Here is a 115,343-nt window from a genome sequence, read left to right on the forward strand (position 1 = left end):
CAATCAAAAGGAATGATTCTTATGGATTTACAGCTAAAAGACAAACTCGTCTTAATCACCGGCTCGACGTCCGGCATCGGGAAAGCCGCCGCAAAAAGCTTTCTGCAAGAGGGTGCGGCAGTCATTGTCAACGGACGCAAACAGGAGACTGTCGATCGCACGATTGAAGAGCTTTCTGGCTATGGAACAGTGCACGGTGCTGCTGCCGATTTGTCAAAAACAGATGAAGCAGCGGCTTTTATCGAAAAAGTAAATGAAATCGGTGATATCGATATCCTTGTCAACAACCTTGGTTTCTTCGAGGTAAAAGACTTCGCCGATGTGACAGATGAAGAGTGGAATCAATATTTCGAAGTGAACGTGATGAGCGCCGTTCGGACAAGCCGTCACTTCCTTCCAAAAATGCTTGCCCAAAACAGCGGCCGTATTTTAAATATCGCAAGTGAAGCAGGCGTCAAACCGCTGCCAACGATGATTCCATACTCAATGACAAAAACGGCGCTGATCAGCCTTTCAAGAGGAATGGCTGAAATGACAAAAGGCACAAATGTGACGGTCAACTCAGTGCTCCCGGGACCTACTTGGACAGAGGGCGTGGCATCCTATATGGAAGGCGCCGCACAAGCAGCCGGCCAGGATACAGATACATTTATCAAAGACTATTTCAAGGTCAATGAGCCAACCTCTCTTATTCAGCGATACGCGACAGCAGAAGAAGTCGCCAACACAATCGTATTCCTCGCGTCTGACGCCGCATCCGCCATTAACGGCACGGCACAGCGTGTGGAAGGCGGCATTATCCGTTCTCTGTAGTATAAAAAACGCATCCGTTGTTTCGGATGCGTTTTTTTATACGTCTCCAGCAAATGGTACCGGCTGATATCCGCCTGTTTCCAGTTGTGCTGAAAACAACCCTCCAGCGTGAGGCTGCTCGTATCTCTCTTTTTCTGTCATTTGTTCTGTTGCCGTTGTAATGTAAAGGGTTTTTAAGTCTCTGCCGCCGAACGCGCAGCACGTGACATATTTAGCCGGCACGCTGATTGAATTGATTTCTTTTTTCTGAAACGGGTCAATGTGAACAACGCGGCTGCCGCCAAACAGCGCCACCCACAGCATGCCATTTTGGTCAATTGTCATGCCGTCCGGCAATCCGTCTGACTGCTCAAAACGATAGACAGGTTCTGGATTCGAAACATCTCCGCTTTGAGGATCATAGCTGTAACGCACAATCTCCTGCGTCGGCGTGTCGATGTAATACATCAAATTCCGCTCGCGGTCCCAATCCAAACCGTTTGAGGTGGAGACTTGATCCTTGATTTTGACAAGACTGCCGTCTAGATTCAAACGGTACAGCGACGCCTGTTTTTGCTCGCCTTCCATGCTCGTCGTCCCCGCCCAAAGCCTTCCGTACGGGTCACATTTAGCATCATTAAATCTCAGGCTCTCATGCATGTCCTTCGGCTGTTTAATTTTTTCCAAGCTGTCATCCCGAAGATGATACAGGTAAAACCCGTCCTTCATCGTCATAATCAGTTCATCCTTTGAATATTTCGCAAGCGCCGTCACAAAGGATTTGAATTTGATTGATCGGTTGATTTTTTCTTCAGGGTCAAAGATATGGAGCTCGCTCCCCAGGATATCAACCCAATATAAGCGGCCGTTTTCTTCATCCCATAACGGGCCTTCTCCAATCACTGCCCGAGTGTCTGCTTCCAATACTGCATCCATGTGTTACACCTCTTTAGCTTCAGTCTATATATTGTTATTCCCGGCAAAGAGGTGTCCAAACCACTTGATGTTTATTGTTTTTTAAAAAGGATGGTAATGACCGTTCCAATGTTCATTCTGCTGTTCACATGTATCGTTCCGTTATGCAGATGGACAAGCTCCTTGGCAATCGCGAGCCCGAGACCCGTTCCGGCAGTTGAATCTTTTGTGTTCGTCCCTCTGTAGTAACGGTTAAACAAATGGGTAATTGTTTCTTCATCCATTCCTTTCCCATTGTCCTTCACCTTTAAAGAAATATGATTTTTTGTTTGCTCCAGAATGACTTGAATCTCTGTTCCTTTGCCGTTGTGCTTCACGGCATTCCCAAGAAGGTTTTCTAATATGCGCCTGAACCACGCTTCATCAAGGGCAAATTCAATATGCTCTTCTTTGGATACAAACGAGATATCATAGCCTTCAGAAAACGGATTTTTCTTAAAATCCTCAATGACATTTTTAAAAAACGGGATAAGGCTAGTGAGATTTCTCTCAATAGGAAGAGCATCATTTTTCAGCCGATACGTTAAATTTAAGTCTTCAATCAGCTTGGACATGTATTCAGATTTTTCTCTGACAACCTGCCCCATTTCTTTCACTTCTTCCGGCGACCAGTCATACTGCTTCGACTCGAGCATCATGCTGTAGCCGTAAATGCTGCTGAGCGGTGTTTTTAAGTCATGTGACAAACCGGCAATCCATTCTTCCCTTGTCGCCTGGATTTTTTCTCTGTTTCTTTTATCCCTTCTCAGCGTTTCAGTCAGCTGATCCATTGATTCAAATATCTCACCGAAGAAGCGGTACGGCTGTTTGATTTTTCCCTTTTTATTTTTGCTGACAGGACGGCCTTCCCGATTTCTGGGTTCCTCAAGCTTCCCTTTTGACAGATTGACCAGCCATCTAATCGTGTGAAAAATCGGCAGCCCGAATCGGAACATATACCAAACGGTCATCCAAATGATATACATGAACAAAACGGCCATCACGAGAAACATCGCTTTTAATACAACCTTCAGGAATGATTTGTTAAACTCCTGATCGGTTACATAGACTGGGTTCGGCACCGTAGCGACCATCCATCTGTCTTTATTGAGGATCTTAACGGAAATTTCCCGCTTATAGTTCCAAGGCTTAGAGCTGTATTTAAGCAGCTCCAGCTGGTTCATCGTTTTTCTTTCGCTTTTTGTGCTGTTGATGCTGTCGAGAATCTTTCCATTGCTGTCTAACAGGTAAATGGCGCCTTTTTTCCGTTTAATATAGTCGATGGTACTGGACTTATAGTGCGCTAGTGAGTCTATCTTTTGTTCGCGCTTTTCAACGGAAGTCAGGAGCTGTTCACTTTTTGATTTCCAGCCGGACAATAGAAGATACGACTTATCTTCAATATTGATGGCCCAATAATTCAGTTTATAGTTATGAAGCTTTTTGGTTTTATAAATAGACAAAAGCTCTTTCTTGGTATAGGTGCCCGGCACGTCTTTTGGCACGCCGTAGGAATAATCAGTGTTTCCTTCCGAATCAATGATTTGCATCCAGCCGTGCTGTTTATCAACAGATTTCTTAAGGAAATTATCCACTTCCCATGTCCCGTCTTCGTTTACATCGAGATATGCCTCAAGTGTGTCGGTCGTTGCCTTCGTCAGCCCTGAATTGGATTCCGCATCGCTAAAACGGGCGTCTAAATAGAAAAACGACGCAACAAGCATAACCGTAAGCAGCAGGATCACAATCAGCATCTGGCCGAAAAAGTGAAACAAAAACTTCCATCTTAACCTCATGACCGCTTGCCTTCAGGATTTGGGATAAAACGATAGCCGAGACCTCGAACGGTTACAATATACTCCGGATTGCTCGGATCGCGCTCAATCTTCTCCCTAAGCTTGCGAATATGAACCATGACGGTGTTGTTGTCACCGTAGGAAGGATAGCCCCATACTTTTTCATATATTTGATCTTTGGAAAGCACCACGTTAGGGTGTTCACAAAAATACTGCAAAAGCTGCAGAAGCTGGGCTGAACAGGCAACGGCTTCCCCGCCTACGATCAGCTCGGCATTTTGCGGAGAAAAAGTAAAGTAATCATATGTGTAGGTTTGATTTGAACTCGTTTCTTTCGATTGATATGTACGCTTGAGATGCGCTCTGATCCGCGCCGCTAATTCCAGCGGATTAAATGGTTTTGTGATATAGTCATCAGCTCCAACCGCAAAGCCCGATAATTTGTCCGCGTCGGATGATCTTGCCGTCAGGAAAAAAATCGGAGCGTCTGAATACTCTCTGATCAATGTGCAGGCTTCAAAACCGGACATTCCGCCCATCATGACATCCAGCACAATCAAGTCAACCTTATTGGCCTTCACAACGGGAATCGCTTCTTCTGCGCTTGCCGCATCCAGTATATTTCGATAACCTTCTTTTTCGAGAACGCGTTTGATCATGTCCACAATCGCTTTCTCATCGTCTACGATTAAAATTGACGCATTTTCCACTTTTATGTTCCTTTCTGTCACTGTTTTTTTCATCTTATCATTATATCGTTTATTTATGGTACATTTTTGAATACATTGGAGCTTGGCAAATCAAAACAGCAAAAAAGGAGCAAACAAGCGCTCCCTTTTGATGTTTTTTCATATGAAAGTATTATGAGTTCTCATCTACCATGTACAAAATAAACTCCCAAAATCCCGGGACATCCTGACACAAAAGCATATCAGCCTTTTCAAACATTTTGATCTTCAGCTCTTGCTCTAAATCTTCTCTTTCTTGATAGGACGTATTGCTGAGTTTTTTTCTGATCATCGGTGAAAAGCATGCAATCAGGTGCTCAATGTCATAAGTCTCGTCTTTTTGTCTCTTTTTTTGTTCAAACTGGCCGTTCACAGCTTACTTTTCCCCCTTTTTTTGCGCCGCTAGCTGCTTTCTGATATTCTCCAGCCCCTTTTTATGAATGTTGGAAATGTTTTGTCGGGACTCCCCTAATGAATCTGCAATCTCCTGCATCGTGGCACCGTGAAGATACACTTTCGTCAGCACACTTTTTTGTTTGTCAGTCAGCTTCTGAATCGCTTGGTAGAGCTGATAATCCTGGACATGCTGGCTCAAATCATCCTGCCTGTCTAAAAATTCTTCAAATGCATCGCTTCCTGTTTCGGAAGGAAGCCGATCTCCTGCCTCCGGATGATCAACCGTCAGCGGATACCGTTTTTGATTTTTGCGAACCCGCTTATCAAAATCAATAGAAAAGATGCGAATCATTGAATTCATATACTTGACGATGCGGATTTCTTTATAAAACTGCTTAAATAGCTCGTCCAATGATTTTGCATCTTTTTCGTTAGGGCTTTCCATTACGTTTTTGAACAAACGGTAATGCTGAGGATTGCTCAAAAAATGCTTCACGATGGGATGCTTCATTATCTCCTTACATTTTGACCGTAAAAGACTTTGATAGTCCATCAAACCGCCTCCCTACTAAATTAAATGAAGGAAAGCAAAAAAAAGTAAACTACTACTTTCCGACTAGTGTCTTCCAAAATACTTTGCAACAGTTTACGTTTTATCGGATTTCCTTCACTTACATACATGACTGCAGAAAAAGAAGGGAGGTATTTTCCTATGGATCAGGTTTTTATAGAGGAAGTCGTAAAACAGATCGGCAATTTGGGGTTTCCCGCGCTGATTGCAATGTATCTGCTGACCCGATTCGAAAAGAAGTTTGATCAACTAATAGAACTAATGACAGAACTGAAAGATCATGCAAAAAAATAACTTTTCAATCGAAGTTGACTTTTCACTGGTTTTTTTCACTTAACAAAACAGAAGGGAAAACGAAAGGCCTTTCACCTTCTCTTTCTGCTATCACATTTACATTTAAGGAGGAAACATTTCATGAAAAAACAAAATGACATTCCGCAGCCAATTAGAGGAGACAAAGGAGCAACGGTAAAAATCCCGCGCAATATTGAAAGAGACCGGCAAAACCCTGATATGCTCGTTCCGCCTGAAACCGATCATGGCACCGTCAGCAATATGAAGTTTTCGTTCTCTGATACTCATAACCGATTAGAAAAAGGCGGATATGCCCGTGAAGTGACAGTACGTGAATTGCCGATTTCAGAAAACCTTGCATCCGTAAATATGCGGCTGAAGCCAGGCGCGATTCGCGAGCTTCACTGGCATAAAGAAGCTGAATGGGCTTATATGATTTACGGAAGTGCAAGAGTCACAATTGTAGATGAAAAAGGGCGCAGCTTTATTGACGATGTAGGTGAAGGAGACCTTTGGTACTTCCCGTCAGGCCTGCCGCACTCCATCCAAGCGCTGGATGAGGGAGCTGAGTTCCTGCTCGTGTTTGACGATGGATCATTCTCTGAAAACAGCACGTTCCAGCTGACAGATTGGCTTGCCCACACTCCAAAAGAAGTCATTGCTGCGAACTTCGGCGTGACAAAAGAAGAGATTGCCAATTTGCCTGGCAAAGAAAAATATATATTTGAAAACCAACTTCCTGGCAGTTTAAAAGATGATATTGTGGAAGGGCCGAATGGCGAAGTGCCTTATCCATTTACTTACCGCCTTCTTGAACAAGAGCCGATCGAATCTGAGGGAGGAAAAGTATACATTGCAGATTCGACAAACTTCAAAGTGTCTAAAACCATCGCATCAGCACTTGTAACAGTAGAACCCGGCGCCATGAGAGAACTGCACTGGCATCCGAATACCCACGAATGGCAATACTACATCTCCGGTAAAGCTAGAATGACCGTTTTTGCATCTGACGGCCATGCCAGAACGTTTAATTACCAAGCCGGTGATGTCGGATATGTGCCATTTGCAATGGGTCATTACGTTGAAAACATCGGGGATGAACCGCTTGTCTTTTTAGAAATCTTCAAAGACGACCATTATGCTGATGTATCTTTAAACCAATGGCTTGCCATGCTTCCTGAAAAATTTGTTCAAGCGCACCTTGACTTGGGCAAAGACTTTACTGATGTGCTTTCAAAAGAAAAGCACCCAGTAGTGAAAAAGAAATGCAGTAAATAAAAGACTTGCGGCTTGCAGAGAGCACTCGTTCTCTGCAAGCCTTCATAAGGAGCTGAACCAGTGAAACATCAAAACCCTTCAAAACGCTTATTGCGGCTCTCCATAAAGTACTTGCTGGCCGCAGCAGCAGTGGTGTTGACCTATTTTGCTGTCATCTATATATTGTTTTCTTTAGCGGGAACGAGCTACCGCTCAGCGGCTCATGTCCTGCTTTTTGCCGTGGTATTCCTTGTTCTCGGATTATGCTTTGAACCATTTGAACGGCTGATGATACATAGCTTTACATTTTTCAAGACAGGAAAACGTCTATTCATTCTCCTTGCCGGCATTGTACAGCTGCTGTTTTTGTGGATGACTGCTCATACAACAGACCAATTGATCAGCGACATTTGGCTGTCCACCACAGAAGAAATGATTGTCGCAGCCGTTTTTTTGATTTTAGACAAATGCAACTCGGCTCTTCCCAGCTAAAAAAAGAACGCATTCCAATTGGATGCGTTCTTTTTATTCATAGCGAAGCGCGTCTACAGGCTGAAGCTTCGAAGCCTTGATAGACGGAAGCAAGCCGAAGATAATGCCGACTGCCATTGAAAAGATGAGTGCTCCGACAACAGCTGGAATGGAGACGATAAAAGGCATCGGAAAAATGACCGTCAGCAGCTTGGCGATGCCGAAGCCCGCCAGCACACCGAGTAATCCGCCAATGCTTGTCAGCACAACAGCCTCGGTTAAAAATTGAAATAAAATCACACGCCGCTTAGCACCGAGCGCTTTCTTAATTCCGATTTCCCTCGTGCGCTCCGTTACGGAAACGAGCATAATGTTCATGACCCCGATACCGCCCACCAAAAGTGAAATACTGGCGATTCCGCCAAGCAGCAATGCAAATGACTGATTAAAGGACTCCACTTCCTGCGCGATCTCCTGAAGATCCATTACACTGTACTCTGCTTTTTCCAGCTCAGCTTCTGACAGTCCCTGATTTAAAAGATCTGCAGCCATTACACCCGCTTCTTGGATATGCTCAGAAGAATCAGCCTGCACGGCAATCTGCGTTGGTGCGTCAAATCCTTCAATAAGCGGCCACACTTTTTTCGGCACGTACAAAACCGGGTTCGCATAGTCGCCTTCAAACATGCTTTCCTGTTGATTTTTTTCTTTAAAAACACCGACGACCTTAAACGGCACACCATTCATCTCAATGTTTTTATGCAGAGCTTCTCCGTCTGGAAACAGTTCATCTCTGACAGCTTCATTGATCATCACTACTTGGTGTGTGCTGTTTAAATCGTTTTCCGTCAGCTTTCTCCCTTCGGTTATTCGGATTGGAAACATGTCGAAGTAATCATCGTCCACTCCATACACTTGGGGATACGAAACGTTTGTTAAATGAAAAACGCTCGCGCCTTCTGACAAGTAATATAAGGATAATCCTTTGACCATCGGATCTGATTTGATCGCCTTTACTGTTTCTTCCGCTACAGGCGGCGCGGACGCATACGACACCTGAGGGCCGCCGCTCTCCTCTTCTCCGCCAGACGGCTGGTAGACAACGTTGATGGCGTTGTTTCCCATACCGATCATACTTTGCTTTAATTGCTCACTTTGGCCCTTCAGCATTGAAACAATCGCGATGATTGCCGCTATGCCGATAATCACGCCGAGCATTGTCAGAATCGATCTTAATTTATGAGAAAAAATGGATTGAAAGGAGATTCGAATATGTTCAAGCATGGCTGATATCCCCTCTCTCATCTAATACCAGCTCTCCGTCTCTGATAAACACGGTTCTGTCAGCTTTTTTGGCGACGTCCGGGTCGTGGGTTATCATAATAATGGTCTTGCCTTCCCGATGCAGTTCAGAAAACAGTGACAAAATTTGTTCACTTGATTTGGTATCAAGCGCCCCGGTCGGTTCATCAGCTAAAATAAACCTCGGCTGATTGACAAGGGCCCTCGCTATCGCCACCCGCTGCTTTTGGCCGCCGGACAGCTTAGGCGGTTTGTAGGAGACCCTGTCTTTTAATCCGACCTTTTCCAGCGCTTCATATGCCCGTTGCCTTCTCTCTTTTTTCTTCACTTTATTGTAGATCATCGGCAGCTCGACATTTTGCAGCGCGGTGAGACGCGGCAGCAAATGGAAAGTTTGAAACACAAACCCGATTGATTCGTTGCGAATTTCGGCTAAAGCCCCGTCTTTCCCTTTCAATATATCGATCTGGTCAAGCGTATAGGTTCCTGAGGTTGGCCTGTCCAAACAGCCGATAATATTCATTAACGTTGACTTTCCAGAACCCGAAGGCCCCATAATAGCTAAAAACTCCCCCGCCTGAACAGTCAGATTGATATGTTTCAAGATTGGAACTTCTTCTTTTCCCAGCTTGTACGACTTCGAAATATTATTCAGTGTCAGCATTGACTGTAACCTGCTTTCCTTCCTTGACCGCGGGATCAGGATAGATCACATAATCTTCCGGCGTCAGGCCGCTCTTAATTTCCATCATGTCATTTTCATCAGTCTCACCGATTTCAACAGGCTGCTTAACCGCTTTCTGATTCTCATCAGCTTTCCACACGTACGGTTCGCCGTCATCCTGAATGACCATGTCGGACGGCAGCTTGATCGTATCCGCATCAGCATTATCACTCATCACTTCGATGTTGACATGATAGCCGACTTCAAGACCTTTATGGCTGTCTAATAAAATGGTGAAAGGATAGTTAGAGGACTGGGGATTCATTTCTTCATCAGCAAAGCTTTCTGATTCTTCACCCTCGCCTGCTCCCGCTGGAAGCTTGCCGATCGAGGTGACCTTTCCTTTCCACTCGCCCTCACCGCCTGTTTTCAGCGTGACCCTGACTTTGCTGCCTTTTTTGATCGTGTCCATTAACAGCTCATTGATTTGGCTTTTGACCAGATATTTGCCCGTCGAAACAATCTGGATATACGGGCCTGTTGCCTGGTCACCTGTTGCACCGTCAGCGATATCCTGATTGACGCTTTGAACGATTCCGTCATGCTTGCTTGTAATGACATTGGAACCTTTGTTTTTCGTCAGGCCAGCCAGTTCTTTTTGATGCTGCTTCAGTTCAAGCTGGCTTGTTTTCAAATCGAAATTGGCCTGATCAAGTTCATCTTGAAGCTGGGTTTTCTCTTCTTTTCCTGCAACTTTCAGCTTCTTTTCCGTTTCCGTTATTGATTTTTGCAAACGGTTGATTTGCAGATTTGTCATTTCAATTTGCAAATTGGCTTGCTCCACTTCATCAGAATGATCCTCGCCCTCATACTCAAAAAGCTTATCGCCCTTTTTAACCTGATCGCCTTCTTTGACGTATGTTTTTTTAATGCTGCCTTTTTCTGAATCTATGTATACTTTCTGCTGTTTCTCAGGTTCAACCTTTCCAGAAAACGTTTGGCCTGATTCTGAATCTCCTCCCATGTATACCGCGACCGATTCAGCATAGGGCTCCGATGATACGGCAACTTGGTTCATGTGGGTAAAAAAGTAAAAACCGCCAGCGCCGATCCCAGCCAATACAAGCACACCGGCACATATCGCACCGCCAATAAGCCATTTTTTCTTCTTGGACACAACGATCTCCTCTTTCTGTAAACTATGTAATATTTTCGAAACATTCTAACCAATATTATCTATTAATTCAAAAAGACTTGCAATCCTTTTATTGAAATGACGGAATCAAATAGAAAAATTGTATTTTCAAAGCCGAATAAAAAAAATCCCGGCTTCGAACCGGGATTTTTTCATACAGTAACTAGCTCTTTTTCATTTTTAATCAAGTCATAGGTCAAGCATACAGGTTTATTTGTACGGGGATCAGTCACGATTTCGGCATCAATCTGAAATACCTGCTTCAAAATGTCCGGTGTCATGACCTCCAGTGCAGTTCCTTCCTTGATGACCGTGCCTTTTTTGAGCGCGATCATATAATGAGAAAAACGAGCTGCATGGTTAAGATCATGAATGACCATTAAAATCGTCCGCCCTTGCTCTTTGTTGAGTCTGTCAAGCAGCTGCAGAATTTCAAGCTGATGTGCAAGATCAAGATACGTTGTAGGTTCATCCAGCAGAAGCAGTTCCGTACCTTGCGCAAGCGCCATGGCAATCCACACGCGTTGACGCTGTCCGCCTGACAATGCCTCAATCGGCCGTTCAGCATATTCAGCCATGCCTGTTTCTTCAAGCGCCCATTTGATAATCCGGCGGTCTTCGTCATTTAATCTGCCGAATCCTGATTGATGCGGAAACCTGCCGTACGACACCAATTCGTGCACTGTTAGGCCGCTCGGCGCTTCAGGTGTCTGTGGAAGAATCGCCATATCTTTTGCAATGTCCTTTGTAGACATTTTATGAATCGCTTTGCCGTTTAAATAGACGGCACCTGCATGTGAACGCATAATTCTGGACATTGTTTTTAAAATCGTTGATTTCCCGCAGCCGTTCGGGCCAATTAAGGTGGTAATTTTCCCTTTAGGAATCGATATATTTAAATCCTCTACAATCACCCTGTCGCCATAACCGATTCCAAGCTGTTCCGTTGATAATGAATTCATATTCGGCCCCCTCCTCTAATTCGCTTTCATCAATAAATAAATAAAGTAAGGCGCACCTAGCACGGAAATGACAAGTCCGACCGGAATTTCTGATGGTGCCAATACATTTCTCGCCAGCGTATCAGCAAGCAAAAACAGGAATGAACCGATGAAGGCGGAGACCGGTATCAGCGTCTGGTGACGTGGACCTGTCAGCCTTCTAGCCACATGCGGCGCGATCAATCCGAGAAACGCGATGCCCCCCGCAGCTGCCACGCATGAAGCGGCAAGAGTGACCGCCGCCAGAAGAAGAATTCGTCTTTCCCTTTCAACAGCGGTGCCCAGCCCGGTCGCCAATTGGTCTCCGAGCTGCATAATGTTCAAATAGCGTGCCTTATATAAAGTAAACAGAAGCAAGATCACAATCCAAGGAAGGATCGTCCAGATCATATTCCAGTTCGCCCCCCATATTGAGCCGGATATCCAAACCGCGGCTTGCATAAAATCATGAGGGTCCATCTTAAGCTGAAAAATCAGCAACAGGGCATTGAATCCGGCATTCACCCCTATGCCGACTAAAATCAGCCGAATCGGTGTCACGCCTTTTTTCCATGCCAGAATATAAATGAGAAACGCAGCGAGGATTGCTCCTGCCAAAGCACTGAACGGCAGCATAAATGTTCCGAAAAAGCTGAGATCTGAAGCTGACCCTTGAAAAAAGTATATAAAAAGCACTACAGCAAGTGAACCGCCGGCGTTAATTCCGAGAATACCAGGCTCGGCAAGTTCATTTTGAGACACGCTTTGCAAAATGGCTCCAGCTACGGAGATCCCTGCTCCAACAAGCAAAGAAAGGATGATCCGAGGCAGCCTGAACTCAAATAAGACAAGTTCATCACGCGCCGTTCCTTGGCCGAAAAAGACCTGTAGCGTTTTAAGCGGTGCAATTTTGATAACGCCCAAATTGAGACTGATAAAAAAGACCACCACGATAAGCAAAAAGGTCACAGCCATTACAACGAGCGGTTTGTTTGTTTTTGTTTTCATTACAGCCCTCTCCTTTCACGACGTGCCAAATAAAAGAAAAAGGGAACGCCGATAAGAGAAGTCAGCGCGCCGACAGGCGTTTCAAAGGGCGCATTTACGAGTCTGGCCGCTATGTCAGCAAAAACAAGCAAAACAGCACCGAGCACCGCCGAGCAAGGAATGATCCACCTATAATCCACACCGACCAAAAATCGGGTAATATGCGGAATGATCAGCCCGATAAATGCGATGGTGCCGGCTATGGAAACCGCAGCTCCTGTCAAAATCACTACAATAAGCATGCCAACCAGTTTCACCGCTGATGTATATTGTCCAAGCCCTTTTGCCAGATCGTCACCGAGACTTAACACTGTCACAGACCGGGCGATGAAAAACGCGAGCGTTAAACCGACAGCCCCTGCAATAAGCAAAAGCTGGACCCCCGACCATTTCACACCCGCTACCCCGCCTGCGTACCAAAAGCTGATATCCTGAGCGACATCAAAGCGGATTGCAATGGCAGTTGAAATGCCGGTAAAGAAATAAGTAACTGCCGTACCCGCCAGAGCAAGCTTTACAGGCGTAAGTCCGCCCCTTGAAAACATGCCTATGCCCATTACCGTCGATGCCCCCAGCCCCGCTCCCGCAAAGGACCATATCACAAGCCCCATTGCAGAAAGCCCGGGAAAAAAGGCAAACGCAATCGAAACTGCAAACGCAGAGCCTGATGTCACACCCATAATCGAAGGCTCTGCCAAAGGGTTTCTCGTCATCCCCTGCATGATTGCTCCCGACACTGCCAACAATGCGCCTACAAGCGCGGCAGCCGCCGTTCTCGGCAGTCGAAGATCATGTATAATTTGGTGAGATGTCTTTGTCGGCTGATAATGAAAAATGGCGTCCCATACAGTGCGCAAATGAATATCCGCTGCACCGAGAGATATGGATAAAAATGCGCCAAGGCAAAGCAGGCATAGACCTGCAATAAGGACGATGACCGCGCCATATGTCCTTGACGTCCATTGGATTTCTTCTGATGCAGTCTGTATATTTTTATATTGACTCAACTGCCGTACTTCCTTTCTGTTACTGATAATGATTATCAATTGCTGTTTCAGTATATCACTTTTTTCAGCTGATTTAATAGAGTGTTTTGAACAAAAATGAAAATGCATTTGCAAAAATATCGTGTCAACCAGCACTTGCAGTGGTATAATCACAGATGATAATGATTCTCTTTTTCATCTATTTTTTAGAAAGAAGGTATGAGATATGATCCATATATACAAGAAATTCGGAGCCGCGTTTTTTGCCCTGTTATTGATTGCAGCGCTGGCAGCCTGCGGGAATAACTCAGAAAGCAAAGGTTCTGCCTCTGATTCAAAAGGCGCAGAAACCATTACATACAAGGCTGAAAACGGAAATGTAAAAATCCCGAAGCATCCTAAACGGGTGGTTGTCATGGCAGACGGCTATTACGGCTACTTCAAAACACTCGGCATCAACGTTGTAGGCGCGCCTGAGAATGTATTTAAAAACCCTTACTACAAAGGAAAAACCGACGGCGTCGAAAACATCGGAGACGGCACTTCGGTTGAAAAGGTCATTGATTTGAACCCTGACCTGATTATCGTCTGGACAACACAGGGCGCTGATATTAAAAAGCTTGAAAAAATTGCGCCGACTGTCGCAGTAAAATACGATAAGCTCGACAACATTGAACAGCTGAAAGAATTTGCAAAAATGACGGGAACTGAAGATAAAGCTGAAAAATGGCTGGCCGAGTGGGATAAAAAAGTTGCGGCCGCTAAAACAAAAATCAAAAAAGCGGTCGGTGACAAAACCATTTCCATTATGCAAACGAACGGAAAAGACATTTACGTATTTGGTAAAGACTTTGGAAGAGGCGGAAGCATCATTTACAAAGACCTCGGCCTGCAGGCTACAAAGCTGACAAAAGAAAAAGCCATTGACCAGGGGCCAGGTTATACAAGTATTTCATTAGAGAAGCTCCCTGACTTCGCCGGAGATTACATTTTCGCGGGCCCATGGCAATCAGGCGGTGATGATGGCGGCGTATTTGACAGCTCCATTTGGAAGAACCTGAATGCCGTTAAAAATGGCCATGTATACAAGATTGATCCGATCGGCTTCTATTTCACAGACCCAATTTCATTAGAAGGACAACTGGAGTATATTACGGAAAGCTTGACTAAATAAACAAAAGAGCCGCCTGCCCGCGGCTCTTTTGCTTATTTATAAGGGACAGCTCAATTTGAATCATATCAGATATTTTCTTTGAGCCATTCATATTAAGCTGCATCCTCATCGCGATCAGTTTTTTTATGCTGGAGAGACTGAAAAACGTTTTTTGCATATTCGATTGTGCCTTAAAGTTTTTCTTTCGATTTCAGCTTTCCTGTCAGCTAGGTTAACGAACGGATTCCTAACAGGAGAAATTGTGATTTTATAAAAAAGACACCTGAGCAAATCAGGTGTCTTTTCATTATGTTTGTTTTTCTTTCTGGAACTTTTTACTCACAAATGGATAAACGATTAAGCCGACAAAGAATAAACCGATGCCGAGGATAAATGTCGTTAAATCTGCTGTGCCTGTTACGATAACAAACACGGAGTATGCACACGCCAGTATTGCGATCAATCCGTCTCTTACACGGGAGCCTTTCAGCTGGTCATACGTTTCACCTTTGATGACTACCTTCAAGCTGTAGATTGCAGATACAAGATACGGAATTAAATATGCAAGTGTAGCCGCTGTCGTTAAAAATGTAAATGCGTCACTTATTGTCCGGGAAATAACCGAGAAAATGAAGACCTGTGACATGACGTTTGTAATAATGAGTGCAATGACCGGACTTCCCTTTTTATTTGTTTTTGCAAAAAATGCCGGAAAATCTCCTGCTTTAGCGGCTTGGTATGGCACCTCAGAGCCAAGCAAAATCCAGCCGAGCATCGTTCCGAATAAACAAAGGATAGCCAAAAGCGCCATAATCACGCTTCCCGCGTTTCCAACAATCGCATAGAGTACATCAACAAATGGTTTTTCAGAGCCGACAAGCTTATCATGCGGCAGAACACCCATCGTAATTAAAGTCACAATAATATATATGCTCAAGGCAATCAGCAAGCCGGTAATTGTCGCACGTTTCACATCACGCTGAGAGCGCGCACGGCCGGACAGGATCACCGCGGATTCAATTCCGACAAACGCCCACAGTGTAGAAATCGCGGCGTTATGAACCTGGCCGCCAATTCCAATGCTTGTGCCGTTTTCTCCTTGAACCGGGAAATAAAAATGACCGAATAATGCCGTTTGAAACACAAATAAACCGGCAACGATAAAGAAGACAAAACCTAATACTTTAGAAAGCGTTGTGACAAAGTTTAATTTACTTGCGCCGTTAATGCTGGCAACAAGAATCGCGTGCGTTCCCCATAACAAGATCGTACATACGGCAAACGTCAGTAATTGGCCGAGTGTCACCTCTTGCCCGCCGATCGAAAACATCTCACGTTTATCAACCAAGATCGGGAAGAACGAAGTCAAGTAACCGGCGAGACTTGTGATGATCGCCACGTTACTGATCCAGCTCGCCACCCAGTAGCCCCACACCATTGTGAAACCGGCAGCGTTGCCTTTTTTCGGGTCAGAAAACAGCGCTCTTGCATAACTTTGCGGTCCCGCTGTCAGTTCAGGCTTGCGAATGGACAAGTGTCCGAACACAAGAGCAATCATCAGCACGCCGGCACCTGTCAAAAGCCAGGCGGACGTAGCTCCAAACGGACTCGCAATTGAAGCAAGCGAGCTCGGCAAGGAGAAAATTCCTGATCCAACCATATTTCCAACGACAAACGCCGTTAATAACCAAAAACCCCATTTTTTTGTCTGTTCCATTCCAGTACCTCCATGATTCTTTGTACGGACCAGACCCCGAGATCATATAAACGCAAAAAAAGCCTGAACAAAAGTCCATGCTTAAAGAAACACACACCCTTGATCTCCGGATAGCCCTCCGCGAAAAAGCACGCGGCAGTCCTGCACTTATTCAGATACAGTCCCAGCATAGAGAAGGATCGGCTTTCTCCACACTTCGGCGCTGATGCCTTTTACACATGTTTAACAGCTCCTGTCAGCCTGGCATGTGTGACTCATCATCCGCGCAACCTCTACCTCACTGAGAAAGAGTGAGGATTTAATTATTCAGTTACTCCCAGAAGGTTATCAAAGAAAGGATGATCTGTCAAAGGGAACAGATGGAAAATACGGATAGAGCCAAGCTCTATCCGCATGTGGTTATCGATTATTTTTCTTTTTTTGCACAGCTTCTTGAAGCGGATCATCTTTTAGAGCTGAACCAGCATCTTCAAGAGCTCCTTGGATTACGTTTTTTTCTTTTTCGGAACGTTTTCCTTTATCTTTATTAAAGAAACCCATTCGTATCACCTCTTTTAAAAAATAGGTACATGTTTAAGATGCCTCTTTCCTGAAAAATTATGTGGGATATTTTTTATCGTCCAAAGTTCTGTTGATCAAACATACATTCTCTTGATATATTTGTAATTCAGAGATTTTTTGCAAAAGATAAAAGGAGAAGCGGCAAATGACAGGAAAAACACACATCATGGGAGGCATCGCTTCTTGTACGGCAGCGGCTTATTATTATGGATTTGATCCAGTGCTTATGGCTGCGTCAGGCGCGGTTGGGGCATTAATACCCGATATCTGCCACACACAAAGCAAAATCGGGAGAAAATTTCCTATTTTATCGAAAGTGGTCAGCTCCGTTTTTGGCCATCGTACATTTACACACAGCTTGCTGTTTATGCTCATCATGTTTTTTATCACTTCTACATACATTCCAGATAAAAACATATCAGCCGGCCTGATGATCGGAATGGCGAGCCACTTGATTCTTGACGCTTGGACGGTGAACGGAATCAAATTATTATTCCCTTCAACGATCCGCGTTCGGCTTCCATTATATATGAAGACAGGCAGTTTTTCTGAGCAGCTCGTGCTAGCCGGCCTGACCCTTGCTTCATGTTACTACTTTTATATGCTGTTTCATGGGCGCATGTTTTAAACATGAGTGCTGAGACTTGTCTGAACCGGCTGTTTTTAGTAGGTTTTACTTAAGAAGCATTTCATGCAGATGATCAAGAAAACGTGAGGAGTCATATTGATGAAAGGAACCTTTTTTCACAATCAGCGGTTTTTATGTTTTTCGATCTTATTTATGTGGATCAAAACGTATGTGATATATAAACTCGGCTTTGATTTGCAAATCGATACTCTGTTGGAGGAGCTAATGCTGCTGGTCAACCCGCTCAGCTTTATTCTTCCTTTATTCGGTATCGGCCTGCTTCTGAAAGAAAACAAGCAGCGGGCCTTTTTGCTGATTGCCAATTTGGTTCTGACTGTTATCTTGATCTCTAATACGATTTTTTACGGCTTTTATATCGATTTTATTACCATTCCGGTTTTATTTCAGGCCAGCAACATGAGCGATATGGGCAGCAGTGTAAAAGAACTGTTCCATCCTCTGTTTATCGCCCTGTTTGTGGATTTGGTTTTTCTGCTGCTGTTCGCCAGAAAAACCAAACACCCACAGACAAAAGCCGCTCCCCGCACGATCAAACGGTACTATGCAGCTTCCTGCGGCATGCTTTTATGCACGCTGGCACTTGCAGAAGTACAGCAGCCGAGGCTTTTGGCACATTCTTTTGACCGGGAAATGCTAGTCAAAAGCATCGGCCTGTTTCAGTTCCATATTTACGATACAATTTCTCAGACTGTTAATATCAGCGCGAAAGCTTTTGCCGATGAAGACAGTATGACTGCCATTAAAAACTACACAGAGGCTGATTACAGCAATCCTGATCAAAGCAAATTCGGTCTTGCAAAGGGGCGCAATGTCATCTTTGTAACACTTGAATCGACCCAAAGCTTTGTTCTGAATGAAAAAGTAAATGGAAAAGAAATTACCCCATTTATGAATGATCTCATTAAAAAAAGCTATTCCTTTGATCATTTCTATCAGCAAACAGAACAAGGAAAAACATCAGATTCAGAATTTATCGTCGCTAACTCACTGTATCCTTCCCTTAGCGGCGCCGTCTTTTTCACGAAAAGCGACCATCAATTTCATACGATGTATAAATCGCTGAAACAGCATGATTATTATTCAGCCGTCTTTCACGCTAACCATAAAACATTTTGGAACAGAGATGTCATGTACGATACATTTGGCATTGACCGCTTTTTTGATGTTGATGATTTTCATGTCACTCCCGGGACATCGACAAGCTGGGGCTTAAAAGACAAAGAATTTTTAGAGCAGTCCGCCGAAAAGCTGAAAAGCCTGCCGCAGCCGTTCTACAGCAGTTTTATCACGTTAACGAATCATTTTCCGTTTGAGATTGATGAAAAGGATCAGCTGATAGATGAATTCGATTCAAGCAGTGATCTGTTAAACCGCTATGTGACCACGGTTCGCTATGAGGATGAGGCATTGAAGCATTTTATCAAAAAACTGAAGGACGAAGGCTTATACGAAAATTCGATGATCGTATTTATGGGAGATCATTACGGCATTTCTGAAGCCCATAACGAAGCAATGGCTGAGTTTTTAGGGAAAGACGAAATCACACCGTATGACAACGTTCAGCTCCAGCGGGTGCCGTTTATCATACATATCCCGGGAATCACCGATCAAAAGCCGGAAACCATCCCTGATGCCGGGGGACAGGTCGACGTAAGGCCGACGCTGATGCATTTGCTCGGCGTTGAGACAAAAGGCGATATCCAATTCGGCAATGATTTGCTGTCCAGCGACCGCACCCCATTCGCCGTTCTGCGAAACGGCAGCTTTATTACGAACGATTATATATACACAAAGAACACGTGCTATAGCCAAAAAACAGGTGAAGTGCTGGAAGATCAGGATGCGTGCCTCCCTTACAAGGAGAAAGCAAACGAAGAACTTTCTCTCTCTGATAAAATTTTAAATGGTGACCTGCTCAGGTTTTCCGAATGAAAAAATCCCTCTATCAAGAGGGATTTTTTATGTTTCCAACATCACCTTGCCAGTCAGCTTCGTTTCATAGCCGTTTAAATGAGACAAATTCGCCTTGTATTCCTCAGAATTCAAAATCTCCTTCACGGCCCTAAGCAGCTGCTCATGTTTTTTCAAAACGACGATATCATATTGTTCGTCGATGAGCGGGATAAAATCAACACTGCCCATATGTGCCGCGTGCTGCGCCCCGATTCCCGCGTCAGCCTGTCCGCTTGAAACTTGTGAAGCGGCAGCGTAATGATCGGTCACGATATCGCCGTATCCCTTTACATCAGCCGGATTCACACCAAGCAAGCCAAGCTGTTCATCAAGGAGCACCCTTGCGCCAGAACCCTTTTCCCTGTTGATGATCCGGATATCGGCTCTTTTCAAGTCTTTCCAGCCTTGAATGTTTTTCGGATTCCCTTTTTGCACATACAGTCCTGCTTTGCGGAGAACGACATTGATGAGACAAAATGGTTCACCTGTCAAAATCCGCTTCACATAAGGCGCGTTATACTGGCCCGTTTCAGCATCGTACAAATGGAGGCTGACAATGTCACACTTGCCTTGATACATATCAATCAGGCTGTTTAAGCTTCCTTTGTATTTACGGAGCGGCGTCTCCTGAATGGCACTCTCCAAATGCTTGCTGAGGAGATCCATCGAAATGTCCTGTCCGCTGATCATGACATTCGGTCTGCCGTCCGGCTCAGCCTCCTGCACCTGTTTCGGCGCTTCTGTTGCAGCGAGGGGCTGAGACATTCTCATATTCGTTTTATATTGCTTTAAATCTTCTTCATCCACACGCATCTGCCTTCCGACACGATAAGCAGGCAGCACGCCTTTTTTAATCAAATCATAAACGGTCAGCTTTGATACCTTCAGCAGACCTGCAACTTCTTCTATCGTATAGGAAGAGGTTTCATTCATCATCATCACTCTCCTATTTTATTATACCTTTTCGCCGAATGTAAAAAAACCCACATAAACCAAACATAATCAGTTATAATTAGTTATATCTAATGATAAGGGGTGCAATCATGTTTAAGAAGTATTCTATTTTCATCGCAGCCTTAACTGCTTTTCTCCTTACAGCAGGCTGTTCTTCAAACCAGTCTTCAACGGACAGCGAGAAAAAAGTAACGTTAACCATCTCAGCTGCCGCCAGCGCTCAGGATGCACTTGAGGAAATCCAAAAAAATTATGAAAAAGATCATCAAAATATTACCATCCAAGATAACTATGGCTCATCCGGCGCCTTGCAAAAACAGATTTCTCAAGGAGCAGGAGCAGATCTGTTCTTCTCAGCTGCTGAGGATAAATTTAAAAAGCTGGTGGATGATGGAGATATCGCAAAAAAAGACAGCACTGATTTAGTCGGTAATGAAATTGTGCTGGCCGTACCGAAAAACGGAGATTCACCTGTGACAAGCTTCAGCAATCTGGCTGACTCAGAAAAAATCGCCCTTGGCACTCCGGAATCCGTACCGGCAGGGGCTTATGGGAAAGAATCACTGACAAAGCTGTCTTTATGGGACAAAGTGAAGGATAAAATTGTGTATGGAAAAGACGTTCGCCAAGTTCTTTCTTATGTTGAAACCGGCAATGTAGACGCAGGTATTGTTTATAAAACAGATGCCCTGGTCTCGAAAAAGGTCAACATTATTGACGAGGCAAAAGAAGATACACACAGCCCAATTGTCTATCCGTTAGGAATCGTAAAAAATACAAAACACCGTAAGGAAGCGAAGGAATTTTACGAATACCTGCAATCTGATGAAGCAATGAAAGTATTTGAGAAATATGGCTTTACTGCCGAGTAGCATAAGCGTTTCAGAATTTTTCACACCCGTTGTGCTTTCCTTTCAGGTGGCGGCAGTTGCCGGAATTGTTGTCATTATTCTCGGAACACTTGCTGGAGCATGGATGTCACGGGCATCATTTTTCGGAAAAACGGCACTCGAAACATGTTTTATGCTTCCGCTCGTTCTTCCGCCTACTGTTGTCGGTTTTATTTTGATCGTCATTTTCGGAAAGCACAGCTTCATCGGACAAGTCATCGAGTGGATCTTCCGGCAGCCTGTCATTTTCACCTGGTGGGCCGCTGTGATCGCCTCGGCTGTTGTAGCCTTTCCGCTTATGTATCAATCAGCAAAAACCGGATTTGCTGACATTGATCCCGATATACAAGGTGCGGCAATGATAGACGGCGCTAGCAGATGGAAAGTGTTTATCCATATCTCCGTCCCGCTTGCCTATCCTTCGTTACTGACCGGAAGTATCCTCAGCCTTGCGCGGGCGCTCGGAGAATTTGGCGCAACACTCATGTTTGCAGGAAACATCCCCGGTGTTACGCAAACACTGCCGACGGCGATATATGTCGCATTGGATTCCGGCAACAATACCCTTGCTTGGGCGTGGGTCGTCTGTATTGTTGTCATTTCCTTTTTGATGCTGTTTTTCATTCAACAGAAAAAAACGCACTAAAAAAACTCCCCATAACGGGGAGTTTTTGATTAAAACAGAAGCTCATCAGGATTTGGGCCGACACGCTCATCTTTATTTAATGCGTCAATTTTGTCCATGTCTTCTTGAGACAATTCGAAATCAAAAATATCAGCGTTTTCGATGATACGGTGTTCTTTAATGGATTTTGGAATGGTTACAACTTCATGCTGCAGATCCCAGCGCAAAATCACTTGAGCCACAGATTTATTGTGTTTTTCAGCAATCTGTGTCAGCACTTCGTTATCCAAAAGCTGTCCCTGCATGAGCGGAGACCACGCTTCCAGCTGAATGCCTTGCGCTTTGCAGTAATCTCTTAATTCTTTTTGCGTCAAGCGAGGGTGAAATTCAACTTGGTTCACCATCGGTTTGATTTCAGCATCTTTCAACAGCTCTTCTAAATGATGAACTTGGAAGTTGCTGACGCCGATCGCGCGAATTTTTCCGTCTTTGTACAGCTTTTCAAGCGCGCGCCATGTATCTTTATATTTATCTTTGCCAGGCCAATGGATTAAATATAAATCTAAGTAATCAAGCTGCAATCTTTCCAGGCTTTTTTCAAAGGCAGCAAGCGTTGTTTCGTAGCCTTGATCTTCATTCCACACTTTTGATGTGATGAAGAGCTCTTCTCTTGCCACACCGGATTCTTTAATGCCGATGCCAACGCCTTCTTCATTTTTGTAGATCGCTGCTGTATCAATACTGCGATAGCCATTTTTAATTGCCGCTTTCACTGATTCAGTCGCTTCATTACCATTTTCTACTTTAAAAACACCCAGACCGAACCAAGGCATTTCAACTCCGTTATGTAACTTTACAGTATCTTTTAAACTTGTTGGCACTTGAACATCCACCCTTTCACTGAAATGTAAGCGTCTATATTATCTCACATTCCTCTCAGCCGATACCAATAATACGCTTAAGACCCTCTTTTTGCTTCTTTTTTCACAGCACAGGCAAATTCAAACACTATTTTTTTCCTATTTTAACAATATTGAGATTACAAATACATTGAGCAGGGTATGCGTGTAGTGTAACCAAATGAAAACAAAGGAGGAAACAACTTGAAACGTATTCGTATCCCAATGACACTTGCTCTTGGTGCCGCTTTGACAATTGCCCCTTTGTCCTTTGCTTCCGCTGAAGAAAATCCTGCTCCGAAGATGTCGCAGACAACTACTGCTGGAACAACTGCCGCTGATGTAGGTTTAAACGTCAACCTGGATGTACTTGGAATTGCCAACCAGATCGCTGATGCCATCAAATCCGCACAGAATAGGGATGGCTTTGTGAAAAACCTCATGGAGTCTTCCTTCTACGCGTCCGGCCAAAAATATAACGTCATGGTCTTTAATTTAAGCCAGGAATATGAAGATCATTTGAACGGTGTGCAATTTTACGGCTCAGCCGTTTACGACGGCATTACGTATGGCATTTGGGTATTTGAAGACGGAACCTTTACAAACAAAGGCGATGGCGGCTGGATCAACTGGGCCTTCAGAGGCTGGTTCGACCGGGATGGCAGCACTGTCGCATTTCATCGCCCTTAATATAGAAAAAAGCTGGCGCTCTAACGCCAGCTTTTTTGCTGCATTTATTCGCCGCCTTCAAGCATGGCGGCTTCGACATCATTAATGTATTGGCGAAGCTCATGGGAGATGTCCCGGGAAATTTCTCTTTCCTCGAAAAGTGTTTGAATTTCATTTCTGATCGCCTGTACAGCCTTCAGCTTCACTTCCAGCTTCTGATTTTCAAAATGGGCGCTTGATTTTAACTCATGATGGCTGTGCTCCAGCCTGAAAATTAACTGCTTATAGAATGTAATGACAGATAAAAACACTTCTTTATGCTCTTCCGTCTTATGTTTTTCCAGATATTCTATCGCTGCTTTTGCCGTTTTCACTCTTGTTGCCCGTATCAATCCCGCTTCATTTAAAATCGACATCTCCGGCTTTTTATGTTCACCGAAGAAAATCCAATACATCAGCCTCTTGAGCCTTGTTTTTGATAATCCGACTTTAAACGGATTCGCATACAAAATTTCCAACTCGTTAAATCGTTCTTGCAGCACATTTGCTGTTTCTTCCGGGATGTCTCCCCGCTCCAGCATTTTCATCAGCGCCTCTTGCTCTGCCTTAACCCCTTGGGCACGGACTTTACGCTCGTGCTTTTTGATGCGATTAGATGATGTATATTGCTGAAAACGAAGATTTTTCATTTTCTCATTGTATTCAGCTATCACCGCAAGAGAGGCCGTTTTGTTTGTCTCATTCATGTCCTCTTTAATCGTTTGAAGGGCTGTTTTAATCAATTTGCGTCTCGCCGTCAGCAGCTTCTTGTTTCGTTCCTCGTCCTCTTCTTCTTTTTCAGTCAGAATCGGCAGCACAACGGTAGCAATGACAAGCGTGCATAAAATGACGCCGGCTGCTAAAAAGAGAATCAGATTTCTTTCCGGAAACGGCGTGCCGTCCTCCAGGAAATACGGAATGGAAAAAGAACCTGCAAGTGTTACTGCTCCACGCACACCGGAAATCGAAATTAACAGCGTCGAACGAAGACCCGGTTTATAGATGTTCTGATCTTTATTAAAGAACCATTTGCCGTTCCAGAAGAACAGCACCCACAGGAATCTCAGGAGCATTAACGTAAATGTGATGACTAGGATATAGCCAATCACCTTCATGTTGCTGATGGCAGTGTCGTTAAAGATAACAGAAATAACATCAGGGATTTGCGTGCCGAGAATAACGAAGACCAGGCCGTTCAAAATAAATAAAATAATGTTCCACGTACTTGAGGAGACAATTTGCAGCTTGATCATCGTTGATTCCAGACGATCCTGTTCAACCGCATGGGTAATACCGCCAGCCACAACAGCTAAAATGCCGGAAACGCCGATTTCTTCAGCTGCCAAATAAATCACAAACGGCGTCAGAATTTGAATCAGCATATGCATCGTGACATCCTGCATGCCAAGGCGGCGCAGAAATAGGCGAAAACGAATAATCAAAAATGAAATGACAACCCCGCACAGCAAGCCTCCGAGAGAAATAAAGACAAAGCTGACAGCCGCTTGTGCTAATGAAAATGCACCAGTCACTGCCGCTGCAATCGCAAACTTAAAGGCCACCAGACCTGATGCATCATTCATCAGCCCCTCACCTTCCAGCAGGCGAAGAATCCCTTTTGGCATTTTCACTCTTCCTGATAATGCGCTGACAGCGACGACATCAGTCGGTGAAAGAATGGCCGCAAGTCCAAAGGCCGCTGCCAGCGGAATAGCAGGAATCATCCAGTGAATCGTGTAGCCGCCTACAATCACAGTCGCAAATACAAGGCCGAGTGCAAGCAATAAAATCGGAGCCCTTAAATTCCAAAGCTCTGCCCGCGGTGTCCTCTTTCCATCATTAAATAGCAGAGGCGCGATAAACAGAACAAAAAACAATTCGGTATTTAATTCAAAATGAAGACCCTGTGGAAATGAGGCGGCAAGAATCCCAAGAGCCACTTGAATCAGCGGCACCGGAATAAACGGAATAAACCGGTTCACGATATTAGAAATCGCAATAATCGTTAATAATACGAGCACAACTAAAAATATGTCCAAATGCATGACCTCCTTCGTCTGTTGTGTGTCGGCATGATGAGCCAAAAAATCTGTTTGTCTAAAAGCCGCTAAGCTAGTCTGGCCTTGCATCCGCTATGTGGTTTCGCAGGAGTTCCCTCCACACTTGTCTTCTTTTATAGTACCCTTTTTAGGGTATTTTTTCTCATGATATGCTCACAGTGAACTTTTTTGCAGCAGAGCAAATTACAGAAAAAAGAGACAGGAAGCTATTCCCTGTCTCTCTTCTTAGTTTTCTCAATCATGAAAATTCGTACCGTCAGTTGTTGCTTTGATAATGCCCGCACGGATGACAAAGTCACCGAAATGCTCGCCTTCCTCGCGTTCTTTCGCATAGCGGGAAAGAAGGACGCGCAGCTCGCTTAAAATGTCTGCTTCACCGATGTTTTCACGATACATTTTGCTTAAACGGCTTCCGTCAAACGCAGCGCCAAGATACATATTATATTTGCCCGGCGCCTTTCCGATAAATCCGATCTCACCGAGCGCATGACGTGCGCAGCCGTTCGGGCATCCTGTCATGCGAATGGTGATTTCCTGATCACGAAGGCCATTTTCGTCAATAATCTCTTCAACCTTATCTAACAGGGTCGGCAAATAACGTTCTGCTTCAGCCATTGCCAATCCGCAGGTCGGAAGAGCGACGCATGCCATCGAGCTGCGGCGAAGCGCTGAATAGTGCTTGCCGTCAGTTAGTCCGTACTGTTCAATTAAAGCACTGATTTCTTCTTTTTTATCGCTTGAAACGTTCGCAATCATTAAGTTCTGATTGGCCGTCAGCCGGAACTCGCCTGTATGAACTTTGGCGATTTCCCGCAAGCCCGTCATCAGCTTATAATCATCGTAATCCGTTATACGGCCGCCTTCGACAAACAGCGTGAAATGCCATTTATCCTCGATGCCTTCCACCCAGCCATAGCGGTCGCCGTTATGATCGAAATGATACGGCTTCGCTTCTTCCAGGCTCCAGCCGAGACGGTTTTCCAATTCTTCTTTTACGTTTTCTAAACCGAGGCGGTCAACTGTGTATTTGAACCGCGCATTTTTACGGACAGAACGGTTGCCGTAATCACGCTGAATCGTAATCGTTTTTTCAGCAACGTCATACATTTGCTCAGGCCGGCAGAATCCGATCACCTTGGCTAATTGCGGATATGTCGCAGTATCGCCATGCGTCATTCCCATACCGCCGCCGATTGCCACGTTAAAACCGATCAGCTTGCCATCCTCGACAATCGCAATGAATCCCAGATCTTGTGAAAAGACGTCAATATCATTAGACGGCGGAACGGCAATACCGATTTTAAACTTCCGCGGCAGATAGAGCGGTCCGTACATTGGCTCGACTTCTTCCTCCGGCGTGCCGGCAACTCTTTCCTCATCAAGCCAAATTTCATGATAGGCTCTCGTCCGCGGCAGCAGATCATCACTTAATTTTTTAGACCACTCGTATACCTCTGAGTGGATTTCAGATTGATAAGGGTTTGATGCACACATGACGTTACGGTTTACGTCTCCGCAGGCTGCGATCGTATCCAAAAGTGCTGAGTGGATCGTCTGAATGGTTTTCTTCATGTTCCATTTCAGAATCCCGTGCATTTGGAACGTTTCACGTGTCGTCAATTTTAATGTGCCGTTCCCGTATTTCTGGGACAGGTCATCCATGACAAGCCATTGTTCAGGCGTCGAGACGCCCCCTGGCATACGCACGCGCAGCATAAACTGATATGCGGGCTCAAGTTTCTGCTTTTGGCGTTCATTTCGGAGGTCCCGATCATCCTGCAAATAACTGCCGTGGTGTTTCATCAGGCGGTTATCATCATCCGGAATTCCGGCACTGATTCGATCGAGCATCACGTCTTTCAGCGTGCCGCGCAAATAATCACTTTCTTTTTTAATGCGTTCAACATCACTTGGAGAGCCGTCCGGTGCTTTTAAAATTTTGGTCACCATGTTGAAAAACTCCTTTCAAGTCAAATCAATATACATCACGCTGATAGCGTTTTTGCTGCTGCATATCGGCAAGATAAGCCTCCGCTTCTTCGCGGCTCATATTGCCTTCTTTTTCGATAATTTCAAGCAATGTGTTATGGACGTCATGCGCCATGTGCTTTTCATCTCCGCAAATGTAAACAGCCGCTCCTTCTTGAAGCCATTCAAACAATTCTGCGCTGTGTTCGAGCATGCGGTGCTGCACATATACTTTTTCTTCCGTATCACGCGAGAACGCCACATCCATTTTTGTCAGCACACCGTCTTTGAGCCAATTCTGCCACTCTGTCTGGTAAAGGAAATCCGTGACAAATTGCTGATCGCCAAAGAACATCCATGCCTTTCCTTCCGCTCCCGTCTCCTCACGCTCCTGCATAAAGGAACGGAAAGGTGCGACGCCTGTCCCAGGGCCCACCATGATAATCGGTGTTTCAGGGTCTTTCGGAAGCTTAAAGTTTTGATTGTGCTGTACATAAACCGGCAGTGTGTCTCCCGGCTGCAGTCGTTCCGCGCACAAAATCGAGCAGACGCCTTTTCGTTCACGGCCGTGCGCATCGTAGCGGACTGCGCCGATTGTTACATGCACTTCATCCGGATTTGCGGATAAACTGCTTGCAATCGAATAAAGGCGGGCAGGCATTTTTCGCAAAATCGAGACAAACTCCTGCGCAGATACACTAAATGGGCCATAGTCACGGACGAGATCAAGCAAATCGCGCCCTTCAATATAGGCTTTTACATTCTCCTCATTTCCCGGGGCTAAAAGCTCTCTAAGCTCATCGTTCCCTGTCAGCTGGGCTGCCTGTTCAAGAAGCGGTTTTGTGAGAACGGTAATCTCATAGTGAGAAATCAGCGCTTCTTTTAGCGGACGGACATCACCTTGCTTATTAAGCGTCACAATTTCTTCCGGGTCCCAATTCATTTCCTTAAGGAGCAGCTCGACAAGTTCCGGATCGTTTTCCGGATAGACGCCGAGGCTGTCACCAGGCTCGTAAGTCAGGCCAGATCCTTCAAGAGACAGCTCCACATGGCGTGTTTCTTTATTTGATCCTCTGCCGTTTAAATTTAAATTTTCTAACACTTCAGCCCGAAACGGGTTTGTTCTGGAATACGAAGACTCACCGGTTTGAGACGCAGCCGCCGGCGCAGGTGCGGCGCTTCCGCCCCCAGCTTCATTTAATCCCTTCAATACACCCTCAAGCCATTCGGCTGCCGGTTCATCATAGTCAAGATCGCAATCAACGCGCGGAGAAATCCGTTTTCCGCCGAGTTCTTCTAAGCGCTGATCAAATTCTTTCCCTGTCTGGCAGAAAAATTCGTACGAACTGTCACCAAGCGCCAAAACGGAAAAGCGCAGGTCTTCAAGCTTAGGCGCCCGTCTTCCGTGCAGAAATTCATGAAACGACAGCGCGTTATCAGGCGGCTCGCCTTCTCCATGCGTACTGACGACGATTAAAAGATTGGTTACCTTCTTCAGCTGATTCGGCTTAAAATCGCTCATGGATGAGACGGTCACTTGAAAACCGCTCTGTTCAAGCTGCTTGCCGGCATTTTCTGCAAGCCCCTGTGCGTTTCCCGTCTGTGAACCATAAAGAACGGTCACTTCTTTTGAAACGGCCGGTGCCGGTGCTTCCGCAGACACAGCTGCCGCCGGCGCACCCGCAGTTTCTTGGGCGGAAACAGATTGAGCGGATAAATATCCGCTCAGCCAGATTTTCTGGGATTCGGTCAAGGTCGGCAGAAGGCGGTTAAGGAGCTCTGCCTGCTCCTGATTAAACGGACTGTTCATTACCTGAAGTTGCAACGTATCCACCTCACAAAGTTATAAACTGATCGAAAATTGCATCTAATTGAACTTTACCGGAATACTAGGCTTAAGTAAAATATATTTACATGATGATAACTATTAAGAATCCTAATGATAAAACGGCTATGCTTCATGTAAATAGAAAAAAGAGAAGGACTCCCTTCTCTTCATTCAGCAATCTGATATAAGTGAGGCGGCACAGCGGTTACAAACGGACTGGCTTCACCTGTATAAAATACCGCCAGCATGTGCATCGCACGGGTGCACGCAGTATATAAAAGCCTGCGGTCGTGCTCTGTATGATAGTGTTCTTCAGATGCATCATAGACAAGCACTGCGTCAAATTCAATTCCCTTTGCTAAATACACCGGAATCACGCAAACACCCTTTTGAAATGGTTGATTTTCTTTATGAATCAGGCGAACATCTGTATATTCACTCATGTGGGCGTGCGCCTGTATGCATTGCTGCGCAGTCTTGCAGATGACGGCTATTGTTTCGTGCCCTTTTTTCTTGAGCCGACCAATTTCTTGCGCGAGCTTTTGGCAAAGGCTCTCATGTCCTTCAGTTTTGACAACGAGCGGCATTTCCCCGCTTCTATTAAACGGCTCAATATCCGCTCCATCTTGAAGCATCGCTTTGGTAAACTCGACAATCTGCCTTGTTGATCTGTATGTTCTCTTTAAACGAACATACTCAGCAGGCTCATCCTGAAAGCACGCATCCATACGCTGATCCCCATGTATGGTATGCGCGTAGATGGACTGATTGATATCACCGAGCACTGTCATGCTGGCAGCCGGAAAAATGCTTCTCATGTAAGCCATCTGAAACGGTGAATAGTCCTGGGCTTCGTCAATAAATAGATGTTTGATCTTCGTATTTTTCTTTCTGCCCTCAATCAGATCCTGCATATAAAGAAACGGTGCCGCGTCCTCATAGAGCAATTTATTATCCGTAAATGCCGAACGGGTCAGCTCACCTATCACGGCCATCTTCTCATGCTGAAATTTCCCTCCCCAACCAGAAAACAATTGCAGGTACAGCTGTTTCACATCAAGAAATGCAAGGAGCCTGACTGCCTGCTTGAGCGGTTTGAAAGCTTTTTTCACAATGATGGCGGCAAGCAGCTGCTGCTCTCTTTGATAATCGTTAAACGTACTCTCGCTGAACCGTTTCCTTTCTTGCAGTTTTTTGTACACGTCCAAGTAGTCCTCTTTGTCAAGCAGCTCAGCTTCATGAACGACCCAATCCTTTCGCCGTTCCTTTTTCTCAAGCTTGTTAAGCTCACTCAGCAGCCACTTCGCGGTTTGCTCCATCCGGTTTGGAATGGACTGGCCTTGATCCAGTGAGTAAAAATAGGATTGAATCTGTTCCTTTGTGATCAGCTTTTGTCCGCGGAATATAATACTTTTAAAAATCATCCCTTCAGAGGAAAGCCGTGTGACGTATTCATCAATGAATTGCTGAAAGGATAAACCCGCCTTCCATGTGATTCCCGCAAGCCTTGTTGGAAAATCGCCGTCCTTTGTTTCCGTCAGGCAATATTCGAGCTGATCAAAGGGGCTTTCACATTTGAACTTGCGGCCAAGACGATGCTCGATATATTCCTGAAACGTCGCCTGCTCCATATTCTCTTCTCCTAACTCCGGCAAAACAGAGGAGACATAGCTGTTAAATAAGAAGTTAGGAGAAAACAAAACGATTTGTCCGGCATCAATGACACCGCGGTGCCTGTATAACAAATAAGCGACACGCTGAAGCGCAGCCGATGTTTTCCCGCTGCCAGCCGCTCCCTGCACGATCAGGATCTTGCTTTTTTCATTACGGATAATCTGATTTTGTTCTTTCTGAATCGTAGACACGATGTTTTTCATTTGGGTATCGGAGTGATGGCTTAATACCTCTTGCAGCATTTCATCACCAATCGTCATATCGGTATTAAACATCGCCTTGAGAGTGCCGTTTTTGATCATAAACTGGCGTTTCAGCACCATTTCCCCTTCTATCGTTTCACCGGGCACCTCGTACTCCGCTTTTCCTGGGGAATAATTGTAGTACAAACTTGATATCGGCGCCCTCCAGTCATAAATCAGAAAGTGTTCCTCCTTCTCATCCAAACAGGAAGCTAAACCGATATAAATTCGCTCTGCCTGCTCCTCGCCGTTTTCAATAAAATCAATCCGGCCGAAATAAGGCGATTTTTTTAATTGATGAATTCGTTTGAGCTGCTGATCCATGCGCCGATGATTCTGTTCCCGATCAGACAGCAGCTCTGCCTGCTGCTTAATGCTTGCCATCGTTTCAATCGCTTCATGGGCATCATCAAAATTAACCTTAACATCCTCCCAAAAGCTTTTTCTTAATCCGATGATATCATGCTTCAACCCGCCCGCAGACGTTTCCAGAAACCGCTCTTTTTTTTCGAGCTCCTTCAGCACCTCATCTATTCTCGACTGCTCTTCCTTCCATTCCTTATCCTGCTGATTCATGAACGGCACCTCCAGAAAATAGTTGACAAACATAGATGAAATACTGTAAAATATAATTGGATACATATATTAAATATGTGATGAAAACTGACAAATACAATTTATCTTAGCACATTCACCCAATATCAATCAAGGTTTGGGTTATTTATATGCAGAAAAAACCGATTTCAACTCGAAATCGGTTTTTTTGCTATTAATTATCTAAGCGAAAAGAACGGTTTGGCAGCTTCCAATTAAACATATAGGAACAAACCCGGCAAACAACGAGCACGAAAAACAGAACGTACAAGCCGAACGAGTTCCCCAGCCAGCCCAAGCCGACGATTAAACCGCCGAGAGCCGCCCAGACTGCATAAATTTCTGCCTTCAGCACAAGCGGTTTGCGCCCGGCAAGAAGGTCGCGGATGATCCCGCCCCCGCTTCCCGTCAGCACCGCAGCCACGATCACGGCACTAAGCGGATGGCCCATTTTGACGGCATACAGTGCGCCTTGGATAGCAAAGGCAGCGAGGCCGATCGCATCTGATAAATTGCCCCACTTATTCCAATGCTTCAGCAGCAGCTTCGGAAACAGAAACACAATTGTAATAGATAAAAGCGCGATTTGAAAGTACGCTCCCTGCTCCCATAGCGCTGACACCGGAACACCGATCAGTAAATTGCGGATCGCTCCTCCTCCAAAAGCAGTGACAATCCCTAATATATAAACTCCTAAAATATCATATTCCTCTTCCATCGCAACAATTGCGCCGCTGACTGCAAACGCAATGATGCCAATCACACTGAGCAGCTCCCAAGCCATTCTGATGACTCCCTTTTATGTTTGTTAAATTTTCTGACGACCTCTAGATTTTATAATCGCTCAAGCGTAAAATCAATAACATTTTTATGAGAAAAAAAGATAAATTTAGAGGGAATACGGCTATTGCTGATGGACATGAGTTTGCGAAATTAAAAAAGCGCCCGGCATACGCGGGCGCTTTTTTTGTTATTCAGATTTTTCGCCTTTCAGCAGGCACATAAAAATGATAATCAGGATAAAAGCAATCAGGGCCAGGAATGGAATCGTAATAAAACCAAACCAGTTAATATATTGGCCCGAGCACGGCACGCCGCTGACACATGGCTTAATGCCGCTAAAGCCGGGCACTTTTTGCTCTAAGTAATGCATGATCGAAATGAATGCCCCTATAATCGCCATCGGGAGCACATATTTTTTCACTCGTGTGTCCCCTTGAAAGGTGGCGATGCCTAAAATCAGGACGAGCGGATACATGAGGATACGCTGGTACCAGCACAGTTCACATGGAATAAACTTTCTGATTTCACTGAAATACAGGCTGCCCAGCATAGCGATAAGAGCCACAACCCAGGAAGCATATAAAAATACGATTCTATTTTTCATATCGTTACTTCCCTTTCAGCTCTTTTTCTATTGTCTCTTTGATTTCATCATAATCCGCAAAATTTTTGATCACTTTATCATTGACGTAAATCGTCGGTGTTGCCTGTATGTTCATTTTTTGATTAAGGTCAGAATCCTTTTCCACTTGAGAAGCGAATGTTTCCTTATCAAGATTTTCCTTGAGCGTCTCAGGTTTTATCTTTGTGGTGCTTTTTGCAAGATCACCAAGGAGGCCTGGGGTTACCCATTCCTGTTCCGTATCCGGCTGTTTTTCGAACAGCTTTTCATGGAAATCCCAGAAAGAGTCAGGGTCTTCCTTCCATACTTCTTCAGATGCAAGAGCCGCTAATCTTGAACCTTTTCCATGGAACATGACGTTCACGAAAGAAAATTTCACATCGCCCTTATCAATAAAGTCTTTTTGTATTTTTGGAAAGATGTCACTGTTAAACACCTTGCAAGACGGACATTTGTAATCTCCGAATTCTACTACAGTTACCGATGCATCGTCCTTGCCAAGCACAGGCTGCCCTTTGATAGACGGCTGTCCGGAAACCGCATCATTGCCTTGTTCCGTTTTGTTATTAATGATGACAATGGCTGCTAACAATACAACAACCACAACCGTAAGGATGACCGCGAATTTCGCAGAAGACTGCTGTTTCTTTTTCACTCCGACACCTCATCGTTTTAAAATTAAAAAAGAAGCGGATCGCAATTGACCCACTTCTTTATTTTAACAAGACAAGCGCTGATAAGAAAACCCCGAAAAAATGAATTCTCTCCGACAATTTATTTGTTTTTGAGGCGCATGACGCGCATGGCGTTCGCCACAGCAAGCAGTGTAACGCCGACATCTGAGAAAACCGCTTCCCACATGGTCGCAATTCCAAATGCACCAAGAGCAAGAAAGATCGCTTTCACACCTAAAGCAAATCCGATGTTTTGCCACACGATACGCCGTGTCCGTTTCGCAATCCGAATCGCTTCCGCAATTTTTGACGGCTGATCTGTCATTAGCACGATGTCTGCGGCTTCTACCGCGGCATCTGAGCCAAGGCCTCCCATCGCGATCCCTATATCTGCGCGGGCAAGCACCGGTGTATCATTGATACCGTCACCGACAAAAATGAGTTTTTCATTAGGCAAAAGCTTAGCTTCTAATGCTTCGACCTGCGCGACTTTATCTTGCGGCAGCAGCTCTGCATATACCTCACCAATCCCAAGCTGTTTTCCGACGGCTTCTCCCGTTTGTTTCGAATCACCCGTCAGCATAGCTGTCTGTTTGATCCCAAGCGACTTCAGATCAGCAACCGCCTGTGCTGCGTCTTCCTTTATCTCATCCGCTATGATGATTGCTCCGGCATAGCGTTGATCAACAGCAACGTGTACGATTGTTCCAGCATTTTCATCCGGGACATCCTCAATTTGTTCTCTTTCCATGAGCTTTTTATTCCCAGCAAGGATCTCAGTTCCATTTACCTTTGCAAAAATGCCGTGACCGGAGATTTCTTCGTATGACTCAATCTCATCGGAGGAAAGCATTTTCCCGTAAGCTTTACGCACAGATTCAGCAATCGGATGCTGTGAATGAAGCTCAGCGTATGCCGCCGCTTCAAGTAATCTATCCTTTGTAAAACCTTCCGCGGGTTTGATTTCTGTCACTTCAAAGCTGCCTTTTGTTAGTGTTCCCGTTTTATCAAACACCGCGTATTTGACTTGATTCAAGGCTTCTAAATAATTGCTTCCCTTTACAAGCACTCCGGCCTTTGAGGCCGCTCCGATTCCGCCGAAGAAACCGAGCGGAATGGAGACAACAAGCGCACAAGGACAAGAAATCACTAAAAAGATAAGCGCGCGGTACACCCAATCGGAAAGCGCGGCGCCAGAAAGAACAAGCGGCGGAACAAAGGCCAGCAATACCGCGATGATCACAACAGCAGGTGTATAATACTTGGCAAACTTCGTGATAAAGTTTTCTGTCCGGGCTTTACGGCTGCTCGCATTCTGAACCAAGTCTAATATTTTTGATACTGCTGATTCCTGATAGCCCTTTGTGACTTCAATATGCAGAACGCCGTTTTGATTGATAAAGCCTGACATTACATCTTGTCCTTCCGCAGCTTTTCTCGGAACGGACTCACCTGTTAAAGCAGATGTATCAACCATCGCTGACCCTTGCACGACCTTACCGTCCAGGGGTATGCTTTCTCCCGGATTAACCACAATGATGTCTCCTGTCTGAACGTCCTCCGGGGAAACCTGTTCGATGCCGTTCTTTGTTTTGAGATTGGCGTAATCAGGCCGTATGTCCATTAATGCACTAATTGATTTTCTGGAACGGCTGACCGCGGCACCTTGAAAAAGCTCACCGATTTGATAAAACAGCATAACGGCGACGCCCTCAGGGTATTGCTGAATCAGAAAGGCGCCGATTGTAGCAAGAGCCATTAAGAAATGCTCATCAAACACCTGACCGCGGATGATGTTTTTGACTGCGCGGATCATAATGTCACCGCCGATGATCAAATAAGCAGCGAGGAAAAGGAAAAATCCAATGGTTCCCGAATGAACCAAATATGCCGCTGCGCCGAGAATGACAGCCGCCGCCATTCTGATCAGCATATTGACCATTCGATTACGATAGCCATCATCAGCTGATTTCTTTATATGCTTTTGGCGAACCGTTACATGCGGATCAATTGATTTCACTTTTTTCTCTACTTTATTCGTGACCCATTGCTCTTCTTTCCCATCGGCTGAGACAGTTAAGGTGCTTGCCGCAAAATTTACCGCGCATCCGTCAATGCCTTTTATGCCTTTGACTCCATTTTCGATTTTTTGGGCACAATTGCTGCAATCCAAACCGTCCAGAACGTATTCCTGTTTCACTAGTCTCACCTTACCTTCCGATTTAGGGTTCCCTTTTCAAAGCGTATCAATGAGTATTGTATTTATTATATATATGAGCATATAATCATATATAAGTTACACCTATTATATGTTGTTTTCCAAGAAAGTGTCAATGAAAAACAAAAACCGGCATATAGCCGGTTTTTCATTTTACTTTTTGCAGACGAAGAGCATTCAGAACAACGGAAACGGAGCTGAATGCCATTGCTGCTCCTGCTATCCACGGCGCTAAAAATCCAAGTGCTGCGATTGGGATGCCGAGGCTGTTATAGCCAAGCGCCCAGAATAAATTTTGTTTAATGTTTTTCATTGTCAATCTGCTCATGCGGATTGCGTCGGCAATACTGTTCAGATCGCCGCGAATCAGTGTAATGTCTGCTGTTTCCATGGCAATGTCCGTGCCAGTTCCAATCGCCATGCCGATGTCAGCTGTGGCAAGCGCCGGCGCATCGTTAATTCCGTCGCCTACCATTGCTGTCTGGCGGCCTTCTTTTTGCAAGCGGGCGATTTCCGCCGCCTTTTGTTCAGGAAGAACTTCCGCAATGATATTCGCAATTCCCGCTTCCTTCGCGATGGCTTCTGCGGTTCTGCGATTGTCTCCTGTCATCATGATGACATCAAGGCCCAACTCTTTCAGACGGGCAACAGCCTTCCGTGACGTGTCCTTAATCGTATCTGCAACCGCTACTAGCCCAGCTGCTTCTCCATCAATGGATACAAGCATAACTGTTTTCCCTTCTGCCTCTAGCTCTTCCATTTTGGCGAGAAGAGCCCCATGCTCAACCTGTTCGCTCTCCATTAATTTTCTTGTGCCGACGAGAATGCTTTTTCCTCCGGCTTCAGCCAAAATGCCTGCGCCGACTTTTGCTTCAAAGCGGGTTAGCTTCGGTATTTCAAGCCCTTTATCTTTCACGCCATCAATAATGGCTTCGCCAAGCGGATGCTCTGATCCCGTTTCGGCTGCCGCTGCAAATTGAAGCAAATCTTTTTCTTCAAAATGGCCGAATGGAATGGCATCTGTCAGACGCGGCTTCCCGTTTGTCACGGTTCCGGTTTTATCAAGAACAATGGTATCGAGACGATGTGTTTTTTCTAAATGCTCGCCGCCTTTAAATAAAATCCCGAATTCAGCAGCGCGTCCAGATCCAGCCATTATGCTTGTCGGAGTGGCAAGACCGAGGGCGCAAGGACAGGCAATGACAAGAACCGCAATGAACTTGCTGATCGCTTCAGCAAAATCGCCAGGAGCCGCCCAAAGGTACCAAATGAGAAAAGTGAGAACGGCAATCCCCAATACAATGGGCACAAAAATGCCTGAAATTTGGTCAGCGAGACGCTGGATCGGCGCTTTTGACCCTTGTGCTTCCTCAACAATTTTGATGATATGAGAAAGCACAGTATCCTTTCCGACGTTGACAGCTTTCATTTTCAGAAAGCCGTTTGCGTTAACGGTTGAACCTGTCACGCTGTCACCAGGATTTTTGTCAACAGGAAGACTTTCTCCTGTAATCATCGATTCGTCAACCGCTGAACGGCCTTCAACCACTTCTCCGTCGACAGGAATTCGTTCGCCGGGTTTGACGTAAACAATGTCATTAACAAGCACTTCATCGATCGGGATGATTTGCTCCTGTCCGTCTCTTACAACAGTCGCTGTTTTCGCTTGAAGCTTCATCAGATTTTTAATCGCATCCGAGGAACGGCCTTTTGCTTTTGTTTCAAACAACTTGCCTAATAAAATCAGCGTCAGCAAAATCGCGCTTGTTTCATAGTAAAGGCCATCTGTATGCCCGTGAGAGCCAAGGCTTTGAGAAGTAAGATAAAGGCTATAAGCGTAAGCAGCCGTCGTACCGAGGGCGACCAATACATCCATATTGGCGCTTTTATTTCTGAGCGCCTTATACGCACCCACATAAAACGGCCAGCCGATCAGAAATTGGACTGGTGTCGCCAGCGCAAATTGCATCCACGGATTGAGAAATATATCGGGTACCCAAATGAATGATGTAAATGTAAAATGGCTCACCATCGCCCAAAGCAATGGAAATGACAGGACAGCTGAAAAAATCAGTCTCGCTGTTTGCTTCCGTTCTTCTTTCTTTTTAGCAGCAGCAGCCTCACTGTCCTGTTCCCCCTTCAACTTTAGCTTATATCCAAGCTTATCTACCGCTTCTTTCAAATCGCCGACAGACGCTTCTTTTGGATTGTATTCGACCGTAACTGTTTCTAAAGCGAAGTTTACTGGTGCATTTGCGACGCCTTCTATTTTGTTAAGCCGTTTTTCAATCCGATTGGCGCAAGCCGCACAGGTCATGCCTTCAATATCGAATTCAGCTTTTTCTGTAACAACGTGATAGCCCAGCTTTTCTATTTTTTCTTGAATCGCTGCAGTCCCTGTTTCAGCAGGATCGTAGATTACATTTGATGTTTCCGTTGCCAGATTAACATTTGCATCCGTGACACCGGGCATTCGCTTCAGGCCTTTTTCAATTCTGGCAGCACATGCCGCACAGGTCATACCAGAGACCTGCATCGCGATTTCCTTTTGTTCACTCAACATACTCACTCCTTTATATACACCTGGGGGGTATATAAAAATGAAAGAAATATCGCGCCTCCCTAAAGGCGCGATACCTTGAATCACTCAGCTACGTCATAGCCCTGATCTTCTATCGCATCCGCAATATCTTTGACTGATACTTTGTCAGCTTCAAACGAAACATCGACTTTACCCGCTTCCAGATTGACATGAACGGCACTGACGCCGTCCAGTTCTCCTACGCTTGTTTCTACTGCTTTGACACAGTGCTGACAAGACATTCCTTCAACTTGCAATGTTTTTTGTTCCATAATCAATTCCTCCTGTTTATTCTTTCTATTTTCATCCTACCATACCCCCGTAGGGTATTACAATAAAAACGCTTTATGATTTTGTGAACTTTTTAAATACGTCCAAAAGCTCAGAAATGGCCTGTTCCCCGTCTCCGCTTTTGATGGCATCTGCTACACAATGATGGGCATGATCCTCAAGCAAATGAAGCGCCACATTTTTCATTGCCGCCTGAACAGCTGAAATTTGCACAAGAATATCTACACAATATCTGTCGTTTTCCACCATGTTTTGAATGCCTCGGACTTGACCCTCAATCCGCTTAAGCCGGTTTGTAATCTGATCTTTTTCTTTCGAGCTTTTATGGTTTAATGTTTTATGTTCGTTATGCTTTTCCATGCGTACACCTCTGTTTAATGATATTAATTCCCATTATACTGATTGTCCAAACGGTTGTCTAAGCATGCCGACGCAAAAAATGAATCAGTTAGGTTTTACCATTTGATCAGGAGGGTATATACTTCTGTTGATAACGCTTTTAAAGGGGAGAAGGAAAGTGGATACGATCAAGGTTGGAATATTAGGATACGGATTGTCCGGTTCTGTTTTTCACGGGCCGCTGCTGGATGTTCTGGATGAATATCAAATCAGCAAAATCATGACATCTCGGACAGAAGAAGTGAAACGGGACTTTCCAGATGCTGAGGTTGTACATGAGCTTGAGGAAATCACAAATGACCCTGCCATTGAGCTTGTCATTGTCACCACCCCGAGCGGCCTTCATTACGAGCATGCTATGGCATGCATACAGGCCGGAAAACATGTTGTGATGGAAAAACCAATGACAGCAACAGCCGAAGAGGGGGAAACATTAAAAAGGGCTGCCGATGAAAAAGGCGTATTATTAAGCGTATATCATAACCGACGCTGGGATAACGACTTTTTAACGATTAAAAAGCTGATCTCTGAGGGATCTCTTGAAGACATCAATACATATCAAGTTTCCTATGACCGCTACAGACCTGAAGTTCAAGCGCGGTGGCGGGAAAAAGAAGGCATTGCCACTGGTACGCTGTATGATCTCGGCTCCCACATCATAGACCAAACCCTGCATTTGTTTGGGATGCCTAAAGCCGTGACTGCAAACGTGATGGCCCAGCGGGAAAATGCCGAAACGGTTGACTATTTTCATTTAACCCTTGACTATGGCAAGCTTCAAGCCATTCTATACGGAGGATCAATCGTTCCGGCAAACGGACCTCGTTATCAAATCCATGGAAAAGATTCCAGCTTTATCAAATACGGAATTGACGGACAGGAAGACGCACTCAGAGCGGGAAGAAAACCAGAGGATGACAGCTGGGGTGCAGATGATCCGGAGTTTTACGGACAGCTTACAACCATTCGTGACTCCGGCAAAAAAACAGAAACGATCCCATCAGTAAATGGCTCCTACCTTACTTATTACCGCAAAATAGCGGAAAGCATACGGGAAGGTGCTGCGCTGCCAGTCACTGCTGAGGAAGGTATTAATGTCATCCGCATCATTGAAGCCGCGATGAAAAGCAGTAAAGAGAAACGAACCATTATGCTGGAGCACTAAAACAAAAGCCTCCCCAAATAAGGGGAGGCTTTTTCATTAGAATGTTTTTCCTGCTTCTTTCGCACGCGCAATCGCGTCTTCTTTGATTTGCTGTGCTTTATCAGGCTCCGCATTATGTCCCTCTACGAAAATGCCTTCGAATGATGGTACGCCGAAGAAGTTCATCATGATGCCGATGTAGCGGTGTCCCATTTCCATCTCAGCCGCAGGGCCTTCTGAATAGTAGCCGCCGCGAGCTTGGATATGAATTGCTTTTTTATCAGTCAACAAGCCGACAGGACCTTGTTCTGTGTATTTGAATGACTTTCCTGCAACGGCAACAGAATCGAGATACGCTTTCATCACTGGCGGGAATGAGAAGTTCCATAAAGGTGTAACAAATACGTACTTATCAGCTGATGCAAATTGATCGCTAAGCTCTCCCAAACGGCCTACTTTCACTTTTTCGCTTTCAGAAAGCTCTTCAAAGCCTGTACCTGACTGAAGCTTTCCCCATCCGCTGAATACATCTGCGTCAATGTGCGGGATGTTTTCTTTGTACAAATCGATATGTACAACTTCATCATTTGGATTTGCTTCTTTGTAAGATTCGATAAATGCTTTACCTGTTGCCATACTGTACGAAGTTGCTTCGTCATGCGGATGAGCAGTGATATATAATACTTTTGCCATTTTTACCAGCCCTTTCGTTTTTAAAAATCACACACCAATTATTATCATACAGATGCATAATGATTATTCTGTCTCTCTTAGACTTTATTATAGAGACAAAGAAATTTACTTTCAAGTAAAACATCTCGAATTAAAGATTATTTAACTTTCCAAACAGCTTACTTTTCAAAAGCTGTTCTCAAGCCTGAATACAGCGCGGACAATTCTTTACTGATTCGAGGATAATGAGGAACATGCGGCACTTGAATATCCGCAGGCATCCTTTTCACTATAAAGGATTGCTCAGCCCGTTCAAAAAACGCCCGCAGCTGGTTGATCTCTTCATCAGAAAACGGAGCAGGCGGACGGCGGTGAGCTTGCGCCGAGAGCAAATAGTACCCTAAGTGCTGAGCACCGGAAATGGCAGGCCAGAGCGCCTCCGCATTCGCATGAGGAAACTCTCCAAGGGCCTTGTCATACGCATCCCGAAGCCTGACAAGACTCACCCTTAACTTGTGTTCGTCGGCATTCTGCCCGGTTAACAGTTTCTCCATAAACTGCCCTTCCAGCCGGATGACGTTCCTCATCAGTTCAGGCAGCCGCTTTGTTGAAAACCGCCGCCACAAAAGCATTGTTCCCAACAGCCCGATCACGCTGCCGACAGCTACATCAGTCAGCCTCGCTATCATAAAATAACCGGCACCCGCGCCGCCATGCATACTTTCTGTGATAACAAGCGCATTTGCGGTTAAAAAGGGAACAGCCAGCGCATAATTGCGGACGATCAGCATCTCAAGAAGACATTGCAGCGCTGCAATACAAAACGCAATATAAACACCGCCCGGCTTAAAAAACAGGATTGCGCCTGCCAGCATAACACCGATCACCGTTCCGGCCGAACGCTGAATAGCCCTGTGAAGCGTAAAAACAACAGTAGTGCCAAGCATGACCGCTGCTGCCGAAAGCGGAATCCAATAGGAACGTGCAAAGCCGAATGCGAGGGCAAACATATCGGCGGCAAACAGAACAATTCCGTACTTTAACGCTCTAATCAAAACTGGAGACTTCCAGTCAAAAGCATTTCTCAAAAAGTAAAAAGAGGATGGCAGGCGGCTCGGTTCCCCGTCAAGCTGCTTATCAAAACGTCCTGAAGCGATATGCAAAACCTCATTGATTTCTTCAAACAGCTTCCGCCTAGGCTCAGATTCGTTCTCATTAATCTGAAACGTACCGGAAACCCGTGCATGCGCAAGCATATCTCCGGTTTGGCGAAGTGCCTTTTCAATCTGCGCGGTCTCTCTGTCCGGCGTTTCAGCTGAAAAATGAATAATGGCAATGAATATGTCGTCAGCTTTTTCAAGGAGGCGGAAAAATCGTTCATCATGCCGCGATTTTTTCCGTCTGTTCCCTTTCCCAAGAACCGTTTGGCGGGCTGTTCTAAGCATGAGCACGGTCTGATGCTGTGCGTTATGAAAACCTGGCGTTCCGACGGCTGAAAGACATGCAGCCAGCTGATGATATGTTTTTTGCAGCACCGCTCCCTCCGGTCCATGTTTGTTCCATAACCAGCCGATTAAAGCGATACCCATGGCGAAGATGCCGCCGAGAAACGTCAGTCCCGCTCTGAACAGCGCTTGTGAAGGATCGGCCGGCAAACCGGAACTGACTAAAAAGGCAAGGACAAAAAACATCGGTGCAGGGCCTTGAATGCCGAGCGCGCTAAAAATAAACATCGCCGCTGCCCCGATCAGCCCCAAAACAGCCGCCATCATCCAAAGCGTCCCCGACAAAAGCGTTCCTAATCCAAATGAGAGGGCGATCCCAAAGGAAACCAAGAGCAGCTTCATGGCGCGCTTTTTGTACGATTCACCGCCCGCATATAAATAAACAAAGCCTCCGATACTTGCAATTAATCCGTAATCCGTGTGACCTGCCAATGCACCGACCAGCACAGGAAACCCTGAAGCGAAACCTGATCCGATAGCCTTTTTCCAAGGAAATGGATTTGCATGAATGCGAAAGGCATCCTTCACGATAGGCATGATTCTTTGATTGTTCGCAGCAGTTTTGTTCATTTGACAAAATCCTTTTCAATGAATGTGTAGAACTTTTCCCGTTTCTTCGCTTTAGTATGCCCAAAAACGCGGTTAGCTTCTCAATTGGTGCGCCCGATAAAAAAACAGAGACTTATACCGTCTCTGCTTCATTACATCAGTTTATTATCATAAAAGCGGCACCTGTCAGGACTGTTTTGTCCTTCTGCCTTCCTTCAAGAGCAGGTGAATAAAAAATAAAGGATAAATCAATAGATACCCATTAAACAGCCACCACACAAGATCAAAGTCACTGCTGAATGTCCAGAATGATAGCGCCTGCAGACCTGAACAACAGGTCAGCACAAGAGAAATCAGCGCCATCAGCTTCCAGTCAGCACGATTCACCCGCTGTAGGTACAAGCTGTATAACCCTGTGACAGAAATCAGGATATCCAGCGGAAAAAAAGACCAGTTCCAAGCGATCATAAACGGATGGTCATGATGTTTAAAAGCCCAGCTTTCCGGTATGAGCGAAAATCCGGCTGACAGCCAGTACAAGATAAAACCGATATCAGTCACGAGAAAAAACAGCTTCATATATCTCATTTGTACTGCCCGCTTTTATGTACCGGCTCAGACACCGCAGCATGCTCGATCAGGTTTAAAGACACAACACCGGCAATAATCAATCCAATTGAAATGACTTTCATGACACTAACATGTTCTTGAAAAAACAAAAAACCAACGACTGTAATCAGGACAATTCCCATCCCTGACCATACAGCATAAGCAACTGATACATCAATGGATTTAAGCGTAAGCGTCAGAAAGAAAAGACTCCCTCCATAAAAGAAAATCAACAGCACACTGGGAATAAGCTTTGTAAAACCAGACGATAGCTTCATGCTGACCGTTCCCGCAACCTCAAACAAAATCGCCAAGCATAGAAACACCCAATTCACGTCGCATCAGCCTCCTTATCAGCTGTTATACCGTTAAATAAAACATCTACAATTGATTCAAGAACCTCTCCTGTCGTAAACTGATGTTTCAGTGGATATTCAGGGTCATACACTTGGTTGATGCTCCCTATATACATGTGAACAAACAGGTCCGGATTGATGTTTCTGATTCTCTTTTGCTGTTTGCACTCATTTAATAATGCTAGGACAATCGCCCATTCTTCCTTAATAAACGCGTCTAATGTAAGCCACGCATCGTAATGGTATTTCTTTAGTTCATTTAATAATCCCATGTTCAGCAGTTCCATCCCCTGCGGAAGGCTGATCAGCATTTGTTTCACCTTTTCGAGCACATTTAAACTTTCATTTTCATAGATGTCTCTTTCCATTTGCTTCATTTCAGCTAAAAATTGTTCGACAACCGCCTCAACAAGCTGATCTTTAGATGAATAATATGCATAGAGCGTCCGTTTGCTCGTTCCCAGCGCTGCAGCCAAATCATTCATCGTAAATGAAAATCCTTTTTGCTTGATCAGCCGGAAAGTTTCCGCCAGAATTCTTTTATCCATATTAATCCCCCGCTTTCGGTACCGATAAAACTATTTAAGTACCAATATTATACGGCAGAAATTTATGGAAATCAACAATATATAAAAAACCTCTCCTATTGGGAGAGGTTTAAAAGACACTGCGGACCAAACCGCCGTCCGCCCGAAGTGCCGCGCCATTGATCGCAGAGGAAAGCGGGCTGCTTAAAAATGTAACGAAGTGGGCGATTTCTTCCGGACGGATCAGTCTTTGAATAATAGATGTCGGCCGGTTTTCTTTCATAAAACGTGCCTCAGCTTCTTGAACAGTCAGGTTTTCACCAGGATACAGCGAGTTCAGCATGGTTTCCACACCCTCTGTTAAGGTAGAGCCCGGCATGACGGTGTTGACTGTGACATTCGTGCCGGTTGCCAGCTCCGCCAAACTGCGGGAAATGGACAGCTGCATCGTTTTTGTCGCACTGTAATGGGCCATTTCCTGTGACGGCATAATCGCCGCTTCACTGGCAATGAAAATCACACGCCCTTCTTTTTTCTCTATCATGTTATGCAAATACCTGCGTGTCAGCCTTACACCGCTCATAATATTCACTTCAAAAAAACGAAACCATTCATCGTCGGGAATATCAAAGTACTCCGCCGGTTCAAAAATCCCTAAATTGTTGACCAAAATATCAACCTCTGGATATGCCTGAAACAGCTCATTGCAGCCTTCTTCAGTTCCCAAATCAAATGCGGCCGGATAAAGAACCGCTTCAGCATGTTGTGTTTTCAGTTCATCTATCGTCTGATTCACTTTCTCTTCCCGGCGTCCGTTAATGATCACTGCCGCACCTTCTTCAGCTAACGAAGAGGCAATAGCTTTTCCGATCCCTGATGTCGAACCGGTCACCAGTGCGGTTTTTCCTTGTAAATTCAGCTTCATTATTCATCCCTCCGTTTTTGATTCCTCTTATTTATTGACAGAAATCTGATTGGTGAAACATCTGCTCTGCAATCAGTATGAAACAGCTGGGATCGAAATGGAAGTACGCACTTTTTGGTGCCTGTGGTTTGGAGAAAAAATAAAGCAGAACCTCTTAAGAGGTTCTGCTTTATTGTCAGTATGTATGGAGACGGTGGGAGTCTATTACCATGGTATGGTTATGTTTTAAAATAGTTACAAACCGTTGATATATAAGCCTTTACGTATGATGATAAATCAGTTTTTTTAAAACTGAAATTTTATATTTTTATTATCAAAATGTTACCGCAAATGTCATGGACCTAACACACATACTCAATGCCTTGAATTCTGCTACGATGCGGTAGGTCCATTTACCGATCGTTCCCCTCCCTCCTCATTTTCCCTGTTCTGGTCCATAATCACCTTATCATTCAACCTAAGGTAAATTTTTACATAGCTAACACTTTGATTTGATTTATTTTAAAAATAATTCTTTGTTTATCAATATACTCATTATCTAAATCTACTTTAAAAAATGGAACCGCCCTTGTAGAACTTTCTGCATGCAAATAAAAAGGTCCTTCACTAGGAAAGAGCCTTTTCCATTCCTCTCTAAAAATGGAGGAACTTGATTCCAGATTGTAATTCTAACATTTTAAAAGCAAAGACAAACATTCCTTTAAAATGGTTTCCGCCAAAAAGTCTCACTAGATATAATTGAATTATGTGCATATGTGCTTTAAAGATAGAGGTGAATATATTATGAAATTAACATTTGATCCGCCTGTTGGTATGGGGTGTGGGTGATACAGAAAACACAAATGAGCATGACAGATTTTGAACGCAAGTTATATCAGATTTTTGTTAATATGCGGCTTTACAGAAAAAAAAGAAAGACAGAAAAAGTGAACAGGAAATACGTGATACCACGAAAACCTTATCCGAAAAATGGATTGTTTAGAAAGTCCTACTCGATGAGTAGGCCTTCTTTATGAATAGGCTATATTCTCTTCAAAATAAATTTTGCATTTGGTAAAATAATGGATATATGAAGGAGAGTGATTGATACATGTTGCTATTCATAGGTAAATTCATATTGCTCTATATCTTCTGTTCTTTTGCTTATTATTTATTTAAAGTCGCTTATTACAATATTGGTAAAAAATTAGCGCTAAGCACATCGGAAGGAACTAAAGCGAATTGGGTCGCAAACGTGTTTATTAAAAACGGTACTAAGCTAACTGATGGTGATTATTTTATGGTTGCAGTTGTTTCAGCATTGTGGCTTTTACTTAGGTAATATAACAAGCCTCCCTTTACAGGAGGCTTGTTTTTATTCAGTTGGATAACCATTTGCCTTACAGAAACTCTTAATATATTTGTTTTTGCTAGCAAATTTTCTGCAAGCTTTATTCATCCCAGCGTTATAAACTTCTTTCAAGAATTGTTGAGCTATCCCAGCCAGACCAATTGCAGTAAGAAGAGCAATAAGCTCTTGCAATCCAATATATACTACCCACGGGAGTGCTGGAACAATTGCCGTAGAGGCATCTCCAACTTTGACTTCTTGTCCTTTGTTTTGCTCTAACCATTTAACCTGTTCAGTTGGAATGCTAGCATAAAATAATGAAAGGTTAAAGATTTCATCACCAGTATAACCAATTTGTTTAGCTTTTTCTTTATCTACGCTGTATGTAAAATCATCGTTGAGTTTTAAAGCTTCTTTGACAAATTTCTCTGCTTTCTCAAAATCAGCTTCCGTTGCATGCTTTAATGCCTCGCTTACCTTCTCTTCCGATGTTAAATTGTTCATAATTGATTTTGCTTCTACGGTGTTGGCAGGAGTGCTTAAGAGGACAGTGACTAAAAGGGCAAAAGACGACAAAATGACAATCATGCTACTTTTTAGCTTACTCATTCCTTTAATCATTCCTTTCTACTAATTTGTTACATGCTAAATATTATCATATTTGGAATTTAATTTACATTACAAAACTGTGACATTTAAACTTTTTACACATTAAAAAAGCCCTGCTCATACGAGGGGGCTCAATTATTATGCGGACGATATTTTTTATTTGTTTCAAGCTATTCTTTCAACGCCTCCGCATCTTGCAGTAAAGACAAACTTGTATTCCCTATCTTTTTTTTACAGCTTCAATGCGTTTGTCACTTATCAATTTACTCATGCGCTGCTTATTTACCCCTAAAATCTCGGCAACTTCAGAAGTGCTGAGGACCTCAGTTTTCAGGAAGCCTTCAACCTCCTCACGACCGCCGAAACATTAAACACGTATAGTCACCTTTATCCGTCTGCACAACGTGAGGTTATTGGCTTTATGAAAAACGAAAAATTTTAAAAGTGTTACCAAAATGTTACCGCAGTGCCCTCAAAAGCTTTAAAAGCCTTGATAGCACTGCGGTTTCAAAGTATGTATGGAGACGGTGGGAGTCGAACCCACGTCCAGAAACATCGATTACTTAAGCGTCTACGAGCGTAGCCTGCATATTTATGGTTTCACTCATCTTCTTGCCTGCGGGCGGGCCTTCCGAGAGCTAGTCTGTTCATCTCTTCTTACGTTCTCAGACAGGAACGCAAGCGTAGCCTACTTGGATGTGCTCTTCACAGACACATAGGCAATGTCAGGAAGAGCTCGCTGCGCTTATTAGGCAGCTAATGCTACGTTTTGGTTAAAACTGTTAGTTTTGCCAGTTATATTTAAGTGCGTGTTTACGAGATCGCCTCTCGGCTCGCAGCTCAAGCTCGATCCATCCCTGTCGAATCCGTAACGTCCCCTTGGTATAAGGGAAATACGGGAGAAAATATCAAGCTCTCACTCAAACTGGCTATAGTCTTATTATAACATGATCACGGCTCTTTTCAATTGTCAAATTCTTCAAATGAATGGCGTCGTGATCTGATCGTGAACACAGTATAGCACAGGCCTGATTTTCGAATCAAGCACTATGCCTTTAGAAGCCTTTTTGACTGTCTCTGAACGCTCTTTCGATTTCCCGCTTCGCGTCCTTGCGCTTCAGATCTTCCCGTTTGTCATAGTTCTTCTTCCCTTTTCCAAGGCCGAGAAGCACTTTGGCAAAGCCGTTTTTTAAATACAGCTTCAGCGGAACGAGAGAATAGCCTTTTTCCTTTGTTAACCCGATCAGCTTATTAATCTCCTTGCGGTGCATTAACAGCTTTCTTGTCCGGAGCGGATCGTGGTTATAGCGGTTTCCCTGCTCATATGGGCTGACGTGCATATTGTGGAGAAACACTTCTCCCCGTTCGATTTTGGCGAAGGAATCCTTAAGGTTTACGCGGCCGGCGCGAATCGATTTGATTTCTGTTCCTTGCAGAACGATGCCTGTTTCATAGGTTTCTTCTATAAAATAATCGTGATTGGCTTTCTTATTTTGAGATAATACTTTTCCTGACCCTTTTGGCATGCCAAAACCTCCTCTCTCTAAGGAAAAACTGTCCACCTTTTGCGATACGCTCTATTTTACCAAATGTCACGTACCGCTACAATGAAAAGCTGTTTCCGAAAGAAAGCAAATAGAGCGCTGCGGCCCTATTTGCTGGTTGAGCTGCTATTTCTTCTTTTTCCGTTTCTGTTTCGGCGCGTTCTGGAAGCCGCGTTTTTTCTTTTTCTTCTTCGGCTTAGTGAACCATTCTCCTTTTTCCTCAGACGGAGCTGGAGAAACAGGTGTATTGGTGCTTTGAACACGTTTTCTGGCAGGCTTTCCGCGTTTTCTGCTCCGGCTGCTGTCCAATTCTCTCGGACGCCGCGGAGTGCCCTTCATGCCGACAATTTCAAAGTCGATATTGCGCTCATCTTTATTGACATCGACAACCTTGACTGTGATTTCATCCCCGATGCGGAAGACGTTGCCTGTCCGCTCGCCAATCATTGCGAAATGCTGTTCGTCAAAGCGGTAGTAGTCATCTGTCATAAAGCTGACATGGACGAGTCCTTCGATTGTATTCGGCAGCTCGACGAACATTCCGAAGTTTGTCACAGAGCTGATCATGCCGTCAAACTCTTCACCGATTTTATCAAGCATGTATTCCGCTTTTTTCAGGTCATCCGTCTCACGCTCGGCGTCAACTGCACGGCGCTCCATTGATGATGTATGTTCGGCGATATCCGGCAGGCGTTCAGCCCACTTTTCCTGTGTCGCTTCATCGACTTTGCCGTTGATCAAATACGTTCGGATCAGACGGTGAACGATTAAGTCCGGGTAACGGCGGATCGGCGATGTGAAATGCGTATAGAATTCCGTTGACAGACCGAAGTGCCCCAAGCTTTGCGGGTCGTATTTCGCCTGTTTCATCGAACGGAGCATAACAGTAGATATAACCGTTTCCTCTGGTCTGTCACGCACAGCGTCCAGAATGCTTTGCAGCGCGCGCGGATGAATATTCCCCGCCGTTCCTTTCACCACATAGCCAAAAGTCGTCACAAATTCTAAAAACTTTTGCAGCTTTTCAGCATTCGGCTCTTCGTGAATCCGGTATATAAACGGGACATTCATCCAATGGAAATGCTCCGCCACTGTTTCGTTTGCCACAAGCATAAATTCTTCAATCAGCTTCTCGGCGACAGAGCGTTCTCTGATCACAACGTCTTTAACCGCTCCTTCGTCATCAACAAGCACCTTTGCTTCTTTGAAATCAAAGTCAACGGCGCCGCGGTCCATCCGCTTATCGCGAAGAATTTGAGCCAGGCGCTCCATGTCTTTGAACATCGGAACAAGAGGCTCGTATTTTTGCTTCAGCTCTTCATCATCGTCAACAAGAATTTTATTCACATCTGAATATGTCATTCTTTCCGTTGTTTTGATGACACTTTGGAAGATCTCGTGCTCTGTCACCTGTCCCTGACTGTTAATTGTCATTTCACAAGAAAGCGTCAGGCGGTCAACCTTTGGATTTAAGGAGCAGATGCCGTTTGACAATCTGTGCGGAATCATCGGGATGACACGGTCAACCAGATACACACTTGTCCCTCTTTCAAGCGCTTCTTTGTCAATCGGCGAGTTTTCAGTTACGTAATGGCTGACATCAGCTATGTGAACGCCAAGCTTGTAGCTTCCATCATCAAGTTTCGTCACGGTAACTGCATCATCCAAATCCTTCGCATCCGCACCATCAATGGTGACAATCACCTGGTCACGGAGATCACGGCGGTCTTTCAGATCTTTTTCATCAATCGTGTCAGGCGTACTTGATGCCTGTTCCATCGCGTCAGCTGGAAATTCTCCCGGCAGGCCGTGCTTATGAATGACCGATAAAATATCAATGCCCGGGTCGTTTTTGTGGCCGAGAATGGTTTCAACCTCACCCTCTGCGTTCATGCGGCCTTCAGGATAGCTCGTCAGCTTGACAACAACCTTATGCCCTTCCGCAGCTCCATTTTTCCCATTTTTCGGAATGAAGATGTCACTCGTGATTTTTTTGTCGTCCGGAATGACAAAGCCGAAGTTTCTCGTTTCTGTATACGTGCCGACAACGCGCTGAATCGCTCTTTCTAAAATCCGTATGACGGTTCCTTCCTGCCTGGAGCCGCTTGACTGTGAGTTCAGACGCACCATGACGATATCGCCGTTCATTGCCGTATTTAGCTCATTAGGCGGAATAAACACATCACTTAACGACGTATCCTCAGGCAGCAAAAAGGCGAATCCTTTCGCATGGGCTGAAATCTTCCCTTTTATTAAATTCATCTTCTCCGGAATGCCGTAGCGGTCGCTTCTCGTCCGTACGATAAGCCCTTTTTCTTCCAGGGCAACTAACGCTTTGACGAGCTCTTTAAACTCCTCGGCTTCCGTAATATTTAACATCTCCTCAAGTTCCTGAACGGTCAGAGGTTTGTATGCCTCTTCCTTCATAAACGAGAGAAGCTTTTCCATAAATGCTTCTTTTTCCATTATCCGACCTCCTGTTGATTACCAATCGAGCTTCTCTAAAAATTCATACACATCCTGATGGACGAGGTCACGTTCTTTGTCGAGTGTAATGACATGCCCTGATTCCTCATACCATTTCAGCTGTTTATCATCAGTTTCCACTTCGTTGTAAATAATATTGGCGCTTTCGGTATTAATCATGTGGTCATGACGGGCCTGCACCACAAATGTCGGTGAATAAATCATATCGACATTATTCCGCACATCAGCAATTAAGTCTTGCAGCGCCTTGAGGGTATTCATCGGCGTTTTTTCGAATTCCTTCATTTCCTCTTCAATTTGCTCCGGGCTTTTCCCCTCAAACTTTTTGTAATTGCGAGCGTATGAAAGAACGCCTTGATACATGACCTCTTCACTCTTAATATGCATCGGTGCGCACATTGGGACAATTCCCTTTATGGGTACAGTGTAACCCAATTTCAGCGAAAAAACCCCGCCAAGCGACAGTCCGCAGGCAGCAATGCTCTCATAGCCTTCAGATTTTAAGTATTCATAGCCATCCATTACGTTTTTCCACCAGTCTTCGGGCCCCGTATGTACAAGTTCTTCAGGCGGGACGCCATGTCCTTCATATTGAGGCGCGTGGCACGTATAGCCGCGTTCATTCAAATATCGTCCCAGCATCCTTACATCCGCTGTATTGCCTGTAAAGCCGTGCAGCAAAAGCACCGCTTTGTCTCCGCCTTTAAATGTAAATGGTTTTGGTGTCACAACTTTCATGCTCATGTCTCCCTTTCTATCTGCACGATCATTATAGTTTTCCACAGTTTAATCAGAAAAAAACGTTTTGAATATCAGCCAGAAACGTGAAAAAGGCCTGACTTCACATCAGACCTTATACAAACATTGCCCTATAGGATATAAGCAAGCGCAATCGTTAACACGAAAAACAAGACTGCCAGCACTACCGTAATGCGGTGCAAAATTAAATCAAGACCTCTTGCTTTTTGTTTCCCGAAGAGCTGCTCCGCTCCGCCTGAAATCGCACCAGATAATCCGGCGCTTTTACTGGATTGAAGCAAAACGACAATAATAAGTGCAATGCTGACGATAACCAACAAGGTAATCAAAACTGCGTGCATCCCATACACCTCCAGACTCACTGGCTACATTACTTCTATTTTACATGAAAAGGGTTGGCATGTCACGCTGTATCAGACGCCAAAAGGCCGGATAAGACGTTTTATCTTGGTTACCCTATTCATATGAAAAGGTCAAAGGAGAAAAGCGATGCCGCTTATCAGCATAGACAGCAGGAAACATCTTTTTTATGAAGAATATGGACAGGGAATCCCTATCATTTTTATCCACCCGCCGGGCATGGGACGCAAGGTTTTTTATTATCAGCGCCTTCTATCCAAGCATTTCAGGGTGATTTTTCCCGATTTAAGCGGCCACGGTGATAGTGATCACATCGATCAGCCAGCGTCTATTTCCTATTACGCAAACGAGATCGCGCAATTCATGGACGCTTTGCACATTGATAAAGCTGTGTTATTCGGGTATTCTGCCGGAGGCTTAATCGCGCAGCATATCGGCTTCACCCGCCCGGACAAAGTGTCACACCTTATTCTGTCCGGCGCCTACCCCGCTGTTCATAACGTAATCGGCCAGAAGCTGCACAAACTGGGAATATATCTGCTTGAAAAAAACCCCGGTCTGCTCATGAAAATCCTCGCTGGCAGCCACACAAAAGACAGACAGCTTCGCAGCATATTAACAGACCATATGAAAAAAGCAGACCAGGCCCATTGGCATCAGTATTATCTGGATTCGCTTGGCTACAACTGCATTGAACAGCTGCCCCGCCTAGACATGCCAATGCTGTTTATGTATGGCGGCCTGCGGGACTGGACCTTTACAAACGCAGGCTATTACCGAAGAGCGTGCAGACATGCCGAATTTTTCAGATTGGAATATCAGGGACATCAATTGCCGACAAAACAATGGAAAACGTGCAATGAGCTGGTGACAGGGTTTGTGCTGACACATCATTCATAGGAATAGAAAACGCTTGGCTTCCTTGCGTTTTTTGTTACTTTATTGACTTTTGTCAATAAAATCGTAGTAAAAAAGATCCTCAAATTTCAAATTAAAATAGTGAAGCATTTTACCGATCACAAGCTGCCCCGGCCGTCTTTCTCCATTCAGCACGCGGCTCAGTGTGGCGGGTGAGACTCCGATTTCCAGCGCAAGCTGATTAAGGGAATAATCGTTATTAACCATATACTGCAAGACATAATCACGTCTAATCTGTATCTTTTCTACTGGCACTTTCCTCACCTTCCATTCCTGAAAAACTTTTTTCTATACTTTTACATTACGGCTTATGTTAACTTTTGTCAATACATTTCCAGTCTACCTATTCCCTTTAGTCAATAAACATACTAAAATATGAGTAACAGTGAGGACGGGGTGAGATATATGGAAAGCTTTGGCGAACAATTACGGGCATTGCGTGAAGAGAGAAAGTTAACAGTCAACCAGCTGGCGACTTATTCAGGCGTAAGCGCGGCCGGCATCTCCAGAATCGAAAACGGAAAACGGGGCGTTCCCAAACCTGCCACCATCAAAAAACTGGCAGAGGCCTTAAAAATTCCTTATGAGGGGCTTATGTACAAGGCTGGTTACATCGAAGAAGTGCATGAAGCCAGGGCCCCTTACGAAACGAAGTGCAAGCTGCTTGAAAAAGCGGAGGCCTATGACCTGAAAAACCTTGCGCTTCTTGAGAACGAAAAGTGGCAATATCTCAATAAAGAAGATTTGCTCATGCTGGATCATTATTTTTCGTTTATTTCAGATGAAGCCAAAAAACGGTCTGCTGAGACTGACTCTTGATAGAAATGTGAGGCGATAGACCATGTCACCGTTCGGACAGCAATTACGGGAGCTGCGCCGCGCCCGCAAACTGACAGTGAATCAGCTTGCGGTGTACTCAGGCATCAGCTCGGCCACCATTTCAAAAATTGAAAACGGCAAGCGCGGCACGCCAAAACCTGCCACTATCAAAAAACTGGCGACTGTACTGAAAGTGCCCTACGAAAACCTGATGGCTGCCGCTGGTCATATTCAAGCCTTTCCAGAAGAAATCCGCGAGGCTTCGGAAAGCTATCAGTCCATTTACAATATTTACCAGACAGCTGTCACTCGCGGAACGGAGCACCTCCCGATTTTCAACAGCCAAAAATGGGAACACCTTTCAAAGCAGGATATTGAAAATCTCAGCAAATACTTCGATTTTTTAGCCTCTGAAGCGAAAAAACGCGTCTCTTCTTCATAATCCCCTGCTTCTCTTTCTGCATTTTATCAATCACGCTTGCATACCTTCCCTCATTTTTTGCGTTATAATAGTGTCAGACGAGGTGAAAAGTATGAACCAATCAGAAATGTGTCCTAGATTTGAAAAAGCAGTCGACATCTTGAGTAAACGCTGGGTCGCTTTAATCGTATTTCAGCTCTTGAACGGGTCTCAGCGATTTAGCGAAATTGAAGCAGCACTTCCAAATCTAAGCGGCAGAGTTCTGTCAGAACGGCTGAAAGAACTTGAGCTTGAAGGAGTAGTGAAGCGGGATGTCATCCCTGAAACTCCGGTTCGCATCGAATATTCATTGACTGATAAAGGAAAGGCACTAGCACCCATTTTAGGTGAGATTTCTAAATGGGCGACTGAATGGATTGACCCTTCCTTTCTTGACTAATTGCTAAAACGGTTCTGATCTCAAAGACGAGAAAAGAGCCGTTTTTTATTTTTTCCCAGGTGAAAAAACGATTTCTCAGCCGATATATAGTACATCCACACATTACGTTTTTAAAGGAGACCACTATATGCGACTGACGATTTCCCGCAAATTCAGCCTGGTATTTTTGACACTGATCCTGATCAATTTACTTGTAGGCGGAATAGGCGTTCTTAATATGCAGCATATCATTCAAAAAACAGATGAAATCAACACAAAATGGATTGACGGCATCAAAGGAATCACTTCAATTAATTATGTAACCGAGCACCTGTCTTCTAAAGAAAAGGACTTTCTGATTTATACAGACAAAAGCAAAATGGATACACTTGATCAAGAAATGAATCAAATCATGGAAGACATTAACCAAAAGCTCGATAACTACGAAAAAACAATCTCCACTGATAAAGAGCAGAAACTGTTCGAGCAGCTTCAAACTGAAGTGAATACCTATATGGATATTCATGCGCAAATTATCGAAAGCGGCCGTACGAATGACATGGACAAAGCAAGAGGTTTATTGGTTCAGACTGAGGCCAGCTTTGAGGATATGAAAAAAACAATCACTCAGCTTGTTGACTTAAATCAAGAAGGCAGCAACACAGCGGTAAAAGAAACGAAGGCCGTCTATCATAAAGGGCTCATTTACACTGCTTTGCTTGTGGCAGCATCGATCCTCATCAGCATTTTCATCTGGCTTTATATCACGCGAAACATTGTAAAGCCTATCATTCGCATGAAGGAATCTGCCAATCATATTGCCGAAGGCGATCTGTCGAACGATATGGAGGCGCTCAACTCAAAAGACGAGCTGGGTGATCTGAATGAAGCGCTGCAAAAAATGGTAGGGAATCTGAGAGATATTGTCGGATATTCTAAAGACATATCAAGCCGGGTCCTTTCTTCTTCACAGGTGCTTGCTACCGCAACGAATGAAACAAGATCCGGCAGCAAACATATTACTGAAACGATGAACGAAATGGCTGAGGGCTCTGAACAGCAGGCACAAGACGCGGTGACGATTGCCGAATCGATGAATGAGTTCACTGAAAGCATTGATAAAGCCTATAATCACGGCATCACCATCAGCGATACGTCTCAAAACGTTCTCGAACTCGCGGTAAGCGGAAACGAAAATATGGCTACGTCATTACAGCAAATGAAAACCATCCATCATATTGTTGAAGAAGCCGTGCATAAAGTGAGATCACTGGAACAGCATTCTCAGGATATTAACAAGCTCGTTCAAGTCATCAACGGAATTGCCGAGCAAACGAATTTGCTGTCCCTTAACGCCGCAATTGAAGCTGCCCGCGCAGGAGAAAGCGGCAAAGGCTTCGCCGTTGTGGCAGAGGAGGTCAGAAAGCTGGCAGACGGCGTTTCTGATTCCGTGCAGGATATTACCCGGATTGTAGGCGGGACACAGCAGGAGATCCACACTGTCATTACGTACTTGGAAAGCAGCTTTACAGAAGTCGAAAAAGGAACGGAAAACCTGACAGACACTGGACAGGCTATGCGGCATATCAAGCAATCCGTCACTCATGTTGCAGACAGCATTAAGGAAGTAACGGATGGCCTGAAACAGTTAACAAACCAATCGATTACTATCAATCAATCGATTGAAAATATCGCTTCTGTATCCGAAGAGTCGGCCGCCGGCATTGAAGAAACATTTTCAATAACCGAGCAATCCGCCCATTCGATGGATCAAGTGCTTCAAAATGCTGAAGAGCTTGAGCAGCTGGCGAAGGAGCTTAATGAGAAGATGGGTCAGTTTACGATTTAAAAATAACCCACGTCCAGATAGGGCGTGGGTTTAATGATTTCTATATAAGGGTATTTTCACTCGAACTTCTCCGCCACCCTCTATAGTGTTTCCAAGAGTAAGTTCTCCATTATGAAGATTCACAGCATTTTTTGCGAAGGTCAACCCCATTCCATAATGACCTTTAGACTGACGGGCCTTGTCATCCATGTAAAAAAGTTCTGTTGCTTTTTTTAGCCCGATTTCCGAAAATCCATTTCCTGTGTCTTTTACAAAAAAATAAAAAGTATCAGAATCGCATTCCGCATGCACCGAGACAGTCCCATCCTCCGGTGTATAATCAACTGCATTTGTTAAAATATTCAATAACGCCCTATGTAACAGTTGCCAGTCTATTTCCGCCTCTTTCTTGAGATTTTCTTTTTTAAATGAAATATTTATTTTTTTATTTCCTTTATAGGCGGATATATCTTTCTGTAGAGTTTCTGTCAGCTTATCTACAAAGGCTTTCTCCAAATGAATAGTTAAGGAATCCTCCGTTCTCGAGAGATGAATCAGCTGAGAAATATATTGTTCAATTTGATTTCCTGCTCCAAGAATATATTTTGTATATTCAGCTTGTTCTTCGTTTTGAATAGACAAGCTGAGTAATTCAGCATTTCCCTTAATAATGGTAATCGGGATCTTGATATCATGTGCCAAAGCACCAATTTGCTCTTTCTTATTTTTTTCTAATCGCCACTGAGCTTCGAGTGATGACCGAAGAGCATCTCTCATTTCAATTAAGGAATCAATTACATCATCAAATTCCTTAATATTTGTAAATTCGGGAGTAAACTGCAAATTTTGCTCTTTTATAAATCGAGTAATTACGTTCAGTGTCTCAAAATGTTTTCTTAATCTATTAGCAAAGTAAGTTGTTATAATAGAAATGACTACAATGAGTAAGACTATTAAAATACAAATACTCGTTAATTCATAATTAGGAAGGTATTTTCTTAATAAAGGTGAGCTAAAATCTGCACGTAATGAATATTGCAAAACACAATACTCTTCATTTCTATCTATAACCAAATATCCTTTTTGTTTATAATTGACATACGGTTTTTTTTCAATCTTCTTTTTAACCAGTTGCAGATCTTTTTCTTTAATGGTTCCAGCTGTTTTTTGTTTTGTTTCTTTATCAAGGATGGCATATGACATTGTATCTGGAATCATATCAGCAGTGACTTTATCTGTATTTTCCAGCTTTGGCGCAAGTTTTTCTGCTTCCCGTTCATTATAATTCGCGGGATGTGAGAAACCCGTATTCATTGCGATTGTATTTATAAATAAATATAGCAGAGCCAGTACAACTAGACTTATACATAACGTGACCATATACTTTATCAGTTCTCTAAGAAGTGTTTTCTGGCCCTTAAAACCTATTCCCATTTGTACCCAACACCCCATACCGTTTTGATAGGGTCTGTATTATGCTCTTTACATTTTTTTCGAATCGTTCTGATAAATTCAGTAATTGTTGAATACAAAGCATTCCCCTCTAATCCATATATCTCCTCGTAAATTTGTTCTCTTGAAAAAGTTCTCCCTTTATGTTGAGCTAAAAATTCACAGATTTTATATTCATTTTTTGTTAGGTTAAGTTTGTGGTTATTGATAAATACTTCTTTACTATCAAAATGAAATAAAAAACCGGAGATGACTCTTTTCGATTGATGTTTATCTCTCCGTTCCCTTCTTAAGTGAGCATTAACTCTAGCACTAAGCTCTCTAACACCAAATGGCTTTGTAATATAATCATCTCCGCCGGTAATAAGACCTTTTACTATCGCTTCCTCTTCTGTTTTAGCCGTGAGGAATAAAATTGGACAATCAACCAAAGGACGTATCTGTTTACATAGCTCAAAACCATCAATATCTGGCATCATAACATCCAGCAAAATTAAATCATATCCTTGAAATACGTCAGGCGGCTGTCCTTTAACACGATCTAAAATGTCAACTTGATGCTGGTCACGGCGCAAAATATTTTGTATCAGTACAAGAATATCTTTTTCATCATCGACAGCAAGGATTTTGGCCATTTCCTGTCCCCCTCATACTATTCAAACGTTTTTCTGCCTTCCCATTTACTAAACCATATTACACTGGCAATGATTATACATATTATACCAAAAATCATAACCAATACCCCTGAATTTATTTCATGCATTAATAAAGGATTATCCCCTTTTTCTTTAAAGTGGAGTACCCCATTTAAACCTGACAATCTAATACCCCAAGCCCAAGGGTTATATTTCCATATAGCATCTCCTAATCCAGTATTCATTAGAGCGGTCATAAGCAGGCCAGCTCCGCCTATCAGGACAGAAGCACCCATTCCAAACATACAGCTGATAAAAAAGTAAATACAATATAGGGCTACACTACCCGCAACTAGCCAGGCACCACCTGTTATAAAAATATCGTAAGACAAATCCGGCACATGTAAAATAAATTTTAATCCTATTATATAAATGAAAAGCGCTATACCAATAGAGCAAAGTTCCATGAAAAGCAGCATTAACATTTTGCTGGCATAAGCAATGACTTTTGGAGACGTACTCCCTAGTAACACTTGAAATTTCCCTGCCTGTTCTTCTAAGGATGCAGTCATTCCGCATAACACCCCTATAAGCAGCGGCAATGCAACTGCAATAGCTTCCATAAAAGACTTATACAAGTGAAATTGACTCTGATCTCTCTCATAAAAATACAGAATCAATACAGTTGAAAAAGCTATAGGAATAATTAAATGGAGCCACATAAAGGAGGTGTGTTTGCTTTTCTGGAAATCAGCTTTTAAACACCTCAAAAGTAATCTCACCTTATATCGCCCCCTGCTTTTTTGTTCTGTAATCGATTGAATGGGCAAACGAACGGCTGGTCAAAAACGCTATTATTAAAAATAATAGAATAGAAATCAATATAGCAGGAGGGACGACCATCCAACTCAACAAAGGATCATTTTTTTCAAGCAAAAGACCGTTAGGATGAATACCTATTGTGGGACACATCATTCGAATTGGCCAGCTCCAAGGAATAAACCACCAAAAGGAACGAGATGCCGGCATTATACCTAAAACAAAAGTTCCTATAAGATTTAACATTACCGCTATTGTAAGCCCCCACTTTTTTGCCACAAATAAACAAAGTGGAATTTGCCAAAGGCTTGTTACCCAAAGCAATAAACTTGCGGCAATTGTAGAAAGCGTAACAATAGCAAAATCAGCTATAACAAACCCCATTAGTAACATAAACACTAAAAATACAATTTGAGATAATAGCGAATAAATCATAATAATTACAACCTTAGAGTACCATAATCTTCCTAAATCAATAGGCAATGAATACGTACCATTATAATTAGAGGCCTTTTTTTCTTTTTGATGAGATAAAGAACAAAATAAAGCTATCATCACCGGCATAAATATAATAGACCACCAGTTAAAAGTACCGGGAACAAAAAATTGAATGTTCATTAAAAAAGAAAAACCTATATTAAGCAGCGGCACTAAGATAATCATTTTTCTAGAAAAGGTCCTTTTAAACTTCAGGTTTTCGGCCTTCATATAATTCATCATCTTTTTACACCCTCTTTTTCACGGCTTGCCTTTACAACTTCCATAAACAAATGCTCTAAATCATCAGTCTTGTTTATTTCCCCCTGGTACCCAAGATGACCGCCGATGATAATCCCAATATGATCTGCTATTTGCTCGACTTCTGAAAGTATATGACTAGATAAAATCACGGTTATTCCTTCCTGAGGAAAAGAGCGAATAAGATCTCTGAGCTCCTGAATGCCGATTGGATCTAGCCCATTCGTAGGCTCATCAAGAATTAATAATTTAGGGTGATTTAATAAAGCAATAGCAATTCCCAGCCGCTGCCTCATCCCCATCGAAAACTGCCCTGCTCTTTTCTTTCCAGCATGCTGCATATCTACTGTCTTTAGCACACTGTTTATGCGATCCTCAGATAGGCCCAGCAACGTTGCATGTACTTTTACATTTTCAAATGCTGTTAAATTATCGTAAAGGGGTGGGGCTTCTATTAAAGATCCGATATTTTGCAAATCAGAACGTTTCCATTTATGTCCGTCGAAGAAAACCTCACCAGAAGTTTTCCGTAAAATTCCTGTTAAAATTTTAAGTGTCGTCGATTTTCCAGCTCCATTTGGTCCAAGCAGACCGTAAATGCTGTTTTTTTGAACAGTTAATGAAACATCTGAAACAGCTGTTTCTTTGCCAAACTTTTTTGTAAGACTTTTGGTTTCTAATAGGACTGTACTCATGTCACACTCTCCCTTATCCCTTTTCATTCTTAATCAAAACCGCTCGATAATACTCGCGATTAAACTCCACAATGATTTCATCTTTGGCATCAGTATCCTCGTTCGCACTGTAAACCTTCCCATAACGTAGAGGTTTTTTCTCTCTGGTTTCATCCGGATCATTAGAGATATACGGTTCTTTCAGTTCTTCTTCAGACCATCTCTTTCCCTCACTATCTACAAAGAAGGTTTGACCTATTGCCCCTATTACTTTTCCTTTTTTGTCTTCATCAACTTTATCTTTCATCTGATAAAGTTTTTCGTTATAGACCACTTGATCGAGCTTTCCCTTATCAATCAAGCTCTCCATTGTTTCAGATGTTTCGTTGTTATCCTCAGTAAAATGCACTGTTTTTTTTGTTTCTTCAACAGTTTTATCTTTAAACTTCGTTAATGCTTGACAAGCAGATAACATAAATAAAACAATAAAACAGCCTGAAATGTTTACACATCTTTTCAAAAACACGTACATCACCTCAATCTTATGAATTTTCCCCAATAGATGTTAAAGATAAAATGAATTCTTCCTCTGCGCGGTATCTATGTGGGATGTTGATCATTCTAGAATACTTTTATCAAAATTTAATCAAAATACTTTTTCTAACTGGAAACTTAAAGCATTTGGGCTTCTGGCAACACGATCAACTTGTCTAAATAAAAAAGCGTGATCAGGTCACACTGTTTACTCCAGATAGATCTATCTCATATTGATCTATCCATTAAAATATGAATTTCTGAGGAATTTCCTTAACTTGTCTGTACATGATAAAAAGACTGACTTGGGTATGTATTATCCATTATCCCCCCTTGTTACTTTTTTTCCACATGAAAAAACGGGTGTGAAATTTAAACTCATTCACACCCGTTACTTTTTACATCATTTTTAGGCCCTAACTCTATGAAAATAGTATGTATAACGCTCAGGAATGCAAGGAGTCAGAGCAAAGTGATTCAATGGTTTTACTTATTTAGAGATTTTGCAGTTACAAGTTATTGTTTGAAGGAAGCAAGTTTGCAATACACCAGTTACACACCCAGGTGTACAAAGTGATTCACTTTTCCATTGAGGAGTGATTTTAGAGTCTTGTTTAGAGACTTTTACTACATCCAAATCGAAATCATCGAACTTTGACATATTGGTCACCTCCTTTCAATACCTATATAGTAACAGACGAATATCAAGATTTTATCATTTTTTCCTTTTTTTATTAAATAAGTAATGCTTTTGGCCAATCTGTTTTTGAGCCTAATTCCATGTTTAATAGCCCTAATCCTACACCTACAGCTCCATCCAATAGACCGACGTACTGCAAAGGTACTGCTTCATTCCCTTCAATTGATTCATAATTGTGGAACCCAAAGATATAATCCTTGTCATAGCAGCTCATAATTTTTTGTTTGATCTTTTGAAGCTCTTCGTTAAAAAATTCTTGTCCAGTGAGTTGATTTACTGCAAGCAAAATCTGACTTATTCCACAATAGCCATGGCATATCGTAGGCGAAAAAATCCCCTGTATATCAGATGCTGTGCACCTTAAATTCTGTACACCTATATTCAAAAATCTAGTATTTTGAAGTGCTTTTCCCGCTTTAACAATCGCAAGACATACCCCAGGTCTCCCATAGCACCAAGCATCTCTACTAAAATTTAGAGCCTTAGGTGGAGATCCGTATTGATACTCCTCAAAGCTTATATTTCCTTTCCAAAACAAGTTGCCTTGATCTTTTTCAGAAAATTCCAGTAAGAAATCTACCATTTTTTCAATTGCACGTTCTTGACCCTTTACTTTAATTCCCTGCATGAGTGCTGAAGATAGAATGCAAATAGGACCAGGTATCCCATGTGCTAATCCCATATTAAAGTTTCCGTTTGGATAAGCTTTTTTTTCGATATCTGTAAACTGATGTTCAGATGGAATATGCCATCCAGGAACTTTTTCTCCATTCACGGTAATGTCTTCAGTTAATCTAACCAGATACTTTAAAATATCAATTAACAAATCCCTCATTGCCTTATCTTCTTGAAATAGCAGAAGATAACTTGCAATTCCACTGACACCTTCTATTACATCGTAGTCACTCATATACACTTCCCGCTGAGAAAATTCAGTTAACAATTGAGGTACTACTTCAGCCAAATATTCGTTAATACGGGAAATGAAACCTTTGTAATAGGTGAAATGTTGCGATAAACAGACAGCTGCAAGTCCAATGCCAGCTGCTCCGGAAAACATTGATGGAGTATGCAGCCCTTTTTCTTTTATTTCATTTACTAAAATCGATAAATATTTGTGTCCTAAGTCGTCCCATCCTTCCCCAGGAAAATGGGCGTGCAATTCGCCATACAGCATACATATGCCTGGTATACCATGGCTCAATGCGGTCGGCTTCCAAGGTATAAGAGGAACTTCCCCAATACTGAGGAAGTTATCTTTTTTATTCACTATTTCAAGTACTTTATCGTAATCAGAAACTTGTCGAGCGATTTCTTTCACCAGTTCAACTTCTATCCCTGATACAGCGCCTCTTTCCATTTAGTACCGTCCTCCTCTAGCGGATTCATATAGTTCTCGGATTCATCCATCTTTTTATACAGTGGACATGTTTTTAATAACTCTTCATGTGTTCCTATTCCTACTATTTCCCCTTTATCCATAACAATGATCCGATCTGCAAGTTTAGCAGCAACCAATCGATGGGAAATAAATATTCCTATTTTATCTTTTGACAAACTGAAAAAAGTATCGAAGGTTTCTTTTTCTGCAATTGGATCCAGCGCAGAACTTGGCTCATCCAAAATATACAAAGAAGCTTCCCTAAAATAAGCCCTAGCCAAAGCAATCTTTTGCCATTGTCCGCCGGATAATTGCCTTCCTTCATCAAACCATAATCCAAGCTGTGTATCGAATTGATAGGATGAATGACCTTTTAAAAAATCAGCTTTTACAATATCGAGGACCTCATGCATTTTATTTGTCTGATGTAGTTTATCAATTTGTCCAAATCCTATATTTTCCTTTAAGGTCATTTCATATTTCATGAAGTCTTGAAAGAGTGCCGCAATTTGTTCCATATAACTGTCCATATCCAATTCTTTAATATTTACTCCATTAACCAAAATGTCACCTTGCTGAACTTCATATAATCCGGTAAGGAGCTTAATGAATGTACTTTTCCCTGACCCGTTTGGCCCAACAATGGCTATTCGTTCTCCTTTATTCAATGAAACATTAATATGATTCAGTGTCTGTTCTCCTTGATTAGGATAGATAAAGCTGACATTCTGAAAGATAACAGAATGAATAGGCTCAACAATTTGCTTCTTATGACCTTGATTTTTCTCTTCCCTTAATTCCAGAAATTCATACAATTGATTCATATAGAGATTGCTGTTATAGATGGAATAAATGCTAGTCATGATAGACTGTGAGTGACTTTGCACCAACGAAACAGATCTGATATAACTCATCACATTACCGACCATTATTTTTCCCGCAAAAGCAGACATAATAGCAATAAATATAATGACAGCTCCAACTAATTGCACTGCAATCTCATATATTAGGTTCAAATAAGTTTTCTTTCTCAATATTTTTGTATCTTGATCAATAAAGGATTTTTTAATATCCCAGTATTTGTTTAATAAATAATCTTTAAGGTTATACAATTTTAATTCTTTAAAAGAAAAATCGTGTGTGAGTATATAACTGATATACCACGATTTCCTTTCCTTTCCTGCTCGTTTCCAATGTATAAAAAATTCTTGCTGTCCAATCTTCAAAAAATAGAATAGAGAAATCACTGGAATAACCAACAAGAGCAGCGAAACTTTAGGGTTCCATGACATCAAAAATGCAATTGATGAGAGCAGAGTCACAAATGATGTGGTCATTGTAATGATGGCTTGAATGATTTGGTAAGGTTTATAGCTGATTTCCTTAGTTACCCTTTCTAATTTGTCGTATATTTCAGGATTTTCGAAATCCTTCAATGCTAGATTACTGCTCTTTTTCATGACTTTATAGTTCAGTTTATAACCAATATTTAATTGGAATTTGCCATTATAATATTCAGAAACCTGAGAGATCAGTTCCGAACAAAATGATACGCCAAGATATGTTAGAAAAATGGAGATAACAACTGAAACATCTTTGCGTATAGTCACAAGGGAATTAATCAATTCTTGTGAAATATAGAGTGAAACAATTGGCAGAATACCGGTAATAATACTGAATAAAATTAACTTTAAAAACAGTGATCTTTCTAAGGTGAAAATTAATTTGATAGTCTTAGGCATTTGTTTCATGATAAATAGCAGCTCTTTTAACTTTAGTTGTTCCTTTACTTCCATGCTAAACTACCATTCTTCTTTTGATATCTCTGCGCATATAAAGAGTGCCTGCAAAGTGTAAGTATTTTATTTTCCAATTCTCTATCAGTTCCGAATAAACGATTGCAATGTAGGTGAATTACACTACCTATGCGTGAATATACTGCTTCTTTGTTATCAAATGCCTTGTTTATTAAGCATGCATAATTAGCTGCAGCTATTTTTCTAGTTTTCAATATTTCATATAATATTCTGCCATCACTTGTTTTTCTGAGATTATCCCAATCTCTATCAGAGTTGCATATTTCAATATACATTTCTCTATCCTTCTTAAATTCAGTACGATACTCATTCTGCAGGCAATTTTTTTCTAAAAACGTTAACTGCTCTTCGAACGTAAGCTCGAACTGTTCTAAAAACTGTATGACAGAAACCATACCTGCGATTTCCTTGCTTATCGCAATATCCTTCATGCGATGCATTCTGATCATCGTTTCAACAACTTTGCTATCTTCACAGAAAACCTGTTCTGCAGCATCCATTAGGTCTAGCCCGCCGTATCGTTCTATTTCCCGCTCATATTGGGTGATAACAAACTCAGTAACCAGTCCTTTTTCTCTTAAGCTTTTCAGCCAATTCAATAATTGTGGAAATAAACTGTACAGCACCTCTGCTTTCCCATTAAATCTAAGTCTTATATGAGGCTTCGGATCTCGATACCTCATAAAGAAATGTCTGGCTGGATATTGATCAGAAATCTGGTTATAAAAATCCGCTATTTCAAAAGCAATTAGCTCTTCTTCTCTAGTTTGTTTACAATAAAGTTTAATAAACAGCCAATCTTCAAATGGCATTTTAATTCTTTCGGATCCATTTTCTTCTACTGAGTTAAGGACCGGTAATTTCAGTGGTTTTTCTGGTTTTTTTCTGATCAGCGGAACAACGATTTCCCCCGAATAGACATTTTGGTTTCTATCCTTTAAAGCATCTGCATCAAGCTCAGCAGCCACAAGTTGTAACGGATGGTTATGATTCGTTTTTTTAAGTTCCCAGAAAAAAACATCCAAAGTACGATCATCCTCTATATCAATTAATAATCGATTGTCTGCGTTAACGATATAAAATATTTGCGGAAGATCATAAGTACGATGAAATTCAAAAAATGCAGATTTCACCTCGTCTATCGATGAATTCGAATGAATGCTTAAATCACTTTTGTGTATCAGCCATTGTTCACATGATAAGATTATTTCTTTATATTTGATTTCAGGAATATACTTAAAATCACTATAGATGCCCATCCACGGGAAATCATTCCACTTCCTTTTGCCATCTCTTGAAATTTCCAATAAAAATCGTAAGGCATTTGGCATTAATAAAGGATTAAACATATGATTTGATTCAAAAGACAGAATTTCGCCAGTACGTTTATGTCTGGCATAAAAGATATGGTTTTTATCGATTCCAATTAGAACATCTTCAGCTTTAACAGAATCATTGTGATGCAAGACACTGTTTGTAAAAAGGTTCATTTCTTTTTCCCTATAGCTTACATTTCTTGTTACATTTCCAGACCTGACCTGATTAGGCACAATACTCAGCTCACAAATTTTCTTATTTTTGTCTGATAACTCTTTTTCCTTATTATGTATATTTTTTATAACGGCATTGATTGAATCAGATAAGTGAGTAAACCTTCCAAATGTTTTCCCTGCGCGTGTAGATCCGACATTTGGCCCTAAATAAAGCATGACTCTGCCATTGCGCAATTTAACAAAGAAATTGAGTTCAAATGATACTGGAATTTCTTCATCTGCAATTTCATAATTGCAGATTCTATGGAATGTTTCGTCGTGTAATTGAATGGGAGCTTTCTTTCTAACTGATTCAAAGTATTTTTTCATAAAAAATTGTTTCATTTCAGGTGAAAATTGGTCCTCAAATGATATTTCTTCGAAGAATTCATTAGCAGGATTCGTGTAAGTAGCAGGGGCACCAATGCCAGAGCTGGAACAAAGCATTTCTAAAAGAGGAACTTCTCTTTCATACCCATAACGCTCCAAAAACACATTTTTGTACTTTTCTAAGTGTGGTCTAGTCTTTCTGCGGAAGGAGCAGCCATATAAGTAAACATACTAGCCAGTTCACTTATCGCAAGAGATGTTTCATTATCTAGTTGAATGGAAGAGTCACCTAAACCCGTGTCCACCTGCAGAGGAGATGAAGTCTTTATGAGTTCGTTCATTGTTTCAATCAGATTTAAATACTGGTCCTCTCCCTCTCCGATAGTGATACGGTTATATGCATCTATCTGATATTGTATTTTCCTGCAAGCCTGAAGAAGCTCATTTGGAATTCGGCTGCTTTCCGCTTGAGCAATTAAATACTGAAATTGATCTGAAACAGTCATTGGCGGCCGTAAATTCGATATCAGGAACTCTTTGTCAATAAGATCTGCTACGTACTGATTAATTTTGCTTATTGGAGTATTTTCATAGTTCTCTGTCAAACTACGAATAATATCATGATAAGCAACACATTCACCACAAAGTTCATTTATTAGATGGAAAACCGATGTTGCACGAACACTAACCTCTTCAGATTTTCCATCTGTGCTATACAACAAGTAAGCACGATCCCCTTTGATGTAACAAGCGGGATTTAATGTAAAAGAAAGCCGGTCGATGTATTCGTTTTCTAGTTTTCTCATCAATTGATAGAGCCACTCAAAATCAACACGTGCTTTTTTGTAAAATGAATGCTGATTAAAAGATAATTGATTTTTATCGGAAAATGCCCCTATACCCACTGAAGAAAAAAGGCCAAAAGGCGTTGTTCTAGTTGCTCTTCTTGTTGCATACTTCAAAATTGCTTGCTGAAAGTTTCGCTTTTTTTTTCCTTTTAATTTATCGGGCGTTTGAAGGAAAATATTCATTGTGTCATATAGCGTCCTGCTAGATACCAGTATTTGTTCCCGAAATAATGAATCATTACAAAGGTCATACAATAACTGATCTGTATCCTGAGAGTTCTCATTTTTCAAGGCCTGATGTACCAAAGGAACCCGAATCATATAATAATCTGTAGGTGTATATAAGGATTTCATCTTAATCTATAACCTCCCATATTTATCCACTTCGATAACAACAATTCAACATCCCTTCGTAAAGTCCTCCATTTTAATCAATCCACTCTAAAATTTTCATAATATTCTATTTAAACTATACATTTGAAAAATCAAAAAAATATCAAGATTCACCCAATAAATCCCATAAAAAAAGGACTCTTTTCCCTTTTAGAAAAGAATCCTTTTTGCTCTCGATACACGAATTAACTTTCTTCTGTTTTTTTGTTTAACTGGGTTCAACAATCTTTCCAGCCAGGCCATGAGCAAATCCGCCCCTACCGCCATCACCGCAGTTGGTATCGCTCCGGCTAGAATAATCGCAGCTCCGTTTGTCGCGTTTGAGCCGCGGACGATCATGTCCCCAAGGCCTCCGGCACCGACAAATGTGCCGATCGCTGTAATTCCAATGGCAATGACGAGAGCCGTGCGAAGGCCCGCCATAATGACAGAAAGTGCGAGCGGGAGCTCAACCATTCTGAGCACTTGGAATTTCGTCATGCCCATTGCTTTTCCCGATTCTAGGTAGGCATGCTCAATACTGATAATGCCTGTGTACGTGTTTCGAATAATCGGCAGCAGGGAATACAGAAATAATGATAGAATCACGGTATTTGCGCCGAGCCCCATAACAAGCATTAAGACGGCCAGCATAGCGAGCGCCGGGATTGTTTGAATAACGTTTGTTACTGCAAACACCCAGGCTGACAAACGGCGAAAATGCGCGATGAGGATTCCGGCCGGAACCCCGACGACAGCGGCAAATAAAACGCCGTAAGCCGACATGAGAAAGTGGCGGCCGAATTCATCCATGACGTAACTGCCATTCTGCGCGTAATACGTCATTAACTGTTCAAGCACGTTCATTGACCTCTTCCCCCTTTCACGATTCGAAGTAGTGATGTTTTTCTAAATATTCCTTGGCAACGACAGACGGTTCTTTGAGATTGCCGTCGACTTCATAGTTAAGCTCCTGCATCGTGGCTGTGTCGATTTTTCCGAGCATTTTCTTGATGATGCCTTCAAGCTCAGGATGTTCTTTGAGCACCTTTTCCGGAACAACCGGAGAACAGTCGTACGGCGGGAAAAATTGTTTATCATCCTTTAGCATTTTGAGACCATAGGACTTGATTCTTCCATCGGTTGAATACGCAAGCACAATGTCCATTTTTCCGCTTTTCACCGCGTCGTACACAAGGCCGATCTGCATCGGATACGTGCCGCCGAATGTCATGCCGTAGGTTTTCGTAAAATCCTGATAGCCGTTTCCTTTGAGCTTCATCCAATAGTTATCAACGCCCAGCTTTAATTGCGGCGCCCATTTTTTAACGTCTGATACGGTCTCTAAATGGTATTGGTCGGCCAGCTCCTTGCTGACTGTAAAGGCATATGTATTATCAAACCCGTAGGAGTCATACCACTTTAAATCATATTTTTTTTTAAACTCCCGCTGAGTAAGCGCCAGCGCTTTGTCCGGATCTTTTTCAGGTTCCATTCTCAACGTGCCTGTCAGCGCGTCTCCCGTATATCTTGTGGCCGCAATGTCGATTTCATCATTCATTAAAGCCTGCTGCTGCACCGCGTTGGAGCCAAGATTTTTAATCGTTGTTGTTTTGAGATCTGTATGGTGTTCGATCAACTGGCCAAGCATGCTGGCGATGATTTCTGATTCGCTCATGCTTTGCGCGCCGATTTTAATGGTCTGGTCTGCAGCAGCGCTGAGACCAGGAAGCGAACAGCCGCTCAGCGTCAGCGTTGCCGCAAGTGCTAAACCTATCATTAATTTGGGATATTTTCTTTTCATGAGCCGCCTCCTTATGACAATTCCTTCAATCTCTGCATGCCGGCAGGTGTCAGTTTTCGTTCAGCAACTGCCAGCACATAATCAATCACAATTGCCAATATCGTGACAGGTACCGCGCCCCCGATGATATATTCCGGCTGATATAAATTCAGTCCGATAAAAATGTAATCACCCAATCCGCCGCCTCCGATAAAGGAAGCAAGCGTGGCCCAGCCGATTAAGTAAATCGTCGATGTTCTGATTCCCGCCATGATCACTGGCGCGGCAAGTGGCAGCTCCACCAAGCGGACTTGTTCAGCCGGCGTCATTCCGATTCCTTTACCAGACTCGAGCAGATTTTTGTTGACGCCGCGAATGCCGGTATACGTGTTGCGAAGAATCGGCAATACGGAATAGAAAAACAAAGCCACAATGGCCGGAACCTTCCCTACACCAAGGAGCGGAATAAAAAAAGCGAGGATGGCCAGACTCGGCAGCGTCTGAATGATATTCACAATGCCGATAATGGTGCCGGCTCCTTTTTTCATTCTGGTAAGCACAACCCCGAGGGGGACGGCAACCAGCACGCCTAAGATCACAGCAATGAGCGATATCGTAATATGCTCGTATGTTTTATAAAGAAGCTCGCTCCCATTGGTTTGCAAAAATTGAACAATATGATGCATGACTTATCGCCCCTCCCTATGACAATGCTGCGAGCTGCTTTTCTTCTCCCCAGAGGGAGTCATACACGATGTCGACCAGACTTGCCCTCGTCACAATTCCGATCAGGCGTCGGTCTTCATCCACAACGGGAACATATTTGACACCCCGTTTTAAAATTTTGCGGACCGTGTCGCGCAGCAGTGTGCCGCCCAGTACTGTATATATATCTTCATGTAAAACTTCACTGACGAGATTGGCCTTTTTCCGGCATTGATCAATGATTTCAACATCGACATAGCCTTGCAGAACGCGCTCGTCATCGACGACCAGCAATGAATCGACCCGTTCCTGCCTCATCAGCTGAATGGCCTCAGAAAGCGTTTTATCCGCGGTGATCGTTACAGGCTGTGTGTTCATAATCTGGTCAACCCGTTCAACATCCGGGCTGGATGACTGAATCAGCCGCTCCTTGCCGATAAATTCCTCAACAAATTCGTCTGCCGGATTTCTTAAAATGTCATCGGGCGTTCCAACTTGAACGATTTCTCCCGCTTTTAAAATCACAATCCGGTCTGCCAGCTTAATCGCTTCATCCATATCGTGGGTAACAAATACGATGGTTTTATGTAAGGTTTTTTGCAGTTTTTTAAATTCTTCCTGGAGGGAATCCCTCGTAATCGGGTCGAGTGCCCCAAACGGTTCATCCATTAAGATAAGCGGCGGCTCCGCGGCAAGTGCCCGTAATACACCAATTCGCTGCTGCTGCCCCCCGCTTAATTCATGAGGGTAACGGTCTACATATTCTGGCCCCATATCGACCAATTTTAAAAGCTCACGCGCCCGCTCTTTCCGCTGCTGCTCCGGCCATTTCAGCAGTTTTGGGACGAGTGAGATATTCTGCTGAATGGTCATATGGGGAAACAGGCCGATCTGCTGAATCACATAGCCAATTTTGCGCCTGAGCTCTACAGGATCCTGGTCCATGATGTTTTCGCCGTCAATGAAAATCTTTCCGGCGGAAGGCTCGATTAATCGGTTAATCATTTTCATTGTTGTCGTTTTTCCGCAGCCGCTCGGCCCGATAAAGCAGATAAATTCGCCTTTTGCAATCTTAAGATTTACGTTGTTCACGGCTTTTTTGCCGCCCTTGTATGTTTTCGAGACATTTTCTAATGTCAGCAAACATCGCACCTCCAAAATTAAGTTTATTCAATTTGTTCAGTTTAAATTTAATTTTTCAGACAATTGAATGCTTCCCATTATAGAATAAAGTTTATAAAATAAAAAGTTTACAATTTGTTCATATTATTTATAAAGTATGTGTAAACGCTGATTTACCCGCATTGACGTGTGTTGATCTCCTTATTGCTCCAATTTCCTGCCAAATTCTCTTTTGACAGCATTTTCGCCGTATCAAAAATGTGGTATATTGACATCGGAATTGTTAGCTGAAAGGATGAAACCGTTGGAGAAAGATCCGTTAACGATCATTGAACAAGCCGAGGACCATTTTATAGAAAGAATCGCGGAAAACATGCATGCATTTGGAATGCCCTCTACCGTCGGACGAGTCCTGGGCATTATTTATATGAATCGAAAACCGATGACGCTTACGGAATTATCTGAGGCCACCGGCATGAGCAAAACACGCATGAGCCAGGTAGTGCGGGAAATGCTTGATGCCAACATTGCCGAGAAGGTATTCGAAAAAGGCGTGCGAAAAGATTTATATGAGGTTGAGCAGGACTACTATCAAACATTTATCACGCTGTTTTCAGCCACCTGGAGCAAAGTCGTCAGCAAAAACAAAATGATGCATAAAAAACTCAATCGGGAGCTGCTTAGCGTGTTGGATGAAGAGCTTACTCCTGAAGCGGAAGAAAAAGTGAATGAACTGCTGAAAGAATTAAAGGAATGGCTTGATTATTATAATTGGCTCAGCCGTTTGATTGAGTTTTTTGAGAGCGAAGAAATTTTTAAATATGTGCCGAAGCCGTAAAAAACGCCCTGTCATTACAAGGCGTTTTTTCTTATGCGGCACCTGCCAAGTTTTTCTTCTTTCTCTTTTTAATCGGGCTTAATGCTCGTTCAAGCCAGCCCATGACCAAATCGGCAATCACCGCCATCAGAGCTGTGGGGATCGCTCCCGCTAATATAATCGCGGTTCCGTTTGTGGCGTTTGATCCTCTGACGATGATGTCCCCGAGACCGCCAGCACCGACAAATGTCCCGATGGCCGTAATGCCGATGGCAATGACAAGCGCGGTGCGCAGGCCGGCCATTATGACAGAAAGCGCAAGCGGAAGCTCGACCATCCGCAGCACTTGAAATTTTGTCATCCCCATTGCTTTTCCGGATTCAAGATAGGCGTGCTCAATACTGATAATCCCAGTATACGTATTTCTGATAATCGGCAGAAGAGAATACAGAAATAATGACAATATCACCGTATTAGCGCCCAGCCCCATGACAAGCATTAGCACGGCGAGCATGGCGAGAGCCGGGATCGTCTGAATGACGTTCGTGACCGCAAAAACCAATCCGCTTAATCTTCTGTATCTGGCTATCAGGATGCCGAGCGGAATTCCAACAATGGCGGCAAATAAAACGCCGTACACCGACATCAGAAAATGGCGATAAAACTCCTGCAGCACATAACCGCCGTTTTGCGAATAGTATGTGCCAAGCTGCTGTAGTACTTCCATATGATCCACCTCTTTTCTTAGTCAAAATAATGATGTTTCTCTAAAAATTCCTTTGCTACGACAGACGGCTCCTTCAGCTTGCCATCCACCTCATAATTAAGTTCCTGCATCGTTTCCGTGTCGATTTGCCCAATCAGCTTATTGATCACACCCTCAAGTTCCGGATGCGCCTTAAGCACCTTTTCCGGAATCACCGGTGAACAGTCATACGGCGGGAAGAAACGCTTATCATCTTTTAAGATTTTCAGATCATATGCTTTAATCCGTCCATCCGTTGAATAAGCCAAAACGGCGTCCATTTTCCCATTTTTGACTGCGTCATAGACAAGCCCGATCTGCATCGGATAAGTTGTGCCGAACTCAAAGCCATATGTGCTGACAAAGCCTTTATACCCGTCGCCTTTTCGTTTCAGCCAAGCATTGTCGACGCCTAATTTATATTGGGAGGCATTTTTTTTCAGGTCGGACACGGTGTTAATATGCTCCTTTTCCGCAAACTTTTTTGTTACGGTGAAGGCATATGTGTTATCAAAGCCGTAGGAATCAAACCATTTATAAGAAAAGCGCTTTTGAAACTCATTCTGCACAATGTTCAGCGCTTTTTTCGGATCTTTCTCCGCTTCCTTGCCGAGGGTGCTTGTTAAATCTGTTCCGGAATAGCGCGTGGCTGAAATATCAATGTCACCGCCCAGCATCGCTTGGTGCTGAACATAGTTTGAGCCGAGGTTTTTCACTAAAGCGGTATTCAAATCTGTATCGTGTTCAATAAGCTGCGCGATCATATTCGCTACAATTTCTGATTCTGTCATGCTCTGCGCCCCGATTTTGATCGTATCGTCAGAAGCGCCGCCTAGACCCGGCAGAGAGCAGCCGCCTAGCAGCATGACAAAGACGAGAGCAAACGCGCCAAGCCATTTGATTTTTGTCGTTTTCAACAGAGCCAACTCCTTACGAAACTTCCTTCATCCCTTGCAAGCCTTTCGGCGTCACCTTTCGTTCTGTCACGGCCAGGACATAATCAATGATAATTGCCAGAATTGTGACAGGCACGGCACCGCCAATGATATATTCAGGCTGGTATAGGTTCAGGCCGATAAAAATATAGTCCCCGAGGCCGCCTCCCCCGATAAACGACGCAAGTGTCGCCCAGCCAATTAGGTAGATCGTTGATGTGCGGATCCCCGCCATGATGATGGGAATCGCCAGCGGAATTTCAACGAGCCGAATCTGCTCCCAGCCAGTCATGCCAATCCCTTTCCCCGATTCCAGGAGGTTTTTATTTACACCTTTAATGCCGGTATACGTATTGCGCAGGATCGGCAGCACCGAATAGAAAAATAAAGCGACAATCGCAGGCACTTTTCCTACGCCGAGAAGCGGAATAAAAAAGGCTAAAATCGCCAGACTCGGCAGGGTTTGCACAATGTTTACGAAACCGATAACCGCACCTGCGCCTTTTTTCATTCTGGTAAGAGCAACGCCGAGCGGCACTGCAACGATAATGCCCAATACAACGGCTATGAGTGAAATATATAAATGCTCTCCTGTTTTATACAACAGCTCTCCGCCGTTCGTTTGCAAAAAAGTCATCATTTGATTCATCTTAAAAGAGCTCCTCCCCTGGTCAGATCGTCATGAGCTGGTTTTCCTCGTCGCCCCAAATGGAATCGTATACGATATCAACGAGGCTCGCTCTTGTCACAATCCCTGCTAAATGGTTCTGTTCATCGACCACCGGAACATACTTGATCCCCTGCTTCAAAATTTTTCGGACTGTATCGCGAAGAAGCGCCCCTTTTTGAACGGTATATATATCTGAACGGTATACATCGCCAACGATGCTCGCTTTTTTGCGGTTTTGATCAATCATTTCCACATCAACATAGCCCTTCAGCACGTTTTGCCGGTCCACAACGAGCAGCGAGTCAACACGTTTTTCTCTCATCAGCTGAATCGCCTGAGAAAGCGTTTTGTCCGCAGATACCGTCACCGGCGTTCTGTTCATCATTTGCTCTACCCGCTCGATATCCGGTCTTGACTGAATCAGGCGCTCTTTCCCGATAAATTCTTCAACAAACTCATTTGCCGGGTTTCGAAGAATCTCATCAGGTGTGCCGACTTGAACGATTTCTCCCGCTTTTAATATCACAATCCTGTCAGCAAGCTTAATCGCTTCATCCATATCGTGGGTTACAAACACAATCGTTTTGTTTAAGGTTCTCTGCAGTTTTTTGAATTCTTCCTGAAGGGAATCACGCGTAATCGGATCAAGCGCTCCGAACGGTTCATCCATTAAAATGAGAGGGGGTTCCGCTGCCAGGGCGCGCAGCACGCCGATTCTCTGCTGCTGTCCGCCGCTGAGCTCATGCGGATAACGGTCTAAATACTCTGGGCCCATATCCACAAGCTTTAACAGCTCGCGCGCCCGTTCTTTCCGTTTTTCCTCAGGCCATTTCAGCAGCTTTGGTACGAGTGAGATGTTCTGCTGGATGGTCATATGGGGGAACAAACCAATCTGCTGAATCACATAGCCGATTTTTCTCCTCAGCTCAACCGGGTCCTGTTCCATAATATTTTCTCCGTCGATAAAAATCCTTCCAGACGATGGTTCTATCAGCCTGTTGATCATCTTCATCGTCGTCGTTTTTCCACAGCCGCTCGGGCCGATAAAACAGATAAATTCACCTTTGGCAATATCTAAATCAATGCTGTTCACAGCTTTTTTGCCGCCTTTATATACTTTTGACACTTGTTCCAATTTCAGCAATCCGTGCACCTCCGCAGGTTTCCTTTAAATTTTCTGAAAAGTATAATCCTTATTATAGTTTGAACTTTGTAAAATAAAAAGTTTACAATGTGTTGAAATTATATGTTATTTATAGATTATTTATTGTTATGACCGAGACGGAAAGGGTGTTCTTACAATTACGCCGGATACCTCCCACTTCCTCTGCATTCAGCTATTTTCAACACCAGGAAGAAATATGATATATTGACACCATCAATTGCCATTTGAAGGGATGATCAGCTGTGAAAAAAACCGCTCTCGACATCATTGAACATGCTGAAGAGCATCTCATTGAGAAGATTGCCGAAAATATGCATACGTTTGGAATGCCTTCAACTGTCGGACGTGTGCTCGGAATTATTTATATGAATCGAAAACCAATGACCTTAAGCGAGCTCTCTGAGGCAACGGGCATGAGCAAAACACGGATGAGCCAGGTTGTCCGGGAAATGATCGATGCCAATATCGCCGAAAAGGTGTTTGAAAAAGGCGTACGAAAAGACCTTTATGACGTCGAGCAGGATTATTATCAAACCTTCATTTCTTTATTTGCGGCGAATTGGACAAAGGTCGTGAGCAAAAACAAAGTGCTGTATAAAAAATTAAACCGGGAGCTGAGTGATCTTTTACAAAGGGACGGGCTTACCCCGGAAGCGGAAGAGAAAGTCAATCAGCTGCTGAATGAATTAAAAGAATGGCTTCATTACTATGATTGGCTGAGCAGGTTGATTGAATTTTTTGAGAGTGAGGAAGTCTTTCGGTATGTGCCGAAAACAAAAGAAAGCAGCTCTCTAAAATAAGAGAGCTGCTTTTTGCATCATGAGGTTAAGACCGGAAACATGCCTTTCAGCCCGGCACCAATCATCCCGACCGCAACCACGGCTAAGATTAATCCCATCAGTCTGGTAATCACATTCATCTCGGTTTTTCCGAGTTTGCTGCTGATAAAAGCAGAATAGTGGAAAAAGAGAAAGGTCAGGGCAATAACGGCGGCTATGCCGATCATAACAGCCACATAATGACCAATGCCGCTATGCCCGGCGGAAAGGCTCATCACTGTTGCAATCGTTCCAGGCCCAGCAATGATCGGAATGGATAAAGGTGTGACGGATATATCCGCTTTTTCCTTGCTTTCCTTATGTTCATCATGGTGAAGAGATTGCACGTGTGATTCTTTCGCATTCAATAGATTATAGGCAATGCCGAAAATGAATATGCCGCCCGCCACTCGGAGCGCGTGAATGTTGATATCAAACAGTTTAAAGATAAGATGGCCGAAAACCAAAAAAGCCGCGAGAATAAAAAAGGATAAAATAGCTGCCTTCCGGGCAATCGCTTTTCTTTCCGCTGCAGTATAGCCTTCTGTCAGCGTCAGAAATATCGGTACGTTTCCGATCGGATTCGATACTGCGAATAAAGAAATGAAGACGTGAACGATGAATGAGAACATCATATACCTCCTTGTTGATAGTCTCTGCACAGGAAATAGAATTATTCTCCACCCTTTTACCCGGAGGCGATTTCCCGGTAAACCTTTATAGCCTGTCAGAAACACGCCATGCTACAATGAAGTGACAAATTGAATAGGAAGGACGTATACAGATGTTCAAAAAAATTGCGGCAGATGCCTTGGGCTTATCTGATATCGGAAAAATTATCGAACCTCAGGACTATGACAAAACAGACGCAGATGATTATGTCATGCATGAAGATAATGAGAAAATTTATTTCTTGATTAAAACAAAAGCAGACGAGTATTGCTTTACGAACCTGGCCCTGATCCATGTAGACGGCGAACGCGCCACTTCCTCGAAACGAACGTTGAAACGCTATCCTTATTCGCAATATAAAATCTCTGACGTTTTTCTTGAAACTGCCGGAAAAGTGGATTTGGATGTTGAAATTAAGTTCAAGCTGGGCGGTGAACAATTCGACATTGATGTCCACAAAGACCAGATTGAAAAGTTAAAAGACCTTTATAAAGCACTGCTTCGCATCGCTGAAACAACCTATGAAAATGACATTTTAATCAATCAAGCGGAGCAAAGCTTAGATAAAGCAGTGACGATTCTTCACCATACCCGCCCTGAGCACGTTAATATTGAAACGCAATACAAAGAGCTGACCGAATTCGGATTCACTTGGCTGACATCCGTTCGCTCGCAGTATCATATTAAGGATTTTGGGGATGTATTTGAGAAATATATGAATAACTAGATAAAAAAAGACACAGCTGCTATCGGGCTCGTGTCTTTTTTGTATGAATATTGATTACTTTACAACTTTTTTCTTTTATAATAAAACTATTAGTCTATTTTCCCTATAATACAGGTAAAGGAGTTATTTTATGTATTGTCCTCAATGCGGCCATCAAACAGATGGCGGAAATTTTTGTGAGAAATGCGGATCACCGCTCCCCGGTCAATCAGGCCACCAGCATCCAGCTCAAACTGGAGCCGCTGCAAAGCAAGCAGCAAAACAGTTCGGTTCATTTGTCTTATCCGTCCTGAAACGCCCTTATCAGGAATGTAAAACAACAGGCGGAGAGCAGCTGATCAGCGCAATCATTACGATGGTTCTTTTTAGTTTGCTGACCCCTTTGATGTTTTATATTCTTTTTTCAGACGGTCCCGGAAGCGTAAGCTTTACAGCAATCTTCTTAGAGCCAACCATTTATTTTATTTTATTTCTATTTGGCCTGCATGCATGCATCTTTTTTGCCCTGAAAATCGCGGGAAACCAAGTATCTTTCAAGGATTCATTCTCAAGATTCGGAGCGTTTCTCATACCGTTCACTGCTATTTTGATTCTTGCCCTTTTCTTCTTTTTATTACATACAGACATTTGCTTTACCATATTAGCCGTTGGTTTAATCGGTGCATTCTTCGCCATTCCTCCTGCGATGCTGGGCAGTTACCAGCATTCATATAAAGGGAAGGTTGATGTCATTTACTCAACGATTGTAATTTATCTGATCATCTGCGTTACATTTCAGCTTATTATCGAACACTATGTCAAAGAAATTTTCCGTTATATGCTCTTTTAAAAACAACCCCATCACCAGCAGGTGATGGGGTTGTTTTATTGAATAGACGTTAAGTAAATTCTTCCGTTCTTCACTACGCCGGTATAAGTCCAGTTATATGTTCTGAGCTTTGGACTGCCGCCTGATTTTGTGATATAGAATTCTTCATACGTCTTAATCGTGACAGCCGACCCATTTTGGCTCCAGCTTTTCACTTCATAGTTATTAAAGTCTTCTGTTGTCCCCTCTTTATTTAATTTCGACACGAGATGCTGCTGGTCGGAATAAAGGGAACTGCCTTTTTCAAGGCTGTCTTCCATCAGTGAGAAATTATTTTGATTCACGGCATCTGCCTGACTTTGCAGATAACTGCCCATAAATAATGTCACTTGTTCATCTGTAACATCGCCGCTTGCAGAGCTTTCACTGCCTTTGTTTTTCGAGCCAGCCCAGGCGGAAGTGTATGTCTCTGGTTTATCATTTTTGATTTTCTTTATATTTGTGCCTGCAGATTGGAATGTTGATTCTGCATCTTCGAAAATCCACTTTTTCTGTTTTTTATCATATAAAAGAAGATATTCATAACTCGGACTTTCGTCAGTCATTTCAGATTTTGTATAGTCGTTATACGAAGAAGACTGGTGAAGTTCTTTTCCTGTTACCGATACCTGCCACGTTCCGTCGTTTTTCTGAGAGAGGGCAAATGTGTCCAGGTCAAAATCAGTTTCCAAGTATCTATCTTTTAAGTATGAATCCGCGCTTTTCATAGAATCAACGGTGTCCTTCGTCTCTGCCTTCCAATTGGCACTTGCCTCTGTCATCTGGGCTGTATTCCCATCAGATAGAGCTTTGGAGTATTGTTTTGTTGTTTTGACAATTGTGTTCATAATCTGTTCCTGTGTATCTTGATCAGGAATTAACGTTAACTCCATTTCTTTATCATCGATCGGAACGCCGGCAGTTTTTGTTTTTCCCCACGGAAATTCTGCCTCGACTGAAGCTGTCATTGATCCATCTGTCAGCAGCGGACCGTATGTTACGGATTTGAATGGGTCTTTATGAATCGACTTGCCGTTAATCAGCAAATCTCCCTTCCCGCTCTTGATGTCATCCGCTAAGCTGAATGTCACATCGTCTGCTTCCAATGAGAGATCAACACGAAAGCTGCTATCGCCAACCGCCTGAATGTCTTCCTTTTTCACAAGGTCAACGACATCGTTTTTCAGTTTGGCTGAGACTGTATATTCACCGGGAATGTACGGACCGAGGGTTTGTGCTTGATCTGCTTTCTTTACAGATCCGGCTTCCTCTTTATTGACATATAGATCGGTATTTTTATAATTGCTGCTCACTTCAAAATAAACAGGTGCTACCTTTAAGTCATAATGGTCAAATACCAGCAGGGTTTTCCCGTCTTTTTCCGCATATACGATATCCTTCTGGGCTGTTTCATCACGCAGCGATGCAAAAAGTTCATCTTTTTTGTCTGGATGATCCTTCAAATATGTAAGAAACGGTTTTACATTATTTTTAGTGAGTTTAAGATTGTCATTTACCGGTGTAAGCAGAGTCGCGATTTGGTCCTGATCCTCATCATTTACGGCCTGTTCAAACTTGTCTACTAACCTATCCTTTGAAGTAAAATACGCTCCGGTTTTATATGCGGCGAATAATATAACGCACGCCGCGGCAATGCTGCTCCATAAAATGATGGTTTTCTTAGGGATCGGTTTTCGCGGAGCCTGCCTTGTTTCTGCAGTGCTAGCTGTTTCTTGATTTGCCTGTTTGCTGCCCCCTCCGATCGGGGTGCCGCATTGTTTACAAAACTTGGCTCCTTCATTATTCTGGGAGCCGCAATTCTTACAAAAAAACATGACTTTCCTCCTATTCTACTAATTTGATAACATTTACTGCTTTTCATATTTTATAATAAAACAGAATGAAATTGGGAACGAATGAAAAAATTAAATGTCTATCAGACTAAAAAGGTGGTACGAATATGCAAAAGCTCAGGATTGAATTAGGAAAAGAAACAAATGACGAATTATATGATCTATTGCTGCTCGCCGATCCATCGAAAGACATTGTAGATGAATATCTTGAGAGGGGAGAATGTTACACAGCTTGGGCCGGTGATGAGCTTGCAGGTGTTTATGTATTGCTAAAAACAAGGCCGCAAACAGTTGAAATTGTAAATATTGCGGTAAAAGAATCTCTTCAGAAGAAGGGCTTTGGCAAACAGCTTGTACTTGACGCCATCGAAAAAGCGAAGGAGCTGGGGGCGGACACGATTGAAATCGGCACGGGGAATTCCAGCATTCATCAGCTTTCTCTCTATCAAAAATGCGGATTCCGCCTTCAGGCGATCGACCACGATTTCTTTGTCAGACATTATGATGAGGACATTTTTGAAAACGGGATTCAATGCCGCGATATGGTAAGGCTTTATTTGGATCTTTAATAAAAGAGCTGCCGCATGATCATCGGCAGCTCTTTTATATAGAAATTAAAAAAACTGGTTCGCTTTTTTTCCGGTATCCCGCTGCATTCCTTTCCTCACTGACAGTATAAAAAAAGTCAGGACGAGAGCCAGACCGACAGCCAGAAAAATATAATCAGCGTCCATAAACACAAGAAGCACTGTGTAAACAGCTGCTGAAAGAGGTTCTCCCATCTTTACGATAGAAAAAATAAGCGCGAATATTCTTCCGAAGTATTCAGTCGGAACCGTCTTTTGAAAATACAGAACCGTTTGTACATCAATATAGGAGATGATGACGCCTAGCACAAAAAAAAGTACAAAATCATCAAGGAAATAAATAGATGGATAATAAAAACTAGTGCAAAGTTTGCATAAAAAAGCCGCCGAGAAAATCCCGGCGGTCTTTTTATTACTTGTTTAAGTTGTAGAAAGAGTTGATACCGTGGTATTGAGCAGTTTCAGCCAACTGATCTTCGATGCGAAGAAGCTGGTTGTATTTCGCAACTCGGTCCGTACGAGACGGAGCACCTGTTTTGATTTGTCCTGCGTTTGTTGCCACAGCGATGTCAGCGATTGTGCTGTCTTCAGTTTCACCAGAACGGTGAGAGATAACAGCTGTGTAGCCTGCGCGTTTCGCCATTTCGATCGCATCGAATGTTTCAGTCAATGTACCGATTTGGTTTACTTTGATCAGGATAGAGTTGCCTACGCCGTTTTTAATACCTTCAGAAAGTTTTTTCGTGTTTGTAACGAAGAGGTCGTCACCAACAAGCTGAACTTTTTTGCCAAGACGCTCAGTAAGAAGCTTGTGGCCTTCCCAGTCGTTTTCGTCAAGACCGTCTTCGATAGAGATGATTGGGTATTTAGAAACAAGCTCTTCATACCAGTCAACCATTTCAGCAGATGTTTTCACAACGCCTTCGCCAGACAGATGGTATTTGCCGTCTTCTTTGTTGTAGAACTCAGAAGATGCAGCATCCATAGCAAGTTTAACTTCTTCGCCAGGTTTGAAGCCGGCTTTTTCGATTGCTTCAACGATTGTTTGAAGCGCTTCTTCGTTAGAACCAAGGTTTGGAGCGAATCCGCCTTCGTCACCTACAGCAGTGTTTAAGCCTTTTGCGCTTAATACTGATTTCAGGCTGTGGAAGATTTGAGCGCCCATGCGAAGTGCTTCACGGAAGTTAGGAGCACCTACAGGCATGATCATGAATTCTTGAATATCCACGTTGTTATCAGCATGCTCTCCGCCGTTTACGATGTTCATCATCGGTACAGGAAGCGTTTTTGAGTTGAATCCTCCAAGGTATTGGTAAAGAGGAATCTGTAAGAAATCAGCAGCAGCACGCGCACAAGCCATAGATACGCCAAGGATTGCGTTCGCACCAAGTTTGCCTTTGTTTTCAGTACCGTCAAGCTCGATTAAAAGCTGGTCGATTGCGTTTTGTTCAGTTACATCAAAGCCAAGAAGCTCTGGAGCAATGATTTCGTTTACGTTGTTAACAGCTGTTAACACGCCTTTTCCAAGGTAACGGTCTTTGTCGCCGTCACGAAGCTCAACCGCTTCGTATTCACCTGTAGAAGCTCCGCTTGGCACTAATGCGCGGCCGAAAGCTCCTGTTTCTGTATATACTTCAACTTCAACTGTTGGGTTGCCGCGGGAGTCTAATACTTCGCGTGCATAAACATCAACAATGTATGGCATGAGTTTTGTCTCTCCTTTTGATTTTCAAATTATTTTTGAATTAAAGATGTTCCTGTCATTTCTTTCGGTTTTTCAACACCAAGAAGGTCTAATAACGTTGGTGCAAGGTCGCCTAGGATTCCGCCTTCACGCAGCGTAATGCCTTCTTTCGTTACAATCACAGGGACTGGGTTTGTTGTATGCGCAGTGTGCGGTTCGCCTGATTCTGTAATCAGAATGTCAGCATTACCGTGATCAGCGGTAATGATGGCATGTCCGCCTTTAGCAAGAATCGCGTCAACGACTTCGCCCAAGCATTCGTCCACTGCTTCAATTGCTTTAATTGTTGGTTCAACCATTCCGGAGTGGCCGACCATATCAGGGTTTGCGAAGTTAAGAATGATCGCGTCATGCTTGTCAGCTTCAATTTCTTTGACAAGCGCGTCCTTCACTTCATACGCACTCATCTCAGGCTTCAAGTCATACGTTGCAACTTTAGGCGAGTTGATGAGAATACGCTCTTCCCCCGGGAATTCAGCTTCACGGCCGCCGCTCATAAAGAACGTGACGTGCGGATACTTTTCAGTTTCTGCAATTCGAAGCTGTTTTAACCCGTGCTGAGATAATACTTCTCCGACTGTGTTATCAAGATTTATCGGTTTAAACGCTACATAGCCGTCAACTGTTTCACTGAAGTGAGTCAGGCAGACGAAATACAGGTTCTTTGGATAATTCTCGCCGCGGTCGAAGTCACGGAAGTCTTTGTTTGTGAACGTGTTGGAAATCTGGATGGCGCGGTCCGGTCTGAAATTATAGAAAATCACAGAATCGCCGTCTTGGATTTTCGCAACAGGCTCACCGTTTTCTTTTGTGATGACAGATGGAATCACGAATTCATCGTAGATACCATTTGCATATGAATCATCAACAACATCCAGGGCGCTGCGGTAAGATGGGCCTTCGCCGTACGCCATTGCGCGGTACGCTTTTTCTACACGGTCCCAGCGTTTGTCGCGGTCCATAGAGTAGTAACGTCCGGAAATGCTGGCGATTTCACCCACACCGATTTCCTTGATTTGATCGTTCAACTGGTTGATGTACGTTTTCGCTGTCTGCGGACCTACATCACGGCCGTCAAGGAAGCCATGGATATAAACCTTTGTCAGCCCTTCTTTTTTCGCAAGCTTTAACAGTGCGAATAAATGGTTGATATGGCTGTGCACGCCTCCGTCAGATAAAAGACCGAACAGGTGCAAGGCTTTGTTGTTTTCTTTCGCGTTGCTGATCGCGTCAAGGAATGTTTGATTGCGTTCGAACTCTCCTTCACGAATGGCAACATTTACGCGTGTTAAGCTTTGGTACACAATACGTCCCGCACCGATATTTAAGTGACCTACTTCGGAGTTCCCCATTTGCCCTTCAGGAAGACCTACAGCCTCGCCTGAAGCAGTCAATGTTTGATGAGGATACTGGTTCCAATAGCGGTCAAAATTCGGTTTTTTCGCTAAAGCGACTGCGTTCCCTACTGTTTCGTTACGTAATCCGAACCCATCAAGAATGATGAGTGCAGCTGGTTTTTTACTCATATTGACCTTCCTCCAATAATTGAACGAATGACTGTGGCTCAAGGCTCGCGCCGCCGACCAAAGCACCGTCAATATCGGACTCTGCCATATATTCTTTAATGTTTGCAGGCTTTACGCTTCCGCCATATTGGATGCGAAGCTTGTCTGCAGCTTCTTGGCTGAAGCTTTCAGCGACGGTTTTACGGATATGCGCACACACGTCATTCGCATCTTTCGCTGTAGAAGATTTGCCTGTTCCGATTGCCCAGATTGGCTCATACGCAATAACAGAAGCAGCAACTTGTTCTTCAGAAAGACCAGCAAGGCCTTTTTTCACTTGGTCAGCAACAAGATCATTTGTTTTGCCGGCTTCACGCTCTTCAAGCGTTTCACCTACACAGATGATCGGCACAATGCCGTGTTTGAAAGCTGCGTGTGCTTTTTTGTTAACTGTTTCATCAGTTTCAGCGAACATTTCACGGCGCTCAGAGTGGCCGATGACGCAGTAGTCAACGCCAAGGTCTTTCAGAGCAACCGGGCTGATTTCGCCTGTGAACGCGCCGCTTTCTTCGAAGTGCATGTTTTGGGCGCCGACTTTTAGGTCAGTGCCTTTAACAGCAGAAGCAAGCTTTTCTAAGAAAAGCGCTGGCGCGCAAACAACAGCTTCAGCTTTGTCTGCTGCTGGAATGGAAGATTTCACTTCTTCAACGAAGCTGACAGCTTCGCCGAGTGTTTTGTTCATTTTCCAGTTACCGGCGATAATTGGTTTTCTCATCTGTTCCACTTCCTTATAGCAGTTTTGAGATTATTTATCGTTCAGTGCAGCTACCCCTGGAAGCTCTTTGCCTTCCATAAACTCAAGGGATGCGCCGCCGCCTGTTGAGATGTGGCTCATTTTGTCAGCAAGGCCGAATTTTTCAACCGCTGCCGCAGAGTCTCCTCCGCCGATGACAGAGTATGTATCTTTCGCCTCTGCCAATGCTTCCGCAACCGCTTTTGTTCCTTGAGCGAACAAGTCGATTTCGAATACGCCCATTGGTCCGTTCCACACGACAAGTTTGCTGTTTTTGATGACGTCAGCATACGTTTCGCGTGTTTTCGTACCAATGTCGATTGCTTCTAAATCACTAGGGATTTCAGAGATCGGCACAATTTTCACGTTTGCATCGTTAGAGAAATCATCTGCAACGAGTACATCTTCAGGCATGTAGAAGTTAACGCCTTTTTCTTTAGCGCGGTCCATAAATGATTTCGCAAGCTCGATTTTATCCTCTTCAAGAAGAGATTTACCGACTTCATAGCCAAGCGCTTTTACGAAAGTATAAGCAAGACCTCCGCCGATGATCAGGTTGTCTACTTTATCAAGAAGACTTTCGATTACACCGATTTTGTCTTTTACTTTCGCTCCGCCGATGATCGCTGTGAATGGGCGGTCAGGATTGGAAACCGCTTTTCCAAGTACATCAAGCTCTTTTTCCATTAAGAAACCTGCAACTGCTGGCAGATGCTCGGCAATTCCAGCTGTAGATGCGTGAGCACGGTGGGCAGCACCGAATGCGTCATTTACATATACATCTGCAAGCTCAGCAAATGCTTTTGCAAGCTCAGGGTCATTTTTCTCTTCACCAGGATAGAAACGTACGTTTTCCAATACAAGAACGTCTCCGTCCTTCATCTCGGAAATTTGTGCTTTTACAGCATCTCCGTATGCTTCATCCGCTTTTTTCACTTCTTTGCCAAGCAGTTCGCCGAGACGTGCAGCGACAGGAGTTAAACGAAGCTCCTCAACCACTTCGCCTTTCGGGCGGCCTAAGTGGCTCGCAAGAAGGACTTTCGCGCCTTGGTCTGCAAGGTGTTTGATTGTTGGAAGCGCAGCACGGATACGTGTATCGTCTGTTACTTCCCCGTCTTTCATTGGAACGTTAAAGTCGACGCGGCAGAATACAACTTTGCCTTTTACGTCGATGTCTTTGAGAGTTTTCTTATTCATGCCTAGGAGATCCTCCTTCAAAATGGTTTGCATACAGCACGAAAAACGTGAAACCGTCTGTTCAAGCGATAACTCCGCTAGGGCAGAGCGCAGTCTTTTTCGGCACAGGGCAGTTCGTCTAAAAGCCAGGGCAGCGGCCTTAGGCGAAAGCGCCGGCAAAGCTGCTTAAAACGCGGTCGTTTCTCTATCACAGAGCGTTTTCTGAAAGCCGGTCTTCATGGAAAAAGGGAAAGGGAGTCCGTCCCCTTCCCTTGTCCGCTTTCATTATAGCGCTTCTATTCGAAAGAACCAAGTCAGGTCCTTTTTCAGCTATAAATTAAAGACCTTTTTTTGCGATGTAAGCTGCAAGGTCAACAACGCGGTTAGAGTAGCCGCTTTCGTTATCGTACCAAGAGATTACTTTTACCATGCTGCCTTCCATAACCATTGTAGAAAGAGCATCGATTGTAGAAGAGTTTTTGTTTCCGTTGTAGTCGCCAGAAACTAATGGCTCTTCGCTGTAGCCAAGGATTCCTTTAAGGTCGCCTTCAGCCGCTTCTTTAAGAGCTGCGTTTACTTCTTCAGCTGTTACTTCTTGGTTCAGTTCAGCAACCAAGTCAACTAGAGAAACGTTTGGAGTTGGAACACGCATTGCTCCACCGTTCAGTTTGCCTTTTAGTTCAGGAAGAACTAGAGAAACTGCTTTAGCAGCACCAGTTGATGTTGGGATGATGTTTTCAGCTGCTGCACGCGCACGACGGTAGTCTTTGTGCGGAAGATCAAGGATTTGCTGATCGTTTGTGTAAGAGTGAACAGTTGTCATCATACCGCGTTTGATGCCGAATTTATCGTTAAGTACTTTTGCAAACGGCGCAAGGCAGTTTGTTGTGCAAGATGCGTTAGAGATAACATCGTGGTTAGCCGCATCGTATTTATCTTCGTTAACACCCATAACGATTGTGATATCTTCTTCGTTAGCAGGAGCAGAGATGATTACTTTTTTCGCGCCAGCTTCTAAGTGTTTCGCAGCGTCTGCGCGTTTTGTGAAGAAACCAGTAGATTCAACTACGATTTCAACGCCTTGTTTGCCCCAGCTAAGTTTAGCAGGATCGCGTTCTGCAGAAACTTCAATTGTTTTGCCGTTAACAACAAGGTTGTTACCGTCAACTGAAACTTCAGCGTCTAATTTTCCGTGTACAGAATCATATTGTAAAAGGTGAGCCAGCATGTTAGCATCTGTTAAATCGTTAACCGCTACTACCTCAACTTCAGGATTGTTTAATGCTGCGCGGAATACGTTACGTCCAATACGACCAAAACCGTTAATACCGACTTTTACTGCCATGATTGTTTCCTCCTTTAAATAAGTGAGAGATATTTATATTGAGGGATTATTCATCCCTTAATAACTTCTTTGCGGCTCCTTCGTCTGTGACGAGAACCGTGTTGCGTGGCTTTTTAAAGTAAGCCTCGATCGCCTCGGCTTTTGATGATCCGCCCGCTACCGCAATAATATCGGGGATGGCGTCTATGTCATCCAGCTGCATTCCGACAGAATGCACTTTGTGAACCACTTCGCCGTCCGCGTTAAAATAGTAGCCGAACGCTTCCGTCACCGCGTCGTTATCATCTATTTTCTTTAAGTCTTCTAAAGGCGTGTTTCTGCGCTGAGCCATAGTTTTAGCTTCGCCGATTCCATGAACCAGCATACTCGCTGATTTAATGGTGTTCAGCACCTCTTTGACTGACGGCTCTTCAATAATAGATGAATAGGCGCCTTGTGACAGCTGTCCCGGAACAAACAAAAGCCGGTAAGTGCCTGAAGCCTTCTCCGCCATATGCGCGCATATGGTGTTCGCCTGGTTTTTCACGTCTTCGCCTAAACCGCCTCTTGCAGGCACAAACAAAAGCTCGCGGTTTTTAGAATCCGGCGTCATCATTTCGGCGACAGCTTCAATTGTCGTACCGCCAGTTACAGCGACGATATTTTTGCCTGAAAATCTTTTTTTCATACATGCGACAGCTGCTCTTCCCATTTCTTTTTTGACCCATGGGGATTGATCGCTGTCTCCGGATACGATAATGGCATCCTTCAGATTTAAACGTTCTTTTAATGTCTTTTCCAAAAGAGTCAAACCTAAAACATCTTTCATCGTATCTTCCAAAACAGAAAGCAGTTCATAGCCCTCTTCTGTCAATGTCATGCCGTTTGTCTTAATATCGACCAGGTTCTGTTCCTTTAAAAACTGAACCTCGCCCCTCAGCACACGCTCGCTGATTCCGAGACTGGCAGACAGGCTTCTTCGCCCGATGGGTTCTGTCAGCCTGATATACTGCAAGATTTCAAACCTCTTTTGCATAACGAGCAGAAGATCAGGCAATAATTTTTTTTGAGCTTGTATTAACTGGTTCATGACTCAAACGTTCCTTCCTTTTTTGCTGGACATTATATGTCCCGCTATGACAAAAAACGTCCCGTCATAGCCAAAAAAAATCATTTCTGCTTTCTTTAATTATTTTAACAGGGTGGAATTGTTTATTCAACTGTTAAGAGCCAATTCATCGACAATATTCGCAGAGTTTTCATGCCGCGTCGTTTTATCCAGCAATATTTTATCCTATATATCTTTATCTTATACAGAAAGCGCCAAATGGTGCATCCCAATATAAACAGCCCTTCCCGTAGAAAGGGCTGTTTCATTAAAGCGTTTTCATTTTATCCAAAGCTTTTCAATTTCCTCGAGCGATTTGTTCTTCGTTTCCGGACAGATCGTAACGACAAACAGGAAACAAAGGATGTTAATCACCGCAAAGATCCAAAATGTATAGGCGAGCCCGAAAGAATCGATCATCATTGGCACAAACTGTCCGATCGCCCAGTTTGCTCCCCATAAAAAGATGGTCGCAATGCCCGCGGCCCGCGCACGCAGATGGTTCGGGAAGATTTCAGAAATCATAATCCATGTGATCGGTCCGACCGAGACACAGAAAGCAGCGACAAAACCTAATATAAGGACGATCATCATGATCCCGCTTGTTAACTCAAAATAAAACGACGTCCCGATTAAAATCATAAAAATAGCCATAAAAGCAGAACCGATGGACATCAGTTTTTTTCGTCCGACTTTATCAATCAGCAACACCGCAATAACGGTAAAGATGACTTCTACAACCCCGACGATACAAGTCGTCACAAATCCGGCGTTTTGCCCGAATCCCATCATTTTAAAGATTTCCGGCCCATAGTAAGTAATCGCGTTCATGCCGATGACTTGGTTAAACAGCGCCAGCAGGATTCCAATAACAAGCGCCTTCCTGAGACCCGGCTTAAACAGCTGGGAGAGCGACCCCATTTGTTCTATTTTTAAAGAGTTCTCAATGTTCTTTAATTCTTCTTTTGCAACAGTTTCTCCATTAATACGTGTCAGGATCTTTAAAGCTTCATTTGTTTTGCCCGCTTTCGCCAGCCATCTCGGACTTTCCGGGACGACGAGCAGGACAAGGAAAAAAATGACGGACGGCACCATTCCATAAGCAAGCATCCATCTCCAGCCGGTGTGCACGCCCCATTCGTATGTTCCAGACCGCTGCACAGCTAGATTAATAAAGTATGTTGCGGAAATACCCAGTATCGTAAAGAGCTGATATAAGGAAGATAAACTTCCGCGTATGGCGGGCGGTGCCGCTTCTGTAATATACGTAACAGAGAGCGATGAGCCCATCCCGATTCCCAGCCCCCCGATAATCCTTGCAATGATTAAGGTGGACACGTCTTGAGAAAGCGCTGAAACGATTGCTGATATCGCAAATAACAAAGCGGCTGTCATTAAAATTTTTCTCCGGCCGAATCTGTCACTTAAAAATCCGGATATCCCGACGCCCACAACTCCTCCAATCATAATGCTTGAAATGACAAGTCCCTCCATAAACGGACTCAGGCTGTATAAATCTTTCAGAAAACCGATGGCGCCAGAAATCACTGCCGTGTCATAGCCATACAATAAGCCGCCAAGCCCCGCCGCACATGAGATCAAAATGACAAATCCCATTGAATGGCTTCTTGTTACAGGAACATTTGGTTCTAATTGAGTTGGAGTATTCTTCATTTCCCTGCCCTCCCGAATGTTGAGTAAAGCGTTTACATTATACTTTTCAATTGTACGTACTTATATTAAAATTTAACGAAAATTACATTTAATTAGTACGTACAAATATAGAATAATCTTGTTTGCATTTTCTGTCAATGTTTTCTTACAAAGAACGCTGTGATATACTGAAATTTGTCCGTATACATTTTGGAGGAATGGATATGTTACCAAAATACGCGCAAGTAAAAGAAGAAATCAGTTCATGGATTAATCAAGGCAAAATACTGCCCGATCAAAAAATCCCTACCGAAAACGAATTAATGCAGCAATTCGGCGTCAGCCGGCATACCATCCGCAAAGCGATCGGAGACCTCGTATCACAAGGTCTGCTGTACAGCGTGCAAGGCGGAGGCACCTTTGTCGCTTCACGCTCTGCTAAGTCAGCGCTGCATTCAAATAAAACGATCGGTGTTTTGACAACCTACATATCAGACTATATTTTCCCGAGCATCATCAGAGGAATCGAGTCCTATTTAAGCGAGCAGGGGTATTCTATGCTTTTGACAAGCACAAACAACAACCCGGACAACGAAAGAAGAGGCTTAGAAAACCTGCTGTCCCAGCATATTGACGGACTCATCGTAGAACCGACAAAAAGCGCCCTTCAAACCCCAAACATCGGCTATTATCTGAACTTGGAGAAAAACGGCATTCCTTTTGCGATGATTAACGCGTCATATGCCGAGCTTGCCGCGCCAAGTTTTACCTTGGATGATGTGAAAGGCGGGATGATGGCGGCGGAGCATTTGCTTTCTCTCGGCCACACGCATATGATGGGTATTTTTAAAGCTGATGACACACAAGGCGTGAAACGGATGAACGGATTTATACAGGCGCACCGGGAGCGTGAGTTGTTTCCTTCTCCGGATATGATCGTGACATTTACAACGGAAGAAAAAGAATCAAAACTTCTGGAGAAAGTAAAAGCCACACTGGAGAAAAACAGCAAGCACATGCCGACAGCCATTCTTTGTTATAACGATGAAATTGCGCTGAAGGTGATTGATATGCTGAGGGAGATGGATCTTAAAGTGCCAGAGGATATGTCTATTGTCGGGTATGATGATTCACATTTCGCCCAAATCTCAGAAGTGAAACTAACCTCTGTCAAACATCCGAAATCAGTGCTTGGAAAAGCAGCCGCCAAATATGTCATTGACTGCTTAGAGCATAAAAAGCCGAAGCAAGAGGATGTTATATTTGAGCCTGAGTTGATCATTCGCCAGTCCGCACGAAAACTGAATGAATAAAAAAAGCAATGTATGGGTCTCCCCGCTACATTGCTTTTTTTATAGCTGTTATCTGTTTTTCCAAACGTCAGCGATGATTTCAAACGAACGCATTCTGTCTGCGTGTTCAAAGGTTTCTGAGTTAACCATAATTTCGTCAGCCTGTGTCGTTTTGACGAAATCTTCAAGCTTCGCCTTCACTTCTTCCGGACCTCCGACAATCGTGGAGCTTAGCTGCTCATTGACCATCGCTTTTTCATACGGGCTCCAGATTTGGTCCATATCCTCAACAGGCGGTTTAAGCTGGTTCGGCGTACCGCGGACAAGATCAAGAAACCTTTGATAATGCGAAGTCGCAAGGTGCTGCGCTTTCTCGTTTGTATCTGCCGCGATAATGGTGACACCGACCATCGCATACGGTTCGTCGAGCACGTCTGACGGCGTGAAGGAATTGCGGTACAGCTCCAATGCAGGAACCGTATTCGCCGGTGAGAAATGAGCGGCAAAGGCAAACGGAAGACCTAGTTCACCTGCCAGACGGGCGCTGAAGCCGCTTGAGCCCAGCAGCCAAATCGGCACATCTATGCCCTCTCCGGGAATGGCGCGAACTTGATTGCGCACATTTCCTGACGGTTTAAAATAATTGCGCAGTTCCTCTAATTGTTCTGGAAAATCCTCCCCGCTGTTGATGTTTCTGCGGAGCGCTCTGGCTGTCAATTGGTCTGTTCCCGGCGCACGTCCAAGCCCCAGATCAATCCGCCCGGGATACAGTGTTTCCAGTGTGCCGAATTGTTCAGCAATGACTAATGAAGAGTGGTTCGGGAGCATAATGCCGCCGGAACCGACGCGGATTTTCTTCGTGCCTCCGGCAATATGGCCAATCAAAACTGCGGTGGCAGAGCTTGCAACACCTTCTATATTATGATGTTCAGCAAGCCAGTAACGGTGATAGCCCCATTCCTCTGCCCGGCGCGCCAAGTCCATGCTGTTTCGGAATGATTCTGCAATCGTTCCTCCCTGAACAACCGGAGATAAATTCAAGACAGAAAGCAAGGTATCTTTGCGTTGGTTGTTAGACATATTGTTCTCCTTTGCAAATGTGTTATCAGTAAACAGCCCAAAGCTGTCAGGTCATGATAGAAAGAACTTCTATCACACCATAACACAACTGCATTCAGGAATAAAAGAATTTGATTCGATGAAATTCGAACAATATAAAACGAACGGTTTGGAACATTATTCTGCTCCAAACAGCTCCTTAGCCATCTCAATAAAGAGCTTAGCCGCCAGAGATGCCTCCTTTAGCGACGGAACAGCAAGCTGCACATCACGGTATACCTGCGGGTCCAATTCCCGGGTCACCACATGCTCCGGAAGCGGCATCCCCGACATGGACATTTCTGATAAAATGGCCAGGCCCAGTCCTTCTCTGATCATACTGATCGAGGTGTTGATGTTATAGACCGTGAAAGCTGGGTGCAGCGTAGCGCCCGCCTGCCTGAACATATCGACAAATGGTGACTCATAGCCTCCGTCACAGACGATCATCGGTTCATGGTCAAGATCTTTCAGCGTAATGGCCGAATGACTGGCAAGCGGGTGATCGTCCCTGAGCACGACTGCCATTTTGTCTTTTTTCAAATGAATGTACTCCATCTCCTCTGTTGGATACAGAAGAATGCCGACATCTATCATCCGCGTATGAAGCCACTCCTTGACTTCATTTACAGTTCCCTCGTGCAGCACGAGCTCAAGTTTCGGATATTTTTGTTTAAATGCACTGATCAGCTTCGGCATAAAATAAGCCGAAGCTGTTGAGAATGTGCCGATATGGATCGTTCCCAGTTCAAGCCCTTTTTCCGCTGCTGCTACCTGCTCAACTTTTTCAATGCCTTTTAAGACTTCTCTAATGTGTACTAAGATCTGTTTTCCCGTAACCGTCAGCATCAGGCCATTGCGGCGGTCACGAATGATCAGCTTTACATCAAGCTCAGCTTCGATCGCAGAAATCGCATGGCTGACAGCCGGCTGTGTCATGTTCAGCGCCTGACCCGCTTTTGTAAAGCTTCCCGTTTCAGCTATTTTCACAAAAACCTTTAATTGTGTAATGGTCATAACAATTTACTTATGCTCCTTATAAAAAAGATTCATTTTATTTATCTTATGTTCTACCGTATCATATGATGGAAAAGTTCTACAAGGAGTGAATGAACAATGAAGCAGCTCTCAAAAACGCGGACAGCTCTCCTGCTCGCATTTCTCGTCATCATGTGGGGCGTCAATTGGCCGCTGTCCAAAGCCGCGCTCGCCTATTCTCCGCCATTATTGTTCGCGGGCATCCGAACGCTGATCGGCGGGCTTTTATTAGTCATTGTCGCACTGCCGCGTATTCATAAATTACGCTTAAAAGAAACGTGGCCGATTTATCTTGTTTCTGCTCTTTTAAATATTACGTTATTCTACGGCCTGCAAACGATCGGGCTGAATTATCTTCCGGCCGGCCTGTTTTCTGCAATCGTCTTCTTCCAGCCTGTTCTGATGGGTGTATTTTCTTGGCTGTGGCTCGGCGAATCCATGTTTGTAATGAAAGTGATCGGACTCATCCTCGGTTTTGCGGGAGTAGCCGTCATTAGTGCTGCGGGCTTTGGCGGGCATATTTCTGTCATTGGGGTTCTGCTGGCTCTCGGCTCCGCAATCAGCTGGGCGCTCGGAACGGTATATATGAAAAAAACAGGCAGCCGCGTCGATTCCATCTGGATGGTCGCTCTGCAGCTGACGATCGGAAGCGTGTTTCTGCTAATATCCGGCTTTTGGACAGAAAGCTTTTCGGCGATCCAATGGACAGCTCCGTTTATTACAAGCCTGCTGTTCATCTCCGTATTCGTTATCGCGCTCGGCTGGCTTGTCTTTTTTACGCTTGTCGGTTCAGGAGAAGCAAGCAAGGTCGCATCTTATACTTTTTTGATTCCGCTCATATCAATCGTGGCCAGCTCCATTTTCCTGCATGAACCGCTCACCCTTAGCCTCTTGGCAGGGCTGCTGCTGATTGTCACGAGCATCTGTCTCGTGAATACAAAATCAAAAGCGCAGAAAGCTGCGGCGATTGGTATAAACGAGAAAGCTGCACAATAATAAAAACCCTCTTGCCGGATGCGGCAAGAGGGTTTCTTATTTACTGATGCTTGCGTCCTTTGACCAAATATGCAACTGTAATCAAAAGGTAGATCGCCGCAGTAATGCCGGTAATGACAATTGATGTTGTCATGATGACCCCGATCAGAATGGCGAGTAATGCCACAATCGCAAACCATGTCGTGTACGGGAACCATTTTACATAATAGGCCGGTGTTTCCGTTTGCTGTTTTCTCGATTTTAAATGAGCGAATCCGATGATCAGCCAAATGAATAAAACGGTATATCCCAATGATCCCATTAAATAATTAAATGTTTGGCTTCCTGCGAACAGAGAAATCAATACGCCAATATAGAGAGAAGAAGTGCACATCAGAATCGCAAACATCGGTACGTTTTTCGATGAAAGCTTAGAGAAGACCTTTGGAAGCCTTCCGTCACTTGCCTGTGTATACAAAATGCGTGATGATCCGTATAAACCTGAATTCATAGAAGAAATGATCGCCAGCAGGATGACTGCATTCATGATATGATCCGCGCCCGGAATGCCTACCATTTTAAAGACCATCACGAAAGGACTTTCCGGAACGGAATTGACTTGGTTCCATGGAATCAGGCTGACGATGATGAAAAACGGCAGCAGGTAAAACGCGACAATCCGTGTCAGTGTGCTGCGGACAGCTTTCGGGACAACCTTTTCCGGATTTTTTGTCTCTGCAAGCGTTACACCGATAATTTCTGTACCGCCGTAAGAGTAGATGACGACAAGCATCGCCGTGATCAGCCCTGTGCCGCCGTGCGGGAAAAATCCGCCGTGGTCTGTCAGGTTGGAAAATCCGGATGCTGTATGATCACCGAATGATACAAATAAGAGCAGCAATCCCAGAATAATAAAGATAATAATAACGGTAATTTTGATCATTGCCAGCCAATATTCAGTTTCGGCGAAGATTTTAACAGAAAGCAAGTTTACAATCGTGACGATAAGAGAAATTCCTAATGCCAACACCCAGATCGGGCAGCCCGGCAGCCAATATTGAATGAAAATCGCAGCTACAACAGCTTCAGCCGCAATGTTAAGCACCCACATTTTCCAGTAGATCCAGTCCAAAAAGTAAGCAGCGTAATTTCCCAATACCTGCTGGACAAGATCACGGAAGGTTCTGGCGTTACGGTTTCGAACAGCCATTTCCGCCAGCCCCTGCATAATAAACAGCAAAATAATCCCGCCGAGCAGGTATGCGATAATGACAGATGGCCCTGCCACATCGATCGCTGAGCTGCTCCCCTTAAATAAACCTGCGCCGATTGCTCCGCCCAGCGCCATCATCATAATATGGCGGGACGTCATCGTGCGTTTTAACGTTTGATTGTCGTTTTTCATCCTCTTCTACCTCTCCTTCTTGTTTTCAAAAACAAAAAAGCCCGCCGTCTCCTACCTAATCTAATAGATAAAGAGACGACGAGCCTTCGGCTGACCGCGGTACCACTCTTGTTGATTCTTCATGAAGAATCCTGCTTTTGACCTGTAACGAAGGTTAGCCGTTAAAACATAGGGAATATTCAATCTATTCCGTTCCGTCTTACCACTCCCGGGCGAGTTCAAAGAAGAATCAGGCTGCGTCGCACCACCCCGCAGCTCTCTGTTCTGATCACTTTCTTTTACTGCTCCCAATCTATGTGTTTTAGTTTTCTGAAAAAACTCAAATTTTATGATCTGAATATATTAACATAATATACGTGCTTCTCTTTTAACTGTCAATAACTTCAGAGAAAAAAGAAACTGTTATTTTGTCCCTTTTCGAATGGCTTTCCAAAAGGATTCTGACTCGTTTCCTAATGCGTAAACTGAAACACCTGCTATTTTATATTGCTTTGCCAGATGGCTTTTCGTTTGAACGGTTTTTTCGTTTTCATACCACACGACATGTTTATGCTTCTTTTTGTCAACATAAGAAAACGTCATCGAGCCTGATTTTTTGTTGAATGCCGGCTTTGCTTTTTGTTTTTTGATGAGGGATTTGAGCTCATTCCATTCCCTTATTGTGCTGGTACTTCCGTCTTTTACATCCCAGTCATAGCCGTACGCAGGGATTCCCATGATGACTTTATTGGCTTTGATCTTTTTGACTGAAAACTGCAGAGAGCTTTTGATCCAGTTTGTGCTTGCCACTGACCCCGGCTCACCCCAAATGCCGTGTTCATCGTAGGTCATGACTTGTACGAAGTCGGCATATTTGCCGATTTTCGCATAATCATACGGCCAGCTCCAGTCATCATTTTTATCATCGGCGCTTTTGGCCGGAACGGATACCATTGTTTTAATATGTTTCTTATTCAAAGCCTGTGAGACATATTGAATGAAGTTCGAGTACTCAGCGCGGTCTTCTGGATTTACTGCTTCAAAATCGATATTGATTCCGTAATATGAGTGCTTTTTGGCCAGTGTAATTAACTGATCTGTGAATCGTTTTTTCGCTGTTTTATTGCTCATGACTCGACTCGCTAAATCTCCGTCAAAATCATAAATGGCATCATTATAGTTTGAAATGACAGCCCATGTCTTGATTTTTTTCTTTTTCGCATATGTCAGCTGCTTGCTTGGGGCATCGCCAATGATTCGTCCGTTTTTTTCAAACGCAAATGTATCGGTTGCGATGGCATTCATGTATGTATGATATTTCGTAAGAGAATTGTATGAAGCCGTATCCCCAGTCGTGTAGCCTAGTGTCATTCCGGCTGCCTTCGCTTCTGTTTTTGTATACATAAACAGAACAATCGCAATCGCCAGTGAAACCGCTATGATCAGCCACTTTTTCATCGCATTTCCTCCTATTTCAAGTCATACTCTTCTCATCGGCCAAAAAATTGGAAGTTGAAGTTTTTTCAAGCAAAAAGCCCGGCATATGCCTGCCGGGCTTCCTGAGTTCAGCGGTCAGAGACGAGAATATATGCTGCCTTTACAGGTCCGTGCACTCCCACAACTAAATCCATTTCAATGTCTGCTGAGTTGCTCGGTCCGGTAATGTAGTTGATACATGAAGGAACAGTGACACCGTCCGCAATGTTTTGGCGGATGATATCACTGGCTTGTGTCATTCTCGGTACAATGCTTGATTTCGGCACGATCGCAATATAAGTCGTCGGCAGAAGGCTGACAGATCGGCCGATGTCTTTTGAGGAGAAGAGGACAACCGTCCCCGACTCAGCCAATGTCATTTCGCTGAATGTAATCCCTACATTGGCTTGCTCCGCTTTTTTGATATTTTCCTCGCCTTTGTCAGCATCCCACTCCCAGACCGGCGTTCCTTCACTCGGCCAGTCCTTGGTGAGCAGGCTTTTCAGTCCGTATTCTTCAAAGCGGGGGTCCTTCGGAATGATGACAGGGCCTCCGGAAAAGCGGCTGACTTGCTCGCGCAGGGCATCGTAAAGGCCGGTTGAATCCGTTTCAATCAGCTCTGTATGGATTTTGACACAATGGTTTTTGAGCACTGTGACTAAGTCATCCGCTGAATAACCTTCAAGTGTTTTATATTGCGGCTGATGCGCCCATTCAGGGACTGCCACGCCTCCTGTTCTTCTTTCACGGCCCAGGCTGGATGCGATTCGGTTTAAAAAGCTCTCTTGATTCTGAATGGTTCCCTTCGTCATCACTGCTCCTCCTTCGTGCGTTCACTTGTTTCTCTGTCCGCAAACCAGTCTCTGAATCTCGATTTATGCGGTGCCGGGAAGTCGCGGATCTGTGTCCAGTTTTTAAGCGGGCCGGGCCCTTTCGAAATTTTTTCGTCCTCTGTAAAAGGCGTCATGGCGGCCGGCGCCCATTTTGAGCCCATTTTGTAAAGCGATAAAGAGGATGCGCCAAGTCCGAATGCTTTCATTGCAAGCTTTTCACTGATCGGCGCTCTTCCTTCTTTTTCGACGATATTCTGACGATGCTTGAGTAGCAGCTCATGAAGCGGGATTTTGACCGGGCAGGCTTCTGAACAAGCAGCGCACAGTGAAGATGCGTACGGCAGCTCCTTATAATCGTCATAACCGCCGAGCAACGGCGATAAAACCGCTCCGATCGGCCCCGAGTATATTGAGCCGTATGAATGTCCGCCGACATGGCGGTACACAGGACAGACATTGATACAGGCGGCACAGCGGATACATTGCAGCACAGACTGGAATTCCGTTCCAAGGATATTGGATCGTCCATTGTCAACGATGACAAGATGGAATTCTTCCGGACCGTCCACTTCACCTTCCAGCTTCGGACCCGTCAAAGCTGTAATATAGCTTGTCAGCCGCTGTCCGACAGCACTTCTTGTCAGCATGCTGACTAGCACTTCAAATTCAGAAAATGACGGGACAATCCGCTCCATTCCCATGACGGTAATTTGTGTTTTCGGCAAGGTGCTCACAAGCCGTCCATTTCCTTCATTGGTCACAAGGCTGACGGAACCCGTGTCAGCGATGGCGAAGTTACAGCCGGTAATGCCGATATCCGCTTCCAGAAACTTTTTCCGGAGAATGGCGCGCGCATGCATCACCAGCTCTTCCGGTTTTTCTGTATGTTGATAGTCCAGTCTTTCTTTAAACACATCGCGTATCTGCTCTTTATTTTTATGAAGGGCGGGCGCTACGATATGTGACGGCGGATCGTGATCATCAATCTGCAAAATATACTCCCCGAGATCGGTTTCGACGACTTCACAGCCTTCCTTCTCCAGCACCTCATTCAGATTGATTTCCTCTGTGACCATTGATTTAGATTTCACAATTTTCTTCCCGTTCTTCTTTTGAATGACATCGCGAATATAAGAAGACGCCTCATCCGCTGTTTCCGCGAAATAGACATGTCCGCCTCTTTTCGCCACATTTTCGGCAAGCTGTCCAAGATAGAAATCAAGGTTTTCAAGGACATGCTGCCTGATTTCCTCTGATAATGAGCGCCACTCCTCCCAGTTTCCCAGTTCTTCTGCTGCCTCTAGGCGCCGCGTCCGCAGACGCTCCTGTGCACCCGAAACAGCGCCTCTCATAAATTCATTATCAATCCCCTGTGATACCCGCTCTTTAAAAGCGTCAGTACCGATTTTCATCGCCATGATCCTTTCCCCCTCTGTATCCAGTTTTATCTGCTGTTGAGCACTTCGGCGATGTGCATCACTTTGACATTCTTATCTTTTCGGCCAAGCCGTCCCCCGATATTCATCAAACAGCCGCAGTCAGCACCGATCAGCACCTCCGCTCCCGTTTCCTCCACACATTCGACTTTTTCATCGACCATCTGCTCAGAAATCTGCGCCATTTTGACTGAGAACGTTCCTCCGAATCCGCAGCAGTTATGTTTGCCCGGAAGCTCTGTAAACTGCAGGCCCTTCACATGGCTCAACAGCTTCATTGGCTCCTCCCGAACACCCAGCAGCCTAGTCATATGGCACGACGTATGTAAGGTCGCTTTTGTATGAAGGGTCGCGCCGACATCCTCTATCCCAAGGATGTTCACAATAAAATCTGTCAGTTCATACGTTTTATCCGCCAGCTTTTGCGCTTTATCGGCCCATTTCGGGTCATCCGCAAACAAGTGCGGGTATTCCCGGAACATCGTTGTGCAGGAACCGGAAGGACTGACAACATATTCGGAATCCTGAAACGTTTCGATCATCCGTTTCATTGCTTTTTTGGCGTCATGTACATAGCCGCTGTTGTAAGCCGGCTGCCCGCAGCAAATCTGCCCTTCCGGAAAATCAACCTCGCACCCAAGCCGCTCCAGCAGCTCAACCGTTGCTTTTCCGACATTTGTTTGAAACATATCAACAAGACAAGTGACAAAAAGTGAGACTTTCATGATGAACCCCTCTCTCATCCCCAATATATGATCAGGTCATCTGATGACCTGAGTTAAAATAACTATATAAATATCGTACACTATTCTGACAATGGAAGGGAAGGGTTTTCTAAACATCTCGGCAATAAAAAACGCCTGTTCCACTGGACAGACGTTCATAGCACTACACACTTTTTAATGGCCATACAGGCACTTTCTGTATTTTTTAAATGTCTTTACAAATGAATAAAAGAAGCTAAGAGCACTAAGGAGAACAATCCAGCCCGCTCCCCCTCTCATCAGTGCAAAAGGTGTTTCAAACAAAAAGGCTCTGATAAAAGCTGCTCCCGTCTTATCCCACAGGCCCGGCGTATAATACAAACTCTGGGGACGGATAAATAAATCAGCAGTCAAACCATTGGTAGTAAAGAGGATCATGATGAAGGATAAGAATATAAAAGAAAGTGCAAAGTACGATTGCAATAGACGTTTATATCTTCCGGCTCTGGATTCTGTATCCGAAAAAATATCGTCTGATGCACTGGCTTTCTCTTTTCTAAAATAATGCAGGCCTTGTGAACTGAAAAGATGCTTCCATCCGCTGTCTTCAAAGAGAGTTCGATAATCAGTAAAATCTCCCGGATGTTTAAAGGTGCGATAGTCTATTTTGACGGTAGAATTGTCAGACGATGTTTCATCTGAAAAACAATAGGATAAAAAAACTTTCCCTTTTAATTCGCACCCCTTATCTGCCATCTTATTCAGCCATTGTTCCTCACTGTCTATGTCCATAAAATATCTGTATTTCTTCATATGGTCTCCCCCTTTTTATTTACTTCCTGCCTCGTTATGTCAACCAGCCGCTCCATTCTCTCCATATCCTTCCACAACACATTTCTTCCGAGTTCAGTGATGATATATGTTTTTCTGCGGCGATCTTCACTTGGATAAGGCTCTATCAATTGATGCTTCAATAAGTTTTCAATTGCGCCATAAAGAGTTCCAGGCGCCATTTTAACTCTTCCGCCGCTAAGATCTTCAATATTTTTCATAATGATGTAGCCGTGAGCAGGATGTAACAAAGATAAAAGAACATAGTAAACAGTCTCAGTCAGCGGCAAATGCTTATTTTCATTCATATAACAGCCTCCAATATTCAGTATAACTGTATAATCCCATCATATACAGTTATACTGAATATTACAACCATAAATGACCAGCTAAACACAAAAAAACCCGGCTATAAATAACCAGGTTTCCATTAAATCCAGCCCTTTTCCTCAGCGATGCTGGCGGCTTCTGTCCGATTTTTCGCATTAAGCTTTTGGATGATTTCTGAGATATAGTTTCGAACTGTGCCTTGAGATAAATAGAGCTCAAGCGTAATGTCTTTTGTTGTCTTGCCTAAAGCCGCAAGCCTCAGAATTTCTTGCTCTCTAACGGTTAGCGGATTTTCGTCTCGCATCATATTAAACGTCAGCTCGGGGCTGAAGACACGTTTTCCCTTTACACATTTTCGAATGGCATCGGCCAGATCGTCAATTTCGCCGTCTTTCAGCAGATAGCCATGTGCACCGGCCTTTACGGCGCGTTCAAAATATCCGGGGCGGGCAAAGGTGGTTAAAATAATGACCTTGCTGACGCAGCCTTTTTTCATTAATTCCTCTGCCACATCCAGCCCGCTTCGAACCGGCATTTCAATGTCCATAATGCATACATCCGGCTCCAGCTTCAAAATAGCATGTAGCGCCTCTTCCCCGTTTAATGCTTGTCCGATGACTGTCATATCCTCTTCTAAATCAAGCAAAGATCCCAAAGCGCCTAAAAGCATTCGCTGGTCCTCAGCAATAAACAGACGAATCATTCTTTTCGTCCTCCAATCATTCTGCTTTTTTAATAAGCGGAATCGTCAGTGCCACAACCGTTCCGTTTTGATCTGAAACCGTTAATCCCCCTTCAATGAGCATGAGCCGTTCCTCCATTCCCCGCAGGCCATTCCCAAACATTTTCTCCTTCGGCGCTCCCTTTCCGTCATCCCGTATCACGATCCTCATTTTGTCAGCAAACTGAGAAATGGTGATGGCACAGTGGGTTGCTTTGCTGTGCTTGATAATGTTAGTCACGGCTTCCCGCATACACATACTGATAATATTTTGAGTGACGGGAGATATCGCTGAAAAGTCGTCGGCTCCTTCGTATTGAAAGGTAATGTTCCCCGCTCTTAATATGTGCTGAATGTTTACGAGCTCCTCTGTTATCGTGACCGTTCTCATATCAGAAACCAGCTCTCGAACTTGCTTGAGTGCGGAGCGTGAACTGGTTTCCATTTCTTTTGCCTCAAGCTTGGTCCGTTCTATATCAGATGCAGCCAGCCGCTGAATGAGCTGGCTTTTTAATGTAAGCAGCGACAGGGTGTGGCCAAGGGTATCGTGAAGATCACGGGCGATTCGAACACGCTCCTCTCTTTTAGAGAGTTCTTTTATCTGTTCGTTGGCTTGTGCAAGCTTATTTTCAAGCTCAATCCTCCGAAACATAGAACGAATGCCGAATGGAGAAATGAGCATAATGACGAGAAACGGGAGAACAGAAAAAAGCTCCCGAAGCGAGACCGAATTCGCGCTAAATTGGTATAGGCATGGAAAAAGCAGTATAAAGATTAAAGCGCAGAACGCACGGTTAAAATTCGTTTTCTCTTTGTAATAACCAACAAAGTTTGCCGGGAAAAAACCTAAGTATATATAGGTGATATTGTAAAACACACTATATATCAAAATAACCGCCATTTGCACGATAAGCCAATATGTAAACGAAGCTTTGCCCACGCTGCAGAATAACTGGCGATATGCCGCTACAAAAAGGAGCAGCATGCCATATCCGATCCCCTGTTTGACACCTGATTCTTTTAATAAAGATAGGAACGGCATAATCGTATACATCAGAAAGATATAAGGGAAAAACCCGAATTCCTTCGGGAAAATAGATATTGCCTTTTTCATGTATTACACCGCTTCTTGTTTTCTTCTTATATATTTAGATAGTAGCATGAAGAGCATCATATAAGCGATTAATATCAGAATATTTTTCCAAGTCGGACTCCCATCCCGGACAAGTTCCCACGCTCCGCTCCCGAAATGATAAGACGGAAGCCACTGGCCAATGCTCTGCATCATGTCAGGCATGACCTCAATCGGCATCCACATCCCTCCGCTTAAAGCCAGCAGCATATAAAGCACATTACTGATTCCGGCCGCTGTTTCTACTTTTCTCATGAGGCCGATTAGTGTGCCTAATGCTAAAAAAGGCAATGCGCCAAACAAAATCCACAGTCCGCTCATCATCCATTCAAACGGTGACAAGGCAATATCATTGATGATTGCGCCGAACAGAAATATGACGGTAATCGATAAAACGTGAATGACACTTTGGCCGATCATCTGAGCTGATAAATAGATATGATCCGGAAGAGGCGTAAGGCGGATAAAGGCGGTCCAGCCTTGTGACCGTTCTTGTACCATTCGGATGCCAAGCGTCATGATAGAGGAACCCATCACGCTGAAGACTGTCATCGACATCAGGTAATGGGCTTCCCATGCACGTTGATCAGGGACGTTGGTATTCACTACATTTGTAAAGAAATAATAAAAGGCAATCGGCATGATCAGAGACCAAAGCACAAAGTACTTGTTCCTAAGCACCCTTTTCATTTCAGCGATGCTTTGCTTTTGCAGCATGTTCACTCACATCGCCTCCCTGTTGCCGTCAGCCAGCTGGCGAAATGCCTCATCGAGCGTCGCTTGCTCAATTCGAATATCTCGTGCTGGGATGTTTTCTTGAAAGATCAGCGCCAACACTTTATCTGTATTTGATGTCTGGATGATGGTTCTCTCATGCTCATGGATCACTCTCTCGACTTCCGGATGACTAGACAGCCTTTCCAATGATTCACTTGAATGAAGCGTAAAGGAAACAGACTGTTTTTGAATTCTTGAGCGGATTTGCATTGGTGAGTCGTCTGCAACAAGCTGTCCTTCAGTAAAAAATAGGATTCGCTGTGCGGCATCGTCTGCTTCCTGTAAATAATGAGTTGAAAAAATAATTGTTTTTCCTTGGTCCGACAGTCCGTGAATGGTCTGCCAGAATCGATGTCTTGATGAAGTATCCATGCCGACTGTCGGTTCATCAAGTATAAGCAGCTCCGGGTTCCCGGCAAGAGCCAAAGCAAAGCTCAAACGGCGTTTTTGTCCGCCGGATAATTTTTCTGCTCTTGTTTTCAAATCTTCTTTGGTGAGTGCTGTTAACGAAACGAGTTCTTTTATGGACAATGGATTCGGATAATAGCACCGGAAGAGTTCAAGGATTTCATCCACCTTAAGGCCCGGCATGACACTTACTTCCTGAAGCATTACACCTATTTTTTCACGAACCTGTTGATCATCAGGAACCCGGTTAAATAGTTTGATTTCTCCCTCACTCGGTTTCAGCAATCCTAATATCATAGAGATGACGGTCGTCTTCCCTGCCCCATTTGGCCCGAGAATGGCTGCAATTTCTCCTTTTTCAATACTGAAGCTGATGTGGTTTACAGCGGTTTTTCGATGGAAATGTTTTGTCACGTTGCTTACTGTTACTACTTCTTTCATCACATGAGCACCTCCTGATCGTTTACATTGATTGTAAAATGACGGAGAAGACGATGTTAGTATGGGGTGTCATGATGATGAAGTGACAAATGTCATTTTCTTTCTCACCCCGGTGTCTAGGCAATCCTCCTCCTGCATCTTCCAATTCACCCATCTTTTTTATCTCCCAGGTCCTCTTTCTTTTAAACTGCTGTGACATTCATAGAAAGATTCACTCTTCAAACCATCCGAGTGTTATGATAGACATATTGAACTTTATATTACTTTCCGGCTGAAAGGAGCCAATCATGAACGAAGCGATTTTGTCTAGAAATCATGTGAAGGTGAAAGGCAGCGGCAAAGCATCTATCATGTTCGCACCTGGTTTTGGATGCGATCAAAGCGTGTGGAATGCCGTGGCACCTGCCTTTGAAGAAGATCATCGGGTGATTTTATTTGATTACGTCGGTTCGGGACATTCAGATTTGCGCGCATATGACCTGAATCGTTACCAGACACTTGACGGCTATGCCCAGGATGTTCTTGATGTTTGTGAAGCTTTAGATCTGAAGGAAACCGTGTTTGTGGGTCACTCCGTCGGGGCCTTGATTGGGATGCTTGCATCCATCCGCCGCCCGGAGCTTTTTTCCCATCTGGTGATGGTGGGGCCTTCTCCTTGCTATTTGAATGATCCGCCTGAGTATTACGGAGGATTTGAAGAGGAGCAGCTCCTTGGCTTGCTGGAGATGATGGAGAAAAATTATATCGGCTGGGCAACTGTATTTGCGGCAACCGTTCTGAATCAGCCAGATCGGCCTGAAATTAAGGAAGAGCTTGAAAGCCGTTTTTGTTCTACTGATCCTGTCATTGCCCGCCAATTCGCGAAAGCGGCGTTTTTTTCTGATCACCGAGAGGATCTTTCGAAGGTAACGGTTCCCTCTCTTATTCTCCAATGTGCAGATGATATCATCGCACCTGCAACAGTAGGTAAGTATATGCATCAGCATCTGCCTTATAGCAGTCTGAAACAAATGGAGGCTCGCGGACATTGCCCTCATATGAGCCATCCAGATGAGACGATACAGCTGATCGGCGATTATTTAAAAGCACACGTGTGATATAGGAACGAAAGGGATAGAGGTGACCCTCTTAGATGGACAAACAATTGAATGATGCACCATGCGGTTTCCTCGCTTTGTCAGAAGAGGGGTCGATCATAGCTGCCAACCGTACCCTTATCAAGATTCTGGATTATGGACCGGAGCAGGTTATCGGCCAGCACATGAATATGATGTTGACCATTCCCGCACAGCTTTTCTGCCAGCTTTATTTTTTTCCGCTTTTGAAATTGGAGCATCACATCGAAGAAATATACATTTCCCTGAAAGCAAGAGATGGAGAAGAAATTCCCGTCCTTATCAATGCTATTGCGAGACACGGTAGCGGGGCTTCTGTCTTTGATTGTGTTCTGATTCCAATGCGAAAGCGAAATGAATATGAAAATGAGCTGCTGATAGCCAGAAATGAGGCTCAGGAAGCTTTGCTTGCCAAACAGAAAGCCAATGCGGAGTTAGAAATTGCCTTGGAAACGCTGAAAGCAAAACAAGAAGAACTTCTTGAGATCAACAAACAAAATCAACAATTTAAATTAAACACCAAAAGAGAGCTTGAACTCGCCAGAAAGATCCAGAAAAACTCGTTGACTGAACCGATTGTAAACGATCAGGTTCAGATTGACTCTTATTACAATGCATCGAGTGAATTGTCAGGTGATCTTTACGGATATTATCAAATCGATGAACACCGTTACGGCATTATTATCCTTGATGTGATGGGGCACGGAATTTCATCTGCATTGATTACGATGTCTCTTCATCCTTTGTTCCAGCGCCAGATCACGCAAGGTCTCAGCCCCGTTAAAGTTATGAAGGAATTGGACCGGCACCTTCACAGCTTGTTTCAAAATGATGAGGAAGCAAGACATTATTGCACTGCTATTTATCTCGAGATTGATATAGCACGGCAAAGAATTGATTATGTCAACGCAGGGCATCCGCCGGCACTTTGGCAGGACGATAGCGGAACTCAACATCTGCTTCACGCGACTTCACCTCCGATCGGGATGTTTGAAGACTTAGAGTTTCAGTCAAGCAGCCTTTCATACACGGAGGATGGAAGATTGCTTCTGTATACGGATGGCGTGATGGATCCTACGGCTTCATGTTATTTATTTGATTTACTAAAGGATCATCCTGATTCGCCAATCGCTGACCTGAAGGAGAAAATCCTTACATCACTGCAGCATCAAAAGGAAGCTCATCATAAGAGTGATGACGAATGTTTTATATTAGTTGATGTAAAATAAAATGATCCATGAGACATAACAATGATTTGTTACATCTCATGGATTTTTTTGTTTCAGCGTTTCTTTGGAATATGTCCTGACTCCGCATATTGAAACACCTGCAAGGAAGGCAGCGGGTGTCCATTAAAATCAAATAAAGCTTGATTATCTACAGCACTTCCCCCATACCACTTCCCGGCGTCTTCAGGGTCGTATTCAGCAGCATAGCTGGACGCCCACCCTGACCCGTATGTTTCCCATAACACTTTGTTTTTCTCTATCTGTGTCTTCGGCCCGACTGGAATCCACGCCGGCTCCCAGTAGAAAACACCAAGTCCTGCTTTGCCCGTATTCGCCACTGCCTCCATTACATCTCTTACTGCAGTTGCCTGGCCTTGAACAGAAATTGGATATGGCAGCGTCTGCCCGCTTTTTGGTGCTGTATTTCCATGCCCATCGCCATCCTCAGCGGTATAGGTGTACGATGTCTCCGCCACCATGACTTTTTTGCCGTACGTATTGGCAACAGCCTTCAGCACGGAGGTCAAATTTTGTAATGTGCCATGCCAGAAAGGATAATAGGAGCTCGCAAACACATCATAATCCACTTTGTTTTTGCTGAGTGTTTCCGCAATAAATGAATACCTTCCAGCCATTTCAGGATTGGTAAAATGCAGGGCGACCAAAATATTTGAATTTGTCTCCCTGACCGCTCGGCTTCCTTCATTAAATAATTGGCACATCTTCGTCCAATCAGTCTCACCGGCAAATCCTCCTGTTGTTTCATTTCCGACCTGAACCATGCCGATGTCAACGCCTTCCTTGATCATCTTTTGCAGGCTTTGTTTCGTATACTCATAGAGCTTTGCTTTTTTTGCTTCAAAGCTGAGATTCGCCCAGGCTTTGGGCACCTTTTGTTTCGCTGGATCGGCCCAGAAATCAGAGTAGTGAAAGTCGGCCAGCACCTTCATTCCGTTCGCTGTCGCTCTTTTTCCGATTTCGATGGCTTTTTGAACATCATTGTTTCCCCCGCCATACCCGTTGCCATTTGAATCATACGGGTGATTCCAGATGCGGACGCGAACATAGTTGACCCCAGCCTGTTTTAAAGTTGTAAAGATATCCTGGCGTTTTCCGCTTGTATTGTAAAAGGTGACACCGCTGTTTTCCAAAGCAATAACGCTGGATACATCTGCCCCTTTGATAAAGTCCTTGTTTATCCCCTCTACTTTTTTAACAAAAAGATCCTCTGTCCGAAGCTCTGACACGTGCTTCTCCTTCTCAATGGCAGCGGCATATCCTGTTGAACTACATGCACTCCACACGATGGCAGCCGCAAAGAACATTTTCACTTTGCTTTTCATGATTTCATCCCCCCAAGACTTAGTGAGCGTTTTCATTCTATAGAAAAAAGAATCCGCCCATATCGAGCGGAGCATCAGCCTAATGTGTGTTTACGACAATTCTCACTTCATACTTTTCCATCGTCAGGTCGCCTGACAATATGTCTCCTGTCATTATGTCCTTCACACTCTGATCAAACGTGACCAGTTGTTTTTCTTCCGTAAAGTTCATCACAAAAATATAATCATTGTCCTGATCCTGCCTCGCTTGTACGGAGACGCCTTTTCCGTGCCGAACCGGAAAAACAGGTGAAAGAGTCAGGTCTGTGATCAGACCCTCATAGAAATCGCGCTGAAATTGATCCTCCATACGCGCGCCGATAAAATACGCCTTGCCCTGCTGGTACTCATGGCTTGTGACCGCTGGCGTGCGCGCATAAAAATCTTCTTGATACACCGCTTCCACTGAAGCTGTCTTTACATCAATCACGGTTGCATAATCCTTCATTTCATATATTTGGCTGCGGTAGCTGACAGCGTTTCGATCCTTCGGATACAGGGTGTCCGTTTCAAGAGGCTCAACTCCAAATATAGCTTGAAGATCCGGATGCCATCCGCCTGTGTATGTTAAGTCATGCTCATTCACAATCCCGCTGATATACGTCATGACTAAGGTGCCGCCGTCAGCCGTAAACGCTTTTAAACGGGAAATGGTGTCCTCGCTGATTAAATACAGCATCGGGACGATCAGCAGTTTATATGGTGAAAAGTCTTGTTCTTTCGTGATGACGTCGACAGGGATATCGTGTTCCCAGAATGTGCGGTAATGCTGCTGAAGCGTTTGCGGATAACGTTTTGTCGCCTTCGCAAACCCCTGAGCATCCTCGAGCGCCCAATGATTTTCCCAGTCATATAAAATCGCGGTTTGAGCCGGCCTCTTCGTTCCGACAACTTCGGACAGCCGTTCCAATGTCTCGCCTACCTTGGCCACTTCTTGAAAGACGCGGTTCTTCGGGCTATTGTCATGATCCACAACCGCTCCGTGTAATTTTTCTGATGACCCGCGTGATTTGCGGTATTGGAAATAGAGTACGCTGTCCGAGCCGTGGGCAATCATTTGCATGGATGACAGCAGATTCATGCCCGGGCGCTTTGCCTTGTTGACGTTATGCCAATTGACCGCGCTTGGCGTACACTCCATTAATAAGAAAGGCTGCTGCTTCAAGCTTCGGTACAGATCATTGATAAAGCCGACCTTCATCGCCAAATCAGCTGTGCTTTCCCAGTCATTGTGCCAGACAGGATAAGCGTCCCAGCTGATGACATCGACATGCTTTGCAAATTTGCTGTAGTCGAGGCCCTGATACGGGATCAAATCCGGTGTGTCAGCCATAAAATTCGTTGTGATAGGGATATCAGGCGTCAATTCTTTCAGCGGAATGATTTCATTTTTATAAAACGAAATCGTTTGATCGGTGACGAACCGGCGCCAATCTAAATTCAGGCCATGCAAGCCATTTTCACCGATCGGCGAAGGGCTTTCAATTTGTGACCAGTCATTGAACGTATGGCTCCAAAAAGGGGTCCACCACGCATGGTTCAATGTCTTGAGGCTGTTGTCATATTTCGATTTCAGCCACTCCCGGAAAGCATGCTGGCATAAATCACAGTGGCAATCTCCCCCGTATTCGTTTGAAATGTGCCACATTAACAGCGCCGGGTGATGTCCGTATCGTTCTGCTAATAAGCGGTTGATGTGCCGTGTCTTTTCTCGGTAGACTTTAGATGTGAGGCAGTGGTTGTGCCTTCCGCCGTGCAGCTGTTTGACGCGGGAGGCATTGACGCGCAAAACTTCCGGATAGGTTTGCGACAGCCAGGCCGGACGGGCTCCGCTCGGCGTTGCTAATATGACCCGGCCGCCTATACTGTGAATCCGCTCAAAAATATCATCCAGCCATTCAAATTGATATACGCCCTCCTCCGGCTCAAGTGCGCTCCATGCAAAAATGCCGACAGAAAACGTATTCGTATGAGAAAGCTTCATCAGTTTGATATCGTCAGCTAAAATATCGGGCCGATCCAGCCACTGATCGGGGTTGTAGTCACCCCCATGGAGCATAAATTTCGCTTCTGTTACGTGCGTTTTTTCAAGCTTTGACATCACATTCTCCTCCTTGTTCTCTTAGCCCTTCGTTCCGCCTGCGGTTAATCCGGACACAAAATTCTTTTGCAGCATGATAAAGATGACGGCAACCGGTATGCTGATAAGCAGGGCTCCGGCCGCAAATGTCGTATAGCTGGCCCCCATGACATCATTCACTAAATTGAATAGACCGACGGGCAATGTATATGATTCAGGCGTTCTCAATATGGTTGAGGACAGCACAAAATCTCCGAGCGGACCGGTAAAGCCGTTCATGGCCACGACTGCCGCCATCGGTTTTGATAATGGCAGAATGATCTGGAAGAAAATTCTGGTGCTGCTGGCTCCGTCAATCTTGGCGCTTTCGTCTAAATCCATCGGAATGGAATCCATGTACCCTTTCATCAAATACGTATTCATCGGGATCAAGCCGCCGATATAAAGCAAGATTAGCAGCCAGTGGCTATTGATCATTCCCAAGATTTGCGCCAGCACAAACAAGGCAATTAAAGCCGAAAACTGGGGAATCATCTGCAGCAATAAAAAGAGCGTTAAAGCGTATTTCCTGCCTTTGAAGCGAAAGCGCGAAAACGCATAGGCTGTAAACGTCACACAGAGCAAAGACCCTGCCATTGTAAACAGGCTGATCTTCATTGAGTTGAGATACCACTGCACATATTGAAGGCTTTCTTTGCCCGCAAATAATTCTTTGTAATGGTCGAATGTTGGATGCTTCGGAATGATGGATGTACTGATTAAGCTGTTGCCAGGGTTAAAGCTTGCGCCTGCCGTCCAAAGGAGAGGATAAACAATGATGACCGCCATAAAGGCTAACAACAAGTAAGAGAAAAGGAGACGGATATATTTTCTGACTTTCATATCTGCCAGCATACCTTATGCCCCCTCTTTAAAAGACTTTGTCTGTCTGAATTGCCACAATGCGATGGAGATAACAAATACAGATAATAAAATGGTTAAAGCCGCAGCAAGTGAATATTGGCTTGACTGCATTGTCAATTTATAAATCCATGAAACGAGGATATCTGTCCCGCCGGCTGTTGATCCGGTTACAGCCGGACCTCCGCCATTGAATAGATAGATAATATTAAAGTTATTAAAATTAAACGTAAACTGGGTAATGATAATCGGAGCCATTGCAATGAACACCATCGGAAGAGTGATGTATCTCAGCTTTGAAAAGACAGAAGCGCCATCAATCGTAGCTGCTTCATACAGATCGTCCGGGATGGATTGCAATACGCCTGTTGAGACGAGAAAGATGTACGGAAATCCAAGCCAGCCCTGCATAAGAATCAACGCAAGCCTCGACCAATTGGCATCTGTCATCCACGGAAGCGGATCTATCCCGAAGAAAGCCAAGATATCGTGATTCATCGCACCGAAGCTATCATTAAACAGTCCCGCAAAAATTAAAATCGTCACAAAACCGGGAACGGCCCATGGCAAAATCAGAATCGTCCGGAAAAAACGTTTAAACCGAAGGTCTTTCTGGTTAACAATGATCGCGAGAAAAATTCCCAAGCTGACTTGCAGTGTGGATGCAGCAAGTGTCCAAACCACCGTCCAAGCCAGTACATCAAAAAAAGTCGACCTCCAAATATCAACTGTGAAAATATTTGCGAACGTTTGAAAACCGACCCAATCAATTAATTTTGCAGGAGGAGAATGATACAAATCATAGTTTGTAAACGCTAATGCAAAGCTGAATAAGATAGGAAAGATCACGGCGAAAATTAAAATAAACAAAGATGGGCCGCTGACGACATAAGGATAGCCCTCAGAAATGATATGCTGGTATTGTTCCTTTAAGGAACTTAATGGCTTATTTTCATCACGCTGTTTTCCGCTTTGGAACGCATCGCGAAGATTTACATAATACACCGCAAGGCCAAAGCAGGTCACGATGACAGCAATAATCCCTTCCGCCAGCAGAAAAACGGAATTATCCCGCGGCACTTCTGTTCCCAGTGTAAAGATTCCCCAAAACCCCATATTGAGCAGATCTCCAAAGACCGCAAAAAACGATGCGCCTAAGAAAAGAAAGACAATACCTTTTATCCATTGCTTGTTATAAAATTGCCCGAGTCCCGGAATGATAGAAAGCAACAAAGCGACTTGACGATGCTGCACCGTTTTCACCTCTCTTACAATACAAATCTAGCTTTCTCTTTATTTTCCGCTGTGCTTTGCCTTAATTTGTCCTTTGGCCGTTTCAGCTGCTTGATCCAATGCTTGTTTCGGATCCGCCTTCCCAGTTGCAACAGTCTGTAATGCTGAATCAGCCGGCGTCCATATTTCATTCATTTCCGGAATATTTGGTGTTGGCTCTGAGAAACGGGATTGTTCAGTAACAGCTCGTGCCGCCTCGCTTTTCTTAATAGCCGGGTCATTGGCTAGGGATTTCACAGCAGGAACTTCTTTCGTCTCTTCATATCGTGTTTTAGAATTTTTTTCATTTGCCAGGAAAACTGCTAATTCTTGCGCCAGCTCTGCATTCTTTGAAAATGCACTGACATTGTAGCTTTTGACGCCGATAAAGGAGCTCATGTTTTCCCCATTTTCCAGCTTCGGCAGTTTCGTAATGCCATAATTGATTCCTGCTTTCGAAAAAGCTTCTACATTCCATGGCCCAGAGATAATCGCGGCGGCTTTTCCTTCTGTGAACAGCGATTCCAATACGTTAATCCCTTGTTCTCCAATAATGCCAGCCGGGAACAGGCCATCTTTGTAAAACTTCTGAATCAGCGCCGCACCTTTGACAGCTCCTTCATTATTGATTCCAATGTCTGACGGGTTATAG

The 115,343-nt window shown here is 43.9% G+C and carries 112 protein-coding genes, 1 other RNA gene, 1 pseudogene, 1 riboswitch and 1 other annotated feature (1 of these 116 running past the window's edge); of the genes and pseudogenes, 26 read left to right on the plus strand and 88 right to left on the minus strand.

What is annotated here, in order from left to right; translation table 11 throughout:
* Window positions 1–21 precede the first annotated feature (21 nt).
* Window positions 22–813 (plus strand): SDR family NAD(P)-dependent oxidoreductase, encoded by a 792-nt coding sequence (locus NYE56_RS16770; RefSeq protein ID WP_341284135.1) that lies wholly within the window; start codon window positions 22–24, stop codon window positions 811–813.
* Window positions 814–849: 36 nt separating this feature from the next.
* Here the strand turns inward: NYE56_RS16770 and NYE56_RS16775 are convergent, their stop codons facing one another.
* The 5 genes from NYE56_RS16775 to sigO all read right to left on the minus strand — a co-directional run bounded on the left by NYE56_RS16775 (window position 850) and on the right by sigO (window position 5,177).
* Entirely contained in the window at window positions 850–1,728 is an 879-nt protein-coding gene (locus NYE56_RS16775) for an SMP-30/gluconolactonase/LRE family protein (RefSeq protein WP_308153958.1), read from the minus strand.
* A gap of 71 nt (window positions 1,729–1,799) precedes the next feature.
* Complete coding sequence (gene yvrG, locus NYE56_RS16780; protein ID WP_046663941.1) at window positions 1,800–3,542, minus strand: two-component system sensor histidine kinase YvrG; 1,743 nt, start codon at window positions 3,540–3,542, stop codon at window positions 1,800–1,802.
* A complete protein-coding gene (yvrH, locus tag NYE56_RS16785) occupies window positions 3,539–4,252 on the minus strand; it encodes a two-component system response regulator YvrH (RefSeq protein ID WP_003243545.1) in 714 nt (237 codons plus the stop codon). The genes yvrG and yvrH overlap by 4 nt, the downstream gene beginning before the upstream one ends.
* A 151-nt stretch (window positions 4,253–4,403) precedes the next feature.
* Window positions 4,404–4,643, minus strand: coding sequence for a sigma-O factor regulator RsoA (rsoA, locus tag NYE56_RS16790; RefSeq protein ID WP_123373822.1), 240 nt, complete (start codon window positions 4,641–4,643; stop codon window positions 4,404–4,406).
* Window positions 4,644–4,646: 3 nt separating this feature from the next.
* Window positions 4,647–5,177 (minus strand): RNA polymerase sigma factor SigO, encoded by a 531-nt coding sequence (gene sigO / locus NYE56_RS16795; protein WP_014477957.1) that lies wholly within the window; start codon window positions 5,175–5,177, stop codon window positions 4,647–4,649.
* A gap of 201 nt (window positions 5,178–5,378) precedes the next feature.
* On the opposite strand from sigO, the gene NYE56_RS16800 reads away from it, so the two are divergent.
* From NYE56_RS16800 to rsiO, 3 genes are all read left to right on the plus strand, one after another.
* Complete coding sequence (locus NYE56_RS16800; RefSeq protein WP_003244090.1) at window positions 5,379–5,531, plus strand: YvrJ family protein; 153 nt, start codon at window positions 5,379–5,381, stop codon at window positions 5,529–5,531.
* 120 nt (window positions 5,532–5,651) lie between these two features.
* Window positions 5,652–6,809 (plus strand): oxalate decarboxylase, encoded by a 1,158-nt coding sequence (gene oxdC, locus NYE56_RS16805; protein WP_015384622.1) that lies wholly within the window; start codon window positions 5,652–5,654, stop codon window positions 6,807–6,809.
* 60 nt (window positions 6,810–6,869) lie between these two features.
* Window positions 6,870–7,280: an acid stress-sensitive anti sigma factor RsiO gene (rsiO, locus tag NYE56_RS16810; RefSeq protein WP_003243579.1), complete on the plus strand. Its 411-nt coding sequence runs from the start codon at window positions 6,870–6,872 to the stop codon at window positions 7,278–7,280.
* Window positions 7,281–7,313: 33 nt separating this feature from the next.
* Here rsiO and NYE56_RS16815 read toward each other — a convergent pair whose 3' ends face one another.
* From NYE56_RS16815 to NYE56_RS16840, 6 genes are all read right to left on the minus strand, one after another.
* The gene (locus tag NYE56_RS16815) at window positions 7,314–8,543 is read right to left on the minus strand and encodes an ABC transporter permease (protein ID WP_326208305.1); all 1,230 of its coding nucleotides are present in this window, start codon (window positions 8,541–8,543) and stop codon (window positions 7,314–7,316) included.
* Window positions 8,536–9,225, minus strand: coding sequence for an ABC transporter ATP-binding protein (locus NYE56_RS16820; RefSeq protein WP_014480848.1), 690 nt, complete (start codon window positions 9,223–9,225; stop codon window positions 8,536–8,538). Before NYE56_RS16820 ends, NYE56_RS16815 begins: the two co-directional genes overlap by 8 nt.
* Window positions 9,209–10,402: an efflux RND transporter periplasmic adaptor subunit gene (locus NYE56_RS16825; protein WP_341284136.1), complete on the minus strand. Its 1,194-nt coding sequence runs from the start codon at window positions 10,400–10,402 to the stop codon at window positions 9,209–9,211. Before NYE56_RS16825 ends, NYE56_RS16820 begins: the two co-directional genes overlap by 17 nt.
* 170 nt (window positions 10,403–10,572) lie before the next feature.
* Window positions 10,573–11,382 carry an ABC transporter ATP-binding protein gene (locus tag NYE56_RS16830; protein ID WP_003243882.1) on the minus strand — a complete coding sequence of 270 codons (810 nt, stop codon included), beginning with the start codon at window positions 11,380–11,382 and terminating at the stop codon, window positions 10,573–10,575.
* Between the two features lie 15 nt (window positions 11,383–11,397).
* Entirely contained in the window at window positions 11,398–12,408 is a 1,011-nt protein-coding gene (locus tag NYE56_RS16835; RefSeq protein WP_326208308.1) for a FecCD family ABC transporter permease, read from the minus strand.
* On the minus strand, window positions 12,408–13,454 hold the full coding sequence (locus NYE56_RS16840; protein ID WP_341284137.1) for a FecCD family ABC transporter permease: 1,047 nt from the start codon (window positions 13,452–13,454) through the stop codon (window positions 12,408–12,410). The genes NYE56_RS16835 and NYE56_RS16840 overlap by 1 nt, the downstream gene beginning before the upstream one ends.
* Window positions 13,455–13,659: 205 nt before the next feature.
* Here NYE56_RS16840 and NYE56_RS16845 point away from each other — a divergent pair, with 205 nt between their 5' ends.
* Window positions 13,660–14,607, plus strand: a complete 948-nt coding sequence (locus tag NYE56_RS16845; RefSeq protein WP_341284138.1) for an iron-hydroxamate ABC transporter substrate-binding protein — start codon at window positions 13,660–13,662, stop codon at window positions 14,605–14,607.
* A gap of 286 nt (window positions 14,608–14,893) precedes the next feature.
* Here the strand turns inward: NYE56_RS16845 and NYE56_RS16850 are convergent, their stop codons facing one another.
* Together NYE56_RS16850 and sspJ are read right to left on the minus strand one after the other, a co-directional pair.
* Window positions 14,894–16,303 carry an amino acid permease gene (locus tag NYE56_RS16850; protein WP_341284139.1) on the minus strand — a complete coding sequence of 470 codons (1,410 nt, stop codon included), beginning with the start codon at window positions 16,301–16,303 and terminating at the stop codon, window positions 14,894–14,896.
* A 103-nt stretch (window positions 16,304–16,406) separates the two neighbouring features.
* Window positions 16,407–16,586: riboswitch (Lysine riboswitch) on the minus strand.
* A 116-nt stretch (window positions 16,587–16,702) separates the two neighbouring features.
* On the minus strand, window positions 16,703–16,843 hold the full coding sequence (gene sspJ / locus NYE56_RS16855; RefSeq protein WP_003221612.1) for a small acid-soluble spore protein SspJ: 141 nt from the start codon (window positions 16,841–16,843) through the stop codon (window positions 16,703–16,705).
* A 166-nt stretch (window positions 16,844–17,009) separates the two neighbouring features.
* Between sspJ and NYE56_RS16860 the strand changes: the two genes are divergently transcribed.
* Together NYE56_RS16860 and NYE56_RS16865 are read left to right on the plus strand one after the other, a co-directional pair.
* Complete coding sequence (locus NYE56_RS16860; protein WP_003228444.1) at window positions 17,010–17,492, plus strand: metal-dependent hydrolase; 483 nt, start codon at window positions 17,010–17,012, stop codon at window positions 17,490–17,492.
* A 99-nt stretch (window positions 17,493–17,591) separates the two neighbouring features.
* Window positions 17,592–19,445, plus strand: coding sequence for an LTA synthase family protein (locus NYE56_RS16865; RefSeq protein ID WP_326208312.1), 1,854 nt, complete (start codon window positions 17,592–17,594; stop codon window positions 19,443–19,445).
* Window positions 19,446–19,472: 27 nt separating this feature from the next.
* Here NYE56_RS16865 and NYE56_RS16870 read toward each other — a convergent pair whose 3' ends face one another.
* Window positions 19,473–20,399 (minus strand): substrate-binding domain-containing protein, encoded by a 927-nt coding sequence (locus NYE56_RS16870; protein ID WP_341284404.1) that lies wholly within the window; start codon window positions 20,397–20,399, stop codon window positions 19,473–19,475.
* A gap of 110 nt (window positions 20,400–20,509) precedes the next feature.
* On the opposite strand from NYE56_RS16870, the gene modA reads away from it, so the two are divergent.
* Window positions 20,510–21,292 carry a molybdate ABC transporter substrate-binding protein gene (gene modA, locus NYE56_RS16875; protein ID WP_341284140.1) on the plus strand — a complete coding sequence of 261 codons (783 nt, stop codon included), beginning with the start codon at window positions 20,510–20,512 and terminating at the stop codon, window positions 21,290–21,292.
* Window positions 21,264–21,956: a molybdate ABC transporter permease subunit gene (gene modB / locus NYE56_RS16880; RefSeq protein ID WP_341284141.1), complete on the plus strand. Its 693-nt coding sequence runs from the start codon at window positions 21,264–21,266 to the stop codon at window positions 21,954–21,956. Before modA ends, modB begins: the two co-directional genes overlap by 29 nt.
* Before the next feature lie 29 nt (window positions 21,957–21,985).
* On the opposite strand, the gene pgoN is transcribed toward modB, so the two are convergent.
* The gene (gene pgoN / locus NYE56_RS16885; protein ID WP_015483687.1) at window positions 21,986–22,816 is read right to left on the minus strand and encodes a glyoxal/methylglyoxal reductase; all 831 of its coding nucleotides are present in this window, start codon (window positions 22,814–22,816) and stop codon (window positions 21,986–21,988) included.
* Window positions 22,817–23,038: 222 nt separating this feature from the next.
* Between pgoN and yvgO the strand changes: the two genes are divergently transcribed.
* On the plus strand, window positions 23,039–23,524 hold the full coding sequence (gene yvgO, locus NYE56_RS16890) for a stress response protein YvgO (RefSeq protein ID WP_003243913.1): 486 nt from the start codon (window positions 23,039–23,041) through the stop codon (window positions 23,522–23,524).
* Between the two features lie 44 nt (window positions 23,525–23,568).
* Here yvgO and NYE56_RS16895 read toward each other — a convergent pair whose 3' ends face one another.
* From NYE56_RS16895 to csoR, 11 genes are all read right to left on the minus strand, one after another.
* Window positions 23,569–25,581, minus strand: coding sequence for a Na+/H+ antiporter (locus NYE56_RS16895; protein WP_015714699.1), 2,013 nt, complete (start codon window positions 25,579–25,581; stop codon window positions 23,569–23,571).
* 255 nt (window positions 25,582–25,836) lie between these two features.
* Window positions 25,837–27,552, minus strand: a complete 1,716-nt coding sequence (gene cysI, locus NYE56_RS16900) for an assimilatory sulfite reductase (NADPH) hemoprotein subunit (protein ID WP_326208321.1) — start codon at window positions 27,550–27,552, stop codon at window positions 25,837–25,839.
* 25 nt (window positions 27,553–27,577) lie between these two features.
* Complete coding sequence (locus NYE56_RS16905; RefSeq protein ID WP_341284142.1) at window positions 27,578–29,395, minus strand: assimilatory sulfite reductase (NADPH) flavoprotein subunit; 1,818 nt, start codon at window positions 29,393–29,395, stop codon at window positions 27,578–27,580.
* 170 nt (window positions 29,396–29,565) lie between these two features.
* Window positions 29,566–31,890: a DNA helicase IV gene (gene helD / locus NYE56_RS16910; RefSeq protein WP_341284143.1), complete on the minus strand. Its 2,325-nt coding sequence runs from the start codon at window positions 31,888–31,890 to the stop codon at window positions 29,566–29,568.
* Between the two features lie 193 nt (window positions 31,891–32,083).
* Window positions 32,084–32,692 carry a trimeric intracellular cation channel family protein gene (locus tag NYE56_RS16915; RefSeq protein WP_003219999.1) on the minus strand — a complete coding sequence of 203 codons (609 nt, stop codon included), beginning with the start codon at window positions 32,690–32,692 and terminating at the stop codon, window positions 32,084–32,086.
* A 186-nt stretch (window positions 32,693–32,878) separates the two neighbouring features.
* Entirely contained in the window at window positions 32,879–33,295 is a 417-nt protein-coding gene (locus NYE56_RS16920; RefSeq protein WP_003228417.1) for a disulfide oxidoreductase, read from the minus strand.
* 4 nt (window positions 33,296–33,299) lie between these two features.
* Window positions 33,300–33,968: a disulfide bond formation protein BdbD gene (bdbD, locus tag NYE56_RS16925; RefSeq protein ID WP_341284144.1), complete on the minus strand. Its 669-nt coding sequence runs from the start codon at window positions 33,966–33,968 to the stop codon at window positions 33,300–33,302.
* 119 nt (window positions 33,969–34,087) lie between these two features.
* Entirely contained in the window at window positions 34,088–36,196 is a 2,109-nt protein-coding gene (locus NYE56_RS16930; protein ID WP_341284145.1) for a heavy metal translocating P-type ATPase, read from the minus strand.
* Window positions 36,197–36,353: 157 nt separating this feature from the next.
* Window positions 36,354–38,765 carry a copper-exporting P-type ATPase CopA gene (gene copA, locus NYE56_RS16935; protein WP_341284146.1) on the minus strand — a complete coding sequence of 804 codons (2,412 nt, stop codon included), beginning with the start codon at window positions 38,763–38,765 and terminating at the stop codon, window positions 36,354–36,356.
* 83 nt (window positions 38,766–38,848) lie between these two features.
* Window positions 38,849–39,058 (minus strand): copper chaperone CopZ, encoded by a 210-nt coding sequence (gene copZ, locus NYE56_RS16940; protein ID WP_341284147.1) that lies wholly within the window; start codon window positions 39,056–39,058, stop codon window positions 38,849–38,851.
* A gap of 73 nt (window positions 39,059–39,131) precedes the next feature.
* Complete coding sequence (csoR, locus tag NYE56_RS16945; RefSeq protein WP_003228404.1) at window positions 39,132–39,437, minus strand: copper-sensing transcriptional repressor CsoR; 306 nt, start codon at window positions 39,435–39,437, stop codon at window positions 39,132–39,134.
* Between the two features lie 127 nt (window positions 39,438–39,564).
* On the opposite strand from csoR, the gene iolW reads away from it, so the two are divergent.
* Window positions 39,565–40,641, plus strand: coding sequence for a scyllo-inositol 2-dehydrogenase (gene iolW / locus NYE56_RS16950; protein ID WP_335449544.1), 1,077 nt, complete (start codon window positions 39,565–39,567; stop codon window positions 40,639–40,641).
* Window positions 40,642–40,677: 36 nt separating this feature from the next.
* Here the strand turns inward: iolW and azoRB are convergent, their stop codons facing one another.
* From azoRB to NYE56_RS16980, 6 genes are all read right to left on the minus strand, one after another.
* The gene (gene azoRB / locus NYE56_RS16955; protein ID WP_341284148.1) at window positions 40,678–41,313 is read right to left on the minus strand and encodes an FMN-dependent NADH-azoreductase AzoRB; all 636 of its coding nucleotides are present in this window, start codon (window positions 41,311–41,313) and stop codon (window positions 40,678–40,680) included.
* Window positions 41,314–41,471: 158 nt separating this feature from the next.
* Window positions 41,472–43,367 (minus strand): FUSC family protein, encoded by a 1,896-nt coding sequence (locus tag NYE56_RS16960; protein WP_341284149.1) that lies wholly within the window; start codon window positions 43,365–43,367, stop codon window positions 41,472–41,474.
* A 165-nt stretch (window positions 43,368–43,532) separates the two neighbouring features.
* Entirely contained in the window at window positions 43,533–43,934 is a 402-nt protein-coding gene (locus tag NYE56_RS16965) for a YvaD family protein (protein WP_003242541.1), read from the minus strand.
* Entirely contained in the window at window positions 43,931–44,290 is a 360-nt protein-coding gene (locus NYE56_RS16970) for a DMT family transporter (protein WP_341284150.1), read from the minus strand. The genes NYE56_RS16965 and NYE56_RS16970 overlap by 4 nt, the downstream gene beginning before the upstream one ends.
* On the minus strand, window positions 44,287–44,859 hold the full coding sequence (locus NYE56_RS16975; protein WP_341284151.1) for a TetR/AcrR family transcriptional regulator: 573 nt from the start codon (window positions 44,857–44,859) through the stop codon (window positions 44,287–44,289). The genes NYE56_RS16970 and NYE56_RS16975 overlap by 4 nt, the downstream gene beginning before the upstream one ends.
* A gap of 109 nt (window positions 44,860–44,968) precedes the next feature.
* Complete coding sequence (locus tag NYE56_RS16980; RefSeq protein WP_003228388.1) at window positions 44,969–45,763, minus strand: SDR family NAD(P)-dependent oxidoreductase; 795 nt, start codon at window positions 45,761–45,763, stop codon at window positions 44,969–44,971.
* Between the two features lie 1,090 nt (window positions 45,764–46,853).
* Here NYE56_RS16980 and NYE56_RS16985 point away from each other — a divergent pair.
* The gene (locus NYE56_RS16985) at window positions 46,854–47,084 is read left to right on the plus strand and encodes a hypothetical protein (RefSeq protein ID WP_021480611.1); all 231 of its coding nucleotides are present in this window, start codon (window positions 46,854–46,856) and stop codon (window positions 47,082–47,084) included.
* Between the two features lie 33 nt (window positions 47,085–47,117).
* On the opposite strand, the gene NYE56_RS16990 is transcribed toward NYE56_RS16985, so the two are convergent.
* The 7 genes from NYE56_RS16990 to secG all read right to left on the minus strand — a co-directional run bounded on the left by NYE56_RS16990 (window position 47,118) and on the right by secG (window position 52,833).
* On the minus strand, window positions 47,118–47,702 hold the full coding sequence (locus NYE56_RS16990; protein ID WP_250622558.1) for a hypothetical protein: 585 nt from the start codon (window positions 47,700–47,702) through the stop codon (window positions 47,118–47,120).
* 220 nt (window positions 47,703–47,922) lie between these two features.
* Window positions 47,923–48,036 (minus strand): helix-turn-helix domain-containing protein, encoded by a 114-nt coding sequence (locus NYE56_RS16995; protein ID WP_223497724.1) that lies wholly within the window; start codon window positions 48,034–48,036, stop codon window positions 47,923–47,925.
* A 182-nt stretch (window positions 48,037–48,218) separates the two neighbouring features.
* Window positions 48,219–48,581, minus strand: a transfer-messenger RNA (tmRNA) gene (ssrA, locus tag NYE56_RS17000).
* 176 nt (window positions 48,582–48,757) lie between these two features.
* Entirely contained in the window at window positions 48,758–49,228 is a 471-nt protein-coding gene (gene smpB, locus NYE56_RS17005) for an SsrA-binding protein (protein WP_003220025.1), read from the minus strand.
* A gap of 144 nt (window positions 49,229–49,372) precedes the next feature.
* Entirely contained in the window at window positions 49,373–51,712 is a 2,340-nt protein-coding gene (gene rnr / locus NYE56_RS17010) for a ribonuclease R (RefSeq protein ID WP_003228386.1), read from the minus strand.
* A gap of 18 nt (window positions 51,713–51,730) precedes the next feature.
* Window positions 51,731–52,471 carry an alpha/beta hydrolase gene (locus NYE56_RS17015; RefSeq protein WP_003242610.1) on the minus strand — a complete coding sequence of 247 codons (741 nt, stop codon included), beginning with the start codon at window positions 52,469–52,471 and terminating at the stop codon, window positions 51,731–51,733.
* A gap of 131 nt (window positions 52,472–52,602) precedes the next feature.
* On the minus strand, window positions 52,603–52,833 hold the full coding sequence (gene secG / locus NYE56_RS17020; protein ID WP_003220028.1) for a preprotein translocase subunit SecG: 231 nt from the start codon (window positions 52,831–52,833) through the stop codon (window positions 52,603–52,605).
* 148 nt (window positions 52,834–52,981) lie between these two features.
* Between secG and NYE56_RS17025 the strand changes: the two genes are divergently transcribed.
* Window positions 52,982–53,752 carry an alpha/beta fold hydrolase gene (locus NYE56_RS17025; RefSeq protein WP_014477993.1) on the plus strand — a complete coding sequence of 257 codons (771 nt, stop codon included), beginning with the start codon at window positions 52,982–52,984 and terminating at the stop codon, window positions 53,750–53,752.
* Between the two features lie 39 nt (window positions 53,753–53,791).
* On the opposite strand, the gene NYE56_RS17030 is transcribed toward NYE56_RS17025, so the two are convergent.
* Window positions 53,792–54,025 (minus strand): helix-turn-helix domain-containing protein, encoded by a 234-nt coding sequence (locus tag NYE56_RS17030; RefSeq protein WP_003220031.1) that lies wholly within the window; start codon window positions 54,023–54,025, stop codon window positions 53,792–53,794.
* 150 nt (window positions 54,026–54,175) lie between these two features.
* Between NYE56_RS17030 and rghR the strand changes: the two genes are divergently transcribed.
* From rghR to NYE56_RS17050, 4 genes are all read left to right on the plus strand, one after another.
* Window positions 54,176–54,589, plus strand: coding sequence for a transcriptional repressor RghR (rghR, locus tag NYE56_RS17035; protein ID WP_014477995.1), 414 nt, complete (start codon window positions 54,176–54,178; stop codon window positions 54,587–54,589).
* A 22-nt stretch (window positions 54,590–54,611) separates the two neighbouring features.
* The gene (locus NYE56_RS17040) at window positions 54,612–55,031 is read left to right on the plus strand and encodes a helix-turn-helix domain-containing protein (RefSeq protein WP_268555031.1); all 420 of its coding nucleotides are present in this window, start codon (window positions 54,612–54,614) and stop codon (window positions 55,029–55,031) included.
* A 91-nt stretch (window positions 55,032–55,122) separates the two neighbouring features.
* Window positions 55,123–55,449, plus strand: a complete 327-nt coding sequence (gene catR / locus NYE56_RS17045; protein ID WP_003242888.1) for a catDE operon transcriptional regulator CatR — start codon at window positions 55,123–55,125, stop codon at window positions 55,447–55,449.
* A 127-nt stretch (window positions 55,450–55,576) separates the two neighbouring features.
* Complete coding sequence (locus tag NYE56_RS17050) at window positions 55,577–57,277, plus strand: methyl-accepting chemotaxis protein (protein WP_268555030.1); 1,701 nt, start codon at window positions 55,577–55,579, stop codon at window positions 57,275–57,277.
* Window positions 57,278–57,307: 30 nt separating this feature from the next.
* Here the strand turns inward: NYE56_RS17050 and NYE56_RS17055 are convergent, their stop codons facing one another.
* The 15 genes from NYE56_RS17055 to opuBA form a co-directional block, all read right to left on the minus strand.
* Entirely contained in the window at window positions 57,308–58,690 is a 1,383-nt protein-coding gene (locus NYE56_RS17055) for a HAMP domain-containing histidine kinase (protein WP_341284152.1), read from the minus strand.
* Window positions 58,681–59,343 carry a response regulator transcription factor gene (locus tag NYE56_RS17060; RefSeq protein WP_032726858.1) on the minus strand — a complete coding sequence of 221 codons (663 nt, stop codon included), beginning with the start codon at window positions 59,341–59,343 and terminating at the stop codon, window positions 58,681–58,683. The genes NYE56_RS17055 and NYE56_RS17060 overlap by 10 nt, the downstream gene beginning before the upstream one ends.
* A gap of 17 nt (window positions 59,344–59,360) precedes the next feature.
* On the minus strand, window positions 59,361–60,125 hold the full coding sequence (locus NYE56_RS17065; RefSeq protein ID WP_341284153.1) for a lantibiotic immunity ABC transporter MutG family permease subunit: 765 nt from the start codon (window positions 60,123–60,125) through the stop codon (window positions 59,361–59,363).
* Window position 60,126: 1 nt separating this feature from the next.
* Window positions 60,127–60,882, minus strand: coding sequence for a lantibiotic immunity ABC transporter MutE/EpiE family permease subunit (locus NYE56_RS17070; RefSeq protein ID WP_341284154.1), 756 nt, complete (start codon window positions 60,880–60,882; stop codon window positions 60,127–60,129).
* Window positions 60,879–61,595: a lantibiotic protection ABC transporter ATP-binding protein gene (locus NYE56_RS17075; protein WP_038829373.1), complete on the minus strand. Its 717-nt coding sequence runs from the start codon at window positions 61,593–61,595 to the stop codon at window positions 60,879–60,881. The genes NYE56_RS17070 and NYE56_RS17075 overlap by 4 nt, the downstream gene beginning before the upstream one ends.
* Window positions 61,596–61,608: 13 nt before the next feature.
* The gene (locus NYE56_RS17080) at window positions 61,609–62,100 is read right to left on the minus strand and encodes a NisI/SpaI family lantibiotic immunity lipoprotein (protein ID WP_032727099.1); all 492 of its coding nucleotides are present in this window, start codon (window positions 62,098–62,100) and stop codon (window positions 61,609–61,611) included.
* A 498-nt stretch (window positions 62,101–62,598) separates the two neighbouring features.
* Complete coding sequence (locus NYE56_RS17085; RefSeq protein WP_032726862.1) at window positions 62,599–62,769, minus strand: gallidermin/nisin family lantibiotic; 171 nt, start codon at window positions 62,767–62,769, stop codon at window positions 62,599–62,601.
* 73 nt (window positions 62,770–62,842) lie between these two features.
* Complete coding sequence (locus tag NYE56_RS17090) at window positions 62,843–64,168, minus strand: lanthionine synthetase C family protein (protein WP_341284155.1); 1,326 nt, start codon at window positions 64,166–64,168, stop codon at window positions 62,843–62,845.
* Complete coding sequence (locus tag NYE56_RS17095) at window positions 64,141–65,985, minus strand: ABC transporter ATP-binding protein (protein WP_326208360.1); 1,845 nt, start codon at window positions 65,983–65,985, stop codon at window positions 64,141–64,143. The genes NYE56_RS17090 and NYE56_RS17095 overlap by 28 nt, the downstream gene beginning before the upstream one ends.
* Window positions 65,976–68,033 carry a lantibiotic dehydratase gene (locus NYE56_RS17100; protein ID WP_341284156.1) on the minus strand — a complete coding sequence of 686 codons (2,058 nt, stop codon included), beginning with the start codon at window positions 68,031–68,033 and terminating at the stop codon, window positions 65,976–65,978. The genes NYE56_RS17095 and NYE56_RS17100 overlap by 10 nt, the downstream gene beginning before the upstream one ends.
* 14 nt (window positions 68,034–68,047) lie before the next feature.
* Window positions 68,048–69,070 (minus strand): lantibiotic dehydratase, encoded by a 1,023-nt coding sequence (locus NYE56_RS17105; protein ID WP_341284157.1) that lies wholly within the window; start codon window positions 69,068–69,070, stop codon window positions 68,048–68,050.
* Between the two features lie 189 nt (window positions 69,071–69,259).
* Window positions 69,260–69,955, minus strand: a complete 696-nt coding sequence (opuBD, locus tag NYE56_RS17110; protein WP_341284158.1) for a choline ABC transporter permease OpuBD — start codon at window positions 69,953–69,955, stop codon at window positions 69,260–69,262.
* 16 nt (window positions 69,956–69,971) lie between these two features.
* Entirely contained in the window at window positions 69,972–70,892 is a 921-nt protein-coding gene (gene opuBC / locus NYE56_RS17115; protein ID WP_341284159.1) for a choline ABC transporter substrate-binding lipoprotein OpuBC, read from the minus strand.
* An 11-nt stretch (window positions 70,893–70,903) separates the two neighbouring features.
* A complete protein-coding gene (gene opuBB / locus NYE56_RS17120) occupies window positions 70,904–71,557 on the minus strand; it encodes a choline ABC transporter permease OpuBB (protein WP_341284160.1) in 654 nt (217 codons plus the stop codon).
* Between the two features lie 16 nt (window positions 71,558–71,573).
* Window positions 71,574–72,719, minus strand: coding sequence for a choline ABC transporter ATP-binding protein OpuBA (gene opuBA / locus NYE56_RS17125; protein ID WP_003228368.1), 1,146 nt, complete (start codon window positions 72,717–72,719; stop codon window positions 71,574–71,576).
* A gap of 283 nt (window positions 72,720–73,002) precedes the next feature.
* On the opposite strand from opuBA, the gene NYE56_RS17130 reads away from it, so the two are divergent.
* Window positions 73,003–73,536 carry a GbsR/MarR family transcriptional regulator gene (locus tag NYE56_RS17130; protein ID WP_014478002.1) on the plus strand — a complete coding sequence of 178 codons (534 nt, stop codon included), beginning with the start codon at window positions 73,003–73,005 and terminating at the stop codon, window positions 73,534–73,536.
* A 31-nt stretch (window positions 73,537–73,567) separates the two neighbouring features.
* On the opposite strand, the gene opuCD is transcribed toward NYE56_RS17130, so the two are convergent.
* The 4 genes from opuCD to opuCA all read right to left on the minus strand — a co-directional run bounded on the left by opuCD (window position 73,568) and on the right by opuCA (window position 77,009).
* Window positions 73,568–74,242: a glycine betaine/carnitine/choline/choline sulfate ABC transporter permease OpuCD gene (gene opuCD, locus NYE56_RS17135; protein ID WP_335449573.1), complete on the minus strand. Its 675-nt coding sequence runs from the start codon at window positions 74,240–74,242 to the stop codon at window positions 73,568–73,570.
* A 17-nt stretch (window positions 74,243–74,259) separates the two neighbouring features.
* A complete protein-coding gene (gene opuCC / locus NYE56_RS17140; RefSeq protein WP_160245023.1) occupies window positions 74,260–75,126 on the minus strand; it encodes an osmoprotectant ABC transporter substrate-binding lipoprotein OpuCC in 867 nt (288 codons plus the stop codon).
* Window positions 75,127–75,190: 64 nt separating this feature from the next.
* Window positions 75,191–75,844, minus strand: a complete 654-nt coding sequence (gene opuCB, locus NYE56_RS17145; protein WP_003228349.1) for a glycine betaine/carnitine/choline/choline sulfate ABC transporter permease OpuCB — start codon at window positions 75,842–75,844, stop codon at window positions 75,191–75,193.
* 22 nt (window positions 75,845–75,866) lie between these two features.
* Window positions 75,867–77,009 carry an osmoprotectant ABC transporter ATP-binding protein OpuCA gene (gene opuCA, locus NYE56_RS17150; protein ID WP_003243370.1) on the minus strand — a complete coding sequence of 381 codons (1,143 nt, stop codon included), beginning with the start codon at window positions 77,007–77,009 and terminating at the stop codon, window positions 75,867–75,869.
* Window positions 77,010–77,272: 263 nt separating this feature from the next.
* On the opposite strand from opuCA, the gene opcR reads away from it, so the two are divergent.
* On the plus strand, window positions 77,273–77,830 hold the full coding sequence (gene opcR, locus NYE56_RS17155) for an opuC operon transcriptional regulator OpcR (protein WP_003228345.1): 558 nt from the start codon (window positions 77,273–77,275) through the stop codon (window positions 77,828–77,830).
* Window positions 77,831–77,847: 17 nt separating this feature from the next.
* On the opposite strand, the gene NYE56_RS17160 is transcribed toward opcR, so the two are convergent.
* Entirely contained in the window at window positions 77,848–78,483 is a 636-nt protein-coding gene (locus NYE56_RS17160; protein ID WP_080262594.1) for an NAAT family transporter, read from the minus strand.
* Between the two features lie 149 nt (window positions 78,484–78,632).
* On the opposite strand from NYE56_RS17160, the gene NYE56_RS17165 reads away from it, so the two are divergent.
* Window positions 78,633–79,247, plus strand: a complete 615-nt coding sequence (locus tag NYE56_RS17165; RefSeq protein WP_003228342.1) for a PH domain-containing protein — start codon at window positions 78,633–78,635, stop codon at window positions 79,245–79,247.
* Window positions 79,248–79,377: 130 nt separating this feature from the next.
* Window positions 79,378–80,076, plus strand: coding sequence for a zinc ribbon domain-containing protein (locus tag NYE56_RS17170; RefSeq protein WP_172850025.1), 699 nt, complete (start codon window positions 79,378–79,380; stop codon window positions 80,074–80,076).
* Window positions 80,077–80,111: 35 nt separating this feature from the next.
* On the opposite strand, the gene NYE56_RS17175 is transcribed toward NYE56_RS17170, so the two are convergent.
* Window positions 80,112–81,929, minus strand: coding sequence for a zinc ribbon domain-containing protein (locus tag NYE56_RS17175; RefSeq protein WP_341284161.1), 1,818 nt, complete (start codon window positions 81,927–81,929; stop codon window positions 80,112–80,114).
* 125 nt (window positions 81,930–82,054) lie between these two features.
* On the opposite strand from NYE56_RS17175, the gene NYE56_RS17180 reads away from it, so the two are divergent.
* Window positions 82,055–82,516 carry a GNAT family N-acetyltransferase gene (locus NYE56_RS17180; protein WP_015384661.1) on the plus strand — a complete coding sequence of 154 codons (462 nt, stop codon included), beginning with the start codon at window positions 82,055–82,057 and terminating at the stop codon, window positions 82,514–82,516.
* Window positions 82,517–82,561: 45 nt separating this feature from the next.
* On the opposite strand, the pseudogene NYE56_RS17185 reads toward NYE56_RS17180, so the two are convergent.
* The 8 genes and pseudogenes from NYE56_RS17185 to araE form a co-directional block, all read right to left on the minus strand.
* Window positions 82,562–82,855: pseudogene (locus NYE56_RS17185) on the minus strand (MFS transporter); the annotation flags it as partial.
* A 91-nt stretch (window positions 82,856–82,946) separates the two neighbouring features.
* Complete coding sequence (eno, locus tag NYE56_RS17190; RefSeq protein ID WP_003228333.1) at window positions 82,947–84,239, minus strand: phosphopyruvate hydratase; 1,293 nt, start codon at window positions 84,237–84,239, stop codon at window positions 82,947–82,949.
* A gap of 29 nt (window positions 84,240–84,268) precedes the next feature.
* Window positions 84,269–85,804 (minus strand): 2,3-bisphosphoglycerate-independent phosphoglycerate mutase, encoded by a 1,536-nt coding sequence (gene gpmI / locus NYE56_RS17195; protein WP_003228330.1) that lies wholly within the window; start codon window positions 85,802–85,804, stop codon window positions 84,269–84,271.
* Entirely contained in the window at window positions 85,797–86,558 is a 762-nt protein-coding gene (tpiA, locus tag NYE56_RS17200; protein ID WP_003243394.1) for a triose-phosphate isomerase, read from the minus strand. Before tpiA ends, gpmI begins: the two co-directional genes overlap by 8 nt.
* 30 nt (window positions 86,559–86,588) lie before the next feature.
* Window positions 86,589–87,773, minus strand: a complete 1,185-nt coding sequence (locus NYE56_RS17205) for a phosphoglycerate kinase (RefSeq protein ID WP_003243051.1) — start codon at window positions 87,771–87,773, stop codon at window positions 86,589–86,591.
* 316 nt (window positions 87,774–88,089) lie between these two features.
* Window positions 88,090–89,097 carry a type I glyceraldehyde-3-phosphate dehydrogenase gene (gene gap, locus NYE56_RS17210; protein ID WP_003219957.1) on the minus strand — a complete coding sequence of 336 codons (1,008 nt, stop codon included), beginning with the start codon at window positions 89,095–89,097 and terminating at the stop codon, window positions 88,090–88,092.
* Window positions 89,098–89,143: 46 nt separating this feature from the next.
* Window positions 89,144–90,166 carry a gapA transcriptional regulator CggR gene (cggR, locus tag NYE56_RS17215; RefSeq protein WP_009968188.1) on the minus strand — a complete coding sequence of 341 codons (1,023 nt, stop codon included), beginning with the start codon at window positions 90,164–90,166 and terminating at the stop codon, window positions 89,144–89,146.
* Window positions 90,167–90,463: 297 nt separating this feature from the next.
* The gene (gene araE, locus NYE56_RS17220; RefSeq protein ID WP_003243899.1) at window positions 90,464–91,858 is read right to left on the minus strand and encodes an arabinose-proton symporter AraE; all 1,395 of its coding nucleotides are present in this window, start codon (window positions 91,856–91,858) and stop codon (window positions 90,464–90,466) included.
* Window positions 91,859–92,061: 203 nt separating this feature from the next.
* On the opposite strand from araE, the gene araR reads away from it, so the two are divergent.
* Window positions 92,062–93,150, plus strand: a complete 1,089-nt coding sequence (gene araR / locus NYE56_RS17225; RefSeq protein WP_003243070.1) for an arabinose utilization transcriptional regulator AraR — start codon at window positions 92,062–92,064, stop codon at window positions 93,148–93,150.
* A gap of 48 nt (window positions 93,151–93,198) precedes the next feature.
* Here the strand turns inward: araR and NYE56_RS17230 are convergent, their stop codons facing one another.
* Window positions 93,199–94,209, minus strand: coding sequence for an LLM class flavin-dependent oxidoreductase (locus tag NYE56_RS17230; RefSeq protein WP_003228318.1), 1,011 nt, complete (start codon window positions 94,207–94,209; stop codon window positions 93,199–93,201).
* Window positions 94,210–94,365: 156 nt separating this feature from the next.
* Entirely contained in the window at window positions 94,366–95,244 is an 879-nt protein-coding gene (locus NYE56_RS17235; RefSeq protein ID WP_341284162.1) for a LysR family transcriptional regulator, read from the minus strand.
* Window positions 95,245–95,343: 99 nt separating this feature from the next.
* On the opposite strand from NYE56_RS17235, the gene NYE56_RS17240 reads away from it, so the two are divergent.
* Complete coding sequence (locus NYE56_RS17240; protein ID WP_029946021.1) at window positions 95,344–96,261, plus strand: DMT family transporter; 918 nt, start codon at window positions 95,344–95,346, stop codon at window positions 96,259–96,261.
* 40 nt (window positions 96,262–96,301) lie between these two features.
* On the opposite strand, the gene NYE56_RS17245 is transcribed toward NYE56_RS17240, so the two are convergent.
* The 12 genes from NYE56_RS17245 to NYE56_RS17300 all read right to left on the minus strand — a co-directional run bounded on the left by NYE56_RS17245 (window position 96,302) and on the right by NYE56_RS17300 (window position 106,867).
* Window positions 96,302–97,645, minus strand: coding sequence for an amino acid permease (locus NYE56_RS17245; protein ID WP_003228313.1), 1,344 nt, complete (start codon window positions 97,643–97,645; stop codon window positions 96,302–96,304).
* A 68-nt stretch (window positions 97,646–97,713) separates the two neighbouring features.
* Window positions 97,714–97,949 (minus strand) — a binding site (T-box leader).
* Window positions 97,950–98,047: 98 nt separating this feature from the next.
* A complete protein-coding gene (locus NYE56_RS17250) occupies window positions 98,048–99,082 on the minus strand; it encodes a glycoside hydrolase family 18 protein (protein WP_335449602.1) in 1,035 nt (344 codons plus the stop codon).
* A 107-nt stretch (window positions 99,083–99,189) separates the two neighbouring features.
* A complete protein-coding gene (gene lutC, locus NYE56_RS17255; RefSeq protein ID WP_129134068.1) occupies window positions 99,190–99,912 on the minus strand; it encodes a lactate utilization protein LutC in 723 nt (240 codons plus the stop codon).
* The gene (gene lutB / locus NYE56_RS17260) at window positions 99,912–101,351 is read right to left on the minus strand and encodes a lactate utilization iron-sulfur protein LutB (protein WP_041850520.1); all 1,440 of its coding nucleotides are present in this window, start codon (window positions 101,349–101,351) and stop codon (window positions 99,912–99,914) included. The genes lutC and lutB overlap by 1 nt, the downstream gene beginning before the upstream one ends.
* Before the next feature lie 26 nt (window positions 101,352–101,377).
* A complete protein-coding gene (gene lutA / locus NYE56_RS17265) occupies window positions 101,378–102,094 on the minus strand; it encodes a lactate utilization iron-sulfur protein LutA (RefSeq protein ID WP_041338939.1) in 717 nt (238 codons plus the stop codon).
* A gap of 174 nt (window positions 102,095–102,268) precedes the next feature.
* Window positions 102,269–102,886, minus strand: coding sequence for a DUF2812 domain-containing protein (locus NYE56_RS17270; protein WP_341284163.1), 618 nt, complete (start codon window positions 102,884–102,886; stop codon window positions 102,269–102,271).
* A complete protein-coding gene (locus NYE56_RS17275; protein ID WP_041333190.1) occupies window positions 102,883–103,212 on the minus strand; it encodes a PadR family transcriptional regulator in 330 nt (109 codons plus the stop codon). Before NYE56_RS17275 ends, NYE56_RS17270 begins: the two co-directional genes overlap by 4 nt.
* A gap of 122 nt (window positions 103,213–103,334) precedes the next feature.
* Window positions 103,335–103,937, minus strand: a complete 603-nt coding sequence (yvfU, locus tag NYE56_RS17280) for a two-component system response regulator YvfU (protein ID WP_015251201.1) — start codon at window positions 103,935–103,937, stop codon at window positions 103,335–103,337.
* A 16-nt stretch (window positions 103,938–103,953) separates the two neighbouring features.
* On the minus strand, window positions 103,954–105,069 hold the full coding sequence (gene yvfT, locus NYE56_RS17285; protein ID WP_341284164.1) for a two-component system sensor histidine kinase YvfT: 1,116 nt from the start codon (window positions 105,067–105,069) through the stop codon (window positions 103,954–103,956).
* A gap of 3 nt (window positions 105,070–105,072) precedes the next feature.
* A complete protein-coding gene (locus NYE56_RS17290) occupies window positions 105,073–105,810 on the minus strand; it encodes an ABC transporter permease (protein ID WP_341284165.1) in 738 nt (245 codons plus the stop codon).
* Window positions 105,811–106,716 carry an ABC transporter ATP-binding protein gene (locus NYE56_RS17295; protein WP_341284166.1) on the minus strand — a complete coding sequence of 302 codons (906 nt, stop codon included), beginning with the start codon at window positions 106,714–106,716 and terminating at the stop codon, window positions 105,811–105,813.
* 19 nt (window positions 106,717–106,735) lie between these two features.
* Window positions 106,736–106,867 carry a hypothetical protein gene (locus tag NYE56_RS17300; protein WP_268555006.1) on the minus strand — a complete coding sequence of 44 codons (132 nt, stop codon included), beginning with the start codon at window positions 106,865–106,867 and terminating at the stop codon, window positions 106,736–106,738.
* 133 nt (window positions 106,868–107,000) lie between these two features.
* On the opposite strand from NYE56_RS17300, the gene rsbQ reads away from it, so the two are divergent.
* Both rsbQ and rsbP read left to right on the plus strand, forming a co-directional pair.
* Window positions 107,001–107,810: a sigma factor SigB/phosphatase RsbP regulator RsbQ gene (rsbQ, locus tag NYE56_RS17305; RefSeq protein WP_003228292.1), complete on the plus strand. Its 810-nt coding sequence runs from the start codon at window positions 107,001–107,003 to the stop codon at window positions 107,808–107,810.
* A gap of 35 nt (window positions 107,811–107,845) precedes the next feature.
* Window positions 107,846–109,057 (plus strand): phosphoserine phosphatase RsbP, encoded by a 1,212-nt coding sequence (gene rsbP / locus NYE56_RS17310; RefSeq protein WP_341284167.1) that lies wholly within the window; start codon window positions 107,846–107,848, stop codon window positions 109,055–109,057.
* A gap of 53 nt (window positions 109,058–109,110) precedes the next feature.
* On the opposite strand, the gene ganB is transcribed toward rsbP, so the two are convergent.
* From ganB to ganS, 5 genes are all read right to left on the minus strand, one after another.
* Window positions 109,111–110,400 (minus strand): arabinogalactan endo-beta-1,4-galactanase, encoded by a 1,290-nt coding sequence (gene ganB / locus NYE56_RS17315; RefSeq protein ID WP_341284168.1) that lies wholly within the window; start codon window positions 110,398–110,400, stop codon window positions 109,111–109,113.
* A gap of 79 nt (window positions 110,401–110,479) precedes the next feature.
* Window positions 110,480–112,543, minus strand: a complete 2,064-nt coding sequence (gene ganA / locus NYE56_RS17320) for a beta-galactosidase GanA (protein WP_268555003.1) — start codon at window positions 112,541–112,543, stop codon at window positions 110,480–110,482.
* An 18-nt stretch (window positions 112,544–112,561) separates the two neighbouring features.
* Window positions 112,562–113,413 carry an arabinogalactan oligomer ABC transporter permease GanQ gene (ganQ, locus tag NYE56_RS17325; RefSeq protein WP_015384685.1) on the minus strand — a complete coding sequence of 284 codons (852 nt, stop codon included), beginning with the start codon at window positions 113,411–113,413 and terminating at the stop codon, window positions 112,562–112,564.
* Window positions 113,414–113,416: 3 nt separating this feature from the next.
* Window positions 113,417–114,673 (minus strand): arabinogalactan oligomer ABC transporter permease GanP, encoded by a 1,257-nt coding sequence (gene ganP, locus NYE56_RS17330; protein ID WP_015714738.1) that lies wholly within the window; start codon window positions 114,671–114,673, stop codon window positions 113,417–113,419.
* Between the two features lie 39 nt (window positions 114,674–114,712).
* Window positions 114,713–115,343: the end of an arabinogalactan oligomer ABC transporter substrate-binding protein GanS gene (gene ganS, locus NYE56_RS17335; RefSeq protein WP_341284169.1), read on the minus strand. The gene runs 635 nt beyond the window's last position; 631 of the gene's 1,266 nt are visible here — the last part of the coding sequence; its start codon lies off the right edge, out of view — the gene reads right to left on this strand; it ends in the stop codon at window positions 114,713–114,715.

Origin of the sequence: Bacillus sp. FSL R5-0603, from assembly GCF_038050295.1 — a bacterium.
Classification (GTDB): domain Bacteria; phylum Bacillota; class Bacilli; order Bacillales; family Bacillaceae; genus Bacillus; species Bacillus subtilis.

Bases quoted from the DNA above. Each gene is read 5' to 3' on its own strand.
- oxdC (WP_015384622.1), top strand. From the start codon at position 5,652: ATGAAAAAACAAAATGACATTCCGCAGCCAATTAGAGGAGACAAAGGA.
- NYE56_RS17175 (WP_341284161.1), bottom strand. From the start codon at position 81,929: ATGTTTTTTTGTAAGAATTGCGGCTCCCAGAATAATGAAGGAGCCAAG.
- azoRB (WP_341284148.1), bottom strand. From the start codon at position 41,313: ATGGCAAAAGTATTATATATCACTGCTCATCCGCATGACGAAGCAACT.
- NYE56_RS16865 (WP_326208312.1), top strand. From the start codon at position 17,592: ATGAAAGGAACCTTTTTTCACAATCAGCGGTTTTTATGTTTTTCGATC.
- NYE56_RS17105 (WP_341284157.1), bottom strand. From the start codon at position 69,070: ATGAAATCCTTATATACACCTACAGATTATTATATGATTCGGGTTCCT.
- NYE56_RS16915 (WP_003219999.1), bottom strand. From the start codon at position 32,692: ATGGCTTGGGAGCTGCTCAGTGTGATTGGCATCATTGCGTTTGCAGTC.
- NYE56_RS16920 (WP_003228417.1), bottom strand. From the start codon at position 33,295: ATGAAAAATAGAATCGTATTTTTATATGCTTCCTGGGTTGTGGCTCTT.
- NYE56_RS17075 (WP_038829373.1), bottom strand. From the start codon at position 61,595: ATGAGTACAGTCCTATTAGAAACCAAAAGTCTTACAAAAAAGTTTGGC.
- NYE56_RS16835 (WP_326208308.1), bottom strand. From the start codon at position 12,408: ATGAAAACAAAAACAAACAAACCGCTCGTTGTAATGGCTGTGACCTTT.
- NYE56_RS17070 (WP_341284154.1), bottom strand. From the start codon at position 60,882: ATGATGAATTATATGAAGGCCGAAAACCTGAAGTTTAAAAGGACCTTT.
- opuBD (WP_341284158.1), bottom strand. From the start codon at position 69,955: ATGAACGTGCTTGAACAGTTAATGACGTATTACGCGCAGAATGGCAGT.
- NYE56_RS17205 (WP_003243051.1), bottom strand. From the start codon at position 87,773: ATGAATAAGAAAACTCTCAAAGACATCGACGTAAAAGGCAAAGTTGTA.
- ganQ (WP_015384685.1), bottom strand. From the start codon at position 113,413: ATGCTGGCAGATATGAAAGTCAGAAAATATATCCGTCTCCTTTTCTCT.
- NYE56_RS16820 (WP_014480848.1), bottom strand. From the start codon at position 9,225: ATGCTGACACTGAATAATATTTCGAAGTCGTACAAGCTGGGAAAAGAA.
- NYE56_RS17055 (WP_341284152.1), bottom strand. From the start codon at position 58,690: ATGGGAATAGGTTTTAAGGGCCAGAAAACACTTCTTAGAGAACTGATA.
- NYE56_RS17275 (WP_041333190.1), bottom strand. From the start codon at position 103,212: ATGAATGAAAATAAGCATTTGCCGCTGACTGAGACTGTTTACTATGTT.
- NYE56_RS16990 (WP_250622558.1), bottom strand. From the start codon at position 47,702: ATGAGTAAGCTAAAAAGTAGCATGATTGTCATTTTGTCGTCTTTTGCC.
- tpiA (WP_003243394.1), bottom strand. From the start codon at position 86,558: ATGAGAAAACCAATTATCGCCGGTAACTGGAAAATGAACAAAACACTC.
- gap (WP_003219957.1), bottom strand. From the start codon at position 89,097: ATGGCAGTAAAAGTCGGTATTAACGGTTTTGGTCGTATTGGACGTAAC.
- eno (WP_003228333.1), bottom strand. From the start codon at position 84,239: ATGCCATACATTGTTGATGTTTATGCACGCGAAGTATTAGACTCCCGC.
- opuCD (WP_335449573.1), bottom strand. From the start codon at position 74,242: ATGGAAGTACTACAGCAGCTTGGCACATACTATTCGCAAAACGGCGGT.
- NYE56_RS17060 (WP_032726858.1), bottom strand. From the start codon at position 59,343: ATGGCCAAAATCCTTGCTGTCGATGATGAAAAAGATATTCTTGTACTG.
- csoR (WP_003228404.1), bottom strand. From the start codon at position 39,437: ATGGAAAAGCATAACGAACATAAAACATTAAACCATAAAAGCTCGAAA.
- cysI (WP_326208321.1), bottom strand. From the start codon at position 27,552: ATGGTGACCAAAATTTTAAAAGCACCGGACGGCTCTCCAAGTGATGTT.
- secG (WP_003220028.1), bottom strand. From the start codon at position 52,833: ATGCACGCAGTTTTGATTACCTTGTTGGTTATCGTCAGCATTGCACTT.
- NYE56_RS16870 (WP_341284404.1), bottom strand. From the start codon at position 20,399: ATGAATGAAACCTCTTCCTATACGATAGAAGAAGTTGCAGGTCTGCTG.
- NYE56_RS17050 (WP_268555030.1), top strand. From the start codon at position 55,577: ATGCGACTGACGATTTCCCGCAAATTCAGCCTGGTATTTTTGACACTG.
- catR (WP_003242888.1), top strand. From the start codon at position 55,123: ATGAACCAATCAGAAATGTGTCCTAGATTTGAAAAAGCAGTCGACATC.
- NYE56_RS16985 (WP_021480611.1), top strand. From the start codon at position 46,854: ATGTTGCTATTCATAGGTAAATTCATATTGCTCTATATCTTCTGTTCT.
- NYE56_RS17235 (WP_341284162.1), bottom strand. From the start codon at position 95,244: ATGACCATTACACAATTAAAGGTTTTTGTGAAAATAGCTGAAACGGGA.
- NYE56_RS16960 (WP_341284149.1), bottom strand. From the start codon at position 43,367: ATGAACAAAACTGCTGCGAACAATCAAAGAATCATGCCTATCGTGAAG.
- rsbP (WP_341284167.1), top strand. From the start codon at position 107,846: ATGGACAAACAATTGAATGATGCACCATGCGGTTTCCTCGCTTTGTCA.
- NYE56_RS16845 (WP_341284138.1), top strand. From the start codon at position 13,660: ATGATCCATATATACAAGAAATTCGGAGCCGCGTTTTTTGCCCTGTTA.
- NYE56_RS17165 (WP_003228342.1), top strand. From the start codon at position 78,633: ATGTTCAAAAAAATTGCGGCAGATGCCTTGGGCTTATCTGATATCGGA.
- NYE56_RS17170 (WP_172850025.1), top strand. From the start codon at position 79,378: ATGTATTGTCCTCAATGCGGCCATCAAACAGATGGCGGAAATTTTTGT.
- NYE56_RS16770 (WP_341284135.1), top strand. From the start codon at position 22: ATGGATTTACAGCTAAAAGACAAACTCGTCTTAATCACCGGCTCGACG.
- ganB (WP_341284168.1), bottom strand. From the start codon at position 110,400: ATGAAAAGCAAAGTGAAAATGTTCTTTGCGGCTGCCATCGTGTGGAGT.
- NYE56_RS16965 (WP_003242541.1), bottom strand. From the start codon at position 43,934: ATGAGATATATGAAGCTGTTTTTTCTCGTGACTGATATCGGTTTTATC.
- lutA (WP_041338939.1), bottom strand. From the start codon at position 102,094: ATGAAAGTCTCACTTTTTGTCACTTGTCTTGTTGATATGTTTCAAACA.
- opuCB (WP_003228349.1), bottom strand. From the start codon at position 75,844: ATGAATCAAATGATGACTTTTTTGCAAACGAACGGCGGAGAGCTGTTG.
- opuBC (WP_341284159.1), bottom strand. From the start codon at position 70,892: ATGAAAAGAAAATATCCCAAATTAATGATAGGTTTAGCACTTGCGGCA.
- smpB (WP_003220025.1), bottom strand. From the start codon at position 49,228: ATGCCAAAAGGGTCAGGAAAAGTATTATCTCAAAATAAGAAAGCCAAT.
- NYE56_RS17025 (WP_014477993.1), top strand. From the start codon at position 52,982: ATGCCGCTTATCAGCATAGACAGCAGGAAACATCTTTTTTATGAAGAA.
- araE (WP_003243899.1), bottom strand. From the start codon at position 91,858: ATGAAGAATACTCCAACTCAATTAGAACCAAATGTTCCTGTAACAAGA.
- lutB (WP_041850520.1), bottom strand. From the start codon at position 101,351: ATGGCGATGAAAATCGGTACTGACGCTTTTAAAGAGCGGGTATCACAG.
- NYE56_RS16815 (WP_326208305.1), bottom strand. From the start codon at position 8,543: ATGCTTGAACATATTCGAATCTCCTTTCAATCCATTTTTTCTCATAAA.
- lutC (WP_129134068.1), bottom strand. From the start codon at position 99,912: ATGACGAAGGGAACCATTCAGAATCAAGAGAGCTTTTTAAACCGAATC.
- NYE56_RS17270 (WP_341284163.1), bottom strand. From the start codon at position 102,886: ATGAAGAAATACAGATATTTTATGGACATAGACAGTGAGGAACAATGG.
- copZ (WP_341284147.1), bottom strand. From the start codon at position 39,058: ATGGAACAAAAAACATTGCAAGTTGAAGGAATGTCTTGTCAGCACTGT.
- opuCC (WP_160245023.1), bottom strand. From the start codon at position 75,126: ATGCTGCTAGGCGGCTGCTCTCTGCCGGGTCTAGGCGGCGCTTCTGAC.
- NYE56_RS17040 (WP_268555031.1), top strand. From the start codon at position 54,612: ATGTCACCGTTCGGACAGCAATTACGGGAGCTGCGCCGCGCCCGCAAA.
- NYE56_RS17245 (WP_003228313.1), bottom strand. From the start codon at position 97,645: ATGAAAAACGACAATCAAACGTTAAAACGCACGATGACGTCCCGCCAT.
- NYE56_RS17015 (WP_003242610.1), bottom strand. From the start codon at position 52,471: ATGAAAGTTGTGACACCAAAACCATTTACATTTAAAGGCGGAGACAAA.
- cggR (WP_009968188.1), bottom strand. From the start codon at position 90,166: ATGAACCAGTTAATACAAGCTCAAAAAAAATTATTGCCTGATCTTCTG.
- yvfU (WP_015251201.1), bottom strand. From the start codon at position 103,937: ATGATTCGTCTGTTTATTGCTGAGGACCAGCGAATGCTTTTAGGCGCT.
- rsbQ (WP_003228292.1), top strand. From the start codon at position 107,001: ATGAACGAAGCGATTTTGTCTAGAAATCATGTGAAGGTGAAAGGCAGC.
- opuBB (WP_341284160.1), bottom strand. From the start codon at position 71,557: ATGCATCATATTGTTCAATTTTTGCAAACCAATGGGAGCGAGCTTCTT.
- araR (WP_003243070.1), top strand. From the start codon at position 92,062: ATGTTACCAAAATACGCGCAAGTAAAAGAAGAAATCAGTTCATGGATT.
- NYE56_RS16980 (WP_003228388.1), bottom strand. From the start codon at position 45,763: ATGAAGCTGAATTTACAAGGAAAAACCGCACTGGTGACCGGTTCGACA.
- NYE56_RS16850 (WP_341284139.1), bottom strand. From the start codon at position 16,303: ATGGAACAGACAAAAAAATGGGGTTTTTGGTTATTAACGGCGTTTGTC.
- NYE56_RS16800 (WP_003244090.1), top strand. From the start codon at position 5,379: ATGGATCAGGTTTTTATAGAGGAAGTCGTAAAACAGATCGGCAATTTG.
- NYE56_RS17085 (WP_032726862.1), bottom strand. From the start codon at position 62,769: ATGTCAAAGTTCGATGATTTCGATTTGGATGTAGTAAAAGTCTCTAAA.
- NYE56_RS17180 (WP_015384661.1), top strand. From the start codon at position 82,055: ATGCAAAAGCTCAGGATTGAATTAGGAAAAGAAACAAATGACGAATTA.
- NYE56_RS17240 (WP_029946021.1), top strand. From the start codon at position 95,344: ATGAAGCAGCTCTCAAAAACGCGGACAGCTCTCCTGCTCGCATTTCTC.
- NYE56_RS17090 (WP_341284155.1), bottom strand. From the start codon at position 64,168: ATGGAAAGAGGCGCTGTATCAGGGATAGAAGTTGAACTGGTGAAAGAA.
- NYE56_RS16975 (WP_341284151.1), bottom strand. From the start codon at position 44,859: ATGGATAAAAGAATTCTGGCGGAAACTTTCCGGCTGATCAAGCAAAAA.
- NYE56_RS17160 (WP_080262594.1), bottom strand. From the start codon at position 78,483: ATGATGTTCTCATTCATCGTTCACGTCTTCATTTCTTTATTCGCAGTA.
- rnr (WP_003228386.1), bottom strand. From the start codon at position 51,712: ATGGAAAAAGAAGCATTTATGGAAAAGCTTCTCTCGTTTATGAAGGAA.
- gpmI (WP_003228330.1), bottom strand. From the start codon at position 85,804: ATGAGTAAAAAACCAGCTGCACTCATCATTCTTGATGGGTTCGGATTA.
- NYE56_RS17230 (WP_003228318.1), bottom strand. From the start codon at position 94,209: ATGTCTAACAACCAACGCAAAGATACCTTGCTTTCTGTCTTGAATTTA.
- modA (WP_341284140.1), top strand. From the start codon at position 20,510: ATGTTTAAGAAGTATTCTATTTTCATCGCAGCCTTAACTGCTTTTCTC.
- NYE56_RS16860 (WP_003228444.1), top strand. From the start codon at position 17,010: ATGACAGGAAAAACACACATCATGGGAGGCATCGCTTCTTGTACGGCA.
- rghR (WP_014477995.1), top strand. From the start codon at position 54,176: ATGGAAAGCTTTGGCGAACAATTACGGGCATTGCGTGAAGAGAGAAAG.
- NYE56_RS17300 (WP_268555006.1), bottom strand. From the start codon at position 106,867: ATGGGTGAATTGGAAGATGCAGGAGGAGGATTGCCTAGACACCGGGGT.
- yvfT (WP_341284164.1), bottom strand. From the start codon at position 105,069: ATGAAAAAGGCAATATCTATTTTCCCGAAGGAATTCGGGTTTTTCCCT.
- NYE56_RS16830 (WP_003243882.1), bottom strand. From the start codon at position 11,382: ATGAATTCATTATCAACGGAACAGCTTGGAATCGGTTATGGCGACAGG.
- NYE56_RS17250 (WP_335449602.1), bottom strand. From the start codon at position 99,082: ATGAAAAAGTGGCTGATCATAGCGGTTTCACTGGCGATTGCGATTGTT.
- yvrG (WP_046663941.1), bottom strand. From the start codon at position 3,542: ATGAGGTTAAGATGGAAGTTTTTGTTTCACTTTTTCGGCCAGATGCTG.
- sigO (WP_014477957.1), bottom strand. From the start codon at position 5,177: ATGAAGCATCCCATCGTGAAGCATTTTTTGAGCAATCCTCAGCATTAC.
- NYE56_RS16775 (WP_308153958.1), bottom strand. From the start codon at position 1,728: ATGGATGCAGTATTGGAAGCAGACACTCGGGCAGTGATTGGAGAAGGC.
- helD (WP_341284143.1), bottom strand. From the start codon at position 31,890: ATGAATCAGCAGGATAAGGAATGGAAGGAAGAGCAGTCGAGAATAGAT.
- sspJ (WP_003221612.1), bottom strand. From the start codon at position 16,843: ATGGGTTTCTTTAATAAAGATAAAGGAAAACGTTCCGAAAAAGAAAAA.
- NYE56_RS17095 (WP_326208360.1), bottom strand. From the start codon at position 65,985: ATGGAAGTAAAGGAACAACTAAAGTTAAAAGAGCTGCTATTTATCATG.